This is a genomic window from Geodermatophilus sabuli, assembly GCF_900215145.1.
Taxonomy (GTDB): domain Bacteria; phylum Actinomycetota; class Actinomycetes; order Mycobacteriales; family Geodermatophilaceae; genus Geodermatophilus; species Geodermatophilus sabuli.
The window spans coordinates 849,885-964,757 of sequence record NZ_OBDO01000001.1 but is presented as its reverse complement, the minus strand read 5'-3'; the positions used below and the strand labels follow the sequence as shown (position 1 = coordinate 964,757).

Genomic DNA, 114,873 nt, shown 5'->3' with positions numbered 1-114,873 from the left:
AGGTCGGGGTTGCCGCCGATCCCGCCGGAGGTGACGACGACGGCCTGCGCGGCGATCTCGAACGCGCCGACCCCGGTGCGTGAGCTGGCCTGCCCGCGGGCCACCCCGCTGGGCTCGAGGACGCCGCCGCGCACGCCGGTCACGGCGCCGTCGCTGACGACCAGCTCGTCCACCCGGTGCCGGAAACGCACCTCCACCAGGCCGCGGTCGACGGCGGCGCGCACCCGGCGGGCGAACGGCTCGACCAGGCCCGGCCCGGTGCCCCAGACGATGTGGAAGCGCGGCACGGAGTTGCCGTGGCCGGTGGCCGTGTACCCGCCGCGCTCGGCCCAGCCGACGATCGGGAAGAAGCCGACGCCCTGCCCCCGCAGCCAGGCGCGCTTCTCCCCCGCGGCGAACTGCAGGTAGGCCTCCGCCCAGCGACGCGGCCAGTGGTCCTCGTCGCGGTCGAACCCGGCGGAACCGAACCAGTCCTGCCGGGCCAGCTCCAGCGAGTCACGCACGCGCAGCCGGCGCTGCTCCGGGGAGTCGACCAGGAACAGCCCGCCGAAGGACCACCACGCCTGCCCGCCGAAGCACGCCTCCGGCTCCTGCTCGAGGAGCACCACCCGCTTGCCGGCGTCGGCCAGCTCGGCGGTGGCCACCAGTCCGGCCAGCCCCGCGCCCACCACCACGACGTCTGTGTCAGCCACGGACGCACGCTAGCGGGACGCGGCCCTCCGGCGGTCCCGCTGCGGGGAGCGCGTCGCCCGGGCGGGGCGGGTCCACTCCCGGATCGGGCGGCGCACGGCCAGCGTCAGGCAGCCGACCGGTCCGATGAGCAGCACGACCGCCCACACCATCGCCGACCCGCCGCCCAGGACCCCGAAGAGCACCAGCAGGCCCAGCAGGAGCAGCAGCGGCAGCACGCTCGCGCCGGCCAGCACCAGCCACCCCCGGCCGCGGCCGAGCCAGACCATCGCCGCGCCCGCCGCAGCCCAAGCCGCGAGCAGGACTGCGCCGACGACGTACCAGTGCCAGTGGCGGTCCGGCTCCCAGAGCAGGTAGCCCAGGACGAGGTCCTCGGCGGCCACGAGCACGCCGAACACGGCGGCGAAGGGGGCGAGCAACGGACGGTCGAGCGCGGTCGTCCCGGCCGCGCGGCCCGGGACCGGCCGGGGCGCCGGGCGGGGCGAGCGCCGCGGAGCGGCCCGGCTCCGCGAGGGGGACGACGCCATGCCCGGCAGCGTAGGGCCGTCGCCGGGCCATCGGCCGTGCTGCGGACGCCGGCCGGCTCCCGGTCGGTCAGCGGTGTCGGCGGCGGGGCCCGGTCAGCGGCGGCTGCGCGGGCGGCCGGCCACCCATCGGCGGACGCGTGGGGTGAGCGCCAGCCCGGCCGCGACGACCGGGGCCGCCAGGAGCAGCAGCGGCCAGCCCAGGCCGCCGGACTCCTCGGCCTGCGCCGCGGCCCAGATGACCGCCCCGGTCAGCACGGCGACCGGCAGGACCGACAGCACCAGCAGCAGCCAGCCGCGGCGGCTCAGCAGCCACAGCGCGCCCCACAGCTGCACGATCGGCGCGACGACGAGCAGGTAGGTCCACGGGTCGGGGCCGGTGTCGGCGACCAGGCCACCCAGCGCCACGGCCAGGACGGCGACGAAGGCCGGCGGCAGCACACCGACGATGCCCACGATCCCCGCGGCGAGGGCCAGGCCCGGCATGCCCGGGTCGGACGGCGGGACGTCGGGTGCCGGGCGCCGGGCCGTGGGAGTGGGCATGGAGGGCAGGCTAGGGCGCCGCGGCCGCCGGTGGCCGGGCACCACCCGCGACCGCCCGGCGACCGGTGCATCAGCCCGCCGGCTGCGGCTCCCCGGCCGAGGAACGCCGCCAGGAGGCGTGCAGCCGCGCGTAGGGGCCCACGACGTCGACCAGCTCGGCGTGCGTCCCGCGCTGGACGACCCGGCCGGCGTCCACCACGAGCACCTCGTCGGCGCGCTCGGCGGTCGACAGCCGGTGCGCGATGGTGAGCGTCGTCCGGCCGTCGGTGAGGGTGTCCAGGGCCCGGGTCAGCCGCTGCTCGGTCGCCGGGTCGACGGCGCTGGTGGCCTCGTCGAGCACCAGCAGGTCCGGGTCGGCGACGTAGGCACGGGCGACGGCGACCAGCTGCCGCTCCCCCGCCGACAGCGACTCGCCGCGCTGCCCGACGCGGGTCGCCACGCCGTCGGCGAGGCCGGCCACCCAGGCCGCCAGGCCGAGGTCGTCGAAGGCGGCGAGCACCTCGGCGTCGGTCAGCCCCGGTCGGCCGTAGCGGACGTTGGCGGCGATGGTGGCGTCGAAGAGGAACCCGTCCTGCGGCACCATGACCACCCGCCGGCGCAGCGAGGCGAACGCGACCCGCTCCAGCGGCACCCACCCGGGAGCGTCGTCGCCCAGCAGCACGCGGCCCTCCGTGGGGTCCATCAGCCGGGTGACCAGCTTGGCGAAGGTCGTCTTCCCCGAGCCGGTCTCCCCGACGATCGCCACCCGCCGGCGCGGCGCGATGTCCAGGTCGACGTCGTCCAGGGCGGGCCGGGCGCCGGGCGCGTACCGGAAGGTGACGTGCTCGAACCGCACGCCCAGCGGGCCGGGCGGCAGCTCGAGCGTGCCGGCGCGGTCGACGCCGGCCGGGTCCCGGACGTCGGGCTCGGTGTCGAGCACGTCGAGCACCCGGCGGAACCCGGCGACGGCGTTCTGCGCCTCGTTGAGGACCTCGCTGGCCGTCTGCACCGGGGCGACGAACAGCGTCACGAGGAAGAGGAACGCCACGAGGGTGCCGGCGGTGAGGTCGCCGTCCAGGCCCAGCAGCACGCCCACGACGACCACGGCCGCGGTGGCGACGGCAGCGACGAACTCACCGCTGACGAACACCGCCGCGGTGGTGCGCTGTGCGGCCACCTGCGCCCGGTAGTGCCGGTCGACGGCGCGGTCCAGGCGGGCGGCGGTGCGCTCCCGGATGCCGTAGGCCCGCACCGTGGCGGCGCCGACGACGGCCTCGGAGACCGCGGCGAGCACGTCGCCCACCCGCTCCCGGACGACGCCGTAGACGACGGCCAGCCGCCGGGCGAAGAACCGGACGGCGATGCCCAGCGGCACGAAGCAGACGACGACGAGCAGCGTCAGCTGCCAGGAGTAGACGGCCATGACGACGGTCGCCACGAGCAGCTGGCCCAGGCTCACCACGCCGAGCACGCCACCCCACTGCATGAAGGTGGACAGCTGGTCGACGTCGCTGGTGACCCGGGAGACCAGCGACCCCCGCCGCTGGCCCTGCTGGTGCAGCACCGACAGGTCGTGCACGTGGCGGAACGCCCGCGCGCGCAGCCCGGCCAGCGCGGTCTCCGTCGTCCGGAACAGCCGGACGTTCATCCGGTACACCGCGACGGCGGTGAGCACCACGACGACGGCGCACAGCAGCACGAGGTCGCGGACCAGCCCCAGGTCCGGCCCGCCGGGGCCGGCCAGGCCCCGGTCGAGGACCTGCTGGACGGCGATCGGGACGACCACCCGCCCGGCGGTCGCGACCAGGGCGAGGGCGAAGGTGGCCGGCAGCCCGCGGCGGAACTCCGGCATCATCCGCAGGCCGCGGCGCAGGGTGCGCAGCGCCCCCTCGTCGCGGTGCTCGGCGAGCGCGGTGCTCACGCCGCCACCTCCGTCCGGGCGTAGGCCCGCACCAGTGCCGCGTAGCCGGGCACCTCGGCGAGCAGCTGCTCGTGGCTGCCGCGGGCGAGCACCCGGCCACCCTCCAGCCAGACCACCTCGTCGGCCAGCCCGATCGTCGCCTGCCGGTAGGCGACCACGACCACCGTCGAGGGCCGGTCGGCGTCGCGGAGGGCGTCGAGGATGCGGGCCTCGACGGCGGGGTCGACGGCGCTGGTCGCGTCGTCGAGCACCAGCAGCCGGGGCCGGCGGACGACGGCGCGGGCGAGCGCCAGCCGCTGTCGCTGGCCGCCGGACAGCGAGGCGCCGCGCTCCCCGACCCGGGTGTCGAGGCCCTCGGGCAGCCGGTCGACGAACTCGTCGGCAGCGGCCACCCGCAGCGCCGCGCGCACCTCCTCGTCGGAGAAGTCCCCGCCCAGGGTCACGTTGCCGCGCACGGTGTCGTCGAACAGGAACGTCCCCTGCGGCACGAACGCCGCCTGGGAGCTGAGCTCCCCCTCGCGCAGTGCCCGCAGGTCGACCCCGTCGAGGAGCACCTGCCCGGTGCCCGGGTCGACCAGCCGCACCAGCAGCCGGGCCAGGGTCGACTTGCCCGACCCGGTCGGGCCGACGACGGCGACGGTGGTGCCCGCGGCGACGTCGAACGTGACGCCGGACAACGTGGGCTCCGCCGCGCCGTCGAAGGTGAACCCGACGTCGCGCAGGCCGAGCCCGGCGCCCCCGGTGCCCCGTGGGGCGGCGTCGTCGCCGTGCGGCGTCTCGCCGGTCGCGTCGAGGACGGGGGTGACCCGGTCGAACCCGGCCAGCGCCCGCGGCAGGTCGGCGAGCACCCAGCCGATGGCGCGGATCGGCAGCGCCAGCAGCGTGAACAGGTAGGCGATGGAGACGAGGTCCCCGGCGTCGGTGGCGCCGGCGGCGACCCGCTCGGCGCCGATGAGCAGCACGGCGAGCGTGCCGAGGTTGGGCAGGGCCTCCATCAGCGGGTCGAACAGGCCGCGCACCCGGCCGACCGCGACCAGCCCGTCCCGCAGCTCCTCGGCGCGGGCGGTGAAGCGGGCGGTCTCGACGTCCTCCCGGCCCAGGGTCTTCACCACCAGCGCGGCGTCGAAGCTCTCGTGGGCGATCTCGCTGACCTCGGCGCGCAGTTGCTGGGCCCGCTGGATCCGCGGGCTCATCACCTGGGAGTAGACGGCGTTGGCGAGGAACACCAGTGGGAAGACCACCAGGCCGACCAGCGCCATCCAGGGATCGGTCGCGACGAGGGCGACCACGGTGATCGCGATCATCACCAGGGCGCCGCAGGCGAAGGGCAGCGGCGCGACGAAGTACCAGGACGCCTCGACGTCGGAGTTGGCGTTGCTCAGCAGCTGCCCGGTCGGGTGGCGCTGGTGCCAGGACAGCGGCAGGCGCAGGTACTGGCCGGTCACCCGGCGGCGGTAGGCGGCCTGCAGCCGGTAGCTCATGATGCCGGCGAACAGCCGCCGGCCGAGGATGCCGAGGATCTTGAGGACGGCCACGGCGAGGATCGCGACGGCGGCCAGCGTGAGCGCCGCGACGGTCGTCGCCCCCTCCTCGAACGCCGGCAGGACGACGTGGCCGGCGATCTCGCCGATGACGTACGCGCTGGCGACGGTCATCCCGCCGTAGAGGCTGCTGGCGACGAACGCCAGGGTGAACATGCCGGGCTGCTCGGCGATCGCACGCCCGATGTGGCGCACCCCTCGCCGGACCACGGCTTCTCGGCGGCGGGGCACGGTCCTCCTCGGTCGTCGTCCTGGGCGGTGTCGGCGACCGTACGGGGGACCTCGGACAACCCGCTCCGAGATCCGGTGTCCCCGGCTCCGCACCGTCGGTAACTTCGCCGGGTGACCACCTCTTCCCGGCCCCTCGTCGACCGCGAGCGCGCCGAGCTGGCCGACCTGCTGGCCGCGCTCGGGCCGGACGCGCGGACCTGCTGCCACGGGTGGACGACCGCCCACCTCGCCGCGCACCTCGTGGTCCGCGAGCGGCGCCCCGACGCGATGCCCGGCCTCGCGGTCGAGCAGCTGGGGATCGCCGCACCGCTGACCGCCTGGTCGCACCGGCTGGAGGACCAGCTGCGTGAGTCGGCGCCGCACGCCGACGTCGTCGCCCGGCTGCGCTCGGGGCCGCCCGCCTGGTCGCCGCTGGGTTGGCCGCTGCTGGCGCGGCTGGTCAACACCGCCGAGTTCGCCATCCACCACGAGGACGCCCGCCGCGCCCAGCCCGGGTGGGAGCCGCGGGCACTCCCCCGCGCCGACCAGGACGAGCTGTGGGGGGCCGCGGTGCTCTTCGCCCGACGCGCCACCGGGCGCGTGCCCGGCGGCCTGCGGCTGCGGCGCAGCGACGTCCCCGGCATGGTGCGGCGGATCTCGCGCGCCGAGCCGCCCACCACGGTCGAGGGCGAGCCGCTGGAGCTGCTGCTGTGGGCCAGCGGCCGCGACGACATCGCCCGCGTCGAGATCAGCTGAGGGAGGAACTCCGAGGGCGTCACGCCCACGGAGCTCTTCCCTCACCGCAGTGGGGAGTCGGCCTCCCGGCGGACGGGGAGGCCCGCGCCGGACAGCGCGGCCTTGACCTCGCCGATCCGCAGCTTGCCGAAGTGGAAGACGCTCGCGGCCAGCACCGCGTCGGCGCCGGCCTCGACCGCGGGCGGGAAGTGCTCCGGCTCGCCGGCGCCCCCACTGGCGATCACCGGCACGGTCACCTCCCGGCGCACCGCCCGGATCAGCTCCAGGTCGAACCCGGCCTGGGTGCCGTCGGCGTCCATGGAGTTGAGCAGGACCTCGCCGACCCCGAGCTCGGCGGCCTGCACCACCCACTCGACGGCGTCCCGCCCGGTGCCCCGGCGCCCGCCGTGCGTGGTGATCTCGAAGCCGGAGCCGGTGACCGCGCCGTCCCGGCAGCGTCGCGCGTCGAGCGACAGCACCAGCACCTGGTTGCCGAACCGGTCGGTGATCTCGCTGATCAGCTCCGGCCGGGCGACGGCGGCGGTGTTGACCGCGACCTTGTCCGCGCCGGCGCGCAGCAGCCTGTCGACGTCGTCGACGCCGCGGACGCCGCCACCGACGGTCAGCGGGATGAAGACGCTCTCCGCGGTCCGGCGGACGACGTCGTAGGTGGTCTCCCGGTCTCCGGAGCTGGCCGTGATGTCGAGGAAGGTCAGCTCGTCGGCGCCCTCGGCGTCGTAGACGCGGGCCATCTCCACCGGGTCGCCGGCGTCGCGCAGGTCGACGAAGTTCACGCCCTTGACCACCCGGCCGGCGTCGACGTCCAGGCACGGGATGACGCGCACCGCCACGCTCATGCCGACACCCCCCGCACCGCGTCGGCCTCGATCTCCACCAGCATCGCCGGGTCGATGAGCGCGGCGACCTGCACCATGGACGTCGCCGGGCGGACGTCGCCGAACACCTCGCCGTGCGCCCGCCCGACCTCCTCCCAGCGGGAGATGTCGGTGACGAACAGCCGGGTGCGGACGACGTCGGCGACGGCGAACCCGGCCCGCTGCAGCGCCTCGGTCAGGTTGGCCAGCGCCTGGCGGGTCTGGCCGGCGGCATCCCCCGGGCAGACGACCCGGCCGTCCACGGTGGCGGTCGTGCCGCTCACCCACGCCATGTCGCCGTGGACGACGACGCGGCTGTAGCCGACCACCGCCTCCCACGGGGTGTCGGAGCCGAGCCGGACGACCCTCACGCCGGCCCCCCGGTGACCCGGAGCGCCTCCGGCAGCGTGAAGGCCCCGGCGTACAGCGCCTTGCCGACGATCGCGCCCTCCACGCCGACCGCGGTGAGCCCGGCCAGCGCCCGGATGTCGTCGAGGGAGCTGACCCCGCCGGAGGCGATCACCGGCCGGGACGTGGCGGCGCAGACCTCGCGCAGCAGCTCCAGGTTCGGGCCGCGCAGCGTGCCGTCCTTGGTGATGTCGGTGACGACGTAGCGGGCGCAGCCCTCGGCGTCGAGGCGGGCGAGCGTCTCGTACAGCTCGCCGCCCTCCTTGGTCCAGCCGCGGGCGGCCAGCCGGGTGCCGCGCACGTCCAGGCCGACGGCGATCCGGTCGCCGTGCTCGGCGATCGCCCGGGCGCACCACTCGGGCGACTCCAGCGCGGCGGTGCCGAGGTTGACCCGCCGGCAGCCGGTGGCCAGCGCCGCGGCCAGCGACTCGTCGTCCCGGATGCCGCCGGACAGCTCGACGTCGACGTCGAGCTCGCCGACCACCCGGGCCAGCAGCTCGCGGTTGCTGCCGCGGCCGAAGGCGGCGTCGAGGTCGACCAGGTGCACCCACTCGGCACCGTCGCGCTGCCACTGCAGGGCCGCGTCGAGCGGATCGCCGTACGACGTCTCGCTGCCGGCCTCCCCCTGCACGAGACGGACGGCCTGGCCGTCGGCGACGTCGACGGCGGGGAGCAGCTGCAGCTTCGGCACGCCTGACAGGTTAGTGAGCGCTCATCGGTAGCCGGCGTCACCGGCCGGGCGGCCGGCGTCCTGGACCTCGACGACGTAGCGCCACGCGTCCGGCTGCGTGCCGTCGACGTCCGGGAAGCCGTAGCGGCGGGCCAGCTCACCGCTGGACGTCGACCGCCCCGACCAGCGGGCCCGGTCGGGGTCCGCGGCGAGCGCCGCGACGGCCCGGCCGACGAAGGCCGGGCTCTCGGAGATGCAGAAGTGCGGCTCGACCGCCGTCCCCTCCCGCCAGTTCTCCTCGGTCACGCCGTAGTGCTCGAGCATCATCTCCGAGCGCAGCCAGCCCGGGGTGAGCGCGACCGCCGTCGCGCCGTGCGGGCGCAGGTCGTGCGCCTGGGCGAACGCCAGCCGGAGCACCGACCACTTGGCCAGGTCGTAGAAGGCGTTCACCCGGAACGTGTGCTCGTTGTAGGCCGTCGTCCCGTCGGTCATCTCCACGACCAGGCCACCCGGGCGGCGGACGAGCAGGGGCAGCGCGTGCGCGCTGGTGACCAGGTGGGTCTCCACGCCGAGCCGCAGCAGCCGCAGGCCGGCGTCGAGGTCGTGCTCCCACAGCGGGACGTCCCACTGGAACAGCGTCTCGCCGCCCCAGACGTCGTTGACGAGTACGTCGAGGCGGTGCGACTCGGCGTCGATGTGCGCCACGAGCGCGGCGACCTGGGCGGGGTCGAGGTGGTCACAGACGACCGGGATGCCACGGCCGCCGGCGGCGGTGACCAGCTCGGCGGTCTCCTCGATCGTCTCCGGGCGGCCGTACTCCGACGGCCGGCCGGCTGTGCTGCGCCCGGTGCACCACACAGTCGCCCCGGTGGCGCCGAGCGCGACGGCGATCCCCCGCCCCGCGCCGCGGGTGGCGCCGGCGACCAGCGCGACGGTGCCCGACAGGTCCGGCGGCGAGTACTCCATGCCGGGCACCCTGCACCCGGGTACCGACAGCGGAGTGCCCCGGCGCAGGGCTCCTGCGCCGGGGCACTCGGGTGGGTCAGGAGACGGCGGCCTCGGCGGCCGGCTCCGGGTGCCGCAGCGGGAACGGGCTCATGCCGCCGCCGTCGATCGGGATCGCCTGGCCCGTGATGTACCCGGCCCCTGGCGAGGCCAGGAAGGCGACCGCGGCCGCGATGTCGTCGGGCAGGCCGACCCGGCCGACCGGGATGTTGCGCCCGCGCGAGGCCAGCAGCGCGGCCTCGTCGACGTCCGGGCCGGAGCTGAGGAACGCGCGGCTGGTACCCACCAGCCCGGGGCACAGGGCGTTGACGGTGATCCCCCACGGGCCCAGGTCCATCGCCAGGGCCCGGGTGAGCCCGATGACCCCGGCCTTGGACGCCGAGTAGGGGCCGGAGAACGGCGCGGCGGTGAGCCCGGCCATCGAGGAGATGTTGACGATCCGGCCCGAACGCTGCGCCCGCATGACCGGGACGGCGGCGCTGCTCATCAGCCACGGCCCGCGCAGGTTGACCGCGATCACCCGGTCGAAGACCTCGACCGGGATGTCGGCGACGTCGGCGCGGTCCGGGCCCTGCGGCGCGGCCGCGTTGTTGACCAGGACGTCGAGCCGGCCGAAGCGCTCGACGGCCTCGGCCACCATCCGCTGCGCGTCGGCCTCGACCGCGACGTCCCCCAGGGCGGAGGCCGCCGTCCCGCCGGTGGCGGTGATGCCGGCGACGAGCGCCTCGACGCCGCCCCAGTCCGCCGACCGGTCCTCCTGCTGGCGGTTGGGCACGCCGGTGGCGTGCAGGTCGGTGACGACGACGGCCAGGCCCTGCGCCGCGAGCGTCCGCGCGATCGCCTGACCCATGCCGTCCGGCTTGCCGCAGCCGGTGACGAGCGCGACCCGCTGCGCGCTCACCTCGCGTCCCCGGCCGGCTTCGGCGGCTTGGGGCTGCTCGGGCCGCCGTCCACCGACAGGATCTGGCCCGACACCCAGCGGGCGCGGTCGCTGGAGAGGAACAGGACCGCCTGGGCGATGTCCCAGGGGCTGCCCTCGGTCCCCAGCCCCGACCAGCCCTTGCGGATCGCGCGCATCTCCGGGGACATGTTCGCCGCGGCGAAGGCGCCCCAGATGGCGCCGACCTGCACGCAGTTCACCCGGATGCCGCGCTCGCCGAGGGTGTTGGCGGCGCCGACGGTCATGTTCTCCAGGCCGGCCTTGGCCAGGTTGTAGACCATGCCCGGTCCGCGGGCGCGGACGCCGACGGAGCTGATGTTCACGATCGCCGAGCCGGTGGGCAGCACCTCGACCGCGTGCCGGGTCATCTGCCAGGCGGTGGTCAGGTTCAGGTCCATCAGCTGGTGGAACCGCTCGGGGGTGACCTCGAAGATGCCCGCGCGGTCACCGACGGCGACGTTGTTGACCAGGGTGTCGAACCCGCCGAACTGCGCGACGGTCTCCTCGACGGCCCGCTTGCAGGCGTCGTCGTCGAGCAGGTCGGCGACGACGGCGATCGCCTTCCCGCCGTCGGCCTCGATCGCGTCGACGGTGCGCTGCGCCGCGGCGAGGTCCCGGTCGAGGACGGCCACCCGCGCGCCGTGGGCGGCGAGGACCCGGCTGATGGCGTAGCCGACGCCGGGTTCCTTGGTGCTCTGCTGGCCGCCACCGGTGACCAGGGCGGTGCGCCCGGTCATCCAGAGCTCGCCGGCGTCCCCGAAGGGGTCGGTGAGGGACTCGCTGAACTCGGTCACTGGACGGCTCCTGCCTGGGTCGAGGGGGTGGTCCGGCCGACGACGGGCACCGAGCTCGCCGACCAGCCGGAGAGGACGCGCACCACCATCGAGATGCCGGCGTTGCGGGCGCCGGCGACGACGATCGGCAGCACCTCGGGCCCCGCGCCGGAGAAGAGCCGGTCGAAGGCCTCGGGGTCGGTGCCGCCGTCGGCGAAGCGGACGCCGTTGTCGCCGACGCCGTCCTTGCCCACACGGGCCAGGTCGGCCTTGCTCCTGCCGCAGCGCTCGACCAGCCAGGCTCGGACGTCGGCCTTGCTCATCCCGGCGTCGGCCAGCAGCTGCGCGTGCTCGGGGCAGAAGACGATGCCGGCCGGGTGGTGACGGAAGATCGCGGCGCCGCTGCGGGAGATCGTGTCGGCGAAGTCCGCGAGCAGCTGCTCCGGGTCTGCGGTGTGCCGGTTGTCGACGTACTCGACGGTGCGGGTGAGCATCCCGGAGACCGCGGAGGTGCCGGCGGGCACGCCGCCCTCGACCGACAGCGGCTCCCAGGGGCTCTCCTCCTCGTTCTCCGCCAGGCAGACCTGCCAGCGACCCGGCAGGCCCTGGGTGGCCTGCTCGAAGCCGTGCGGGACGACGCCGAGCGCGTTGCGGACCATCAGCCCGATGCTGCGCGCGACGGTCGCGTTGGGCCGGAACCCGGGGCCGAAGACGCCGCCGGCGGCGTTGAGGCCGAGCTCGGCGCGGACGGGCCCGTTCACCACGAGCAGCGGCGAGGGACCACTGGTGCTCTGCCAGCCGCCACCCTGGGCCGAGCGGTCACGCTGGATCGCCTCCCAGGCGGCGAGGACGACCGGGAAGTACTCCGGCCGGCAACCGGCCATCGCCGCGTTGACCGCCGCGAGCTCCACCGTCACCGTGCGGTTGAGGTGCACCAGGGAGCCGATGACCTCGTCCGGCCGGCGGTCGACGGTGGCGAGGAACCGGTCGACCAGCGACCGGGTGGCCGGCACCAGGGGCAGCCCGTCGGACCAGCCCTGCGCGTAGCAGTGCTCGATCGCGGCCTGGGCGGCCTCGGGGTCGGCGTCGGGGACCACGGCAGGGGCCTCGGTCAGCGTCATGACGCCGCCTCCTGCTGGGCACCGGCGGCGGTCACGGTGGCGACGACCCGCGGCAGCAGCTGCCGGGCCCGGTCGCGGACGGCGTCCGGGTCGAGGATGGCCACCGGGTGCGGCGTGGTCAGGTAGGCGTAGTCGGGAGCGCCCTGGACCTCGGCCATGCCGCTGGCGGTGGCGGTGAACGCGTCGGAGCAGATGACGGCCGCCGGCACGCCGGCCCGCTCCAGGGCGATGCCGTCGGCGACGGCCGACGCGCTGCAGGAGCCGCAGTCCCCCACCCCGGTGAGCACCACGTCGCACTCGCGGACCAGCTCGGCGAGCTGCTCCTCGGGGAGGGGCAGGGCGAAGACGGTCTTGGTGCGGCGCAGCACGGTGGCCGAGGCGCCGTGCTCGCTCTGCAGCAGCGCGGCGAGCTCGTCGAGCAGCAGTGCGGCGTTGTGCTTGGTGTTCTCCAGCAGCCCGAGCCGGACGCCGGTCAGGTCGGTGCGCCGTGGCGCCTGCGCGGTCCCGCCGATACGCGGGGTGGTCTGCCCGGTGGGGTCGAGGATGTCGGCGAGGGTGGCCATCAGTTCCTGCCTCCCGGAGCGGGGGTCGGGCGGATGGGGGTCGGGTTCACGCGGCCTCGTGTCCTCTCGGCGGGATGGTCGCCGCCGGTCGTGGCCGCAGGGGCCCGGCCGGCGCGCGGATCACGGCTGGCGGACGGCGCCGCGACGGCCGGCTCCCCGCGCGGGGGGCGGGACCCGGGCTCACGCCGTCCTTGCCCGACAATGGTGGGCGGGGCCACACTCGGACAGCGACGGCTCTTCCCCCGGGTGGAAGCCCGGGGCGGACGCCGCGGAGAGGTGGACGTGCTTGACACTGCCGCCGCCGCGCCGCACAGTGACGCGGCCCACCTCGGTGCAGTTGCCAACCAGATGTCGTGTGAAACGAAAGGGCGTGCATGGGAGCCACCAGACCGTTGCCGGCGACCGCCACCGAGAGCCGGCCCGCCCGGCTGCCCACCGGCGGCGCCGCCACGGCCGCCGGACGGGTGCTCGCCGTCCTGGCCGCCTTCGGGCCGGCGCACCCCTCCCTGACCCTCAGTGAGATCAGCCGGCGCTCCGGACTCACCCTGACGACGACGCACCGCCTGGTGGGCGAGCTGCGGCAGTGGGGCGGGCTCGAGCGCGCCCCCGACGGGCGGTACGCCATCGGGCTGCGCCTGCTCGAGCTGGGTGCCCTCGCCCCGCACGGGCTGCAGCTGCGCGAGCTGGCCCTCCCCTACCTCGACGACCTCCATCAGGCCACCCGCGCCAACGTGCACCTCGCCGTCCGGGACGGCTCCGACGGCGTGTACGTGGAGGCGCTGCGGGCCCGCGGCGCGGTCCAGGTGCTCAGCCGTCTGGGCGGGCGCTGGCCGCTGCACGCCACGGGCACCGGGCAGGTGCTGCTGGCCTTCGCCGACCGGGAGGTGCAGGACGAGCTGCTGCAGGCCCCGCTCAAGCGGTTCACCCCGGACACCATCACCAACGTCGCCGAGCTGCGGCGGGTGCTGGCGGAGGTGCGGCGCACCGGCGTGGCGATCGCGGAGAACCAGCTGACCCCCGACGCACTGGCCGTCGCCGTCCCGGTCCGGGGCGAGCGGGACGAGGTCGTCGCCGCCCTGGGCGTCACGGTGCAGCGGGGGACGGTGCAGAGCCACGCCCTGGTCCCCGCCCTGGCGGCCACCGCCCGCGGCATCTCCCGGGCCCTGGGCGCCCCCTCGGCCAAGCCCGAGGCCAGCAACGCCATCCGGGCCTCCCGCACCCCCCGCTCCTCCGGCTGAGTGGTGTGCCGGCCCGGCCGGCACCCCGTCCGCACCGCACACACGGCAGAGGCCGCCGGCACCCATCGGGTGCCGGCGGCCTCTGCCGTTCGCGGGGTTCAGCCCTCGTGGAGGATGACGCCGCGGATGTTCTTGCCGTCAGCGAGGTCCTGGTAGGCCTCGTTGACCTCGTCCAGCTTGTACGTGCGCGTCACCAGCTCGTCGAGCTTGAGCTGGCCGTCCTGGTACAGGCGGAGGAGCCGCGGCACGTCGAAGAGCGGGTTGCAGTCGCCGAACAGGGCGCCGCGGACCTGCCGCTGGTAGCCGATGAGCGCGCCGGCGTGGAAGTGCGCGGCCTTCTCGGTCAGCTTGCCGACGCCGGTGATGGTGACCTTGCCGCCCTTGCCGGTCATCTGGATGGCGGCGTTCACCATCTCCTCGGTCACCACACCGGGGGTGAGGATCGCGTGGTCGGCCAGCTGGCCCCAGGTGGTCTCGACGACGAACTCGTGGGCCTCCTTCGCCGTGGCGAAGGCGTGCGTCGCACCGAAGACCGAGGTGGCCATCTCGCGCTTGAACGCGACCGGGTCGACGACGACGACGTTCTTCGCGCCGGCGTAGCGGGCGCCCTGGACGGCGTTGCTGCCCACCCCACCCGAGCCGAAGACGACCACGGTGTCACCGGCGCGGACGCCGGCGGCGTTGACCGCCGAACCCCAGCCGGTGGGGACGCCGCACCCGACCAGGCAGGCGACCTCCCACGGGATGTCGTCGGCCAGCGGGATGGCCGCCCACTCCGAGATCACCGCGTACTGCGAGAAGGACCCGACGGTGCAGAAGCCACCGAGGTCCTCGTCGCCGAGGTGGAACCGGAAGGTGCCGTCGAGGAACATGCCCGTGCCGGCGTTGAGGCCCTTCACGCACATGTTCTGGTGCCCGGTGGAGCAGGGGCGGCAGGCCCCGCAGGCCGGGATGTAGGAACACACGATCCGGTCGCCGGGCTTGACCCGGGTGACGTTCGGGCCGACCGACTCGACGATCCCCGCACCCTCGTGGCCACCCACCACGGGCATGCGCACCGGCGCGTCACCCTGGGTGATGTGGTCGTCGGAGTGGCACAGGCCCGAGGCGGCGAACTTGACCCGGACCTCGTGCTCCTTGGGGTCGTCGAGCTGGAGGTCGACCAGCTCCCAGCCCTGGTGCGGCGCCCGGGCGATGGCCGCGCGCGTCGTGATGCTGCTCATGCGATCCCTCTCAGTTCCCGGTGCCACGGAGGGACACGGTCTTGACCTGCGTGTAGTCGAGCACCGCGTCGGCGCCCATGGAGCGGCCGAAGCCGCTGCGCTTGTAGCCGCCGAAGGGGCCGCCGATGACGCCGGCACCCAGGGCGGCGTTGACCGCGACCTGGCCCGCCTGCAGCCCGCGGGCGAACTTGACGGCCTTGCCGACGTCGCGGGTCCACACGGACGCGACCAGGCCGTAGTCGGTGCCGTTGGCCACCTCGAGAGCCTGCTCGTCGTCGTCCACGGGGGTGACGCCGAGGACCGGGCCGAAGATCTCCTCCTGGTGGATGCGCATCTGCGGGTCCACGTTGTCGAAGAGGGTCGGCTCGACGAAGAAGCCGCGCTCGAACTTCTCCCCGGACGGGCGACCGCCGCCGAGGACGAGGTCGGCGCCCTCCTCCTGGCCCAGCTGCATGTACTCGAGCACCCGCTCGTGCTGCTTGGCGTTGATGAGCGGCCCCATGGTGACCTGCTCGTGCCAGGGGCCGACCTCGACCTCGGACATGTGCTGCGCCAGGCGCTGCACGACCTCGGAGTGGATGGACCGGGCGACCACGACCCGCGAGCCGGCCGCGCAGATCTGGCCGGTGTTGAGGGTGATGCCCCGGGCGATCGCCGGGATGGCGGCGTCGAGGTCGGCGTCGGCCAGGATGACCTGCGGCGACTTGCCGCCCAGCTCCAGGTGCAGCGGGGTGAGGTTCGTGGCGCAGGCGGCCATGATCAGCTCACCGGTCTGCGGCGAGCCGGTGAAGCTGATCCGCCGGATCCGCGGGTGGGCCGGGATCGCGGCGCCGGCCTCGTGGCCGTAGCCGGTCACGACGTTGACGACACCCGGCGGGATGCCCGCCTCGAGCGCCAGCCTGGCCAGCGCCAGCCCGGTCAGGGGGGCGTCCTCGGCCGGCTTGATCACGATGGTGTTGCCGGCGGCGATCGCCGGGCCGACGTCGGTGACGAACATCGGGCCGGGGGCGTTCCACGGGATGATCGCGCCGACGACGCCGTAGGGCTCGCGGAGCGTCAGGCCGAGGGCGTCGGGGGTGTAGGTGGGCAGGGACAGGCCCTGCACCTTGTCGGCCTGGCCGGCGGTGAAACGCAGCTGGCCGGCCATCGGCGGCGGGCCCCAGTGCGGGCGGCCGACCTCCTGGGACTCCAGGGCGTCGAGCTCGGCGATGTTCTCGTCGATCAGCGCGGCCCAGCGGAACAGCAGCGCGGCGCGGGCGGTGGCGTTGGTGTCGCGCCAGGCCGGGAACGCGGCCTCGGCGGCCCGGACGGCGGCGTCGACGTCGGCGGCGGTGCCGCGGGGCACCCGGCCGAGGACCTCGCCGGTGGCCGGGTTGATGACGTCGATGGTCTCGCCGCCGGCCGCGGGGACCCAGTCACCACCGATGAGCTGGGCGTTGTCGATGATCAGGGAGGCACCCGCCGAGGGCGCGGGAGGGGCAATCGTCATGTTCGTGGTCCTCAGTGCTCGTGGATGATGACGCCGCGGATGTTCTTGCCGTCGAGCATGTCCTGGTAGCCCTGGTTGACCTCGTCGAGCTTGTAGGTCCGCGTGACCAGCTCGTCGAGCTTGAGCTTCCCGGAGCGGTACAGGCTGATCAGCCGCGGGACGTCGTGCAGCGGGTTGCAGCCGCCGAAGATGCCGCCCTGGACGCGCCGCTGGTACCCGATGAACATGCCCGGGTGCTCGTCCACCCAGCCGTTGCCGACGGCGGTGATGGTGACCTGCCCGGTCTTGCCCACCACCTGCAGCGCGTCGGCGATCACCTGGTCGTGCAGGCTGCCGACGGTGATGATGGCGTGGTCGGCCAGCTCCCCCCAGGTCGACTCGACGACGAAGTCGTGGGCCTCCTTGGCCGAGGCGAAGGTGTGCGTGGCGCCGAAGACGGTCGCCATCTCCCGCTTGAACTCCACCGGGTCGACGACGACCACGCGCTCGGCGCCGGCCAGGGCCGCGCCCTGGACCGCGTTGCTGCCCACGCCACCGGCGCCGTAGATGACCACGGTGTCACCGGCCTTGACGCCGGCGAGGTGGACCGCGCTGCCCCAGCCGGTCGGCACGCCGCAGCCCACGAGCGCCGCGATCTCGAACGGGATGTCATCGGGGATCTGGATGACCGAGTACTCGCTCACCACAGCGTGCTGAGAGAAGGTGCCCAGCACGCACAGCCCGCCGAAGTCCTCGCCGTCCTGGTGGAAGCGGAAGGTGCCGTCGGGGAACTCGCCGGTGGAGGCGTTCTTGCCCTCGTCGCAGAGGTTCTGCCGACCGGTGGAGCAGTAGCGGCACTTGCCGCAGGCGGGGATGAAGGAGCAGACGACGTGGTCGCCGACCTTCACGCGGGTGACGCCCTCACCGACGGCGTCGACGATGCCGGCGCCCTCGTGGCCGCCGACCACGGGGAAACGCATCTGCGCGTCGCCCTTCTGGATGTGGTCGTCGGAGTGGCACATCCCGGCCGCCATGAACTTGATGCGGACCTCGTTGGCCTTCGGCTCATCGAGCTCGAGCTCGGTGATCTCCCACGGCCGACCCGGCTCGCGGCAGACCGCGGCGCGCGTGGTCATGCTCATATGGGGCTCCTTCCCAGTACTGGACGTCGGCCGCAACGGGGTGCCCGGCAGGACGGCGACGAGGTCTGATCCGACCGTCGCGAGCTGCACGGGCGCACTCCCCGGCCGGGGTCCACCATCCGTCCGCCGGGGTGGCACGGACCACACTCCTTCCCCAGCACGGAAGACCGCGCGGTGGCGGACCGCCACGGGGATCGCCGCGTCAGCTGTGCGCCCCGTCTCCTTTCCGGGACGTGGAAGATGCGGTACTGCCCGCCGCGCGCGGCTGCTGGACTCCTCGTGCTCGACCGACGTCGGCCGCACAGGCCCGGTCGGTCCGGGACGTCTGCGCCACCCGGCGCCCCCGTGTGGCCGCGGCGCGGTCCACGAGCGAGCTCACCCGTGGAAGGACCCCTCCCCCGTGAAGGACCCCCAGTGATCGACAAGTTCCGCGAGGACATCCTGTCCGTGGTGGACGCCGTGCCCTCGGGTGCCTCCATCGCCGTCGGCGGCTTCGGCAGCTCGGGCCGGCCGGACGGGCTGCTCGACGCGCTGTGCGAGCTCGACCGCCGCGACCTGCACGTCATCGTCAACAACGTGGGCCACGACTTCACCGGCGTGGGACGGCTGCTGCACGAGGGCCGGCTGCGCCGCGTGACGGCGTCCTTCCCGATCCTGCAGGAGTTCTACGACGAGTACTTCGCCGGCAGGGTGGAGCTCGAGCTGATCCCCCAGGGCACGCTGGCCGAGCGGCTGCGCGCGGGCGGCTCCGGCATCCCCGCCTTCTTCACGCCGTCCGGCGCGGGCACGATGCTGTCCGACGGCTCCTTCACGCTGCGCTACTCCCCCGACGGCGGCGTGGCCGAGCACGTGCCGGCCAAGGAGACGCGCCTCATCAACGGCCGCGAGTACGTGCTCGAGGAGGGCATCGTCGCGGACTTCGGGTTCGTCAAGGCCCACAAGGCCGACCGGAAGGGCAACCTGCGGTTCCGCCTGTCGGCGCGGAACTTCAACCCGATGGCGGGTATGTCCGGGAAGCACACGCTCGCCGAGATCGAGCAGCTGGTCGAGGTGGACGAGCTGCACCCCGACGACATCCACCTGCCCGGCGTCTTCGTGGACGACGTGGTCATGACCACCGGCAAGGCGCCCGCCACCGAGGACACCGCCGCGACGACGAGGAAGGCCTCCTGATGACCGGCACCATCCCCGCCCCGGCCCCGGTCGTGGGCCGCACCCGCGAGGGCATCGCGGAGCGTCTCGCCGAGGACCTGCAGGACGGCTACGTCGTCAACCTCGGCGTCGGCATCCCGCTGCTGGTCCCCCGCTTCCTGCCCGCCGACAAGGAGGTCGTGCTCCACGCGGAGAACGGCGTCCTCGGCATCGGCGCGGAGGCCTCGCCGGAGGAGGCCGACCCCGACCTCACCGACGCCGGCAAGCAGCCGATCACGCTGATCAGCGGCGCGGCCATCACCGACTCCGCGATGTCCTTCGCGATCATCCGCGGCGGTCACCTGGACTGCACGATCCTGGGCGCGCTGCAGGTGTCGGCCTCCGGCGACCTCGCCAACTGGTACGTGCCGGGCAAGAACCCGGCCGTGGGCGGCGCGATGGACCTCGTCGCCGGCACGCCGCAGGTCTGGGTCGCCATGGAGCACGTCGACCGCAAGGGGCAGCCCAAGATCGTGCCCGAGTGCACGATGCCGCTGACCGGCAAGGGCGTGGTCACCCGGGTCTACACCGACCTGGCCGTCTTCCACGTCGTCGACGGGCAGCTGCGGCTCGTGGAGTGCGCCCCCGGCGTCACCCCGGAGGACGTCCGCGCCCGCACCACCGCCCCCTACACCGAGCACCTGGCCGGCTGAGCCGGCCGAGGACCACACGGCCGACCCCCGGCCACGGGCCCGCACCGCCGTCCAGCGGTGCGGGCCCGACCCATCTTCGCGAGCGAGGAGAGCTCCATGCAGGACGTCGAAGGCAAGGTCGCGTTCATCACCGGCGGGTCCAGTGGCATCGGGCGCGGGATCGGCCTGGCGTTCGCCCGCGCGGGGATGACGGTCGTCATCAGCGGCCGCCGTCAGGAGCACATCGACGAGACGCGGGCGGAGTTCGCCGACGCCGGCCTGGAGGTGGACTCGGTCCTCCTCGACGTCACCGACCGGGACGCCGTCGAGCGCGCCGCGGAGGAGACCGAGCGCCGCCACGGCCGCGTCGACGTGCTGGTCAACAACGCCGGCATCGGTCTGACCGGCCCGGTCATGGAGGCCACGCCGGCCGACTGGGACTGGCTGATCGACGTCAACATCAAGGGCGTCGGCAACGGCATCGCCGCGTTCGTGCCGCGCATCCGCGCGCACGGGCAGGGCGGCCACATCGTCAACACCGCGTCGATGGCCGCGCTCATGCCGATCGTGGCGGGGCTGTACTCCATGACGAAGGCCGCGGTCGTGGCGCTGTCGGAGGCCCTGGCGATCGAGCTGGCCGCCGACGGCATCGGCGTCTCGGCCTACTGCCCCGGCCCGGTGCACAGCAACATCGCCGGCGCGGTCGCCAACCGGCCCGCCCAGTACGGCGAGAGCGGCTACACCCCACCGCCCGCGGAGTTCCTCGAGCGGGCCAAGACCCAGCCGTACATGAGCTACGTCGAGGCCGGTGAGCGGGTGCTGAACGGCGTCCGGCGCAACGACCTGTTCATCCTCACGCACCCGGAGTTCCGCGCCGGGGTGCAGGAGCGCTTCGACACCACGCTGGCCGCGTTCCCCGACGAGCCGATCGACGAGGCCCGCGCCGCGGCGATCCCGTTCCTCACCGGGCACACCGTCTACGCGGCGGAGAAGCGGCTCCCCTCCCCCCGCCTCACCGACCTGCGCTGAGCCCTCGAGGGGCAGAAATGGCCACTTCTGCCCCTCGAGGTGGTGACCTGTGGACGACGTCAGCGCGACGGGCCCCTGCTACGGCACCCTGCCGCGGTGCACCGCTCCCACCTCACCGGCGTCTTCGTCGGCAGCCAGGCCATCGCTGACGGGTTCATCACGCCCAGGCAACTCCGTGAGCGCAGCTACCGCCGCCTGGTCCAGGGCGTCTACGCAGATCCCGCACTCGAGTTCGACCACCGCCTCCGTTGCACGGGCGTGGCCCTGGTGCTCCCGCCCGGCACGGCCATAGGAGGACACTCCGCCGCCGCCTGGCACGGCGCGCCCTTCGCGGCGCCGCACGACCCGGTCACCGTCGTCCGGCCGCCCGACGTGGAGTGGAAGGGCCCACGCGGGGTCCGGGTCCACCGCACAACGCTCGCAGCCGGTGATGTGGAACAGCGCGACGGCGTCCCGGTCACCTCGTCCCTCAGGACGGCGTGGGACCTCGCCTCGATCGAGCCGCGCGGGACGGCAGTGGCCGCCCTCGACGCCATGGTGCGGGCCGGGTCGCTGACGCGGGAGGCACTGACGTCGATGGCCGGCCTGGGGAGCGGCCGGTGGGGCGTGACCCGCGTCCGTGAGGCCGTCCCACTGGTCGATCCACGAGCCGAGTCGGCTCCTGGGTCACGGGTCCGGGTCGCGCTGGTCTCGGACGGCCTGGCTCCCGTCCCCCAGTACGAGGTCCGGTCTGCGGGCAGCTTCGTGGCACGGGTCGACCTGGCGTTCCCGGAGGCGCGGCTTGCCGTCGAGTACGACGGTGCCCACCACTTCGTCGAGAACCAGATCCGAGCCGACGACGCACGCCTCCGGCGCCTGGAGGCGGCCGGATGGCGAGTGATCCGGCTCAGCGCGACCGACCTCCGCGACCTCGACGCCGTCGTCGCACGGGTGCGGGCCGCCCTCGCCGGCATGAGCCGGTAGGGGCAGAGATGGCCATTTCTGCCCCTACCGGCTCATGGATCGATCAGGGGGCGGGGGTCTCGTCCAGCGGGACGAGCGGGACCGGCCCGGCGAGGTCGTCGGGGTCCGCCGGGAAGTAGGCGAAGTTCTTCGCCCGGGCGCCACCGTCGACGACGAGGTCGGTGCCGGTGATCAGCCGCGCGTAGTCCGAGCACAGCCAGGCGACCGCGTGGCCGATGTCGGTCGGCGTCCCCGTGCTGCCCATCGGGACCAGCGGCGGCCGCTCACCGCTCCAGCGGGCCGGGCGGCGCCACGGCTCGTCGCCGGTGCCCCCGCCCAGTCCGCCGCCCTTGCGCCCGGCGTTGAGCATGTCCGCCGGGCGGCCCTGCGCCGCCAGCTCCGCGAGCAGCTCGGGGTTGTCGATGGTGGGGGCGGTCGGGGTGTAGCTGTTGACCCGGATGCCGTAGGGCGCCAGGTCCATCGCCGCGGCCCGGACGAAGTTGTTCACGCCGCCCTTGTTGAACGCGTAGGCGATGACGCCGGCCGAGCCGTTCCACCCGTTGGACGACGAGATGCACACGATCGAGCCGCGGATGCCACGCTCGGCCATCGCCCGGCCGACGATCTTGGTGTTGAGGAAGTAGCCGAGGCCGGACACCTTGATCGAGCGCTCGAAGGTCTCGGCGCTCTCGTCCAGCAGCCCCTTGCCCCCGAGCATCGCCGCGTTGTTGACCAGGATGTCGATGCGGCCCCACTGCTCGAGGACGGCGTCGACGTAGGCCTGCACGGCGGTTTCGTCGGTGACGTCGCCCGGTGCGGCCATCGCCTCGCCGCCGTTGCGCTCGATCCGCGCGATCGCGGCCTTGATGACGTCGTCGTTGACGTCGTTGCACGCCACCTTGGCGCCGTACCGGGACAGCGCCAGCGCGATGCCGCTGCCGATGTTGGGGCCGACGCCGGTGACCAGCGCGACCTTCCCCTCCAGGGAGATCTCCACGTCCGTGCTCCGTTTCGTGCGGGCTGCAGACGCATCTGCAGCAGGTCCTGGGTCCTGGGCATGCCGCGGACCCGTGGGCGGCAGGCGCCGCTCCCACGGGTCCGCGGGTGGTCCTCCGCGGCGGAGGTCGGGTCCCGCCGCGGCTACCGGGTGGAGCTGGTCGCTCAGCCCTTGTCGGCCGGGTAGGTCAGCCGGATGCTCTCCGGCTGGACCCCCAGGACCGGGGCGAGCATCGACTGCATGAGGGGCTTGGGCACGAGGCACTCCTCGCACGCGTCGGGACCGGCCACGATGGCGACGTCGGCCTGGTCGCCCTGCACGTCGACGTCGAGCCGGTAGTCGTCGGCCTGCAGGGTCTGCTTCAGCTGGTCCAGCTGCGCCTGGTCGATGGTCACGGGGACACCTCCTGGAGGGTGGTCGGCCGGGACTGGGCCGACCAGCGGACGGGCACCGATCGACCGGACCAGGTGGCCCAGCCGAACGGACGGAACACCATGGAGATCGCGGCGTTGGCCGCGCCGGCGACGATCACCGGGATCTCCGCGGGCGAGGGCAGCATCGGGAACGCCTCGTCGGTCTCGGCCGGCCCGCCGGGGCCGCCGGCCTTGCCCGCCGCGGCGAGCTCGGCGTGGCTGCGCGTGGCGTGCTCGAAGAGCCACTGCTGGACGTCGGCCCGGCCGTACCCGGCGTCGGCGAGGAGCGCCGCGTGCTCAGGACCGAGCACCAGCCCACCGGTGGAGTGCCGGAGGCCCAGGTAGGCGCCGATGCGGGCCAGGGAGTCCGCGAAGTCCTGGAGGACCGCCTCGGCGCTCTCGGTGTGCCGGTTGTCGACGTACTCGCAGCACCGGATGAGCATCGCCGACACCGCGTCGACGCCCGGTTCGAGCCCGCCGACGACGCTGAGCGGCTCCCACGGGGAGAGCTCCTCGTTCTCGCCGATGAGCAGCTGCCACCGGCCGGGCACGCCCTGGGTGGCCTGCTCCAGCTCCTGCGGCTTGATGCCGTAGCCGTTGCGCACGATGAGCCCGATGGCCCGCGCGATGGTGGCGTTGGCGCGGAAGCCGGGACCGAACACCCCGCCCGCGCAGTTGATGCCCAGCCGCTGGCGGACTGGACCGTTGACCACGAGCAGCGGCGCCGGGCCGCTGGTGGACTGCCAGGCACCGCCGTTGGTGGACGGCTCCCCGTTGAGCGCGTCCCAGGCGGCCAGCACGACCGGGAAGTACTCGGGCTCGCACCCGGCCATGATCGCGTTGACCGCCGCCTGGCGGACGGTGACCCGGCGGTTGAGGTGCTCCTGCGCGCCGATGACCTCGTCGGGGTCGCGGTCGGTGGTGGCGAGGAAGGCCTCGACGTCGTCCACGGTGGCCGGGACGACCGGCAGACCGTCGGTCCAGCCCTGCTCGTAGCAGTACCGGATGGCCTCCTTCGCCGTCCGGACCGGGTCCTCCAGCGTGGTCACAGTGCCTCCTCGCCGGCGCTCGTCGGCGCTGCGCCCCGTGGTGCTGTGCCCATGCGTGACCTCGCGAGCTCGGTCACGAGGCCACCGCCGCGGACGAGCGGGTCAGCATGCCGACGATCTGGGGCAGTGCCTGGACGGCGCGCTCGCGGACCCCCTCGCGGGACAGGCTCGCCACCGGGTGGGCCGTGGTGACGTACTCGTACCCCGGCGTCCCCTGCAGGTCGGCCATCGCGTCGGCGCTGACGCGGAAGGCGTCGCTGCAGATGACCGCGGCGGGGATGCCGGCGGCCTCCAGCTGCAGTCCATCGGCGACGGCGGAGGCGCTGCAGGACCCGCAGTCCCCCACGCCCACGACGACGACGTCGGTCTCGCCGCGGAACTCCTCGAGCATCTCCGGCGGGGCCGGGTGCACGATGCTCGGCTTGGTCCGGGTGAGGACGGTGGTCACGCCGTACTCGGACTCGAGCAGCGCCGACAGCTCCTCCAGGAAGTCGGCGGCGTTGCGCTTGGTGTTCACCAGGAGCCCGAGCCGCAGCCCGGACAGTCGCGCCGGCCGGGTGGCCAGGCTCGTGCGCCCCCGGTCGTCACCGGGAGCGCCCACCGTGGGGTCGACGATGCTGTCGAACACGTGCCCCTCCTCGTTCGTCACAGGGTCTGCTGCGGAGCCGGCTGGGCCGGCGCGGTCGGCTGGGCCGGCACCGGCGGGGGCGCCAGCGTGGCGCCCGCCGGCTTCGGGGGCAGGTCGGCCTCGACGACGTCCAGCGGGAAGTGGCAGGCGACCTGGTGGCCGGGCAGCCGCTCCACCAGCTGCGGCGCCTCCTCGGCGCACTTCAGCTGCGCCCGGGGGCAGCGGGTGCGGAAGCGGCAGCCGCTGGGCGGGTCGATGGGCGACGGCGGCTCGCCCGGCAGGGCGACCGGCCGGTGCGCGGCACCGGTGACCGGGTCCACCCGCGGGATGGAGTCCAGCAGCGCCGACGTGTACGGGTGCAGCGGCTGCCGGTACATGCCCTCGGCGGGCCCGATCTCGGCCAGCTGGCCCAGGTACATGACCGCCACCCGGTCGCTGACCTGCTTGACCATCGCCAGGTCGTGGGCGATGAACAGGTACGAGAGGTTCAGCTCGCGGCGGAGCTTCTCGAAGAGGTTCAGCACCTGCGCCTGGATGAGGACGTCCAGGGAGGACACCGCCTCGTCCGCCACGATCAGGGCGGGCTCCAGCGCCACGGCCCGCGCGATGGCCACGCGCTGGCACTGGCCGCCGGAGAGCTCGAACGGCCGCCGCTTGGCGTATTGGGAGGGGTCCAGCCCGACGAGGTCGAGCAGCTCCTCGACCCGCCGCTTGCGGCTCGAGGCGTTGCCCTGGCCGTGCCCGACCAGGGGCTCCTCGACCAGCTCGCTCACCCGCCAGCGCGGGTTCAGCGAGCCGAACGGGTCCTGGTACACCATCTGCATCTGCCGGCGGGACTCCTTGAGCTCCTTCCGGCCGGCCTTCATGAGGTCCGTGCCCTGGAACTCCACCACCCCGGACTTGGGGCGGGGCAGCTGGATCACCGAGCGGGCGAGGGTGGACTTGCCGGAGCCGGTCTCCCCCACCACGCCGAGTGTCTCGCCGCGGTAGATGTCGAACGACACGTCCGACACCGCGTGCACCACGCCGCCCTTGACGCCGCCCGCGGCCTGCACGGGGAACTCCTGCACCAGGTTGCGGGCCCTCAGCAGCGGGGTGCGCGCGCCCGACCGGTCCCCCGCCGTGCGCTCCTCGACCGCGGTCATCGCTGTTCTCCGTTCGCGGTGTGCTTGCCGGTCCCCGAACCGACCGGGTGCCAGCAGGCGAACCAGTGCTCGGGGTCGTGCTCGGTGAAGGGCGGCATCTCCAGGCACTGGTCGGTGGCGTTGGAGCACCGCGGCCGGAAGGGGCAGCCCTTCGGCAGCGCCGAGAGGTCCGGCGGCTGGCCGGGGGTGACCTCGAACAGCGAGTGCGGCTCCCGGTCCAGTGCGGGGATGGCCCCCAGCAGGGCGTGGGTGTAGGGCATCCGGACGTTGGCGAACAGCACCTTCGTCGGGGCGTACTCCACCGCCCGGCCGGCGTACATGACGACGACGTCCTGGGCGTAGCTGGCCGCCAGCCCGAGGTCGTGGCTGATCATGATGACCGCCATGCCGAGCCGCTGCTGCAGCTCGACCAGCAGCTCCATGATCTGCGCCTGCGTCGTGACGTCGAGGGCCGTGGTCGCCTCGTCGGCGATCAGCAGCCGCGGCTCACCGGCCAGCGCGATCGCGATCATGACGCGCTGGCGCATACCGCCGGACAGCTGGTGCGGGTACTCGTGGAAGCGCCGCTCGGCGGCGGGCAGCCGGACCAGCTTCAGCAGCTCGACGGCGCGGGCCTGGGCGCCCTTCTTGTCGAGGTCGCTGTGCAGGCGGACCGCCTCGGTGATCTGGGCACCGATCTTCATGGTGGGGTTCAGCGAGCGGGCCGGGTCCTGGAACACCATGGCGATGTCGCCACCGCGCAGGGACTGCATCTCCCGCTCGGACAGGCCCAGCAGGTCCCGGCCGTCGAACCGCACCGAGCCGGAGATCTTGGCAGTCGGAGGCAGCAGGCCCATCAGGGCCCGGGAGCTGACACTCTTCCCGGATCCGGACTCGCCGATGATGGCCAGCATGGAGCCGGGGGCCAGCTCGTAGGACAGCCCGTTGACGGCGTTGATCTTCCGTCCGCCGCGGGTGAACTGCACCCGGAGGTCCTCGACCACCAGCAGCGGCTCCCCCGGCGACGCCGCCGTGGCCGGGCGGTGCCGGCCGGCCGTCTCGGGGACGATGACGCCCTCGGACACGGTGGCGTCCTCCGCGGGGAAGGCCGCCGTGCGCTTGCTGCTCATCGACCACTCCAACGTGCACGCAGGTTCTCGCCGAGCAGGTTGAAGGCGAGGACGGTGACCAGCAGGGCCAGGCTGGGCCAGACCACCAGCATCGGCGTCGCCGACAGGCTCAGTTGGCCCGTGGCGACCATGTTCCCCCAGCTGGGAGCCGGGTCGGGGATGCCGAGACCGAGGAAGCTCAGCGCGCCCTCGATGATGATCACGATGCCCATCCCGAGCATCCCGAAGGTGATCAGCTGTGGGGCGATGTTGGGCGCCAGGTGCTTGAACAGCATCCGCGACGGTGACGTCCCGGCCAGCTGGGCGGCCGCCATGAACGGCATCTCGCGCAGTCGCAGCACCGCGGAGCGGGCCAGGCGGGCGAACGCCGGGATGCTGAAGAACGCCAGGGCGAAGATCGTGTTCGTCATGCTCGGGCCCAGCGCCTGCGCCACTGCGAGGGTGAGCACCAGCGACGGGAACGCGATCAGCACGTCGAGGACGCGCATGATCGCCGTGTCGACCCAGCCGCCGACGTAGCCGGACAGCGCGCCCAGCGTGCCGCCGACCACCAGGCCGAGCAGGTTCACCGCGAGGGCGATCCACAGCGAGGACTGACCGCCGTGGAGCAGCCGCGACAGGATGTCGTTGCCGTTCGGGTCGGTGCCCAGGACGTGCCCCGGCGAGAACGCCGGCTGGTTGCTCTCCAGCACGCTCCCGCCGACCGGGCTGGGCAGCGACAGCAGGGTCGGGCCCAGGAAGCAGGCGACGAGGACGAACGCGATCATGCCGGCGGGGATCCACGTGCCGAGCTGGCTGCGCCAGCGTCGGCCGCGTCCACCGGCCCGGGCCTCGGCCTCGTCGACCTCCGGGCTCAGGGAGAACGACGGGGCAGGCTCAACGACTGCCATAACGGATCCTCGGGTCTAGGACGGCGTACAGGAGGTCGACGACCAGGTTCGCGACGACGGCGACCAGGGCGAAGATGACGACCGCCGCCTGCACCACCACGAAGTCACGGGTGTTGATGGCCTGCAGCAGCATCTGGCCGATGCCGGGCAGGGCGAAGATCTGCTCGATGATCACCGTGCCGCCGATCAGCGCGCCCAGGTTCAGGCCGACGATCGTGATCAGGCCGAACGACGAGTTCCGGAACGCGTGCTTGATCAGCACCGCCCAGGAGCCGACGCCCTTGGCGCGGGCGGTGGTGACGTACTCCTCCTGCTGCATCTGGTCGACCAGGTCCCCGCGCAGGAACCGGGTGTAATAGCAGAACAGCGGGAAGCCGATCGCCGCCGACGGCAGGATCATCCCCCGGAGGTTGGCCCAGAGGCCGTCCTCCAGCGGGGTGTAGCCGATCGCCGGGAGCCAGCCCAGCGAGACGGCGAACACCAGGACCAGCAGCAGCGCCAGCACGTAGTTGGCGACCGACAACCCGAGGGTGCTGATCATCATGCTGATCCGGTCCATCACCCCGCCCGGCTTGTGGGCGGCGAGCAGGGCCACCGGCACGGCCAGCACGAGGGAGACGACGAAGGCGAGGAACACCAGCTCGGCGGTGACCGGCAGGCGGGCCGAGAGGATCTCGCTCACCGGCTGCCGGCTCACCAGGGAGTTCCCGAGGTCACCGGTGACGGCGCCCTGCAGCCAGTCGAAGTAGCGGACGACTCCCGGCTTGTCCAGTCCGAGCTGCTGCTCGAGCAGCGCGATGTCCTCGGGCGTGGCCTCCGGGCCCAGCAGCTGCTGGGCGGCGTTGCCGGGGATGAGGCTCAGCACCCAGAACGTCAGCACCGTGACGCCCAGCATGATCGGGATGGCCATCAGCAGACGCTTGACGACCAGCCGCAGCACCGGCGAGGCGGTCAGCCGGGAGAGGGGGGAGACCCGCGGGTCCCGGCTGACCGGGACCCGCGGGGTGGCCGTGGCTGTCACTGCTCCCGCCAGACCTCGTCCCAGATGACGCCGGTGTTGACCAGCAGCGGCGGGATCTTGGTGGTGAGACCCGGGCCGTGGACGCCGGCGGCCGCGAGGTTGGCCGGCGCGAAGGCCAGACCGAACGGCGCGTAGAAGTTCTGCGCGATCAGCTCGGCGGCCTGCTGGTACAGGTCGTCCCGCTGGGCCTCGTCCACCGTCGAGGAGGCGTCGGCCAGCAGCTGGTCCAGCGCCGGGTCGTTGACGCCGCTGTACGGGACGCCGGAGTTGAACCGGAAGCCGACGCCGACACCGGCGGCAGGGTCCCAGGCACCCGCGGTCTGCAGCATCGCCTGCCACTGACCACCGGTGAACTTCTGGATCACGCCGGACAGCTGCGAGTCCTCGATGGTCACGTCGATGCCGGCCTCCTGCCACTGCGTCTGCAGCGCGGTGTTGATCTGCGTCGCGACGTAGTTGCTGATCGTGCCGAGGTTGACCGTGAGGCCGCCCAGCTCCTGGACGAGCTCCTTGGCGCGGTCCAGGTCGTACTCGGGGTAGCCCTCGACCTCGGCGTGGTAGAACTTGCCGCCCGGGGCGGTGAAGCCCTGGCTGACCTCGTAGTTGCCGCCGAAGATGCCCTCGTTGATGGCGTCGAAGTCCGTCGCCCGGTAGATCGCCTCACGCGCCCGCGGGTCGTTGAACGGGGCGATCTCGGTGTTGAGCTGGACGACGTAGGGCGAGGTGGCCGGCTGGATGGTCACCTGCATCTGGCCGTTCGCCTGGGCCTGCTCGAGCAGCGGGGTGGTGTTGAGGCCCTCGTAGGCCTGGGCCTGGCCGGCCTGCAGCGCCTGGTAGGCCGGCTGGTCGCCACCGATCGACTGGAAGGTGAGCTCGTCCAGGTAGGGCAGGCCCTCCTTGAAGTAGTTCGGGTTCTTCTCCAGCTCCAGGACCGAGCTCAGCTGGTTGTCGACCACCGTGAAGGGGCCGGCGCCGACGGGCTTGATCTTGAAGGCGTCCTCGCCCATCTGCTGCAGCGCCGTCGGGGAGGCGATCCAGTTGACGTTGCTCGTCGGGAACGACGCCAGGATGGCCGGGAACGGCCGGGTGAAGGTGAGCGAGATGGTGAGCGGGTCGACGACCTGGATGCCGTTCTCGGCCAGCGGCCAGTTCGGCTTGCAGGTGCACGCGTTCGCCAGCGCCCGCTCCCAGTTGGCCCGGACCGCCTCGGCGTCCAGCGGCGTGCCGTCGCTGAACTCGATGCCGTCGCGGAGCTTGATCGTGAAGCTCGTCCCGTCCTCGGACATCTCGTAGCTCTCGGCCTGGTGGCCCTCGACGCGGGCGTTGGAGCCGTCGTCGTCGGCACGCAGCAGGAACAGGCCACCGAAGATCGCCTGGTTCATGGCGATGTTGGAACCACCGGTGGTGTTCGTGGCGGGGTCGAGGCCGGCCGGCCAGCTGCCCGCGAACGCGGCGTCCTCCAGGACGGTCAGCTCGCCGCCCTGCTGTGGCTCGCCCACCGGTCCCCCGGTGCCGCCGGAGGCGGACCCTCCGCTGTCACCACCACCGCCGCAGGCTGACAACGCCAGCGCAGCGGCGGTGAGGAGGGACAGGATCGTCCGTTGCTTCATGTAGGTGCTCCCCTTGGGGCCTGGGTGACGTCGGGCGGAACGGTGTGGGCTGACGGAAGAGGACTTCGCTCGTGCCGTCAGGGACATGGGCACAGCCAGTGATGGGGGTCACTGGGGGCTGGACCAGATTCCGCGAGCGACCTGCCTGCGGGCCCCGCCGCTTTCACCCCGCGGAAGACAACTTCGGGGGCCGGAGGGCGGACCGACCGGTCCGCTGGACCGGCCCCGGGCCGCCGTGCAGCCCGGGGCCGGAGCGCCCGGCGTCTGCTCCTCGGCGGTGACCGTGAACACAGTGGGGCACGGGGGGCCGGTGCGTGACAGGGGACGCCCGGAAGCGAAGCTTGAGCCCATGACCAGACAGCTCCGCCCGGCTCCGGGCAGCGACCGCTCGGGAGCGACCCGGCTGGCCGGGCACGCCGGCGGCTCGGCGACGGCCGCCAGCCGGGTGCTGGCGGTGCTGGACGCGTTCGGTCCGGCCCACGCCTCACTCACCCTCAGCGAGATCAGCCGCCGCTCGGGGCTGTCGCTCACCACGACGCACCGCCTGGTCGGCGAGCTCAGGGCGTGGGGGGCCCTCGAGCGCGGCGCCGACGGCCGCTACGGCATCGGCCTGCGGTTGCTCGAGCTGGGTGCGCTGGCGCCCCAGGGGTTGCAGCTGCGCGAGGTCGCCGTCCCCTACGTCGACGACCTGCACCAGGCCACGCGGGCCAACGTCGTCCTCGGGGTGCGGGACGGGTCCGACGTCGTCTACGTCGAGGCGCTGCGCGCCCGGGGCGCCGTGCGGTTGATGAGCCGGATCGGCGGGCGCTGGCCGCTGCACGCGACCGGGACCGGCCAGGTGCTGCTGGCCTTCGCCGACCCCCAGGTGCAGGAGGAGGTCCTCAGCGGTCCGCTGAAGGCCTTCACGCCGTACACCATCACCGACCCGGCGGCGCTGCGCCGGACCCTCGCCGAGGTGCGCCGCACCGGCGTGGCCGCCGCGGAGAACCACCTGACCGCCGACGCGCCCGCCCTCGCCGTCGCGGTCCCCGTCCGGGGTGCCGGTGACGAGGTGGTGGCCTCCCTCGGCGTGACGGTGGCCGCAGGCGCGACGCAGGCCCAGGCTCTGGTGCCGGTGCTCAACGCCACCGCCCGCGGCATCTCCCGCGCGCTGGGCGCCCCGTCGGCCCAGCCGGCGGTCCGCCGCCGGCCGTGACCACGCGGGGGCGCCGGGACTCCGGACGGCGTCCCGGCGCCCCCGGGACTCAGCGCGTGGGCGCCATGCCCAGCCAGCGCCAGGCGTTGTTCCAGAGGATGTCCTCGAGGACGTCGTCGGCCAGGCCCATCGACTTCAGCGTCCGGCCGGCCGGCTCCTCCCGCGGCATGGCCGGGAAGTCCGAGCCGACCAGCAGCCGGTCGGAGCCGAGCAGGTCGATGAGGTAGGTCAGCGCCCGGCGGTCGAAGACCAGCGAGTCGTAGTAGAAGCGCCGCGCGTACTCCAGCGGCGAGGGGCCGTCGTCGGGCATGACGGCGCGTTCGGGGTTCTTCGGCTCCTCGTTCCACGAGCCGCCCCAGAAGTACTGGTGGCGCGGGATCATCAGCGGGTAGCCGCCGGCCGCGTGGCTGAAGGAGATCCGCAGGTCGGGGCACTTGGCCGCGGTTCCGCCGGCGACCATCGAGGCGGCCGCGAAGGCGCCCTCGACGCCCACGACGTAGGTGCCCATGGCCGACATCGGCAGCCGCTCGGTCGGCGAGGGCATGGCGTGCACGAAGACCGACAGGCCGAGTCGTTCCACCTCGGCGAAGAACGGCAGGAACTTCTCGTGGCCGATCGAGGAGCCCAGGACGTTCGAGGCGATCTCGACGCCCTTGAGGCCCTGCTCCTTGATGGCGGGGAGCTCGGCGGTCGCGGCGTCCGGGTCCTGCATCGGCACCATGCCGAGGGCGATCAGCCGGGTCGGGTCGGCCTGCACCAGCGTGGCGCTGAACTCGTTGACGTGGCGGGCCAGGGAGAACGCGTCGTCCAGCGGCAGGTCGTAGCGCAGCAGTGGCGGCATCGGGCTGAGCACCTCGACGTCGACGCCGTTGGCGTCCATGGCCTCGATGCGGCGCTCGGCGTCGAAGAAGACGTCCTTGGCCTTGAACTGCATCTGGCCGAACAGCAGCGTGCGCGCGGTCTCGCCGTCCACCGGCTCCATGCGGGGGAAGCACTCGGGGGCATCGGCCGGGTAGTCGTACGGCAGCAGGTGGGCGTGGGTGTCGATGAGCATGCGGTCCTCCGGTCAGAGGTTCGGGTGGACGGAGACGTGGACGGCGGACTCGCCGGGCACCTCGCCGGCGAGGACCTCGATGGCGTGCGCGGTGTCGTCCAGGCCGAAGGAGTGGGTGTGCAGCCGCTCCAGCGGGAAGCGGCGGGACTCGATGAGCGCGATCGCCTCGGCCATGGCCTTGGCATCCACGCCGAACGCGCCCTGGACGGTCAGCGCCCGGTTGATGATCAGGTCCGTGCGCAGCGGGATCTCCCGGTTGCCCTTGATGCCGGCGAGTACGACCCGGCCGCCGTGCTTGGTGGCCAGCAGCGCGTCGGTGACGGGGCCCGCGGCCATCGGGGTGAGCTCGAGGCTGACGTCGACGCCGCGGCCGCCGGTCAGGTCCTGCACCCGCTCGACGACGTCCTCGGCGGCGTCGCCGTCGACGACCAGGGCGTGGTCGGCGCCGAACTCGCGGGCCAGGTCCAGCTTGTGCGCGTCGGCCTCCAGCCCGGTGACGACGACCGTGCCGGCACCGGCGGCCTTGGCGGCGATGACCGCGGCGATGCCCCGCAGGCCGGAACCGAGCACGAGCACGGTGTCGCCGAGCTGTACCTGCCCGTAGTGCAGCGCCCACCGGACGCCGGCCCCCATCGAGTTGTACATGGCCGCGACCTCGACCGGCAGGGTGTTGTCGATCTTGTGGACGACGGACCCCGGGGCCAGGTACATGTACTCGGCGAACCCGCCCCACAGCGAGGGCGCCACGTCGATCGGGGTGACGCCGTGGCCGCCGACGCGGTTGCGGCAGGCCTGGTAGTTGCCGGTCAGGCAGTCGAAGCAGTTGCGGCAGGGGATGACCACCTCGAGGGCGACCCGGTCCCCCGGCTGCACGCCCCAGCGCTTGGCGGCGTTCTCCCCGACCTCCTCGACGATGCCCATCGGCTCGTGGCCGGGAACGAACGCCGGGCTGTCCGGGCGGGCGTGGCCCTTGTAGAACTCCACGTCGCTGCCGCACAGACCGTTGGCCTCCAGGCGGAGCAGGCCGTCGTCCGGGCCGACCTGCGGCCGGGGGAACTCCTGGATCTCGATCTTGCGCGGGCCCACCTGGACCGCGGCGCGCACCATGTCACCCAATTCGTCCTCTTTCCTCGTGCCGAGCCGGGGATCGCCGCGCCGTCCGGCCGCCGGACCCGGGCGGGGCCGCGCTGGGGCCCCGCTCCACTCGTGTGCTGCCGGTCACGCTAGGTCCGGCGCGCTCGGGGTCACCACGGCCCTTCCGCCGTGCGGTGGACGGGTCGGGACGACCTCGTCAGCCGCCCGGCAGGAGCAGCAGCCCGCGGTCGACGTCGCCCGGTGTCCGGCTGCCGGTGAGCGCCATCGCACGCAGCAGCTCCGCCCGGAGCAGCTCCAGCACGTGCTCCACACCGGCCTGCCCACCCGCGGCCAGCCCGTAGAGGTAGGGCCGGCCGACCAGCACCGCGGTGGCCCCGAGGGCGAGGGCCTTGAGCACATCGGTGCCGCGCCGGACGCCGCCGTCGAGGAGGACGGGGACCCGGCCGGCGACGGCGTCGACGACCGCGGGCAGCGCCTCGACCGTCGCCTGCACCCCGTCCAGCTGCCGCCCGCCGTGGTTGGAGACGACGACGCCGTCGGCGCCGGAGTCCAGCAGCCGCGGCACCTCCTCCGACCGCAGCACGCCCTTGACCACCAGCGGCCCGTCCCACAGCCCGCGGACGAACGCGAGGTCGGCCCAGGTGACCGGCCGCGGTGAGGCGAGGATCTGGCGCTGCGTCGCCCAGGCCGACAGCCGGCCGTCCCGCCGCGTGGGCAGGTTGCCGCGCAGGAACTCCACCGCCCAGGCGGGCCGGGAGGCGCCGTGCAGGAGCATGCCCGGGGTGGGGCGGACCGGCAGGCCGAAGCCGTTGCGGCGGTCGCGCTCGCGGCCGCCGAAGACGGGCGTGTCCACGGTGAGGACCAGCACGCGGTAGCCGGCGGCGGCGACCCGGTCCAGCGCCGTCCGGGTCTCCTCCCGCGTGGACGGCAGGTACAGCTGGTACCACAGCCCTCCTCCCCCGGCCCGCGACACCTCCTCCAGCGGGTAGCCGGTGACGGTGCTCTGCACGTAGACGGTGTCCTGGGCCGCCGCGGCGGCGGCGACCGCCAGCTCTGCCCGGCGGTGCGCGATCCGGCCGCCGCCGGTGGGAGCCAGCAGCACCGGCAGGGACACCCGCCGGCCGAACAGCTCGACGGCCGGGTCGACGGCGGACACGTCGGCCAGCACCCGCGGCCGCAGGCGGATCTCCCGGAAGGCGGCCTCGTTGCGGGCGAGGGTCAGCTCGTCGTCGGCACCGCCGTCGATCATGTCGAAGACCGGGCGCGGCAGGCGCCTGCGGGCGGCCTCCCGGACGTCGGCGAGGTTCACGGCCGAGCGCAGGCGCACGGTGCCTCCTCCGCGGGCGTGGGGCCCGGAACGGCCCGGCGGGGACGGCCGGAGCCGTCCCCGCCGGGACGGGTGGGCCCGCGGGCCCCGGTCGCCCGGGGCCCGCGGGGTGGGACGCGGGTCAGCCCTGCTCGCGCCAGACCTCGTCCCAGATGACGCCGGTGTTGACCAGCAGCGGCGGGATCTCGGTGGTCAGCCCCGGACCGTGCACGCCCTGCACGGCGAGGTTGGCCGGCGCGAAGGCCAGACCGAACGGAGAGTAGAAGTTCTCCGCGAGGTGCTCGGCGGCCTGCCGGTACAGGTCGGCCCGCTCGTCCTCGTCCAGCGTGCCGGCCGCGTCGGCCAGCAGCGCGTCGAGCTCCGGGTCCGCGATGCCGCTGAACGGCGACGTGGAGGTGAACCGGAAGCCGACGCCGACACCGGCGGCGGGGTCCCAGGCGCCGGCGGTCTGCAGCATCGCCTGCCACTGGCCGGAGTTGAACGACTCCACCAGGCCCGAGAGCTGGAAGTCCTCGATCGTGACCTCGATGCCCGCCTCCTGCCACTGGGTCTGCAGGGCGGTGTTGATCTGCGTGGCGACGTAGTTGCTGATCGTCCCCAGGTTCACGGTCAGGCCGCCGAGCTCCTCGACGAGCTCCTTGGCCCGCTCCAGGTCGTACTCCGGGTAGCCGGTCACCTCACGCTCGTAGAACTTGCCGCCCGGGGCGGTGAAGCCCTGGCTGACCTCGTAGTTGCCGCCGAAGATCCCCTCGTTGATCGCGTCGAAGTCCGTCGCCCGGTAGATCGCCTCGCGGGCCCGCGGGTCGTCGAACGGCGCGGCCTTGGTGTTGAGCTGGATGACGTAGGGCGAGGTCGCCGCCTGGATGGTCACCTGCATCTGGCCGTTGTTGCGCGCCTGCTCCACCAGCGGGGTGGTGTTCATGCCCTCGTAGGCCTGGGCCTGGCCGGCCTGCAGCGCCTGGTAGGCGGGCTGGTCACCGCCGATCGACTGGAAGGTGAGCTCGTCCAGGTAGGGCAGGCCCTCCTTGAAGTAGTGCGGGTTCCGTTCCAGCTCCAGCGTCGTGCTCAGCTGGTTGTCCACGACCACGAACGGGCCGGCGCCGACGGGCTTGATCTTGAAGGCGTCCTCCCCCATCTGCTGCAGCGCCGTCGGGGAGGCGATCCAGTTGACGTTGCTGGCGGGGAAGCCGGACATGACCGCGCCGTTGGGCGAGGTGAAGGTGATCGAGACGGTGAGCGGGTCGACGACCCGGATCGGGTCCTCGGCCAGCTGCCACGCCGGCTTGCAGCTGCAGGGCGCGGCCAGCGCGCGCTCCCAGTTGAACTTGACCGCCTCGGCGTCCAGCGGCGTGCCGTCGCTGAACTCGATGCCCTCGCGGAGCTTCACGGTCAGCGTGAGCCCGTCCTCGGACAGCTCGGAGCTCTCGGCCTGGTGGCCCTCGATGCGGGCGTTGGAGCCGTCGTCGTCGGCACGCAGCAGGAACAGCCCCCCGTAGATCGCCTGCATCATCGCGATGTTGGCGCCACCGGTGGTGTTGGAGGCGGGGTCCAGGCCGGTCGGCCAGCTGCCGGCGAACGCGGCGTCCTCCAGGACGGTCAGCTCACCACCCTGCTGCGGCTCGCCCGCGGCGGCCTGGGTGCCGGGGTTGGCGTCCCCGGAGCCGCCACCGCCGCACGCGGACAGCGCGAGGGCTGTGGCGAGCAGGATGGACGGGATCGTCCGCTTCTTCATGTGGGTGCTCCCTGTGCTGGGTCGGCGTCGAGACGACTGCGGGCTGAGCTGGGAGGTGCGGGTGGAACGGTCGTGCCGGGACCGCTGGCGGTCCGGCCGTCGCAGTGACGCGCATCACTGCGCGGTCAAGATCCCGGGACCGGCCGGACGGGCGGACCCGGGCTTGCGCGGGGCGGAAGACAACTTCGCCATCGGCCCTCCGACCAGCGCGTTCCCGCATAACGAATGGATCGCGATGGCCGGCTGGCAGGGTGGGTGACGTGGAGTTCGCTGACGTCGTCCGCCGGCGCCGCATGGTCCGCGACTACGACCCCGACCGGCCGGTCCCGCCGGAGGTGCTGGAGCGGCTGCTGGAGCACGCGATCCGGGCGCCCTCGGCGGGGTTCAGCCAGGGCTGGGCCTTCCTCGTGCTGGAGTCCGCGGAGGAGCGGTCGCGGTTCTGGACGGCGACCACCGGCGATGGCCCGCGCGACCCCTGGCTGGTGCGGATGAGCCGCGCGCCGCTGCTGGTGGTGCCGCTGTCGTCGAAGGCCGCCTACCTGGACCGCTACGCCGAGCCGGACAAGGGCTGGACCGACCGCGACGAGGCCCGCTGGCCGGTCCCCTACTGGGACGTCGACACCGGGATGGCGGCGCTGCTCATGCTGCTGACCGCCGTGGACGAGGGGCTGGGCGCCTGCTTCTTCGGTGTCCCCGCCGAGCGCGTCGACGCGTTCCGCGCCGCGTTCGGCGTCCCGGACACCCACCGGCCGGTCGGCTGCGTGTCGGTGGGGTACCCCGGCGCAGCGGACCGCCGCTCCCCCTCACTGCGGCGGGGCCGGCGCAGCGTGGAGGAGGTCGTGCACCGCGGCCGGTGGTGACCGGCGCTCCTGGTTGACTGCCGACCGTGGCAGACGACATCGAGTCCCGCGCCGTCCTGGTGACCGGCGGCTCCCGCGGCATCGGCCGGGCGATCGCCCGCGCCTTCGCCGAGCGGGGCGACCGGGTCGCCGTGCACTGGGGCTCCTCGCGGGAGCGGGCCGAGCGGGTGCTCGCCGAGCTCCCCGGCGACGGCCACGTCCTCGTCCAGGCCGACCTCGGCGACGCGGAGGCGGTCGGCCGCATGGTGGACGACGCCGCCGAGGGGCTGGGCGGGCTGCAGGTGCTCGTCAACAACGCCGGGGTGTTCACCGCCCACCCACCGCTGGCCACCTCCTACGAGCAGTGGCAGGCGACCTGGTCACGGACGCTGGCGGTCAACCTGGTCGGCGCGGCCAACGCCACCTTCCGCGCCGTGCCGCACCTGGTCGCGGCGGGCGGCGGCGCGGTCGTCAACGTGTCCAGCCGCGGCGCGTTCCGGGGCGAGCCCGACACCCCGGCGTACGGCGCGTCCAAGGCCGGGCTCAACGCCTTCGGGCAGTCGATGGCGCTCGCCCTGGCGCCGCACGGCATCTCGGTGGGCACCGTGGCGCCGGGCTTCGTGCAGACGGAGATGGCCCGGGAGGTGCTCGACGGGCCGGGCGGCGACGCGGTGCGCGCGCAGTCCCCCTACGGGCGGGTGGCGCGGCCCGAGGAGGTCGCGTCGGCCGTGCTGTGGCTGGCCTCGCCCGGGGCGCGGTTCTCCACGGGCACGATCATCGACGTCAACGGCGCCTCCTACCTGCGGAGCTAGGACCGCGGCCGCCGACGTCCGGGCGCCGGATCCTCCCCCGTCCGCGGCTGTGCGGCGGGGTGATCGCCGGGCCCGCCCGGAGCGCCGGCGGTGGCGGATCGTTCAGCTCTCCAGGGTGGCGTCGAGGGTGATGTCGTCGACCCCCGCGAGCGCGCGGCTGACCGCGCACCCGGGCTTGGCGGCCTGAGCGGCCTGCTCGAACCCCCTGGCGTCGAGGCCCTCGACCTCGCCGCGGACGGTCAGGGTGATCGTCGTGATGGTCGGCGCGCCGTCCTCCTGCCCGAGGGTCACGTCGGCGGAGACCTCCAGGGACCGGGGGGTGCCGCCGGCCCTGTCGATCTCGTAGGACAGCGCCATCGAGAAGCACGACGAGTGGGCCGCCGCGATCAGCTCCTCGGGGCTCGTGGTGCCGCCGGCGTCGTCGGCCGTTCGCGTGGGGAAGGAGACGTCGAACGTGCCAGCCCCGGAGCTGCTGAGCTCGACCTGACCGGACCCCTCCTGCAGGGTGCCGTCCCAGGCGGTACGAGCGGTGCGGATGGTCATGCGGCTCCTCCTCGGCTCGGGACGGCCGCGCCGATCGGGCGGCCCCGTGGGCGTCTCGTGGGCGGAGTCCGGAGTGGTCGATCCGCCGCGCGTGGATCCGCCGCTGCGGTCCGCGACCGGCTCATCGGATCAGGACGCCGTCCGCGCGGGTGACCTGCCACATGTGGCCGTCGGGATCGGCGAACGCGCCGGCGTAGGCATCCGGGCTCCGCGTCTCCGCGAGGTCGTCCACCGGGACGGGACCCCACGTCTGGTTCTCGGCTTCGAAGACGATGTCGGCGCCGGCGTCCTGTGCGCGACGCATCAGCTCGTCGACCTCGGCATCGGTGGCCAGCCCGATCACGACGAGGCACTCGTGGGCGCTCCGAGGCGATCGTCGCCGACGACCGATCACCCAGCCGAAGCCGACTGCCGGGATCAGCATCACCCGCAGACCGGCGCTGATCCTGAACTGCAGTGGCTCGGGGAGGCCGTCGTCACCCGGCTCACCCACTGCCACGAACCCGAGGGCGGTGTAGAAGGCGTGGGACACCGAACGATCCCGGATGGGCAGGCACACGGTTGCCCGGTCGACGTCCACGATGCCCCCTCGGGATGGACTCAGCTGCCTCAGTACCGACCCCACGGACTCCCGGGAGTCATCGCTCGAGGGGCACGGCCAGCGCTGGCGGTCGCTCCCGTTCCGCCGGGCCGGGCGTCCTGCGCGGCGCACCCAGGGGATCTCTGGGCACACCGCGGCCACGTGGTGGTCGAGCACGGTTTCCGGGCCGAGGGCGACCACCGGGCCGGAGGCGGTCCTGGCTGCGCCCCCGTGTCAGAGCGTCCGGAGCCAGTTGGTGAGCAACTGCGCGCCGGCGTCGCCGCTCTTCTCCGGGTGGAACTGGGTGGCCGACAGGGGGCCGTTCTCCACACCGGCGACGAACCGGTCACCGTGCTCGGCCCAGGTGACCAGCGGCGCGGCCAGCGGGGACGGCGCCCCCTCGGCGCCGAGCGGGAAGTTGCGCACCCCGTAGGAGTGCACGAAGTAGAAGCGCTGGTCGGCCAGCCCGTCGAACAGCACGCTGCGCTCCGGGGCCTGGACGGTGTTCCAACCCATGTGCGGCAGCACCGGCGCCCGCAGCGGCTCGACGACGCCCGGCCACTCGCCACAGCCCTCGGCGTCCTGCCCGTGCTCCACGCCGCGCTCGAAGAGGATCTGCATGCCGACGCAGACGCCGAGCACCGGGCGGCCGCCGGCCAGCCGGCGACCGATGACCCGCGGCCCGTCGACAGCGCGCAGCCCCTCCATGCAGGCGGCGAAGGCGCCGACGCCGGGCACGACGAGTCCGTCGGCGTCCAGGGCCGCCCGCGGGTCGCCGGTCACGGTGACGTCGGCACCGACGCGGGTGAGCGCGCGCTCGGCCGAGCGCAGGTTGCCCGAGCCGTAGTCGAGCACGACGACCTTCTTCATGGCTCCCACGCTATCGATCAGCCGGGAACGGCCCGGCGGTGTTCCGGGAGGTGGGTCACACCATCCGGAGGATGCCCGACGCCGTCGCCAGCAACGCGGCCGCCAGCAGGGCGACGGCGAAGGCGACCTGCGGACCGGTCCGCCCCTTGGTGTCGGAGTCGGCCTTCCAGATGCTCCAGGCCCCGCCGAGCAGGAAGCCGCCCAGGACGAGCAGCAGGACGGCGAACGTCATGCGAGGAACCGAAGCGGGATCACGCGAGGAACCGAAGCAGGTGTCACGCGAGGCACCGGAGCAGGTGTCATGGAGCTACAAGGCACCCTTGGTGGAGGGGACGTCGGTGACCCGCGGGTCGAGCGCGACGGCCACCCGCAGCGCCCGAGCCAGCGCCTTGAACTGGCCCTCCACGATGTGGTGGGCGTCGCGGCCGGCGTAGAGCACCCGCACGTGCAGGCTGATCCGCGCGTTGAACGCGAACGACTCGAGCACGTGTTTGGTGAGCGACGTCGGGTAGTCCGGCCCGATCATCGGCGTCATGTTCTCGGGCTCACTGTGCACGAAGTACGGCCGGCCGGAGAGGTCGACCGCCGCCTGCGCGAGCACCTCGTCCATGGGGATGGTGGCGTCGCCGTAGCGGGTGATGCCCTTCTTGTCCCCCAGCGCCTGGGCGAACGCCTGGCCCAGGGCGATCGCGACGTCCTCCACCGTGTGGTGGGCGTCGATGTGCAGATCGCCGTCGGCCCGGACGGTGAGGTCGATGCCGCTGTGCTTGGACAGGGCGGTGAGCATGTGGTCGTAGAAGCCGACCCCGGTGCTGATCGAGCTCTTCCCGGTGCCGTCGAGGTCCAGTTCGACGACGAGTTTGGTCTCGCTGGTCTCCCGCTCGACCCGTGCAGTGCGCGTCACGTGTCCTCCTCGCTGGCGCTCGTCGGCAGCGTTCGCGACGCCGCCCTGCCCATGCGTGAGCTCGCCAGCTCGCTCACGGAGCTCATCCTCCCTCAGTCGTGCGGTGGTCCGGCGCGACCTCACCCAGCGCGGTGAGGAAGGCGTCGGTCTCTTCCGCGGTGCCGGCGGTGACCCGCAGCCAGCCCGGGATCCCGACGTCGCGGACCAGGACGTCGCGGTCCAGCAGCGCCTGCCAGGCGGCGCGGGCATCGGCGAAACGGCCGACGAGCACGAAGTTGGCGTCGCTGGGCACGCTGGTCAGCCCCATGCCCGGCAGCGCGGCGACGATCCGGTCGCGCTCGGCCCGCACCGCGTCGACGGTCGCCAGCAGGGCGTCGGTGTGCGCCAGCGCCGTCCGCGCGGCGGCCTGGGTCAGCGAGCTCAGGTGGTACGGCAGCCGGACCAGCTGCAGGGCGTCGACGACGGCGGGGTCGGCGGCCAGGTAGCCCAGCCGCAGGCCGGCCATGCCGAACGCCTTGCTCATCGTGCGGCTCACGACCAGCCGCGGCCGGCCCGGCAGCAGGGTGAGCGCGGACGCGGTGCCGGTGCGGGCGAACTCCGCGTAGGCCTCGTCGACGACGACCACCCCGGCGGTGGCCTCGTAGAGGGCCGCGACCGTGTCCAGGGCGACGGCGGTGCCGGTCGGGTTGTTCGGGCTGGTCACGAAGACGACGTCCGGGGCGACCTCCCAGACCTGTGCCGCGGCGGCGTCCGGGTCGATGGTGAAGTCGGCCCGCCGGTGGCCGTCGACCCAGGTGGTGCCGGTGCCGGCGGAGATGATCGGGTGCATCGAGTACGACGGCGTGAAGCCCAGCGCGCGGCGGCCCGCGCCGCCGAAGGTCTGCAGGACCTGCTGGAGGATCTCGTTGCTCCCGTTGGCCGCCCACACCTGCGCGGCGTCGACCGGCTCACCGCTGGTGCGGGTCAGGTACGCGGCGAGGTCGCGGCGCAGGTCGAGGGCGTCGCGGTCGGGGTAGCGGTTGAGCTCCAGCGCCGCGTGCCGGAGCGCCTCGCCGAGGTCGGCCAGCAGCTCCGGTGGCAGCGGGTGCGGGTTCTCGTTGGTGTTGAGCCGGTACTTCGCCGGCAGCTGCGGGGCGCCGTAGGGCGTGCGACCGCGCAGCTCCGGCCGCAGCGGGAGCTCCTCCAGCCGGCTCATGCGGGGCGCCGGGCCCGGACGGCAGCGGCGTGGGCGGGGAGGTCCTCGGCGCCGGCGAGCGCGTCGATGTGGCCGGCCACCTCGGCGAGGGCCCGCTCGTCGTACTCCACGACGTGGATGCCGCGCAGGAAGGACTGCACCGACAGGCCGCTGGAGTGCCGGGCGCAGCCGCCGGTGGGCAGCACGTGGTTGGAGCCGGCGCAGTAGTCGCCCAGCGACACCGGCGACCAGGCGCCGACGAAGACCGCGCCGGCGTTGCGCACGCGCATCGCGACCTCGCGGGGGTTCTCGGTCTGGATCTCCAGGTGCTCGGCGGCGTAGGCGTCGACCACCCGCAGCCCGGCCTCGAGGTCGTCGACGAGGACGACGCCCGACTGGCTGCCCTCGAGGGCGGTGGTGATGCGGTCGGAGTGCTTGGTGGCGGCCACCTGGGCGGGCACGAGCGCGAGGACGGCGTCGGCCAGCTGCTCGCTCGTCGTCACCAGCACCGCACCGGCCAGGGGATCGTGCTCGGCCTGGCTGATCAGGTCGGCGGCGACGTGCACCGGGTCGGCGGTGTGGTCGGCGAGGATCGCCACCTCGGTGGGGCCGGCCTCGGAGTCGATGCCGATGAGCCCGCGCAGCAGCCGCTTGGCCGCCGTCACGTAGACGTTGCCCGGGCCGGTGACCATGTCCACCGGCTCGCAGCTGCCCGCCCCATGGCCGAACACGGCGATGGCCTGCGCGCCGCCGACGGCGTACACCTCGGTGACCCCCAGCAGGGCACACGCGGCGAGGACGCCGGGGTCGGGCAGGCCACCGTGGTCGCGCTGCGGCGGGGAGGCCACCGCGATCGACTCCACGCCGGCGATCTGCGCCGGGACGACGTTCATGACGACGCTGGACAGCAGCGGCGCCAGCCCACCGGGCACGTAGAGGCCGACCCGGCGCACCGGCACCCACCGCTCGGTGACGCTGCCGCCGCGGACGACCTGGGTGGTGACGTCGGTGCGGGCCTGGTCGGCGTGCACCCGCCGGACACGGGTGATCGCCTCCTCCAGCGCGGCGCGGACGGTGGGGTCGATCTCGGCCAGCGCACGGTCGATGGCGTCCCGCGGCACCGCGAAGTCCTCGAGGTCGACGCCGTCGATCCGGGCGGTGATCTCGCGGACGGCCTGGGCGCCGCGGATCCGGACGTCCTCGCACAGGGGCCGCACCGTCGCGAGCACCGAGTCGATGTCGGTGGCGGCACGGGGCAGCAGGCCGGAGAGCTCGCGCACCCCCGGCAGGGCGGATCCTCGCAGGTCGATGCGGGCGAGCACGGGCGTAGACCTCCGAGGCGGTCCCGGGTGGTTCCGGGCGGGGAACGGGAACACCCCAGGGTAGACGGGGCCGCGGCGGACGTCGCCGCGCTGCCCGGTCGCGCGCCCTCCCCTGCCCGTAGGCTCGGCAGCCGTGGGCGACCTGATCCCGCTCTTCCCGCTGGGGACGCCGCTGTTCCCGGGCGTGGTCCTGCCGCTGCAGGTCTTCGAGCCGCGCTACCGGCGTCTGATGCGGGACCTGCTGGCCGTGCCCGAGGGCGACGGCCGGTTCTTCGGCGTGGTGGCCATCCGGCAGGGCTGGGAGGTCGAGCGGGTGGCACCGGCCCAGGCGCTCTACGACGTCGGCTGCACCGCCCGGCTGCAGGTCGTGCGCCCGCAGCCCGACGGCGGCTTCCGGATCGTCACCGTCGGCGGCGACCGGTTCCGGCTGCTGGACGTCCACGCCGACGACGACCCGCCCTACCTGCAGGCCGAGGTGGAGTGGCTGGCCGAGGAGGAGGCCGCGGAGGAGGCTGCCGGCGACCAGGAGGGCCTGACCCCGCCCCACGGCGGCGTGCCCGGCCCCGAGCTCGACGACCTGGTCAGCGACGTGGCCCACCGGTCGCTGGACGTGCTGGTCCGCGGCGTGGGCCGGCTGTTCGCGCGGTACGTCGTGGCGGTGGCCGGCCTCTCCGGCGACGCCGACGACGTCGAGCCCCAGGAGCCGGCGTTGCTGGAGGGCGTCGCCGACGACCCGCGCGCGTTGTCCTACCTGGTGGCCTCGGCGGCCCTGCTGACCACCGAGGACCGGCAGGCGCTGCTGGCCGAGTCCGCCACCCGCCGGCGGTTGCGGGCGGAGTCGCGGCTGCTGCGGCGGGAGCTGACCCTGCTGGAGACCCTCGGCGCCGTGCCGGCGCCGCTGCAGCGCTTCGCCGGGCCGATCAGCGTCAACTGACCTCCCCGGCGTACGCGGTCACGTCGCCGGCGTCCGCCCGCGCAGCGCGGCCAGCTCGGCGCGCGAACGCACGCCGAGCTTCGTGTAGATGCGGGTCAGGTGGTACTGGACCGTCTTCTCCGACACGTACAGCTCGGCCGCGACCTCGCGGTTGGACAGCCCGCTGGCGACCAGTTCCGACACCGTCTGCTCCTGCGGGGTGAGCAGGTCGGTCCGCTCCTCGGCGCGGCCGGCACCCCGGCCGGCCGCCCGCAGCTCGCGGTCGCAGCGGGCGACGCAGGTCGCGGCGCCGAGGGAGAGGTAGCCGTCGCGGGCCGCCGAGATCGCCGCGTCGGCCTCGCGGCGCTTGCCGGCCCGGCGCAGCGTCTGGCCGAAGGCGTACGTGACGCGGGCCCGGTCGTAGCGCAGCGGCAGCTGCTCGAGCAGCCCCAGCGACGTCCGGAACGCCTCGCGGGCGGCGTCGAGGTCGCCGTGCGCGCCGAACCACCGGCCCCGGGCGCTGCCGAGGCGCGCCCCCGTGGACCGGTGTCCGCGTTCCGCGGCCCGCCGTTCGTGCGGGAGGAGGAAGGCGTCGGCCTCGTCGAGCAGCCCCTCGAGGACCAGCGCGTTGGCGTAGACGTCGGTCCACGGCCAGGCACCGGGCTCGTCGACCCAGCCGCGCGGTCCGTTCCTGGCCAGCGGCTCGAGCTCGCGCAGGACGCCGGCGGAGTCGGCCCGGGCCTCGGCGACGGCGGCGCGGGCCAGCATCGAGGGCACCCGCATGATCGGGTAGTCCGAGCTCCCGGCCTCGGCGTCCCGCAGTGCCCGCCCGGCGGCGTCCCAGTCGCCGCGCAGGGCGTTGACCTGCGCCCCCGTCCAGTGCAGCAGCGGGGCGACCAGCACCATGCCGGTGCGCGCGACGAGGTCGCCGCCCTGGGCCACGGCACCCAGGGCGGCGTCCCACTCGCCGGTGAGGAAGCGGGCCCGGGCCAGCCACCCCAGCGCCCAGAGCGAGATCCGGTGCGAACCGCCCAGGTACGTCGTCGGGACGGCGCTCTCCAGCTCCGTGGCGGCCTGCGCCACCTCGTCCAGGGTCAGGTGCAGCCAGCCCTCCCCCAGCTGGACCCGCTGTGCCTGGGCGCCGGAGCGGACCCGCTCGGACGGCGCCCGGTAACCGGCCAGGGCCTCGGCCGGGCGGCCGGTGCCGGCGACACCCAGGCCACGGATGGCGACCGCCTCCAGCGCCTCGGGCGCGTCGGGGCCGGCCAGCTCGATGGTCCGGTCGGCCCACGCGACGAGCTCCTCGGCCCGGCAACCGGCCAGCTCGTGGAGCACGAACCGCTGGCTGACCAGCGCCGCCGCCCCCGGGTCCCGCGCGGGGTTGACGAGGTCCCAGGCGCGCCGCAGCCGCGTCTCCGCCTCCACCGCGCGGCCCCGGACGACGGCGAGGTACCCCAGGACGGCGTTGCGCAGCGGCGTCTCCCGCAGGCTCTCCACCTCCGGCACGAGCGCGGCCGCACCGATCGCGTCCCCGGCGCCGACCAGCGCGTCCACCGCCCGGACCAGCCGGTCCTCCCGGGAGCGGCGGTCCTCGGACAGCCGGCTGGCGTCGGCGAGCAGCGCGGACGCGTCCGCCCAGGCCCCCTCGGCCGCGCGCCGGCGCGCCAGCTCGTCGAGGTCGCAGGCGAGGGCGGCGTCCGGTCCCACGCTGGCCGCGACGAGGTGCCCGATCCGCCGGGTCGCGTCCTCGACGACCTCGGCGGCGCGGCGGTGCGCCCGCGCGACGCCGGCCGGGCCCATGGCGGTGAGGACCGCGGCGGCGACCAGGGGATCCGGCGGCGCCAGCTCTGTGGGCCGGCCCGGCCCGGCGGGGCGGAGCAACCCGCTCCGCTGGGCGCCGTCCAGGGCGGCCAGCAGGTCGCCGACGTCGGCCAGGGCAGCCACCTCCGCGACCGGGGCAGGGCCGAGGACGGCGACCGCCTCGGCCAGTGCGCGGGCCTCCCGGTCGCACCGGACCAGCTGGTCGCGCACCCGGGACGCGACCACGGCCGGCGCCGGGAGGTCCGGACGACGGCCCGTCCACGTCTCGCGCGGCAGCTCCTCGAGCAGGGCCACCACGTGGCCGGCCACTCCCCCGGTGTGCCGCCAGAGGTGCTCGGCTCCCGCCGGGGACAGCGGGATGCCGCGCGCGGCGGCGAGCCGGGCGACGTCCTCGGCGGAGAACGGCCCGAGCGCGACGGTCGCGGTCGCGGAGCGCAGGAGGACGTCGAGGGTGGCCGGTGCCGCCTCCACCGGGGCCCCCGGACCGACCAGCACGACGGTGACCGCGGCGCGGTGCTGGTGGCGGACCGCGGTCGCCAGCGCCTGCAGCGACTCCGGATCGCTCCAGTGCGCGTCGTCGACGAGGACCACCGCGCGGGCCCCGGCCGTGCCGGCGGCGCGGCGGGCGACGAGCTCGGCAGCGGAGAAGGGGTCGGGCGGGACGCGCTCCCCGGCCAGCAGCTGGTCGAGCACGGCGTACGGGCGGCTGCCCTCCCACGGCACCCCGCGCCCCTCGAGGACCGGGCCGGGGTGCCGCTCGAGGGCCTGTCGCACCAGCGCCGTCTTGCCGACGCCCGGCGCACCGGTGACCCGGACCAGAGAGGGACCGAGCCCGCCGTCCTGGAGCAGCTGCTCCAGGACGGCGAGCTCGGTCTCCCTGGCGACCAGTACCGGTGTGGCCGGCGTCACGTGGTAACGGTAGCTCCCACCATCGCCGCCGCCGGGGTCCCGACGACTGGTGCGGGGACCGGCTCGACGTCGCGCTGCCGGGCACGGGGCACCAGGCCGGTGACCAGCGCGCCGAGCAACGCGATGCCGGCGAAGAGGAAGAACGCGGTCGTCCCGCCCAGCCCCGCGCCGACCAGCACCCCGCCCAGGACGGGACCCACGATCCCGCCGAGCCGGCCGAAGCCGGCGCACCAGGCGACGCCGGCCGCACGGGCCCGGGTCGGGTAGTAGTTGGCGACCAGGCCGTAGACCAGCACCTGGGTGCCGATGGTGCCGACGCCGGCGACCGCCACCCCGAGCAGCAGGACCGCCAGCGGCAGCTGCGCGGGCAGCAGGGCCAGGGAGATCGCGGCGAGGACGAACGTGACCGCGATGACCCGCTTGGCACCCATCCGGTCGGCGAACCAGGAGGCCAGCAGCCCACCGGAGATGGCGCCCAGGTTCAGCACCAGCAGGAAGGCCAGGGAGGAGCTCTTGCCGTAGCCGTTGTCGGTCATGATCTGCGGCAGCCAGGTGTTGAGGCCGTAGGTCAGCAGCAGCCCGGCGAAGCTCATCGTGCCGAGCAGCGCCGTCGGCCAGACGAGGGGACGGCGGACCAGGGCGGCGAACCCGAAGCGGACCGGAGCGGTCGCCACCGCCCCCGGCGCGGCAGCGCCGAGGACCGGCGCGACCTCCAGCGTCACCCCGGTCCGCGCGGCCACCGCCGCCGCCTCGGCCAGCCGGCCCCGGGAGGCCAGCCAGCGCGGCGACTCCGGCAGCCGGACCAGCGCCAGGGGCAGCAGCGTGACCAGCGGCAGCGCACCGATCCAGAGCAGCCCCCGCCAGCCGACGGCGTCCCCGGCGGTCAGCGCGAGCAGCGAGGCGAGGACGCCGCCGGCCGGGATGCCGCTGTAGACCACGGCGTTGAGCCGGTTCCGCCGCTCCGGCGGGGCGAACTCGGCCACCAGGGCGCCGACGGTGGCGACCAGGGCGCCCACACCGATCCCGGTGAGGAAGCGGAACAGCGCGAAGGTGCCGACCGTGGGGGCCAGCGCGGTCGCCGCCATGCCGATCGAGAACCAGGCGAGGTTCACCAGCATGATCCGGCGGCGGCCGATCCGGTCGCCCACCGCACCGGCGACGAGGGCGCCGACCAGGACGCCGATGAGGGCGTAGCTGCCCAGGGTCCCCGCCTGCGCGGGGCTCATCGGACCGAGCTGGCTCGGGTCTCCCAGGAGCGTCGGCACGATGGTGCCGTAGACGACCAGGTCGTAGCCGTCGAAGACCAGGGCGGCGGTGGACAGGGCGACGACCCAGAGGGTGCTGCGCCGTCGGCGCGCCTCCGTCGTGCTCTCGTTCGCGGGCATGGCGGAACTCCAGGTGTCGAGGGGGGCGGAGGAGTACGGAGGAGTACGGAAAGGGGCGCAGGGGGCCGAGTGCGGAGGGCTGAGCGCGGAGGGATGAGCGCGGAGGGATGAGTGCGCAGGGAGGAGGGCGGAGGGGCGGCGGGTCAGCCGAGGTCGCCGCCGGCGACGGGCAGGATCGTCCCGGTGATGTAGGAGGCCTCGTCGGAGGCGAGGAAGGCCAGCGCCGCGGCCTGCTCGTCGAGCGTGCCGTAGCGCTTCAGCAGCGAGGAGTCCACGGTCTGGTCGACGATCGTCCGGTACCAGGCCTGCTCCTGCTCCGTCTGCGGCGCCGGACCCCGTGGGGTCCGCCGGGGCGGGGCCTCGGTGCCGCCCGGTGCGGTGGCGACGACCCGGACGCCGGAGGGTGCCAGCTCGAGGGCGAGGGCTGTGGTGATCGCGTTGACCCCACCCTTGGCCGCCGCGTACGGGAGGCGGTTGAGCCCCCGGGTGGCCACCGACGACACGTTGACGATGGTGCCCTGTCCCCGCTGGACCATGTGCGGCACCACCGCGCGGCAGCACCACATCGTCGGCCACAGGGACCGGTTGATCTCGGCCTGGATCTGGTCGGGCGGGTAGTGCTCGAACGGCTTGGCCCAGATCGTGCCGCCGACGGTGTGGATGGCGACGTCGATGCGGCCGAACCGCTGGAGCGCGGCGTCCACCACCGACTTCGCGCCCTCCCAGGTCTCCAGGTCGGCGACGACCGGGAGGGCCTCGGCCCCGGGTCGCCCCAGTTCCCTGGCCACGTCGCGCACCAGCTCGGCCCGGTCGGCCAGCACCAGGGTGCCGCCCTCGGCGCTGATCCGCCGGGCCGTCCGCTCGCCGATCCCCTGCCCGGCACCGGTGACCAGGACCACCTGGCCAGCGAACCGGCCCGGCGTGACGAACCGGGGACGGCGTCCCGCGGCGAGGTCGTGCATGGCCCGGCGGGTGGTCTCCTTCGACCGTTCCGCGTGCTCGGTGACGAGGATCCGTGCCCGCTCGCGGTCGCTGTCCCGGAACGCCTCGACGATGTCGAGGTGGTCCTGTGCGCACCGGGGGTGGCACCAGGTGGCGGAGCGGAGCGCCTCTTCCATGTGCCCCTTGACGCCGAGCGCCTGGTATGCGCGGAGCAGGTGCTCGTTCCGGGTGAGGGTGAACAGGTAGTCGTGGAAGGCGGCGTTGGTCTCGGTGTACGCCGCCGCGTCGACGAAGCGGTCACCCTCGACGTAGGGCACGGTGGCCTCGGCCAGTACCCGGTAGCCGACGAGCTGCTGGTGCGTGAGGCGACCGATGGTCAGCTCGAGCGCGCCCAGCTCCAGCGCCCGGCGGGCGTCGAAGATGGCGTCCGACTCGTGCACCGACGGGTGCTCCTCACCGATCTCGTACCCGTCGGCCGTGATCGAGTACCCCTCGGCGGTCGACGCCGGCTCGATCTCCGCGTCCGGCTGACCGGCCGGCGCCTCGGACGCCGGCGGGGTGAGCTGTTCCATCGCCGCCTCGGGCAGCATCTCCTGACCGGCGACGGCGCGGGCGCCGACGGCCGGCAGCAGGTCGTCGACGTCGTCCACGGGGAGGACGTCTCCGGTGGGGAACGGCGCCCCCATCGACTGTCCGGCCAACCGCCAGACGTCCGCCGGCGACTCGGCACGCGGCTCAGCTCCGCCGGCGGCGAGCGGGGGCAGCTCGACCGGCGGGAACAGGGCCTGCCCGGCCGACGTCCGGCCCTCCCGGCCGTCCAGGGCCAGCAGCTCGGCGACGGTGTCCGGAACGGTCACCGACACCGGCGGCGGCTCGGGAGCGACCGCCTCGGACTCCGGCACCTCCGCCTCGGGCTCCGGTTCGACGACCTCCTCGGGGGCCTCCGTCGGGACCGCGGCGAGGGCGAACTTCTCGTAGTAGAAGCCAGAGGGCGTCACCCCCAGCTCGGCGACGTGCTTGCGGACCGCCTCCACCATGGCCGGGGGGCCGCAGAGGTACACCGCGGCATCGCCGTCGTGCAGCTGTTCAGGGCCGTACAGGCCGGTGACGTAGCCCTGGTTGGGCGCCTTCGTCGCAGGGTCGGCGACGCAGTAGTCCCAGGTGAGCCCCTCGATGGCGCCCGCCAGCTGCTCGACGGCCTCGATCTCGACCAGGTCGTCGTCGGTCGTGACCCCGTAGACGAGGTGCATCTGCCGGTCGCTGCGGTTGCCCTCCAGCGTCCGCAGGATCGACAGGATCGGCGCCAGCCCGGTCCCGCCGGCCAGGAGCAGCAGCGGGGCGTCGGACTCGCGCAGGAAGAAGCTGCCGTGCGGACCGGTGAAGGAGATCTCGTCCCCGACCTCGGCCCGCTCCTCCAGCCAGGTCGACATGACGCCGCCGGGCGTCAGCTTGACCAGGAAGGTCAGCTCCTCGTCCTGCGGAGCGCTGCTGAAGGAGTACGACCGGGATTCCTCGGTGCCCGGGACGGCGATGTTGACGTACTGCCCGGGGAGGAACGTCAGGGAGTCCCGGTCGTCGATCTCGACCGTCAGCGCGACGGTCGTCGAGGACAGCCGGTCCAGTGCGGTGATGCGACCGCGGTGGGTGGCAGCGCTGGTCTTGGCCACCGCGGAGGTGGTCGCGATCTGCAGCACCAGGTCCGAGCGCGGCTTCATGCTGCAGGTCAGCACGTACCCGCTCTCGGCCTCGTCGTCCGACAGCGCGTCCTCGAGGTAGCCGCCCATGTCGAACTCGCCCGACTCGCAGAGGGCCTTGCAGGTGCCGCAGACGCCGTCACGGCAGTCCAGCGGGATGTTGATCCGCGACCGGTAGGACGCGTCGGCGACGGTCTGGTCGTCCCGGCAGGTGATGAAGCGGGTGACCCCGTCCTCGAACGCGAGTGCCACACGATGGTCCATGGAGATCTCTCCGCAGCTTGGAGGGAGACGGCCCGGGGGTTCCCGCCGCTCAGAGGTGGTAGACGTCGACGACGTGGTGGATGTAGTCGTTCTTCAGCACCACGGTCTTGCGCCGGATGAGTGGCGACGGCCCGGAGAAGTCGATCGTGTAGAACGACGTCCCGTAGTACGGGTCGATCGTCTTGTACCGGAAGTACATCGTGTGCCAGTTGAACCGGATGTCGACCAGGTCGCCGCGGCGCTCGATGACCTCGACGTTCGTGATGTTGTGGCTGGTGCGCGGTTCGGGCAGGGACGTCGCACTGGACCGCTCGGTGCGGATCCGGAAGACCCGGTCCTCCAGGCCACCCTTGTTCTGGTAGTAGATGAGTGACATCTCCCGGCGCGGGTCCTCGGTCAGCCGGTCGTCGTCGGCCCACGACGGCATCCAGAAGACGACGTCGTCGGCGTAGCACTCCAGCCACTTCTCGAACTCCCGGTCGTCGAGGTAGCGGGCCTCGCGGTACAGGAACTGCTCGATCATGTTCTGGGTGATGAGCTTCCCGCCGGAGGGCGCCGCCTCGGCCGGGGTCTGCGCGGGGTTCTGCGTCGTGGTCATGGGAGATCAGCCCTCCGTGGTCGCGGCGGTCGCGCCGGCCTGCTTCTCGAGTGCGGCGCGCATGGTCGACAGCCAGTAGCCGTGCTGGACCGGGTACAGCCCCTCGTCCTCGTTGCGCCGCCCCGCGGAGATGACGCCGTCCATGCCGAGGGCCTTGGCGACGTCGTCCGGCCCGTCGAGCCAGTGCTCGGCGCCGCGGCTCATGTCGTTCCACGGCGCGGCGGTGGCCCGGAAGGTGAGCTGGCAGGACCGGAACTCCTCCAGGTCGTCGGGGGTGGCCATGCCCGAGGCGTTGAAGAAGTCCTCGTACTGCCGGATCCGGTGCTCACGGGCCTCGGCGCTCTCGCCCTTGGGCGCGATGCAGTAGATCGTGACCTCGGTCTTGTCGGGCGCGATCGGCCGGAAGTGCCGGATCTGGGTGCTGAACTGGTCCATCAGGTAGACGTTCGGGTACAGGCACAGGTTGCGGGAGCCCTTGACCATGAACTCGCCCTTGGCCTCGCCGAACTGCTCCTTGAGCTCGTCCAGGCGATCCCACAGCGGGCGGTCCTCGGGGTTGGCCGCCCAGGTCCACAGGCACAGGTGCCCGTTGGGGTAGGACCAGTAGCCGCCGCCGGACTTCCCCCAGCCGCCGGCGTCCAGGGCCTTCGTCGTGTTCGCCGACTCGCCGGTGCTGCGCCGGGAGGTCGTCGCGGCGTAGTTCCAGTGGACGGCGCTGACGTGGTAACCGTCAGCGCCGTTCTCGGCCTGGACCTTCCAGTTGCCGTCGTAGGTGTAGGTCGAGGAGCCGCGCAGCACCTCGAGGCCCTCCGGCGACTGGTCGACGAGCATGTCGATGACCTTGGTGGCGTCACCGAGGTGCTCGGCCAGCGTGCTCACGTCGGGGTTGAGGCTGCCGAAGAGGAACCCGCGGTAGCTGTCGAACCGCGCGACCTTGACCAGGTCGTGCGAGCCGTCGGTGTCGAAGCCGGCCGGGTAGCCGGCGCCCTCGGGGTCCTTGACCTTGAGCAGGGTGCCGTCGTTGCGGAAGGTCCAGCCGTGGAACGGGCAGGTCAGGGTCGTCCGGTTGTCGGTCTTGCGGCGGCAGAGCATCGCGCCGCGGTGCGCACAGGCGTTGATGAGGCAGTGCAGCTCACCGTTCTTGCCGCGCGTGATGACGACCGGCTGACGGCCGATGAAGGTGGTGAAGTAGTCCCCCGGGTTCGGGACCTGGCTCTCGTGCGCGAGGTAGACCCAGTTGCCCTCGAAGATGTGGGTCATCTCCAACTCGAAGAGCTCCTCGTCGGTGAAGATCCGGCGGTTGGCCCGGAAGATGCCGGCTTCGGGGTCTTCGATGACGGCGTCGGCGAGCACCGACTGCACGTGGGTCAGCGTCTGGGTCATGAGGTCCTCCAGAGGAACTCGCTCCGGCAACCCGCGGGAGCGGACCGGCTTCTGTGCGTCCAGAGTCACAGCGGGGTGGCAGGCGTCACACCGGCGGAATGCCTAGTCCGGACCCAGGGGGTGATTGATCGCCGTTGCTTGTCAATCCAGCGCAAATACGTCTTTGTCTCCTATCGATCTGATCCGTAGCGTGGTCCACATCACTCGGGAGGAGCTGGACGTGGAGCTGCGTCACCTGCGCTACTTCGCCGCCGTCGCGGACACGTGCCACTTCGGCGCGGCCGCGCAGCGGCTGCACATCGCGCAGCCCGCGCTGTCCCAGGCGATCCGCCAGCTCGAGGCCGAGCTGGGCGCCTCCCTCTTCACCCGCACGACCCGGCAGGTGCAGCTGACCCCGGCCGGCCGGTTCCTCCGCGAGGAGGCCGAGCGGGTGCTCGCCGCCGTGGACGACAGCGTGCGCGGCGTCCGCCGGATCGCCGACGGCCGCCTCGGACTGGTGCGGATCGCCTTCACCGGTACGGCCGTCGTCGGCCAGCTCCCGCGGATCGCCCGGGTCGTCAAGCGGGAGCTCCCCGGGGTGGCGCTGGAGATCCACGGCGACGTCCTGACGCCGGCCCAGTGCGACGGCCTGCGCGACGGCAGTCTGGACCTCGGCGTCCTGCGCCCACCACTGTCCGGGGACGGGCTGAGCCTGCGCACCATCGAGGTCGAGCCGCTGGTGCTCGCCCTGCCCGACGACCACCGGCTGGTCGCCGAGCCGGAGATCGCGATGGCCGACCTGCGCACCGAGGGCTTCGTCGTCTACGCCGACCGCTCCTCGGCGGTGAACGAGGCCGTCCTGCGCAGCTGCCGGGACGCCGGGTTCACCCCGCACCGGGAGCACGAGGTCACCGGCACCGTGGTACTGCTGGCCCTGGTCGCCGCCGGCCTGGGGATCGCCCTCGTCCCCGCGTCGGCCGGCGCCCTCCCGGTGCCCGGCGTGACCTACCGGGAGGTGGCCGACGCCGGCTCGATCGAGGTGGCCCTCGCCTGGCACCACCGCGAGGACTCTCCCACCGCCGGCTCGCCCCTCATCCGCTCGGTGCTCGGCGTCCTCGAGACCGCCGGGCTGCTGCCCCCCGAGCACGACCGGACCCGCCTGCCCACCCCCAGCCCGGAGGCCACCCGATGAAGATCACGAGCGTCGAGGCCGTCCCCTACGCGATCCCGTACCGGAAGCCGCTGCGGTTCGCCAGCGGCGAGGTGCACGCCGCCGAACACGTACTGGTCCGCGTGCACACCGACGACGGCGTCGTCGGCACGGCCGACGCCGTGCCCCGCCCGTTCACCTACGGCGAGACCCAGGCCGGTGTGGTCGCGGTCATCGAGTCGCTGTTCGCCCCGCAGGTCGTCGGACGGACGCTGCTGGAGCGGGAGCGGGTCGTCGAGGCCCTCGCCCGCACGGTCGGCAACCCGGCCGCCAAGTCCGCCGTCGACATGGCGATCTGGGACGCCCTCGGCCGCACGCTCGACCAGCCGGTCACCGCCCTGCTCGGCGGCTACACCGACCGGATGCGGGTCTCGCACATGCTGGGCTTCGACAGCCCGGCCGCGATGGTCGCCGAGGCGGAGCGCATGCGCGACACCTACGGCATCACCACGTTCAAGGTGAAGGTCGGCCGCGTCCCGGTCGCCCTCGACACCGCCGTGGTGCGGGCCCTGCGGGAGCACCTGGGTCCCGACGTCGAGCTCTACGTCGACGGCAACCGCGGCTGGACGGCGTCGGAGTCCGCCCGCGCCATGGCCGACATGCGGGACCTCGGCCTCACCTTCGCCGAGGAGCTCTGCCCCGCCGACGACGTGCTCGGCCGGCGCTGGCTGGTGCAGCAGTGCGACGTGCCGTTCATCGCCGACGAGTCGGCCGTGACCCCCGCCGACGTCACCCGGGAGGTCCTGGGCGGATCGGCGACGGCGGTGAGCATCAAGACCGCCCGCACCGGGTTCACCCACTCCGCCCGCGTGCACCACCTGGCCGAGGGCCTGGGCCTGGAGGTCGTGATGGGCAACCAGATCGACACCCAGCTGGGCTCGATGAGCACCGTCGTCTTCGGTGCCGCCCACCGGCTCACCTCCCGGCGGGCCGGTGAGCTGTCCAACTTCCTCGACATGACCGACGACCTGCTCGCCGAACCGCTGGTGATCCGCGACGGCACCCTCGCCGTCCGCCCCGGCGCCGGCCTGGGTGTCGAGGTCGACTCCGACAAGCTCGCGCACTACCGCCTGGACCACTGACCTCCGCCCGACCCCGCACCCACCCACGGAAGGACCGATCCCATGAGCGTCACCACGAACGACCCCGGCACCACGGCCAGCGCCGCCGCCTCCGGCGCCTCGGCGACCGAGCGATTCAAGGCTGACAAGTCCAGCGCCGTCGCCGCGACCCCGCCCGAGCGGGTGGACACCCTCGCCCGCGAGCTGCTCGAGGCCGTGCACGCCATCGTGCGCAAGCACGAGGTCACCTATGACGAGTACAACGCCCTCAAGGCGTGGCTGATCGGAGTCGGCCAGGACGGCGAGTGGCCGCTGTTCCTCGACGTCTGGGTGGAGCACGTCGTGGAGGAGGTGGCCAACTCCAGCCGCCAGGGCAGCAAGGGCACCATCGAGGGCCCGTACTACGTGCCCGGGTCACCGGAGTTCACCGGCGAGGGCACGCTGCCGATGCGGCCCGACGAGCCGGGCACACCGCTGCGCTTCGCCGGGCACGTGACCAGCGTCGACGGCACCCCGCTGGCCGGCGCCCGGGTCGAGATGTGGCACGCCGACGACGACGGCTTCTACTCGCAGTTCGCCCCGGGCATCCCGGAGTGGAACCTGCGTGGCACCGTGGTCACCGACGCCGACGGCGGCTTCGTCATCCACACGATCCAGCCCGCGCCGTACCAGATCCCGACCGACGGCTCCTGCGGCAAGCTGATCGCCGCCGCTGGGTGGCACGCCTGGCGTCCGGCCCACCTGCACCTCAAGGTGTCCGCGCCGGGCCACCAGCTGATCACCACGCAGCTGTACTTCCCGGGCGACCCGCACAACGACGACGACATCGCCTCGGCGGTCAAGCCGGAGCTGCTCCTCGACGTGCAGACCGGCGCCGAGGGCAACCAGGTCACCTACGACTTCGTGCTCGACCCCGCCTGAGGTCGCCGGCACGACGTCCCGGCCGGCCCGTGCGGCCGGACCCCGCCACCGGCGGAGCACCCCGCGCTCAGCGCCCCGGGTGCTCCGCCGGTGGCACGTCGACCAGCGGTCGCGGCAGGCCGGCGACCGGAGGGGCGCCCGGGTACCCGCCGTCGAGGGGGGACGGCGGGGTCGGCGCCGGCCGGTCGAGGTCCTCGGAGGCGGCGAACAGCGCGGCCACCACGTAGGCCAGGACGGCGGCGAAGGGGCCCGCGGCCAGCGCCGCGAGCGAGTTCAGCGCCAGCCCCGTGGTCACCGTCGTCCCGGCGTCGGCCAGCTGGGCCTCGGTGGGGCCGGGCGCCAGCAGCTCCCCCACCCGCCAGGCGACGAGCGCAGCCAGCAGGGTGCCCACGCCGAGGGCGAGCAGGACCGCCACCCCGCGCCGGCGGCGCAGCCGCCAGGTTCCGACGCCGGCCAGCAGGCCGAGCCCGGCCAGGACGAGCGTGTAGACGCTGTCGACCGCGGCCAGCAGCTCGGCCGAGGGGTGCCCGACGACCACCGGGCCGTCCGCGGTGACCCGGAACCGTGCGCGCGGCGCGACCGCCCACCACAGCAGCCCGGCCGGGATGCCGCAGGCGAGCAGGACGCCGGTCAGCGTCAGGGCGCCGCGGGCATCGGCGCGCAGCTCGACGACGCCGGGCCACCGCGGGCCGTTGGCCCACCAGGGCGGCCGGGGAGCCGGCGGCAGCCCCGCAGGAGCCGGCGGCAGCCCCGCGGGAGCCGGCGGCGGCCCTGCGGGACCCGGGGCGTCGGAGCTGTCCACGACCCCAGTCAACCCCGCGGAGCCGGGCGCCTCTTCCCCGGCACCGGCGGGACCGCGCGGCCCGCCCTCACAGCAGGGCGACGCTGGTCGGGCCGAGCAGGGCCTTGATGTCGCCCATGAGGGCGGTGCTCGGCCGCACCCGCAGCCCCTGGTCCAGACGCAGCACCGTCTCGCGGCTGCCGTTCACCAGCTTCAGCTGCACCTCGGTGGTGCCCGGGTGACTGCCGAGGACCTCACGCAGCCGCTCGACGACCGGCGGGGTGCAGCGGGCTGCCGCCATCGAGACGAGGACCGGGCCGCGGGGGCCCTCGGTGAGCTCGGGGATGGTGACCTCGGACCCGAACAGCGAGGGCTGGTCGTCGCGGCGGCTGATCCGCCCCTTGACCACGATGATCTGGTCGCGGACGACCTTCTCCGACACCTCGGCCCAGGTCTTGGGGAAGAACAGCACCTCGATGCCGGACTCGAGGTCCTCCAGCGTCGCGATCGCCCACGGCGCGCCCTGCTTGTTGGTGCGCGGGGACACCGCGGTGAGGATGCCGGCGATGGTCACGTTCGCGCCGTCCTCGACGCCACCGGCGTTGATCTCGGCGATCGGGGTGTCGGCGTTGGACGCGAGCACGTGCTCCACCCCGTGCAGCGGGTGGTCGGAGACGTAGAGGCCGAGCATGTCGCGCTCGAACATCAGCCGCTCGCTCTTGGACCAGTCCGCCGTGGGGATGGCGATCTCGAGCGCGCCGGCGAACGGGTCGTCGTCCCCACCGCCCTCACCGAAGCTGCCGAACAGGTCGAACTGGCCCTCGGCCTCCTTGCGCTTGAGCGCCATGGCGGACTCGACGGCCTGGGCGTGGACGGCGACGATGCCCTGCCGCGAGTGGCCGAGGGAGTCGAACGCCCCGGCCTTGGCCAGGGACTCGATGACCTTCTTGTTGCAGGCCACCGTGTCGATCTTGCGCATGAAGTCGGCGAAGTCCTTGAACGGGCCCTTCTCCCCGCGCGCCCGGACGATGGAGTCGACGACGTTGTGCCCGACGTTGCGCACCGAGGCGAGACCGAAGCGGATGTCGGTGCCGACGGCGGTGAAGTCCCAGGAGGACTCGTTGACGTCCGGCGGGAGCACCTTGATGCCCATGCGCCGGCACTCGGCGAGGTAGATCGGGCGGCGGTCCTTGTCGTCGCCGACGCTGGTGAGCAGCCCGGCCATGTACTCGGCCGGGTAGTTGGCCTTGAGGTAGGCCGTCCAGTAGGAGACCAGGCCGTAGGCCGCCGAGTGGGCCTTGTTGAAGGCGTAGTCGGCGAACGGGACCAGGATGTCCCACAGCGTCTTGATCGCGGCGTCGGAGTAGCCGCGCTCCTTCATGCCGGCCTCGAACCCGACGAACTCCGCGTCGAGGACCGACTTCTTCTTCTTGCCCATCGCGCGGCGCAGCAGGTCGGCCTTGCCGAGGGAGTACCCGGCGACCTTCTGCGCGATCGCCATGACCTGCTCCTGGTAGACGATCAGGCCGTAGGTCGTGCCGAGGATGTCCTCGAGCGGCTCGGCTAGCTCCGGGTGGATCGGCGTGATCTCCTGCTGGCCGTTCTTGCGCAGCGCGTAGTTGGTGTGCGAGTTCGCACCCATGGGGCCGGGCCGGTAGAGAGCGCCGACGGCGGAGATGTCCTCGAAGTTGTCCGGCCGCATGAGCCGCAGCAGCGACCGCATCGGGCCGCCGTCGAACTGGAAGACGCCGAGGGTGTCCCCGCGGGCCAGCAGCTGGTAGGTGGCCGGGTCGGTGAGGTCCTTGCTGATCTCGTCGAGGTCGACCGGCTCCTTGCCGTTCGCGACGATGTTGCGCAGCGCGTCGTCGATGACCGTCAGGTTGCGCAGGCCCAGGAAGTCCATCTTGAGCAGGCCGAGGGTCTCGCAGGTCGGGTAGTCGAACTGCGTGATGACCGCGCCGTCGGCCTCGCGCCGCATGATCGGGATGCTGTCGATCAGCGGGTAGCGGCCGATGATGACGCCGGCCGCGTGCACGCCCCACTGACGCTTGAGGCCCTCGAGCTTGCGGGCCTGGTCGACCACCTCGGCCGCGCCCGGGTCGGACTCGTAGCGGGCGCGGAACTCCGCGGCCTCCTTGTAGCGCGGGTGCGCCGGGTCGAAGACCCCCGACAGCGGGATGCCCTTGCCCATCACGTCCGGCGGCATGAGCTTGGTCAGCTCGTCGCCCACCGAGTACGGCCGGTCGAGCACGCGGGCGGCGTCCTTGATCGCGGCCTTGGCCTTGATGGTGCCGTAGGTGACGATCTGGCTGACCCGCTCCTCGCCGTACTTCTGCGAGACGTACTGGATGACCTCGCCGCGGCGGCGGTCGTCGAAGTCGATGTCGACGTCGGGCATGGAGACGCGCTCGGGGTTGAGGAACCGCTCGAAGATCAGCCCGTGCGCCAGCGGGTCGAGGTCGGTGATGCCCATGGCGTAGGCGGCCAGCGACCCGGCGGCCGAGCCACGGCCCGGGCCGACGCGGATGCCGTTGTCCTTGGCCCAGTTGATGAAGTCGGCGACCACGAGGAAGTACCCCGGGAAGCCCATCTGGGTGATGATCCCGACCTCGTAGTCGGCCTGCTTGCGCACGTGGTCGGGGATGCCGCCGGGGTAGCGCTTGTGCAGGCCCCGCTCGACCTCCTTGACGAACCAGGAGGTCTCGTCCTCCCCCGGCGGGAGCGGGAAGCGGGGCATGAGGTCCGCGCCCTCGGTGAACTGCACCTCGCACTGCTCGGCGACCAGCAGCGTGTTGTCGCAGGCCTCGCGCAGCTCGCCGGGGAACAGCGCCCGCATCTCCGCGGCGCTCTTGAGGTAGTAGCCGTCCCCGTTGAACTTGAAGCGGTTGGGTTCGTTGAGCCGCGACCCGGTCTGGATGCACAGCAGGGCGTCGTGGGCCTCGGCGTCCTCCTTGTGCGTGTAGTGCAGGTCGTTGGTCGCCAGCAGGGGGATGCCGAGGTCCTCGGCGATCGCCAGCAGTGCCGGCCGGGTCTTCTTCTCGATGGACAGCCCGTGGTCCATCAGCTCGGCGTAGAAGTTCTCACGCCCGAAGATGTCCTGGAAGTCGGCGGCGGCCTGGCGGGCGCGATCCTCCTTGCCGGCGCGCAGCCACATGTTCACCTCGCCCGACGGGCAGCCGGTGGTGGCGATCAGGCCCTTGCCGTAGCGCTCGAGCAGGTCGCGGTCGAACCGCGGCTTGCGGTACTGCCCCTCCAGGCTGGCCAGCGAGGAGATGCGGAAGAGGTTGTGCATCCCCTCGGTGGTGCGGGCCAGCAGCGTCATGTGGGTGTAGGCGGCCTTGCCGCGGTTGCTGCCCCCGTCGCCCTCCTCGTCGATCAGCTTGTCGCCGAAGTCGAACGGGGCGCGGTCGAACCGCGAGCCGGGCGTGTAGTACCCCTCCATGCCGATGATCGGCTTGACGCCGGCCGCGTTCGCCTGCTTGTAGAAGTCGTAGGCGCCGAAGACGTTGCCGTGGTCGGTCATCGCCAGCGCCGGCATCCCCTGCGTTGCGGCGGCCTTGGTGACCTCCGGCAGCTTGGCCGCACCGTCGAGCATCGAGTACTCGGTGTGGACGTGCAGGTGCACGAACGAGTCGGACGGGGTGCTCACGTGCTCAGGTGCTCCTCACGGTCGTGCGTGCCCGGCGTCGAGGTCCGCGGCGGGCGACCGGCGGGGAAGACCGGCGGTGCGCGGCCGACGTCGCCGGCCGGTGCGGCCAGGGTGTGGGGCCGTCGGGTCGGTGGGTCGATCCTCGCACTGGGAGAGGTCTACGCCGAGGGTCTGACAGGACGTGTCTCCTCACACCGGACCGGCTCCACGGAGGACCCCCGGCCCGCCACTCGGAGGGGGACCCCGTCCTCCCCACCCCTCGCCGGATCGGCACGGTGCCCTGGCCGGGGCCGGGGCCCTGCAGGGGCCGCCGGTCAGAGCCGCCGGCGCATCGTGACGTGCGTGATCCCCGCCTCCACGTACTCCTCGCCGACCGCGGTGTACCCGGCCCGCGCGTAGAAGCCGCGGGCGCTGACCTGGGCGTGCAGCTCCACCTCGGCCAGGCCCAGCGCCCGGGCCTGGCGGTGCAGCTCCGCGAGGACGGCGGCGCCGTACCCCCGCCCGCGGACGGCGGCGTCGACGGCCATGCGGCCGATCACCGCGCGCCCGTCGCGGACCAGCAGCCGCCCGGTCGCGACCACGCGTCCCGCGCCGTCGCGCGCCAGGGCGTGCACCGCGGTGGCGTCGTGCTCGTCCTGCTCGATCTCGGCGGGCACGCCCTGCTCCTCGACGAAGACCCGCAGGCGCAGCGCCACCACCTCGGGCCAGTCGGCGGCCGTTGCCGGCCCGGCGGCGCTCACCGCGCGACCGCCGGCAGCGCGGTGGCCGGCACCAGCAGGAAGCGCAGGTCGATGAGCACGTGCAGGAGCACGGGCAGCAGCAGGGAGCCGGTGTCCAGGTACAGCCCGGCCAGGACTCCGCCCAGCACGCCGGTCGTGAGTACGCCGGCGACCCCCTGGTAGGCGTGCGCCAGCCCGAAGGCGAGGGCGGCGACGGCGACCAGCACCGGGGTCGGCATGCCGCCGGCCAGTGCGGCGACGACCGCGAGGAAGAAGCCGCGGTAGAGCCACTCCTCGCACACGCCGGCGGTGACGCCGACGAGGGTGAACAACCGCCGCTCGCCGGTGGTGCGCGGCAGGAGCGCCAGGGTGGCGTGCACCGACGGCTCGGCGTGCCGTCCCTCCCCCGGGCGGCGGGCCCGGGTGGCCGCCTCGGCCAGCGCCCCGGAGCGCAGCGCCCGGGTGGACAGCACCACGAACGCCACGGTCAGGACGGCGGCCGCGCCGGACACCGGCCCGGGCCACTCCTGGGGCCAGCGCAGCCCGACGCCGGCGGCGGGAACGCCCGGCGCGGACAGCCACACCACGACGGCCACCACGGCCAGCCCCCACTCCAGGACGAGCAGCCGCCGGTAGAACGACCGGCGGGCGCCGGCGTCGGTGCGCAGCCGCCCCTCGAAGCGGCGGTGCAGCACGTGCCCGACGAGCGGCTCGCCCAGCACGAGGTAGCCGGCGACGACGACCGCGGACAGCGCCGCGGGGCCGTAGTCGGCCAGCGAGGCGGGCAGCCCCTGCACCGGTGCGGCCTCAGGCCTCGGCGCGCAGGATGTCGAGCGCGCCGGCGAGGTCGGGCGGGTACGGGCTGCGGAACTCCATCCAGCGCCCGTCGGCCGGGTGCGCGAGGCCCAGGTGCACCGCGTGCAGCCACTGCCGGGACACCCCCAGCCGCGCGGCCAGCGTCGGGTCGGCGCCGTAGGTCGTGTCCCCGACGCAGGGGTGCCGCAGCGCCGAGAAGTGCACGCGGATCTGGTGGGTGCGGCCGGTCTCCAGCTTGATGTCGACCAGGCTGGCGGCCGGGAACGCCTCCACGACCTCGTAGTGGGTCACCGAGGGACGCCCGCCCTGGACGACGGCGAACCGCCAGTCGTGCTTCGGGTGCCGGTCGATGGGCGCGTCGATCGTGCCGCGGGAGGGGTCGGGGTGCCCCTGGACCAGGGCGTGGTAGCCCTTGTCCACGGTGCGCTCCTTGAACGCCGCCTTGAGCACGGTGTACGCCCGCTCGCTCTTGGCCACCACCATCAGCCCGGTCGTGGCGGCGTCCAGCCGGTGGACGACGCCCTGCCGCTCGGCCGCGCCGGAGGTGGAGACCCGGTAGCCGGCCGCGGCGAGACCGCCGACCACCGTGGGGCCCTCCCAGCCGGGGCTGGGGTGCGCGGCGACGCCGACGGGCTTGTCCACGACCACGATGTCGTCGTCGTCGTGGACGACGGTCAGGCCGGCGACCGGCTCGGGCGCGGTCGGCTCGCCGGGCGGCGGGGGCAGCTCGACCTCCAGCCAGCTGCCGCCGCTGACCCGGTCGCCCTTGCCGCGGACCCGCCCGTCGAGCAGCACCACGCCGGCGTCGGCGAGGTCGGCGGCGGCGCCGCGGGAGAGGCCGAAGAGCCGGGAGAGGGCCTGGTCGACGCGCTGGCCCTCCAGCCCGTCGGGCACCGGGAGCGCACGGTGCTGGCCGGCGGAGCTGGTCACGGCGTCCATCGTGATCCTCAGCCCCGCGCCGTGCCGCCGGCACGGTCGCTCCGACGACCCGGGACGCGGGAGCCGTCGAACTCGATGCCACGCAGGGCCAGCAGGACGCCGAGGACACCGCCGCAGACGATCGCGGAGTCGGCGACGTTGAAGATCGGGTACACCTGCCCGTCGGGGGCGAACACCGACACGAAGTCGACGACGCCGCCGCGCAGGAAGCCGGGCTCGCGGAAGACGCGGTCGACCAGGTTGCCCAGCGCGCCCCCGAGGACCAGACCCAGCGCGACCGCCCAGCCGGTGGAGAACAGCCGCCGGGCGGTGCGCACGATGACGACGACGACCGCCGCGGCGATCAGCGAGAAGACGACGGTGAACCCCTCCGCGAAGGAGAAGGCCGCGCCGGTGTTGCGCGCGTGGGTCAGGTAGAGCGCGCCGCCGAGCAGCCGGACGTTCTCCCCCCGGTCGATGGTGGCCACCACCAGGAGCTTGCTGGCGAGATCGAGGCAGAACACGACCGCCGCGAGCAGGAGCAGCAGGCGGGTGCGGGGACGGCGGGCCGGCGTCCCCGGGGCCGCGCCCGCGTGGTCCTGCGGGCCGCTGGGTTCGGACAGGGGTGCTCCTCGGTCGTGGCTGGCGCGGCCGGTCACCGCCGTCCCCTGACGATAACCGCGCCTCCTGGACACCCCTGCCGCCACCGCGTCGAGGGCGCAACTCGAACCGGGTGTGATGCATCTCATGACTGTCTGCGACACATCTCACCACGCGGAGTGACATGTTCGGGCAGCCAGTGACCGTTACCTGGTAGGCAAGCCCCTCCCCCGATGCCGGAAGGCCGTCGTGTCCACCGATCTCGCCTCAGCCACCGACCCCGACGTAGTCCTCGTGGGTGGCGGCATCATGAGCGCGACCCTCGCGTCGCTGCTCGGTGTCGTCGCCCCCGACTGGAGCGTCACCGTCTTCGAGTCCGGTGCACAGGTGGCCGCGGAGAGCTCGGACGCCTGGAACAACGCCGGCACGGGGCACGCGGCTCTCTGCGAGCTGAACTACACGCCGGCGGGCGCGGACGGCTCGGTCGACATCGCCAAGGCCGAGACCATCAACGAGCAGTTCCAGGTCTCGCGGCAGTTCTGGTCGCACCTGGTCCGCGCGGGCCTGACCGGCTCGCCCAAGGAGTTCATCACCCCGGTCCCGCACGTCAGCTTCGTCACCGGCGACGCCGGCCGCGAGTACATGCGCAACCGGTACACGGCCATGTCGGCCTCCCCGCTGTTCGCGGGCATGGAGCACACCGACGACCCGGCCGAGCTGGCCGAGTGGGTCCCGCTGGTGATGACCGGCCGCCGCCCCGGCCAGGCGGTCGCGGCCACCCGCTCGGTCGCCGGCACCGACGTCGACTTCGGCTCCCTCACCCGGCTGCAGTTCGCCGCCGCCGAGGACCGCGGGGTCCACGTGCACGTCAACCAGCGGGTCACCGGCGTCCGGCGCCGCACCGACGGCCGCTGGGCGGTGACCGTCCGGGACGCGGTCAGCGGCGAGGAGCGCACCGTCCGCACCCGCTTCGTCTTCGTCGGCGCCGGTGGCGGGGCCCTGCCGCTGCTGCAGGAGGCCGCCATCCCCGAGATCCGCGGCTTCGGCGGCTTCCCGGTCAGCGGCATGTTCCTCCGCACCCGCTCCCCCGAGCTGGTCTCCGCCCACCAGGCCAAGGTCTACGGCCAGGCCGCCGTCGGCGCCCCGCCCATGTCGGTGCCCCACCTGGACCTCCGGCTGATCGACGGCGACCACTCGCTGCTGTTCGGCCCCTACGCCGGCTTCTCGCCGAAGTTCCTCAAGGCCGGCTCGATGTTCGACCTGCCGCTCAGCGTCAAGCCGAACAACCTCGGCTCGATGCTGGGCGTGGCCCGCACCGAGATGGCGCTCACCCGCTACCTGATCGGCGAGCTCCTCCAGTCGCGCAGCGCCCGGCACCGCACGCTGACCGAGTTCGTGCCCGAGGCCGAGGAGCACGACTGGGACATGATCACTGCCGGCCAGCGGGTTCAGGTGATCAAGCGCGACCCGGCCACCGGCCGCGGCGTCCTGCAGTTCGGCACCGAGCTCGTCGTCGGCGGCGAGGGCACCATCGCCGGCCTGCTGGGCGCCTCCCCCGGCGCCTCGACGGCGGTCTCGGCGATGCTGACCGTGCTCGAGCGCTGCTTCCCCGACCGGATCGAGGCCTGGCGTCCGGCGCTGCAGGAGGCCATCCCCTCCTACGGCCGCCGCCTGGCCGACGACCCGGCGCTGCTCGCCGAGGTCCGCGCGCAGACGATGCAGACCCTGGAGCTCAACGGCTGACCGGTGCGCTCGCGCCCCCGTCTTGTCCGTGGGCTCAGTCGGCCTCGGTGGCGGCGCCGGTCTCGCCACGCCAGCCGGCCAGGCGCCCGGCCCGGCTGACCGCTCGCAACCGCTGCTCGGCCGCCGGCCGGGAGCGGCGGGCCGACACCAGCAGTGCCTGGTCCCCGCGCTTCAGCCGGGTGTTGGCGTCGGGGACGAACGAGCGGCCGTCGCGGACGATGAGCACCACCGCGGCGTCCTCGGGCAGCCGGAGCTCGGGCAGGTAGACGCCGTGCAGCCGGGAGCCCTGCGGGACGGTGAGCTGCAGGAGGTCGGCGTCCAGCTCGTCCAGCGGGGCGGACTCCACGTCGACGTCGCGCGGCGTCACCGGCGCGGCGATCCGCAGTCGCCGGGCCACCCAGGGCAGCGACCAGCCCTGGATCAGGGTGAAGACGACGACGAGCACGAAGACGATGTCGAAGATGCGAACGGCGCGGTCGACACCGGCCGCGACCGGGAAGGTGGCCAGGACGATCGGCACCGCCCCGCGCAGGCCCGCCCAGGAGATGAACGCCTGCTGGGTGAGCGGCAGCCGGAACCACACGAGGCTGGCCAGCACCGACAGCGGCCGCGCCACCAGCAGCAGCGCGCCGCCCACGAGCAGCGCCGGCAGCAGCGCCTCGCCCAGCCGGGACGGCGAGGCGAGCAGCCCGAGCAGGACGAACAGCCCGATCTGGGCCAGGGAGGCCATGCCCTCGGCGAAGCCCATGCTCGCCGAGCGGTGCGGCAGGGCCGCGTTCCCGAGCACGACGCCGGCCAGGTACACCGCGACGAACCCGGAGGTGTGGGCGAGGGCCGCCGTCGAGAAGGCGAGCACGCACAGCGCGAGGGTGGCCAGCGGGTAGAACCCGGCCAGCGGGAGGGCGACCCGGCGCAGCAGCTCGGCGCCGGCCACCCCGACGGCGATGCCGATGGCCGCACCGCCGATCAGTTCCGCGACGATCTCCAGCGCGACCAGCCACCAGGCGTGCGTCTCGCCGCCGGTCAGGTACGTCGCCAGCGCGGACACCAGGAGGATCGCGGGGGCGTCGTTGAGGCCGCTCTCGGCCTCGATGGAGGCGGCCAGGCGGCGGGGCAGCGGCAGCCGGCGCAGCGCGGCGAAGACGGCGGCGGCATCCGTGGAGCCGATGACCGCGCCCAGCAGGAGCGCGAAGGCCCACGGGAAGTCCAGCAGCCAGACCGCGATCGCCGCGGTGACGACGACGCTGACCACCACGCCCACGGTGGCCAGTGACACGCCCGGCCCGATCGCCCGCCGGACGTCGTCCCACCGGGTGGTCAGCCCGCCCTCGGCCAGGATGACGAGCAGCGCGGCGACGCCGAGGGTCTGGGTGAGCTGCACGTCCTCGAAGTCGATGCCCACCCCGCGCTCGCCCAGGGCCACTCCGAGGGCGAGGTAGATCAGCAGGCTGGGCAGGCCCAGCCGGTCGGCCAGGCGCAGCGCGACGGCGGCGACGAGGACGATCAGCGCGCCGAGGGCCAGCGCGACGGTGACCGTCGTGTTCACCGGGCGCCCCTGTCCACCTCGGCAGTCTCCCGTACGCGCATCACAGCGCGGTTCCAGCAGTCCACCGACGGACCGCCGAGCGCCTCGGGGACAATGGGCGGCGTGAGCTCTCCCGGCCCGTTCCGCGCGCTGCCCCCCCAGGTCGACCTGCCCGCCCTCGAGCAGGAGATCCTGGGCCGCTGGGAGGCCGACAAGGTCTTCGCCCGCTCGCTGGAGGCCTCGGCCGGCCGGCCGCAGTGGAACTTCTACGAGGGGCCGCCCACCGCCAACGGGCGCCCTGGCACGCACCACATCGAGGCACGTGCGTTCAAGGACGTGTTCCCCCGGTTCAAGACCATGCAGGGCTGGCACGTGCCCCGCCGCGCCGGCTGGGACTGCCACGGCCTGCCGGTGGAGATCGCCGTCGAGCAGGAGCTGGGCTTCGCCGGCAAGCCGGACATCGAGCGGTACGGCATCGCGGAGTTCAACGCCCGGTGCCGCGAGTCGGTCATGCGGCACGTCGACGCGTTCAGCGAGCTCACCCACCGCATGGGCTACTGGGTCGACATGTCCACCGCCTACTGGACGATGGACCCCGCCTACATCGAGAGCGTCTGGTGGTCGCTCAAGCAGGTCTTCGACAAGGGCCTGCTCGTCGAGGACCACCGCGTCGCCCCGTACTGCCCCCGCTGCGGCACCGGGCTGTCCGACCACGAGGTGGCCCAGGGCTACGAGTCGATCACCGACCCGTCGGTCTACGTGCGGCTGCCGGTCACCAGCGGCGAGTGGGCCGGCAAGGCCGACCTGCTGGTCTGGACGACGACGCCGTGGACGCTGCCGTCCAACACCGCGGTCGCCGTGCACCCCGACGTCACCTACGTCGTCGCCCGGCGCGCCGCGGACACGCTCGTCGTGGCCGAGCCGCTGCTGGGCGCCGTCTTCGGTGGGACCGACGGCGTCGAGGTGCTGGCCCGCACCACCGGCCGGGACTGGGAACGGGTGCACTACCAGCGTCCCTTCGAGCTGGTCGACTTCCCCGAGGGGGAGGACGCGCACTTCGTCGTCCTGGCCGACTACGTGACCACCGACGACGGCACCGGGTTGGTGCACCAGTCCCCCGCGTTCGGCGCCGACGACCTCGCCGTCTGCCGCGGTTACGGCCTGCCCGTGGTCAACCCGATCGACGCGACCGGGCACTTCCTGCCCGACGTCGGCCTGGTCGGGGGCCGCTTCTTCAAGGCCGCCGACGACGAGCTGGTGGTCGACCTGCAGCAGCGCGGCGTGCTGTGGCGCGAGCAGCGCTACGAGCACAGCTACCCGCACTGCTGGCGCTGCCACACGCCGCTGATGTACTACGCGCAGCCGTCCTGGTACATCCGGACGTCGGTGATCAAGGACCAGCTGCTCGCCCAGAACGAGCGGACGCACTGGCACCCCGAGCACATCCAGTGGGGCCGCTACGGCGACTGGCTGCGCAACAACGTCGACTGGGCGCTGTCCCGGGACCGCTACTGGGGCACCCCGCTGCCCATCTGGCGCAACGACGCGGACCCGACGCGGATGGTCGCCGTCGGTTCCCTCGCCGAGCTCTCGGAGCTGACCGGCCGCGACCTGTCCGACCTCGACCCGCACCGGCCGTTCATCGACGACGTGACCTTCACCCGTCCCGGTGAGGAGGGCACCTACCGGCGCGTCCGCCAGGTCATCGACGCCTGGTACGACTCCGGCTCGATGCCCTTCGCGCAGTGGGGCGCGCCGCACCGCAACCAGGCGGAGTTCCAGGCCGCCTACCCGGCGCAGTTCATCTGCGAGGCGATCGACCAGACCCGCGGCTGGTTCTACACGCTCATGGCCGTCGGCACCCTGGTCTTCGAGCAGAGCTCCTACGAGAACGTGCTCTGCCTCGGCCACATCCTCGCCGAGGACGGCCGGAAGATGAGCAAGCACCTCGGCAACATCCTCGAGCCGATCCCGCTCATGGACCGACACGGCGCCGACGCCGTCCGCTGGTTCATGCTGGCCGGCGGCTCGCCGTGGTCCGCCCGCCGGGTGGGCCACGAGACGCTGTCCGAGGTCGTCCGGAAGGTGCTGCTCACCTACTGGAACACCGCCAGCTTCTTCACGCTGTACGCCGAGACCAACGGGTGGGACCCGGCCACGACGCCCGCCCCCGCCCCGGCGGACCGGCCGCTGCTGGACCGCTGGGCGCTGGCCGAGCTGGCCGCTGTCACCGACGGGGTCACCGCGGCCCTGGAGGACTTCGACACCCAGGGCGCGGGCCGGCTGATCGCCCAGTTCGTCGACGACGTCTCCAACTGGTACGTGCGCCGCTCCCGCCGCCGCTTCTGGGACGGCGACCCGGCCGCGCTGGCCACGCTGCACGAGGTGCTCGACGTCCTCACCCGGCTGATGGCGCCGTTCACCCCCTTCGTCACCGAGGAGGTGTGGGCCCGTGCGGTGGTGCCGGGGCTGGCCGGTGCCGAGGTCCCTGACAGCGTGCACCTGGCCGGCTGGCCGCGGGTCGACGAGGCCGCCCGCGACGAGGCGCTCGTCGCCCAGGTCGCGCTGGTCCGGCGGCTGGTGGAGCTGGGCCGCTCGGCCCGCACGTCGGCCAAGGTGCGCACCCGCCAGCCCCTGGCCCGGGCCGTGGTGTCCGCGCCCGGCTGGTCGGAGCTGCCCCGGGACCTGGTCGCCGAGGTCGCCGACGAGCTCAACGTCGCGGAGCTGATGGACCTCTCGGCGGTCGGCGGGGACCTCGTGGACGTCAGCGTGAAGGTCGACTTCCGGGCCGTCGGCCGGCGGCTGGGCAAGCAGGTCCAGGCCGTCGCCAAGGCCGTCGCCGCCGCCGACGCGGCCGCCCTCGTCGCCGCCTACCGGACCGGCACCGCCACCGTCGACGTGGACGGTGCCCCCGTGCCGCTGGAGGAGGGCGACCTGGTCGTCACCGAGACGCCGCGCGAGGGCTGGACCGTGGCCAGCGGCGGCGGGCTCACCGTCGCGCTGGACCTCGAGCTCACCCCCGAGCTGGAGCGTGCCGGGCTGGTGCGCGAGGCGGTCCGGCTGGTCCAGGACGCCCGCAAGGGCAGCGGCCTGGCTGTCAGCGACCGCATCGAGCTGTGGTGGACCGTCGACCACTCCGCCGGCGCCGACCAGATGGCTCAGGCGCTCACCGAGCACGGCGCCCAGTTGGCCGACGAGGTGCTCGCCGTCCGGGTGCACGCCCGGACGGCCGGCGCGGGCGACGGGATCGACGGGCCGGCCGGCTCGCGGTTCTGGGTGGCGCGCGCGGGCGGCTGAGGAGGGACCCCGTCCTCCTCACCGGAGGAGGACCCGGCCCTCCTCACCTGTCGCAGGTCGGGGCGGGATCCGCGACGGAGCCGTGGCGAGGCTCTGGACGGGGCCTCCGTCGGCTCAGTACCCGCGGGCGGACCTGCGCCGCGCCCGCTCGGTGTCGGCCAGCTGCCGCACCGGGCGGCACGTCCCGCACGGGGTGAAGCCGTCGGCCCGGGCCTCGGCCATCGGCAGCGGGATCGTGGTCGCTCCGCTCAGGTGCGGGCAGACCGCCACGTGGTAGCGGGGGTGCTCGTCCACCACGAGCACCTCGTCGTCGAGGTCGACCACGAGCAGCAGGTCGGTGACCTCGACGTCCTCCTCGGCGGGTTCCCCGTCGTCGGGGGCGCCGCGGACACCCCCCGGCACGGCCGCGTGGGCACCCGTCGGCGCGTCGGCCGCCGGGCCCCGGGTGGGTGCTCCGGGCGGCGCGACGGGCCAGGCCGGCAGCTCCGGGGCCACGGCGGGCTCCCGCGACTCCCCGGCAGGGACGTCGCGGGAGTGGTGGTCGTCCCGGAGCGCCCGGTGCCCGCCCGACGACGGGCCGTGCACCGCGCGGTGCCCGTCCGACGACGTGCCACCCGCAGCGCGGTGTCCCCCGGAGTCCGGGCCGCCCACGGCGCGCTGACCCCCGGTAGCGGGGCCGCCGTCGGCGCGCTGCCCGCCCGACGACGGGCCGCGCACGGCCGGCGGCGACGGCGCACGGTCGGTGGGCTCGTCCACGTCCCGGGCGGCGGCGACCCGTGACAGCACCAGCAGGACCGCGGCCAGGGCACAGGCCACGACGCAGACCCAGTACAGGGCCGTGATGTCTGTGACGAGGCCGCCGACGAACATCCCGAGACCGATCAGCACGAGCAGGCCGGCTGCCAAGATCACGGGCCGACTGTAACCGGGCGGCCCCCCGGCCCGCGCCCGGACGGAGCAGGGCCCCCGGACGTCGTCCGGGGGCCCTGCTGTGCTCTCCCGTTCCGGGCCACCTGGAGGGGTGGGGGACGGGGCCTGTGTCAGGCGCTGGCGTGCTGTGTCTGCCGGCTGTTGGACGCCGGCTCGGCCGAGCCGCGGCTGTCCAGGTCGCGGAGGTGCGACTCGAGGTAGGACCGCAGGCGCGTGCGGTACTCGCGCTCGAAGGTCCGCAGTTCCTCGATCTTGCGCTCGAGGCTGCTCTTCTTCTCCTCGAGCGTGCCCATGACCTCGGCGTGCCGGCGCTCGGCGTCCTGGTCGAGGGCGGCGGCCTTGGCGCGGGCCTCGCGCTCCATCGTGTCGGCGCGGGTGCGGGCGTCGCCGACCATCGAGTCGGCACGCATCTTCGCCTCGCTGACCATCTGCTCGCTCTTGGCCCGCGCCTCGGTGACCATGCGCTCGCTGTTGGTCTTGGCGGTGACGACCATCTGGTCGGCCTGGGCCTTGGCCTCGTTGACGTACCGGTCGGCCGTCTCGGTGGCCAGCGCCAGCATCCGCGACGCGCGAGCGCTGTCGTCCTCACGCGGAGCGGCGGCCGGCGGGGGCGGCGGCGCGACGGCGGGAGCCGGCGGCTCCGGGGCCTCCTGGCGGGGCGTGCGGCCGGTGGCCGAGCCCGAGCGGAGCTCGTTGTTCTCCTCGATCAGCCGCGCCAGCTCGGCCTCGACCACGTCGAGGAACGCGTCCACCTCGTCCTCGTCGTAGCCACGCTTGCCGATCGGCGGCTTCTTGAAGACGACGTTGTGCACGTCGGCAGGCGTCAATGGCATCGGGTCACCTCGGGTCGGACAGCGGGAACAGGGACGTTCTCGGACGAGCGACGGCGGACCGCACCCGTCCTCCGTCCGTCCTTCCCCGGTGGGTTCAGGGTCACGCGGTGGCGGCGAGTGAGGTCGTGATGCCACGCAGGATGTACACGGCAATCAAAAGCACCATAAACCCGAGGTCCAACCGGATGGTGCCCAGGTTCAAGGGCGGGATGACCTTGCGGACCGCCTTGAGCGGAGGGTCGGTCGTCGCGTAGACGACCTCCAGCCCCGCCGCCACCAGCCCGGACGGCCGCCAGCTGCGGGCCAGCACCATGACCCAGTCGACGACGAACCGCGCGAAGAGCAGGACGAGGAAGACGAGCAGCACCGATGAGACGATCTGCCAGAAGAGAGCCACGGTCCTCGTTCGTTCAGGGCACTCCGCGTGCCGGGTCCAGTCCTGCCGGCCTCAGGACTGGTTGAAGAACCCGCCCTCGCGGATCCGTGCCTTGTCCTCGGCCGTCACGTCGACGTCCCTCGGGCTGAGCAGGAACACCTTGTTCGTGACGCGCTCGATACTACCGCGCAGGCCGAAGGACAGGCCGGCAGCGAAGTCCACGAGCCGCTTCGCGTCGGCGTCGTTCATCTCGGTGAGGTTCATGATCACCGGCATGCCGTCGCGGAAGCTCTCGCCGATCTGGCGGGCCTCGTTGTACGTGCGCGGGTGCAGCGTGGTGATCCGGTAGGGCTTCGGGGTGGGCGCCGGGGCCGGGGCGGGCTCGGGCACGGCCGCAACGGGCTCCCGGACGGCGAGACCAGCGGCACCGGCCGCGGTCGACCCGCCGGCACCGGACCCCGCGGTCGACGAGAGGCCGCCACCGGCCGAGCCGCCGAGGCGGGCAGCGGGCGTCGAGGTCGCCGGGGCCAGCCCGATGCTGCGGTTGCCCGGGGTGCGTCGGGGCAGCGCCACGGGCTCGGGGTCGGGGGCCGGCAGGTCGGCCTCGAGGTCGGCGGGGTAGTCCTCGGCCCGGTAGTCGAGCTCGGCGTACCGGTCGCCGGCGCCGACGTAGGGGTCGTCGTAGGCGTCCTCGGCGTACCGGCCGTAGCGCCGGTCGTCGAGGTGCCGCTCGTCGCCGTGCCGGTCGTAGTCCGGCTGCCGGGCGTCGTACCGGCCGTAGGCACGGGCGTCGTCGTCCTCGACGAGCCCGAGGTAGATGCCCATCTTCCGCATGGTCCCGGCCATCAGCCCTCCCCCTCTGGTGTCGTCCTCGTTGCTCGCGTCCCTCACCCGGGCTGGTGGGACCCGTGTGACTGGTGTGACTCGTCCTCCGGGGAGGGTAGGGGCCGTTCCCCGAAGAGGGCGGTTCCGACACGCACGAGTGTGCTCCCGGCCGCGATCGCCTCCTCCAGGTCGGCACTCATCCCGGCCGAGATGTCGCCCGCCTCCGGGTGGTCGGACCGCACCCGCTCGGCGAGCACGGCCAGCCGCGCGAAGGCGGGGCCCGGGTCGCCCTCCCGGGGGGCGACCGCCATGAGGCCACGCAGCCGGAGCCCCTGCTCCGCGGCCACCGCGTCGGCGAGGGCGGGGACGTCGTCGGGCGCGGCGCCGCCGCGGGCGGCGAGCTCACCCTCGGGTCCGCCGAGGTCCACCTGGAGGAGCACCTCGACCGGCCGCCCCTGCTCGGTCCCCGCACGCGCCAGGGCCCGGACGAGCGACACCCGGTCGACCGAGTGCACCACCGCGCCCAGGCGAGCGACCGCGGCCGCCTTGTTGCGCTGCAGCTGGCCGATGAAGTGCCAGCGCAGCGGCACGTCGGCGAGCTCGGCGGCCTTGCCGGTCAGCTCCTGGGCGCGGTTCTCCCCGAAGTCGGCCTGACCGAGCGCGACGAGCTCCCGGACGGCGGCTGCGGGCCAGGTCTTGCTCACCGCCAGGAGGCGGACCTCGGCGGGATCGCGGCCGGCGGCACGGGCCGCCGCGGCGATCCGGGCACGGACGGCCTGGAGGCGGTCGGCGGGGGTCGTCACGGCGTGGATCCTCCCCCTCCACCGTGCCCCTCCCGCAGGGTCCCGCCGCCAGCCTGCGCATGGCGGGACCCTGCGGGAGGGTCCTCCGTCAGCCGAGCCAGGTGACGCCGGCCTGCCGCCCGGTGACGCCGTCGCGCCGGTGGGAGAAGAGGAACCGGTCCTCGGCGGTGCACCGGGGGTCGTGCACGACCTGCCCGACACCGGCGCCCCGCAGCAGCTCGGCCAGCCCGGCCCGCAGGTCCAGTCCGGGGGCGCCCTCCCGGGTGCGGACGGCGGCCGCCGGGGCGACCCGCGCCACCTCGACCTGCATCGCGCGGGGCACCTCGTAGCAGGCGCCGCAGACGGCGGGGCCCAGCAGTGCGGTCACGTCAGCAGCCCGCGCGCCCAGCTCCGCCATGGCGGCCAGGGCGGCCGGGACCACGCCCTGGCGCACACCCTCCCGGCCGGCGTGGACGGCCGCGACGACGCCGGCACGGGAGTCGGCCAGCAGCACCGGGACACAGTCGGCGACCAGCACGCACAGGACCAGGCCGGGCGTGCGCGTGACCAGCGCGTCGGTGGCCGGCAGCGGCCCCTCGACCGGCCCGTGGACCACGGCGACACCCGTGCCGTGCACCTGCTCCATCCACACCAGCGCAGCGGGGTCGACGGCGAGCTCACGGGCCAGCCGCTCACGGTTGGCCGCGACGTCGGCGGGGTCGTCACCGACGTGCCCGCCCAGGTTGAACGACTCGTAGGGGGAACGGGACCGGCCGCCCCGCCGGTCGGTGACGACCCGTCGGGGTCGCACCGCCTGCGGGGCGGCCGGGGCCGCGCTCACGGCGTGGCCCCCGTGCAGGGCCGGCCCCGTCCAGAGGCTCGCCGCGAGCCTGCGAGCGGTGAGGAGGACGGGGGCCTTCTACGAGCGGTGGGGGGCACGGGGTCCTTCTACTGGCGGAGGAACTCCGGGATGTCGAGCTCCTCCTCGAAGTCCTCGTTCGACAGCGGACGACGGCCCGCACCGCCGGAACCCGACCCGGGGACCGGCGGGAGCGGGGGCACGGTGATGCCCCCACCCGAGGCGGGCGCGGGGCGGGCCGGCAGCTGCGAGGTCGAGGGCAGCGGTGCCGGCTGCGCCTGCGGGACCTGCGAGCCCGAGCCGACCAGCCGCTCACCGGTGGGGGCCGGCGAGGCGGCCGTCACCGGCTGGGGGTGCACCGGCATCCGGGAGGACACCGGGGGCGCCACCGGGGCGGCGGTGGGCACGGAGGCGACACCGGCGTCCTTGCGACCGCTGGGCTTGCCGCCGTCGAAGCCCGCGGCGATGACGGTCACCCGCACCTCGTCGCCGAGGGCATCGTCGATGACCGCGCCGAAGATGATGTTGGCGTCGGCGTGGGCCGCGTCGGACACCAGCGAGGCGGCCTCGTTGATCTCGAACAGGCCGAGGTCCGAGCCACCGGAGATCGACAGCAGCACGCCGTGCGCACCCTCCATCGAGGCCTCCAGCAGCGGGCTGGCGATCGCCTGCTCCGCGGCCAGCAGCGCCCGGTTGTCCCCGCGCGCGCTGCCGATGCCCATCAGCGCCGACCCGGCACCGGACATGACCGACTTGACGTCGGCGAAGTCCAGGTTGATCAGGCCCGGCGTGGTGATCAGGTCGGTGATGCCCTGGACACCGGAGAGCAGCACCTGGTCGGCGGTCCGGAAGGCGTCCATGACGCTGACGTTGCGGTCACCGAGCTGCAGCAGCCGGTCGTTGGGGATGACGATGAGCGTGTCGCACTCGTTGCGCAGCTCCTCGATCCCCGACTCGGCCTGCACCGCGCGCCGCTTCCCCTCGAAGGAGAACGGACGGGTGACGACGCCGATGGTCAGCGCGCCGAGCTTGCGGGCGATGGAGGCGACCACGGGGGCACCACCGGTACCCGTGCCGCCGCCCTCGCCCGCCGTCACGAAGACCATGTCGGCGCCCTTGAGCACCTCCTCGATCTCCTCGCGGTGGTCCTCGGCAGCCTGCCGGCCGACGTCGGGCTGGGCGCCGGCGCCCAGTCCCCGGGTCAGCTCGCGGCCGACGTCGAGCTTGACGTCCGCGTCGCTCATCAACAGCGCCTGGGCGTCGGTGTTGATGGCGATGAACTCGACCCCCTTGAGGCCGACTTCGATCATGCGGTTGACCGCGTTCACCCCGCCGCCGCCGATGCCGACGACCTTGATGACCGCGAGGTAGTTGTGCGGAGGTGTCATGTGGGGCTCCCGACCTCGACCCTCATCCTCAAGTAAAGCCTTATAGTTATGTCAACTGGGTCGACGCGGACGAAGTTAGAGGGGGCTGCACAACCCCGACAAACACCCTCCGGCGCCCGGCGTGTCGACAGAACGCATCCACACCGATCCCAGGCTCCCCACTGGTCACATCCGCACCACTGACTGTGACGACTCGCGCCAGGAACGTCTCATGTGCAGGTCAAGGGCACAGACACGCCGACGAGCCGGAACCGTGGAAAGTGATCTCGGGCCCCGGGCGTGTCGCGCTCTCGCGCGTGTCGGTCGGCGCTCCGGGGCCCTACCCCTCCGGAGCCCCGGCGCCACCCTCTGCGAGCACTCGGTCGGGTCAGCTCCGCGGAACCCGCCCGAGCAGGTAGAACTCGTCGTTCGGGGGGATCGCCGCCCAGTGCGCGAGCCGGTTGGACAGCGCGAAGAGCGACACGATGGCGCCGACGTCCCAGACGTCGTCCTCGGTGAGACCGTGCCCGCGCAGGGTCTCCAGGTCGGCGGCGGTCACCGCCGCGGGGTCGACCGCAAGGCGGACGGCGACCTCGAGCACCGCGTGCATGCGCGGCGACAGCGGCGCCTTGCGCCAGTCGACGGCGACCTGGTCGGCGATGTGCGGGTCGCGGGCGCGGATGCGGGCGATCGCGCCGTGCGCGACGACGCAGTACAGGCAGTCGTTGGCCGCGCTGGTGGCGACCACGATGACCTCCCGGTCGGCCTTCGACAGGCCGGGGGTCTCCTTGTCCATCAGCGCGTCGTGCAGCGCGAAGAACGCCGCCGCCTCGGCGGGGCGCCAGGCCAGCGCGCCGAACACGTTGGGCAGGAAACCCGAGCGCTCTTCCACGTCGGCGTAGCGCTCGCGCAGTTCCGGGGCGAGCTGGTCAGGGCTGGGGACGGGGAACCGGCTGATCGGCGAGGAGCTCACCGCCCCAGACTGGCCCGCGGCTCAGCGCAGGACCACCGCGGACGGCGCACTCACGTCGATGGTGCCCGCCGGGTCCAGCGCGCCGGACTCCAGCTGGCCCAGCAGGGCGACCAGCACGTCGGCCTTGTCCTCGGCGTCCTCGGCACTCCCCCACAGCACCGTGGTGCCGTCGGTCAGGGTGAGGGTGACGTCCTCCGACGTGGTGGCCGAGGCCGCCGCGACGTCGGCACGGACCCCGGCCGGCAGGGCGACCAGTGCCGCCAGCCCGGCACGGGTGGCGCGGTCCCCGGCGCCCGGACCAGGGACGTCGAGGGGCACCACGCCCGGCGGCGGCGTGCCGGTGACCGTGTCGAACAGCACGCCGTCGGCGTCCACGAGGGTGCGCGTGCCGGCCTGCTCGACCACCGCCACCGGCACCCGCTCCTCGATGGTGACGACCACGCTGCGCGGCCACCCGCGGGCCACCTCGACCGAGGCGACCTGGGGCAGCCGGGCCACGCGTGCCTCGGCGGCGTCGACGTCCACCCGCAGCAACGGCGTGCCCTCGGCGATGCCGGCCACCTCCACCACCTCCCCGGCGGTGAGCGTGCCCGCGCCGTCGACCCGCACGGTCGAGACCGCCAGCACCGGGCTCCCCCACACCAGCCAGGCCAGCAACCCGAGCACCGCAGGGGCCAGCCCGGTGCGCACGAGCAGCCGGCGCCGGCGGTCGCGCGGGCTGTCGCGGCGCCGGCGGTCAGCGGTCGCCCCGGTACGGCGTCCGGGCTCGGGAGCGGACCCCGGTCCGCGGGAACGGTCGCGGGTGGTCGTCCCGGAACGGCTCACCGCTGCGGGTCCCCCGGCTCGTCGACGGGACCGCTCGCCCGTGCCCGCAGCACCTCCAGCACCTCCGGGCCGACCATGGACACGTTGCCGGCGCCCATCGTGATCACCAGGTCACCGGGCTCGGCCCGGTCGGCCAGCGCCGGGGCCGCCGCCGACCAGGACGGCTCGAAGTGCACGCGCCCGGCCGGCAGCGGGACCGCGTCGGCGACCATCGCGCCGGTGATGCCGGGGACGGGGTCCTCCCGGGCGCCGTAGACGTCCATGACCACGACCTCGTCGGCCAGCCCGAGGGCGGCGCCGAAGCCGGCGGCGAACTCGCGGGTGCGGCTGTACAGGTGCGGCTGGAAGGCGACGACCACCCGGCCGGTGCCCGCGACCGCCCGGGCGGCCCGCAGCTGTGCCTCGACCTCGGTGGGGTGGTGGGCGTAGTCGTCGTAGACCCGCACCCCCCCGGCGACGCCCTTGAGCTCGAACCGGCGGCGCACGCCGCCGAACCGGCCCAGGCCCTCCACCAGGCCGTCGGCGGGCAGCCCCAGCTCCAGGGCCGCCAGCAGCGCCGCGGCGCTGTTGCGGGCCATGTGCTCGCCGGGCACCCGGATCTGCACCCGGCCCAGCACCTCGCCGTCCAGGACCGCGGTCCACGCGGTCGTGTCGGGGCCGACCTCGATGTCCAGCAGCCGCAGGTCGGCGTCCTCGGCCGTGCCGTAGGTGCGCACCCGCGCCCGGGTCGGCACGCCGCGCAGGCGGGCCGAGCCGGGGTCGTCGGCGCACAGGACGACGAACCCGCCCGGGTCGACGGTGCCGAGGAACCGGTCGAAGGCGGCCTCCACGGCCGCGAGGTCGCCGTAGTTGTCCAGGTGGTCGGCCTCGACGTTGGTGACGATCGCCCCGTAGGGCGCGAGCAGCAGGAAGGAGCGGTCGCTCTCGTCGGCCTCGGCGACGAAGACGTCGCCCTCCCCCGCGTGCGCGTTGCTGCCGGACTCGTTGAGGTCCCCGCCGATCGCGAAGGAGGGGTCCGCGCCGCAGGCCTGGACCGCGACGGTGAGCATCGAGGTCGTCGAGGTCTTCCCGTGGGTGCCCGCCACGGCGATGCTGCGCTTGCCCGCCATGACGGCGGCCAGGGCCACCGCCCGCGGCAGCACCCGCAGGTCTCGCTCCCGCGCCGCGGCCAGCTCCGGGTTGTCCTCGCGGATCGCGGTGGAGACGACGACGGTGTCGGCGTCCCCCAGGTGGGCCGGGTCGTGGCCGAGCTCGACCCGCGCACCCAGCGCGCGCAGGGCCAGCAGGGTGGGGGTGTCCCGGCGGTCGCTGCCGGAGACCGTCACCCCCCGGGCCAGCAGGATCCGGGCGATCCCGCTCATCCCGGCCCCGCCGATGCCGACGAAGTGCACCGCCCCGAGCTCGGGGAGCGTGGGCACCGGCTCGTTCCACGCGGCGACCGCAGCGGCGCTCATCGCTCGACTCCGGACTCGTTCCGCTCCTCGCTCGCCGCCGGCAGCCGCCTCCACGGTCGCTCCGCTCCTCGCTCGCTGGCGCTCGCTGCGATGCTCACTCCCTGTCGGCGGCGGGCATCTCGCTGCGGTGCTCGCTCGCCCGTCGTCCTCGGGGCACTCATCGTCCGGCCACCTCCAGCACGATGTCGGCCAGTCGCTCGTCGGCCTCGCGGGACCCGGCCGCCGCGGCGTAGTCGGCGTACCCGGCCAGGGCCTGCGGGTCGGTCACCAGCGGCACCACGTGCTCCTCGATCCACGACGGCGACAGGTCGGCGTCGTCGACCAGCAGGCCACCACCGGCCGTCACCACCGGCAGGGCGTTGCGCCGCTGCTCGCCGTTGCCGATGGGCAGCGGGACGAACGCCGCCGGCAGCCCGACGGCCGACAGCTCGGCGACGGTCACCGCGCCCGCCCGGCACAGCGCCAGGTCGGTCGCGGCGTAGGCGAGATCCATGCGCTCCAGGTAGTCGACGACGACGTAGGGGGCGCTGCCCGCGGGGCGCGCGGGCACCGCCACGTCGGTGTTCTTCGGCCCGCGGGCGTGCAGCACCTGCACCCCGGCGGCGGTGAGCGCGTCCGCGGCGCCGACCGCGGCCCGGTTGAGCGACGCCGCCCCCTGCGAGCCGCCGAAGACCAGCAGCGTGGGCCGGTCGGCGTCCAGGCCGAAGGTGGCGCGAGCCTCGGCGCGGCGGGCGGGCCGGTCCAGCGTGCTGATCGCCGTCCGCAGGGGCATGCCGACGTGCTCGGCGCCGCGCAGCGGCGTGTCCGGCACCGTGACCGCCACCCGGGCGGCCAGGCGTGCGCCGATCCGGTTGGCCAGCCCGGGCAGCGCGTTCTGCTCGTGCACCACCACCGGCACCCGCTCGCGGCGGGCGGCCAGGTAGGCCGGTAGCGCGACGTAGCCGCCGAAGCCGACCACGACGTCGGCGTCGAGCTCGCGCAGCAGCGCGCGGGTCTCGGCCACCGAGGCGCGCACCCGGCCGGGCACCCTCAGCAGGTCGAGGGTGGGCTTGCGCGGGAGCGGCACCGGTGGGATGAGCCGCAGGTCGTACCCGCGGGCGGGCACGAGCCGGGTCTCCATGCCGCGGGCGGTGCCCAGGCAGGTGATCCGGGTGGGCGAGGCGCCGGGGGCACTGCCCGCACCCCGGCGCAGGAGCGCGTCGGCGAGGGCGAGCATCGGCTCGATGTGGCCGCCGGTGCCGCCGCCGGCGAGGACGACGCTGGTCATCGGGGCCTCCGGGGGGAGTCGGGCGCGGTCAGCCGGGCGCGGGGTGGGGGCTGACGGCGGCCGTCGCCGCCGCGGCCACGGGCGTCCGGCACCCGCCGCTCGCGCGGGCCGGACGCCCGCTCGCGGCCGGGTGCGCCGGGCACGACGCGGGCGACCGTGCGGCGGCCGGAGACGGCCGGCCCGCGGGCGGCCCGCTCCGCGTCCCGGGCGGCCCGCTCCGCGTCCCGGGCGGCCCGGCCGGCGGGCTCGACGCGGGACCGGCGGCGCGGGCGGACCGGCTCGACCGCGTGCTCCGCGACCGGCAGGAGCAGGCGGGTCAACCGGCCCGGCGTGTGGCGGCGCTGGTGCTCGATGGCCTCGGGCTCACTGCGGGCGAAGCGGATCAGCAGCCCGACGATGAACAGGGTGAGCACCAGGGAGGTGCCACCGGCGGAGACCAGCGGCAGGGTGACCCCGGTGACCGGCAGCAGGCCGACGACGTACCCCATGTTCATCGCGGCCTGACCGACCAGCCACACGGTGATGGCGACGCTGGCCAGCTGGACGAACCGGTCGGCCGACCGGCGGGCGATCCGGAAGCCGGCGTAGGCGAGCACGCCGTAGAGGGTGACCACGACCAGGCACCCGAGGAACCCGAGCTCCTCGCCGATGATCGCGAAGATGTAGTCCGACTCCGCCTCGGGCAGCAGGTTCCACTTCATGGCGCTGTTGCCCAGCCCGACACCCCACAGGCCGCCGGTGGCCAGCGCGTAGAAGCCCCGGATGGCCTGGAAGCCGGAGTCGGTGGGGTCGGCGAACGGGTCGAGGAAGGCGGTGATCCGCTCCATCCGGTAGGGCGCGGCCTTCACCATGACCCAGATGCCGACCGCGGCGATCCCGGCGCCCCAGGCGAAGAAGCGCAGCGGCATGCCGCCGCCCCACAGCAGGCCGATCAGCACCAGACCGAGGCTGACGATGCCACCGAAGTCCGGCTCCAGGTACAGCAGGAGCGACAGCACGCCGAACACCGGCAGCAGCGGCACCAGCAGCGTCCGCACCGTCAGGTACCGGTCCCGGATGGCCAGCATGTGCGCGCCCCACAGCGCGAAGACGAGCTTGGCGAACTCCGAGGGCTGGAACTGGGTGACTCCGAGGTCCAGCCAGGCCCGGGAGCCGTTGAGCTCCATCCCGAGGCCGGGGACGAACACCAGCAGCAGGAGGACGGCGGACCCCACCAGGGCCAGCGGCGCCCAGCGGCGGATCAGGCCGGCCGGCAGCCGCAGGGCCACGGCCATGGCGCCGAGCCCGATTACGGCGAAGACCAGCTGGTCGACCCCGGGGCGCCAGGCCGGCTGGTCGTTCAGCGCCGCCTCGATCGCCGACGCGGAGAAGACCATGACCAGGCCGATCGCCAGCAGCATCCCGGCCGCGCCGACCACCAGGTGGCAGCTGGTCATGGGGCCGTCGAGCCAGGCCGGGCCCCGGAGGCGGCGCGGGAGCGGCCCTCGCGGGGCGCCCGGGGTCCGGCGCGCCCCGGACGCGGGGCGCGGGCCGGGCACGAGGCCTGAGCCGGTGGACTCCATCGGGCCATCGTGACCGGTGCGCCCCGCCGACCGGGGCACCGGCGGGGCGTGTCGCATCGGTGAGGTGCTGGAACGGCCACCCTTCAGGGGCCCGCGCCGAGCTTGCGAGGCGTGGGGGGGAGGGCGGTCCTTCTTCACAGGCCGGTGATGGTGAGCCAGTCGGCGTAGAACAGGCCCAGCCCGAAGGCCACCGCCATCCCGGTGACCAGCCAGAACCGGACGATCACGGTGTTCTCGGCCCACCCGGCCAGCTCGAAGTGGTGGTGCAGGGGCGCCATCCGGAACACCCGCCGCCGGGTGGCCCGGAAGAAGGCCACCTGGATCACCACCGACAGGGTGACCGCGACGAACAGCCCGCCGAGGACGACGAGCAGCAACTCGGTGCGGGTGACGATCGCCAGCCCCGCCAGCAGCCCGCCCAGGGCCAGCGACCCCGTGTCGCCCATGAAGATCCGCGCCGGGCTGGTGTTCCACCACAGGAAGCCCAGGCAGGCTCCCATGCCGGCGGCGGCGACCAGGGTGATGTCGAGCGGGTCGCGCACGGTGTAGCAGCCGTCGATCACCGCGGTGGTGCAGTCGTGGGTGAACTGCCAGAACGAGATGATCGTGTAGGCCCCGCAGACCATCGCCGAGCAGCCGGCCGCCAGCCCGTCGAGGCCGTCGGTGAGGTTGACCGCGTTGGAGAACCCGGCGATGAACAGGTACGCCAGGACCACGAACAGGATCGGGCCGAGGGCCATCGGCGCGATGTCGCGCACGTAGGAGACGAACGTGGAGGCCGGGGTGGTGCCGGCGCTGTCGGGGAAGTTGATCGCCAGCACCGCGAAGGCCACGCCGATGACCAGCTGCCCGACCAGCTTGGCGGTCTTGTTCAGCCCCAGGCTGCGCCGGTACCGGATCTTCAGGTAGTCGTCGAGGAACCCGACGGTGCCCAGCCCGACCATGAGGAAGAGCACCAGCAGCCCGCTGGCGGTGAGCCCGCGGCCGGGCTGGTTGATGAGGAACAGGTGCGCGATCAGGTAGCCGCCGACGGTCGCCCCGACGATGACGGTGCCGCCCATCGTGGGCGTGCCCTTCTTCGACAGGTGGCTCTCGGGGCCGTCGTCGCGGATCTCCTGGCCGAAGCCCTTCCGGCGGAACAGGTGCACCGCCACCGGGGTGGCGAGGATGGAGATCACCAGGCCGAAGGCGGCGGCGATGAGGACCGACTTCACGCGCCGGCCCCGGCGTCGAGCAGGTCGGCGGCGAGCACCTCGAGCCCGTAGGACCGGCTGGCCTTCACCAGCACGACGTCTCCGGGCACCAGCGCCTCCATCAGCATTTCCCGGGCCGCCGCCCTGTCGGGCACGTGCACCGCACCCTCACCCTCGCGCGCTCCGGCCCGGAACGCGCCTCGAGCTATCCCTACCGCATCGGGTCCCACGGCCACGACGAGGTCCACCCCCGCGGCCACGGCGTCCTCGCCGAGCCGCTCGTGCTCGGCGTCCGCGCCGGGGCCGAGCTCGCCCATCGCGCCCAGGACGGCGACCCGCCGCTGTCCGGACAGGCCGGTGAGGGCCGCCAGGGCGGCACGCATGGACTCGGGGTTGGCGTTGTAGGCGTCGTTGACGACGGTGACCCCGTCCGCCCGGCGGGTGACCTCCATGCGCCACCGGCTGCGCGGCCCGGCGGCCGACAGGGCGGCCGCGACGTCGGCCGGGGCCATCCCCGCGGCGAGCGCGGCGGCGGTGGCGGACAGGGCGTTGGCGACCTGGTGGGCGCCGACCACCTGCAGCCGCACGGGGTGGTGTTCCTCCCCCACGGTCAGCGTGAAGCGGGCCCGGCCGGCGTCGTCCAGGGTGACGTCCGCGGCCCGGACGTCGGCGCCGTCGGCGAGCCCGGTGGTCAGCACCCGGGCCCGGGTGCGCGGCCGCATCCCGAGCACGCGGGCGTCGTCGGCGTTGAGGACGGCCGTGCCGTCCGCCGGCAGGGCCTCGACCAGCTCTCCCTTGGCGGCGGCGGTGCCCTCGGGCGAGCCGAACTCCCCGAGGTGCGCGGAGCCCACGTTGAGGACGACGCCGATCCGGGGGCGGGCGATCCCGCACAGGCGGGCGATGTGCCCGGGCCCGCGTGAACCCATCTCCAGCACCAGGAACCGGGTGGTCGCGTCGGCGTCGAGGACGGTCAGCGGCAGGCCGATGTCGTTGTTGTACGACCCGGGCGGGCTCACCGTGGGGCCGGCGGCGGCCAGCACCTGGCCCAGCAGGTCCTTCGTGGAGGTCTTCCCCGAGGAGCCGGTGATGCCGAGCGTCGTCAGGCCTCCCGCGACCAGCCGGGTGTGCACCTCGGCGGCCAGCCGGCCGAGGGCGGCCACCGGCTCGTCGACGACCACGCACGGCAGCGCGTCGTCCGGGCGGGTGCTCAGCGCGGCGACGGCGCCGGCGGCCGCGGCCGCGGCGAGGAAGTCCGCGCCGTCGACCCGCTCCCCCGGCACGGCGACGAACAGGTCCCCGGGGGCGACGGTGCGGGAGTCGACGGTGACCTTCCCGGTCACGACGCCGGTGGCGTCCGGCGTCAGCCGGCCGGCCACCGCCTCGGCCACCTCGGCCAACGACAGGGGGATCACGGGGCCTCCTCGCCGGCGCGGGCCAGGGCCTCGCGCAGCACGGCGCGGTCGTCGAACGGGTGCAGGGTCCCGGCCACCTCCTGGCCGGTCTCGTGGCCCTTGCCGGCCACCAGGACGGCGTCGCCCGGCCGCGCGCGGGCCACGGCCGCGGCGATCGCCGCGCGCCGGTCACCGACCTCCAGGACGTCGCCGCGATGCTCGGCGGGGACGCCGCCGAGCATCGCGGCGCGGATGGCGGCGGGGTCCTCCGAGCGGGGGTTGTCGTCGGTCACCACGAGCAGGTCGCTGCCGAGCGCCGCGGCCTCGCCCATCGCCGCCCGCTTGCCCGGGTCGCGGTCGCCGCCGCAGCCGAGCACGGTGATCACCCGGCCGGGCGTGGCGGCCCGAAGGGCGGCGAGGGCGGTGGCCACCGCGTCGGGCGTGTGCGCGTAGTCCACGACCGCGACGAACGGCTGGCCGGCGTCCACCGGCTCCATCCGGCCGGGGACGACGGTCTCCGCGAGCCCGCGCAGCGCCGTCTCCACCGGGACGCCGACGGCGCCGAGCAGGGCGACCGCCAGGACGGCGTTGGCGACGTTGAACCCCCCGGGCAGCCGCACGCGGGCCGGCCAGGTGCGCCCGCCCGGTCCGGTGAGGGTGAACGCGGAGCCGCCGTCCGGGGTCACGGTGACGTCGGTGGCCGTCCAGTCGGCGGCCGTGCCGCGACCGGACACGGTGACCGCCCGGCGGCCGTCGAGCATCCCGGTCAGCCGCCGCCCGTACGGGTCGTCGACGTCGACCACCTCGACCGCCGCACGGCCGTCGAACAGGCGGGCCTTGGCGAGGAAGTAGTCCTCCAGGTCGGTGTGGAAGTCCAGGTGGTCGCGGCCCAGGTTGGTGAAGCCGGCGGCGGCGAAGGGGATGCCCCCGACCCGGCCGAGCACCAGCGCGTGGCTCGACACCTCCATCACCACCGTCTGCACGCCCGAGTCCGCCATGCGGGCCAGGAGCGCGTGCAGGGCGGGGGCCTCGGGCGTCGTCCGGACGCTGGGGAGGGTGGTGACCGTCGGCGTGCCGTCGGCGGCGCGGCCGCGGGTGCGGGTCTCCACCGTGCCGACCAGGCCGGTGCCCCGGCCGGCGGCGGCCAGGCCGGCCTCGACCAGGTAGCTGGTCGTCGTCTTGCCGTTGGTGCCGGTGATGCCGATGACCTGCAGCCGCCGGCCGGGCTCGCCGTAGACCCGCGCGGCGACGGCACCGAGCCGGGCCCGCGGGTCGTCGACGACGCAGACCGGCAGGCCGGTGGCACAGGCCTGCTCACGGCCGGTGGGGTCGGTGAGGACGGCGACCGCACCGCGGGCGGCCGCGTCGGCGGCGAAGCGGGCACCGTGGGTGCGCGCGCCGGGCAGGGCCGCGTAGAGGTCCCCCGCACCGACCTCCCCGGAGGCCAGCGTGACCCCGGAGACCGGCGTCGCGGCGTCGCCCTGCACGGGCACACCGACGAGGTCGGCGAGGTCGGCGAGCGTCGGGTCGGGGATCGGCGGGGTGGTGCCCGCTGGGCGGGGCGCCGACCCGCCCGCGGTCGGGGTCACGGGACTCGAATCTACCGGCGGGCCGGGTGGAGCCCTCCGCACCACACGCGGAGCGCGCCGTTCGGCCCCGTCCAGAGGCTCGCCGCGAGCTTGCGAGCGGTGAGGAGGACGGGGTCCTCACCCCGTGAGGTCGAACTCGGGACGGGCGGTCCCCGACGGCACGATGCCGTCGGCGGTGAGCGCCTGCCGCATGATGTCGGCGAAGACGGGAGCGGCCACCTGGCCGCCCTCGGCGGAACTCGTCGGCCGCTCCAGGTCCACGGCGACGACGTACTGGGGGTCGTCGGCCGGGGCGAAACCGACGAACGTGGTCACGTACCCGCCGCCGGCGTAGCAGCCGCAGTCCGGGTTGGCGCGCTGGGCGGTGCCGGTCTTGCCGGCCACCCGGAAGCCGTCGACCTGCGCCAGCGGCGCGGTGCCGCCGGGGCCGACCACCGCCTCGAGCATGTAGGCCATGCGGTCGGCGGTGGACTCGCTGACGACCCGGGTGGACTCGGGGGCCGGAGCGGCCTCACCGCCCACGGAGTCGACCAGGCGTGGCGCGATGCGCACCCCGTCGTTGGCGATCGCCTGGTAGACCGACGCCATTTGCAGGGTGGTGACCGACACGCCCTGGCCGATCGCGATGTTGGCCGCGCGGCTCTCCTCCCACTCGTCGGATCCCGAGAGGATGCCGGCGCTCTCCCCTGGCAGCTCGATGCCGGTGCGGCTGCCCACGCCGAAGGCCCGCAGGTACTCCTCCAGCGTCGCGTCGCCCACCTCGCGGGCCAGCATGATCGTGCCCACGTTGCTGGACTTGGCGAGGACGCCGGTCACCGTCCAGTCGATCGGCTCGTGGTCGTGGGCGTCGGTGACCACGGCGTCCCCGGCCTGGATGTGCCCGTCGACGGTGAGCACGGTGTCCGGGGTCGCGACGCCCTCCTCCAGGGCGGCGGCGAGGGTGACCGCCTTCATCACCGAGCCGGGCTCGAAGACGTCGGACACGACCGGGTTGCCCAGCAGCTCCGGATCGGTCTGCGCGGCGGCGCCCGGGTCGTAGCCGGGGCAGGAGCCCATGGCGGCGACCTCGCCGGTGTGCACGTCGAGGACGACGGCCGAGGCGCGCGTGGTGGCGCCGTCCTGGCACGCCTGGTCGAGCCGCTGCTCCATCACGTACTGCAGGTCGGCGTCGAGGGTCAGCTCCACCGTCTCGCCGTCGGTGGCCGGGGTGGACTCGTCGATGCCCGAGGGGATCGGGTGGCCGCCGGAGCCCACCTCGACCCGCCGCTCGCCGGGGCGGCCGGCCAGCTCCTCGTCGAAGGTCTGCTCGATGCCGGCCAGTCCGTTCCCCTGCCGGCCGACGAAGCCGACCACCTGCCCGGCAACGGTGCCGGCCGGGTAGAGGCGCACGGGGTCGTCCTCGAAGAAGACGCCGCCGAGACCGAGCTCGTCGATGGCGTCGACGGTCTCCGGGGACACCTGGCCGGCCAGCACGACGTACCGGCTGTCGCGCGAGAGCAGGTCGGTGAGCTCGGAGACGGGGACGTCCAGCAGCGTGGTCAGCGCCAGCGCGGTGCGCGCCGGGTCGGCGACGACGGTGGGATCGGCGACCACCCGGGAGGCCTCGACGGTGTAGGCCAGCGGGTTGCCGTCGCGGTCCAGCACCTGGCCGCGCAGGGCGGCGATCGGGTAGCTGCGCAGCCGGTCCTGCGTGGCGGCGGCGGCGTAGTCACCGCCGTCCACGCCCTGCAGCAGGACCAGCTTGCCCATGACGACCAGCAGCGGGACGACGACGAGCACCAGGCCGATGGTGAGCCGGCGCGCACCGGGACGGAGCCCGCCGCCGACGCGGCGGCTGCCGGGCGGGCGGCGGGGCACGAAGGCCCCCGAGCCGCCGCGCGGCGCGAGGCGCTCGCCGGTGCGCCGGCCGGGAGACGGTGACCGGGGTGGGGTGGGCACGGTCAGCCCCCCGCGCCCGGCTCGGGCGGTGGGGCGGGTACCTCGGCCGGCACCGGCTCGCCGCGCAGGGTGACCGTGCCGTCCTCGCCGACGACGAGGTAGCCGGCCGAGCCGGCGGGCACCAGCCCCTCGGCGGTCGCGGCCGCGGCGAGCGCGGCGGAGGTGCCGCCGGCGATCACCTGTTGCTCCAGGCGCTCCACCTCCTGCGCGCGGTCGGCGTTGGCCGCCGCCAGCTGGGTGGCCTTGAGCGAGTTGACCGCGATGGCGGTGTTGAGGATCAGCAGCCCCAGTGCGGTGGCGACCAGCATGCCCACCACCAGCAGGACGAGCGGCCCGCGGCGGGTGCTCAGCGCCCCGCGGCGGGCGCGGGTCCCCGGCGGGGCCGGCGCCGGTCGCGCCGCAGGCCCGGCGGCCGAGGCGCGCGGCGGGCGCGCGCGCAGCGACCCGACGCGCACCGGTGCGGTGTGGTTGCGGGCCGGCGCCGGGGTCGAGGTGGGGGCGGCGGTGGACTGGGTGGGGGCACGGGGCGGGCGCGCAGCCGTCGTCGATCGAGCGCGCGCCGCGGTCGCCGACGACGTCCGCTCGGCCGCGGCGCGCTCCCCGGTCGCCGGGGCGCTCGGAACCCGCGCCGGGGCGCGCCGGGCGGCCGTGCCGGCCCGGGGCCCGCGCGGCTCGGACGGCGTCCCGCTGCGGGGTGAGCGGGGCTCCGGCGGCAGCCCGGCGGCCGCGCTCACGCTGCCTCCTCGCCGGCGCTCGTCAGCCGCGTTCGCGGCGCTGCCGTGCCCATGGCGGAGCTCGCGAGCTCGCTCACGCCGCCCTCCGGATGCGCTCGGCGGCCCGGACGCGAGCCGAGGCGGCGCGCGGGTTGGCCGCGGCCTCCTCCGCCGACGGCGACTCGCCGCCACGGGTGAGCAGCCGCAGGGTCGGACCGTGCTCGGGCAACGGCACCGGGAGCTCCGGCGGGGTGCGGTCGGTGGCACCGGCCGCGAGGGTCTGCTTCACGATCCGGTCCTCGAGGGAGTGGAAGGTGATGACGGTGATCCGCCCGCCCACGGCCAGGGCCTCGATCGCCGCCGGGAGGGCACGCTGCAGGACACCGAGCTCGTCGTTGACCTCGATGCGCAGCGCCTGGAACGTGCGCTTGGCCGGGTGCCCCCCCGTGCGGCGGGTGGCCGCGGGGATGGACTCGCGCACCAGCTCCGCCAGGCGCCCGGTCCGGGTGAACGGCTCTCGCCCCCGTTCCCGCTCGATGGCCCGGGCGATCCGCGAGGCGAAGCGCTCCTCGCCGTAGACCCGCAGCACCCGGGCCAGGTCGCCGGTGGAGTAGGTGTTCACCACGTCGGCGGCGGTGCGGGGGCCGCCGGGGTCCATGCGCATGTCGAGGGGGGCGTCGGCGGCGTAGCTGAAGCCCCGGTCGGGCCGGTCCAGCTGGAGGGAGGAGACGCCGAGGTCGAACAGCACCGCCTGCACCTCCGCCACGCCGAGCCGGTCGAGCACGTCGGGCAGCTCGTCGAAGACGGCCGGCACGAGGGTGACGCGGTCGCGGCAGCCGGCGGCCTCGATCCGGCGGGCGGCCTCGGCGCGGGCGTCGGGGTCCCGGTCCAGGCCGATCAGCCGCAGCCCGGGGTGCGCCTGCAACAGGGCCAGGGAGTGGCCGGCCAGGCCCAGGGTCGCGTCGACGAGGACGGCGCCCTCGGCGGCGCAGGCCGGAGCCAGCAGCTCGCTGACCCGGTCGAGCAGGACGGGCACGTGCACCGCGGGCCGCACGGGCTCGCTGCTGCTCATCGTCGACTGCTCCTCGAACGGGTCGGTCGGGCACGGGGCCCGGGGGCCCGTCCATGGTGACGCGGGACGGTGGTCGGCGGGTGGAGCGCGAAGGGCGTTTCGAGACGGATTCGGTGGGTGGGGCGGAGTGGGGCCGGTGGGGCGGAGTGGGGAGCACCCGGCCCGGCCCGCCCCTGCGGGGCCCGCCTGGCGCCGGGGAAGTACGCCAGGTGGTGCCCCGCGGGGACGGGGAGGGCCGCGCCGGTCCCCGGCGGGGGTGCCGGGCGGCGACGTGCCCTGAGGGCGGTGCTGCTCCTCCGTGCCGCGTCGGACCGAGCCGCGGGGAAGGCGGCTCGGGCCGGCCGGTCGAGCCGCGGGGAAGTCGGCTCGGTCGGGGTGGGGCCCGGAGGGGTCCGGATCGGGGGCCTGGACGGCGGGTCAGGAGAGGGTGGGCATCCCCTCGCTCTCCATGTCGGCGTAGACGGCCTCCTGCTCGGCCACGTAGGCGTCCCAGGTGCCGGCGTCCCAGATCTCGAAACGGGTGTCGACACCCACCACGACGACGTCGCGGTCGAGACCGGCGTACTCACGCAGGTTGGCCGGGATGGTGATGCGCCCGGTCTTGTCGGGCTCCACCTCCACCATCGACCCGAAGCTCATGCGGGCCCGCATGCGGGCGGCGGCGGTGTCCGAGGGCGCCATCGCGGCGGCCGCGGCGCTCTGCTCGGCGACCCGGGCCATGGTGAGGCCGTAGATGCAGCGCTCCTGGCCCTTCTTGATCACCATGCCGCCGGCCACCTGCTCACGGAAGCGGACGGGGAGTGCGAGCCGGCCCTTCTCGTCGAGCCGCAGTGGGTAGCTGCCGACGAACACCGGATCACCTCCCCCATCGGTCCTCCTCGTGCTCCGGGGCGCCCCCGGGACGGGCCCTGCCTCCCCACCGGGCCACACACTAACCCACTGGCCCCCACCAGACACCACTCGACACCATGTCGTGACCGGCCTTCCCCACCGCCGCACCCGCTGGTCAGCGCGCCGTCAGCGGCCGTCGCCCACCGGGTGGGGCGGGGTGGGACGGCGCCCCACCCGGGACCCCCCGACCGGTCGTCGCGCGGGGGCCGTCGGGGGGTGTCCGCACGCTGCAGGCCCCCAGAGTGGGGGGAGCACGGCGTCCGGCGTCCCGCTCCCGCCCCGGGGCACCTCCGCGCACGTACGGTGGGAACCGTGACCGAGGTGACCCGCACCGCCGACGGCACGGACTCCTCGGTCGACGTCGCTGCCGAGGGTTCCCGCATCGCCGCCAACATGGCCCGCGTCGTCCACGGCAAGCCCGACGTCGTCCACCTCGCACTGGTCGTGCTGCTGGCCGAGGGGCACCTGCTGGTGGAGGACGTCCCCGGCGTGGGCAAGACGACGCTGGCCAAGGCGCTGGCCGGCTCCATCGACGCCAGCGTGCGCCGCATCCAGTTCACGCCGGACCTGCTGCCGAGCGACGTGACCGGCGTGGCGATCTACGACCAGGAGAGCCGGGAGTTCGAGTTCAAGCCCGGAGCGGTGTTCGCCAACATCGTCGTCGCCGACGAGATCAACCGCGCCTCGCCCAAGACGCAGTCGGCCCTGCTGGAGTGCATGGAGGAGCGGCAGGTCACCGTCGACGGCGTCAGCTACGAGCTGGCCCGCCCGTTCCTCGTCATGGCCACGCAGAACCCGATCGAGATGGAGGGCACCTACCCCCTCCCCGAGGCGCAGCGGGACCGTTTCACCGCACGCGTGTCGATGGGCTACCCCGACCGCGAGGCGGAGCTGGCCATGCTCGACGACCTCGTGACCACCGACCCCCTCGCCGCGCTCACACCGGTGGCCGACGCCGCGGGGGTACGGCGCCTGGTGGCCGCCGTCGGCCGGTTGCACGTCTCCGAGGCCGTCCGCCGTTACGTGGTGTCCCTGGTGGAGGCCACCCGCCGCTCCCCCGACCTGCGGCTGGGCGCCTCGCCGCGGGCCGGCCTGCAGCTGCTGCGCACCGCCCGGGCGTCCGCGGCGCTGGCCGGGCGCGACCACGTCCTCCCCGACGACGTCCAGACCGTCGCGGTGCCGGTGCTGTCCCACCGGCTGCTGCTCACCGCCGACGCCGCGGCCGCCCGGCGCAGCGGCGAGCAGGTCGTGCGGGAGCTGCTGGCGACCGTCCCGGTGCCGCGCGGACGCTGACCGTGCGCGGACCCGTGGCGACGGCGCTCGCCACGCTGACCCTCCGGGGACGGTGCCTCGTCGCCGCCGGCCTCACCCTCCTGCTCCTCGGCGTCCTGCTGGGCGAGCGCCCGCTGGTGCAGGTGGCCGTCTTCGTGCTCGCCCTCCCCCTGCTCTCGACGACCACCGTGGCCCGGCGCCGGTTCCGGGTCGCCTCCCGCCGCACGGTGACCCCGGCCCGGGTGCCCCGCGGCGGGGACGCGGAGGTGTGCCTGGAGGTGACCAACGCCGGCCGCGGCACCGGCGGGCTGTGGCTGCTGGCCGAGACCGTCCCGCCCGAGCTCGGCACCACCCCGGAGTTCGTCGTCGACCGGCTCCCGGGTGGGGAGACGGCCACGCTGCGGTACCGGGTGCACGGCGGCCGTCGCGGCCGCTATCGGCTCGGCCCGCTGCGCCTGCGGCTGGTCGACCCGTTCGGCCTGGTGCTGCGCAGCACCGCCGGGGCCGACAGCGCCCCGCTGCTCGTGGTGCCGCGGGTGGTGCCGCTCGGCCCGGACGGCCCGGCCGGCGGGCACGGGGGCGGTGCCGCCGGTGCGCGGCGCTCGATCGCCGTCCACGGCGAGGACGACGTCAGCACCCGCCCCTACCGGCACGGCGACGACCTGCGCAAGGTGCACTGGCGGGCCACGGCGCGCACCGGGGAGCTCATGGTGCGCCTGGAGGAGCGGCCGTGGCGGGCCCAGGCCACTCTGCTGCTCGACACCCGCGCCCGCGCGCACGTGCTGGCCCGCGGCCACGCGGCCGACCTCGCCGCCGGCGCCGCGGGCCGGGACACCCCGCCGCCGGACAGCCTGGAGTGGCTGGTCGAGGCCGCCGCCAGCATCGGCACCGAGCTCCTCGGCCGTGGGGCCACCCTGCGGGTGGTCACCGACGCCGTGGAGCTCGCACCCGCCGAGCACGTCCACGGGCTGGGCCCCGGCGAGCTGCTGGACCGGCTGGCCGCGGTCACGCCGTCCCGGTTGTCGGGGCTCGGCCCCGGCCTGGACCTGCTCACCCGCGCGGCCGGGGACGGTCCGGTCATCGCGCTGCTCGGCGCGGTCGGGCCGGACGACGCCGCGGAACTGGTGCGGGTCCGATCCGGCCCCGGCACCGACCTGGCCGTGCTGGCCGACATCGGCAGCTGGGCCGGGACCGGGCTGACCCGCAGCCGCCGGCCGGCCACCGGGGCCGCCCGGGACGAGCTGGTCCGCCAACGGGAGGCGGCCGCCCGCCTGTTGCGTGCCGGGGGCTGGCGGGTCGCCGTCGCCTCCTCCGGGGACCGGGTCCCGGCGGTGTGGGCACAGCTCGGCGGGCCCGGCACGCCCGCGGCCGGGCTGCGCGGGGTGCCGGCGTGACCGGCGGACGCTCCCGGGCGGCGCTGGCCGAGGCCGGCACCGCGCTCGCCGCCGCCGTCGGCACGGCCCTGGGCACCGCCGCGCTGCTCCCCGTGTTCACCGACCGCTCGTGGCTGCCCCCGGTGCTCGCCGCGGTCGCCGTCGTCACCGCCGGCGGCCTGCTCCTGCGCGCCGCGGGCGCCCTGCTGTGGGAGACCCTCGCCCCCGGCCGGTCCGTCCCCGTCCGGTGGGCCGCCGTCGGGGTCCCGCTGGTCCCGCTCGGTCAGCTCGCCCTGCTGGTCTGCCTGCTCACCGCGCTGTTCGCGCCCGGGCGGGCCGCCTTCGGCTGGGTGCCGACCGGACGCAGCACCACCGATCTGCTGACGGTGCTCGCCGACGGGTCGGCGGAACTGCAGGAGCAGACCACGCCGGCGCTGCCCCTGACCGGTCTGCTCGCGCTCACCACGCTGATGGTGGGGCTGGTCGCGGTGGTCGTCGACCTCGTCGCGGTCGGCGGCCGGCAGCCGGCGCTGGCCGGGCTCGGCCTGCTGGTGCTGTTCTGCGTGCCGGTGAGCACCGTGACCGGCACGATCGGCGCGCTGCCGGTGGCCGCGCCCGCGGCCGGGCTGGCCCTGCTGCTGTGGGCCGACCAGCACCGCCGGCTGCGGCACCGCCCCGCCGGCGGCCACCGGCCGCTCCTGGGCACCGGCACGCTCACGGCGCTGCGCACCGGGGCGGTCGCCGTGGTGCTGGCGCTGGTGGTCGGCACCGTCGTGCCGACCCTGACCGAGGGCACCTTCGCGGGCGGGATCGGCCGCGGCATCGGTGGGTCGACCGGGACGGCGCTGGACCCGGCAGCCGCCCTGCAGGGGCAGCTGACCCTCGACGAGCCCATCGACCTGCTCCGGGTGCAGGCCTCCGTCGACGACCCCGGGTACCTGCGGGTGGTCGCGCTGGAGGCATACGACGCCGAGGACGGCTGGTCGGTCGGCAACCTGGACGGCGAGACGGCCGTCGCCGACGACAGCGAGCTGGCCCCCCTGCCCGGACGCCGGGAGGGCCGGCCGGTCGACGCCCTGGTCACCGCCCTGGGGCACGAGGACGTCTACCTGCCGGTGCTCTACTCGCCCCTGTCGGTCTCGGTGACCGACGCCCAGCAGTGGCGGTTCGACCCCGGCACCGCCACGGTGTTCGGCCGCGACGTGACCACCGAGGGGCGCACCTGGTCGGTGGCCGCGGTCGAGCCCCGTCCCAGCCCGGAGGAGCTGACCGCCGCGGAGCCGCTGCCGCCCGATCCGCCCGTGAGCCAGGGCTACACCGCCCTGCCCCCGCTGGACCCGGCCGTCACCGATCTGGTCGCCTCACTGACCGCGGACCTGACCGCCCCCTACGAGCGGGTCCGGGCGATCTACGGGCACTTCACCGATCCGGCCAACGGCTACGAGTACTCGCTGTCGACGGCGCCCGGCACCAGCGGCGACGACCTGGCCGACTTCCTGCGGCTGCGCCGGGGCTACTGCGAGCAGTACGCCGGGGCGATGGCGGTCCTGGTGCGGGCGGCCGGGGTGCCGGCGCGGGTGGTGCTGGGGTACACGCCGGGCACCGTGCAGCCCGACGGCAGCCGGCTGGTCACCAGCGACGACGCGCACGCCTGGGTCGAGGCCTACTTCGACGACGTGGGCTGGCTCCCGTTCGACCCGACCCCGATCGACGTCGACCGGGCGGTGGACCTCCCGTGGTCGCCCCGGGTGCAGGACCAGGAGGCCGACGACCGCGCCGACGCGCCCGTCGCCCCGCTGCCCGGACCGGTCACCCCCGCACCGCAGCTGGAGCCCGTGCCGCAGCCGGTGCCGGCGCCACAGGCTGCCCCCGGAGCATCGGACTGGCTGCGGCCGGTGCTGTGGGGCGTCGCCGCGCTGGTCGGCGTCGCCGTGGTCGCCGCGGTGCCGGCCGGTCTGCGCGCCCTGCAGCGCCGGCGCCGGCTGTCCGACGGCAGCGCGGGCGCGCTGTGGGACGAGCTGTCGGCGACCGCCCTGGACATCGGCCTGGAGGGCGATCCGGCGCGGACCCCGCGGCAGGTGGCCGAGCAGCTGGCCGCGGCGATGGGCGAGCGGAGCGGTGGGGCGCACCGGTCCGGGAGGCGGCAGGTGCCGGTGCAGGCCGCGGTCGACGCCGTGGCCCTCCTGGCCCGGGCGGAGGAGGCGGCCAGCTACGCGCGCCCCGGCAGTGCGCCCCCCGCCGGACCGGAGCTGGTGACGGCGCTGCGCACCGCCCGCCGCGGGCTGCTGGCCGCGGCCTCCCGGCGGGCGTGGGTCCGTGCGCTGCTGTGGCCGCCGTCGCTGGCTCGGAGGGCGCGCGACCTCGCGACGCGGCTGCCGCGGCCGGGCTGGGGCCGCCGGGCGGCGCTGCGCGGCTGACCGGTCACCGCTCGACCCGGTCGTGCCGGGGCGTTCGTCAGGCCCGCCCGTCCACCTGCAGGCGCAGCAGCCGCTCGGTCAGCTCGGTCAGGGGCACGGGGAGCCCGTCACCGCCCGCGGAGAGCACCGCCGTGGTGATCCCGGCGTCCATCCAGCCGGGGATCTCGGCGAGCAGGGTGTCCAGGTCGAGGAAGAGCGGCCCCTCGCCCGGATCGCCGTCGACGCCGGCTCCGGCCGTGGCCTGCTCCGCCGAGGCCCACAGGGGGACGACGTCGCGGCCGTCCTCACCGGTCCACGGGACGATGCCGTCGTCGTCGCCCCAGCCCCACAGCCCGCGGTCGGCGGTCAGGGCCCGCCACACCTGGTCCTCGGACACGGCTCCTCCTGCGGTCGGGCCCCGACGCGCGACAGCCGCCGTCCAGCGGGGGACGACGGCTGTCGCGAGGCTCGTCGGGGCTACTGGTCGTAGCGGCGGCGGAAGCGTTCCTCGAGCCGGTTCTTCAGCGGCTGCCGACGGGGCTTGCCACCGCGCCGGCTGCGGCCCGGGGCGGCGGGGCCGGCGGGCCCGGCGGCGCCGGGCTCGACCGCCCCGGTGGCCGACCGGTAGTTGAGGACGGCGAGGGCGAGGCCGCCGAAGGCGATCAGGAACCCGAGGACGCCGAGGGGGACCGAGGGGGCCACGGCGCCACCGACGAGGACGGCCATCCCGATCAACACCAGGAGGGCGCCCAGTTGCAGCTTGCGGCGGGCCTTGACCCTGCGGTCACCGGTGCGGACCTGCGAGGCGAACTTCGGATCGTCATCGACGAGGGCGCGCTCGATCTGCTCCAGCAGACGCTGTTCGTGCTCGGAGAGCGGCACGTCGACCTCCATGGGGCCTGAACACATCCCGTCGGAGGTGCCGCCGACGGTGACATCGAGGATACGAGCCCTTTGCGGGGCGCGAAAGGCGAGTCGTCCCCGACCCGCCGTGATCACTCTCGCGGGTGGGCCGGGAACTCTCCCAGGGAGGACGAACGAGCGCCGTCCCGGGTTCCTGGGGCGCCCCCGCCGAGCCCGTCGGCGGGTCACCGGGCGCGCTGCCGGTCGCGGTGCAGGAGGGTCGCGGGGCGCACCGCGCCGGCCCCGAACCGGCGGGCGGCCCGGTCGGCGGCGAGCTCGGCCTCCCGGCGGCCGTGCTCCCGGGCACCCAGCTCCAGCTGCCGGGGCGCGGAGCCGGCCTCGACCAGCCGCTCCGCGCGGACCCCCACCAGCCGGATCCGGGCCCGCTCCAGCCCCAGGGCGTCGAACAGGGCGCGGGCGGTGTCGTAGAGCTCCTGCCCGACGTCGGTCGGGACGTCGAGGGTGCGGGACCGGGTGATCGTGGCGAAGTCGGCGAAGCGCACCTTGATGCTCACCGTGCGGGCCAGCCAGCCGCCCGAGCGCAGCCGGCCCGCCGTCCGCTCGGACAGCCGCAGCAGTTCCCGGTGGATGACCACCGGGTCGTCGACGTCGGTGGCGAAGGTCTCCTCGTGCCCGGCCGACTTCTCCGGCTCGTCGGGCACCACCCGCCGGGGGTCGCGCCCCCACGCCAGCTCGTGCAGGGAGGCGCCGGCCGCCGGGCCCACCGCCCGCTGCAGGGTGCGCGCCGGCACGTGGGCGAGGTCGCCGACGGTGCGTAGGCCCAGCCGCAGCAGCACCTCCTCGGTCTTGGCACCGACCCCCCACAACGCGCCGACCGGCAGCGGGTGCAGGAAGTCCATGACCTCGGGGGGCCGGACGACGAGCAGCCCGTCGGGCTTGGCGCGGGTGGAGGCCAGCTTGGCCACGAACTTGGTGCCGGCCACACCCACCGAGCAGGTGATGCCCTGCTCGTCGTAGACGCGGGCGCGGATGTACTCCCCGATCTCGGCGGCGTCGCCGAGCCGCCGGCCCGCTCCGGAGACGTCGAGGAACGCCTCGTCGAGGCTCAGCGGCTCGACCAGCGGGGTGATGGAGCGGAACAGCGCCATCACCGACCGGGAGACCTCGGCGTAGAGCGCCATGTCCCCCGGCAGCACCGTCGCCGTCGGGCACAACCGCAGTGCCCGGGAGGTGGGCATCGCCGCGTGCACCCCGTACCGGCGCGCCTCGTAGGTGGCCGAGGTGACCACCCCGCGGTTGCCGGCCCCGCCGACGATCACCGGGGTGCCGGCCAGCTCGGGATGCCGGCGCACCTCGACACTGGCGAAGAACGCGTCCATGTCGACGTGCAGCACGCTGCAGCCGGCAGCACGGGCGGACTGGCTCATGACCCCTTCCCGATCTCGAACACCTGTTCGATGAACGGGAGGACGGTAACGCCTCCGGCGCGGTCCGGGCACTTCGGCAGCGTGTCGTGACAGACCCGTTGCCGACACGCCGTTCCCGCTGGTCGGAGCCGGTGTGTGAGAGCAGGATCCGTGAGGTACAGCACGCCCGGAGGGCCGCCGGCCGGCGGCCCGCGACCCGATGTGATCGGAGACCCATGGCGCTCGACGACGATGACATGACCACCCCCGGCGTGGGCGACGGCGGAGCGGATGGCGGTGCCGACGGCGGCGCTGGCGACGGTGGCGCGGACGGCGGTGCCGACGGCGGCGCAGGCCACGGCCCGGCGGACGGCGGCGCGACCGGCGGCTCTGACGGCGGCGCGGACGGCGGTGCCGACGGTGGTGCCGACGGCGGCGCCGACGGTGGTGCGGACGGCGGTGCCGACGGTGGTGCCGACGGCGGCGCCGACGGTGGTGCGGACGGCGGTGCCGACGGCGGCGCGGACGGTTCGGCCTGACCGAGAACCCCACCACGCAGGGCCGGCCGGAGCCCCGGCCGGCCCTGCGTCGGTGCACCGCCCTCGACCCGCGGGTCTTCGCCGAGGAGTACTGGTCACGCCGGCCGCTGCTCACCCGCGCCGAGCAGACCGGCGGTTCCTTCGCCGACCTGCTCGACCTCGCCGCGGTCGACGAGCTGCTGTCCCGCCGGGGGCTGCGCACCCCGTTCCTGCGGATCGCCAAGGACGGCGCCGTCGTCGACCCCAAGCGGTTCACCACCTCGGGAGGCGCCGGCGCCGAGGTGGCCGACCAGGTCTCGTCCGACGCGGTGCTGCGGCTGTTCGCCGACGGGAGCACCGTCGTCCTGCAGGGCCTGCACCGGCTGTGGCCGCCGCTGATCGAGTTCGCCGACTCACTCGCCGCCGACCTGGGGCACCCCACGCAGGTCAACGCGTACATCACCCCGCCGTCCTCGCGCGGGTTCTCCCCCCACTACGACGTGCACGACGTCTTCGTGCTGCAGGTGGCCGGCGAGAAGCACTGGCGCATCCACGAGCCGGTGCTCCCCGACCCGCTGCGCACCCAGCCGTGGAACGACCGGGCCGCCGCCGTGGCCGCCGCCGCCGAGGGCCAGCCGGTGATCGACGCGGTGCTGCGCCCCGGTGACGCCCTCTACCTGCCCCGCGGGTACCTGCACTCCGCGGTCGCCCTCGGTGAGATCAGCGCGCACCTGACCATCGGCGTGCACCCGGTGACCCGCTGGGCGGCCACCGAGTCGGTGCTCGACCTCGTGCGCGTGCTCGCCGCCGACGACCCCGAGCTGCGCCGCTCCCTCCCCATGGGCCTCGACCTCGCCGATCCGTCCGCGGTGACCGACGACGTGACCGCGGTCGTGGCGGCGCTGAAGGGCTGGCTGGACCGCGTCGACCCCACCCAGGTCGCCGACCGGCTGCGGACCCGCACCTGGGCGCAGGTGCGGCCCGAGCCCGTGGCCCCCCTGGCCCAGGCGACCGCCGCCGCGACGCTGTCCGCCGACACCGTGCTGCGGGTGCGCGCCCGGCTGCGCACCGCGCTGCGGGAACCGGCCGGTGACCGGGTGACGCTGGTCGCCGGTCGCCGGTCGCTGGAACTGCCGGTGCAGACCCGGCCCGCGCTGGCTGCGCTGCTGGCCGCCGGCGAGCTCAAGGTCGCCGACCTGCCCGGCCTCGACGACGCCGACCAGCTGACCCTCGCCCGGCGGCTGGTCACCGATTCGATCGCGGTCGTGCCCGACGCCGTCGTCCCGGACCCGACCGCGGAGCACGATGGGTGGCGTGACCACGTCCCCGGGGCCGGGTCGTGAGCCGGCCGGACACCCCGAGGTGAGCCGACCGGCGGGCTCCCCGCCCGGCACGCCCCCGGCACCTCCCGGTGGGGCGGCTGCATGACGGACGGGACGGACTTCTGCCGCCCCGGGGAGGTCCCCGGCCGGCCGGTCGGCCGGATCGACGACGACCGCTGCTCGGTGCGCGCCCTCGCCCGCGGCGACTCCGGGGTGGGCACGGCCTCCCCCGCGCAGCGCTGGCTGCTGATCGAGCAGCCGGGGCCGTGGGGGGTCGACGCGCTGCGACAGTCGCGGTTCGACCCCGCGGTCGCCCAGCAGGTGGCGCACCGGGCACGGGTGGAGAACGTGCGGGTGCTGCTGGTCCGCCGGCCCGGGGACCGCCTGACCGACTCACAGCGCCGCTGGGCCTACGTCGACGGCCGGCCAGGACGCGAGGGCCTGTGGTGGTCGTCCCGGACTGCCGACGGCGACCTGCTCGACGCCCCATGGGACGGCTCGGTCGGCGAGCTCGCCACCGGTCCGACGTACCTGGTGTGCGCGCACGGCGGCCACGACGCCTGCTGCGCCCTGCGCGGGCGGCCGCTGGCGCGGACGATGCCCTCCGACGACGTGTGGGAGTGCAGCCACCTGGGCGGTGACCGGTTCGCGGCCAACGTGCTCGTGCTGCCGCACGGCTTCTACTACGGGCAGGTGCCCGACGACGGCGGGCAGGTGGTGACCGCGCACCGCGAGGGGCGGGTCGCGCTGCCGTGGCTGCGCGGCCGGGGCGGCTGCCCGCCGCCGGTGCAGGCCGCCCAGCACGCCGCCCGCGGCGAGCTGTCGCTCCTGGGCGTCGACGACCTGCCGCCGCGCGGCGTGCGCCGGCTGTCCCCGCCCGGCGCGGACGTGGAGCGGTGGGTGGTCACCCTCGCCGGGCCGGACGGCGACGTGGTGGCCGAGGTGGAGAGCCGGATGTCGGAGGAGGCGGTCCGCCTGACCTGCCGGGCGACCCACGACGCTCACACCCACGTCTGGCGCGTGCGGCTGGTCTCGGCGGTCTAGCGGTCAGCCGCCCGCGACCGGCGGGACGAGCCCGTGCTCGGCCAGCGTGCCGTACACCGACGTCGTCAGGGCCCCGATCCGGTCGTCGTCCGGCCTGCTGTTCAGGTTGACGGCGATGATGAGCCCGGAGTCCGGGAAGTACGCGTGCAGCGCGCGGAAGCCGAACGTCGCGCCCTCGTAGAACCAGAACGTGCCCAGCTCGTCGGTCATCTGGGCGACCCCCAAGCCGAACCCGCGGGGGTCGGCGGGGGACGTCTGCTCGATGGGCTCCCCGGTCTCCGTCGACACCAGGCTCAGCAGCGAGGCCTGCTGCTGCGGCGGCAGCAACTCGCCCTCGTACAGCGCGCGTTCCCAGCGGGTCATGTCGGCCGTCGTGCTCAGGATGCCACCGGCCGCGCGCGCCCAGGAGACGCTGTACCGGCTGACGTCCTGCCCGGACAGCGGGGACATCTCGGGGTCCGTGGTCTGCAGGTAGTACGCGGCCGGCAGGCGGTCGGCGATCCACCGCGGATACAGGTGCGGGCGGTAGTACGTGTCCTCGAGGCCCAGCGGCTCGAGGAGCCGGGCGGAGAGCTGGTCCTCGTAGCTGTTCCCGGTCGCCTCCTCGACGATCATCTCGGCGAGGACGTAGCCGGTGTTGGAGTAGCTGTACCCGGCGGTGGCCGGGACCCCGACCACGTAGTCGACCAGCCGCTCCACCGAGAACTCCGTGAGCGGGTCGGCGGCGTAGTCGGTGAGGAAGGCCGGCTGGTCGTCGTAGGTCGGGATGCCGCTGGTCATGTTCAGCAGTCGCCGGATGGGGACGTCGTCCCACTGGGGGTACTGCGGCAGCCACTGCCCCACGGTGTCGTCGATCGAGAGGAGCCCGTCCGCCTCGAGCTGCAGCAGGAGCACCGAGGTGAACGCCTTGGTGTTGCTGCCGATCTGCCACAGGGCGTCCGGTTCCACCGGCACGGACCCGTCGAACTCCGTCGTCCCGGCGCTGACGTCGACGCTCGTCTCCCCTCCCGGGAGGCTGACGGTCAGCCCGGCGGCGGACACGTGCTCCGCCGTCCCGCGCGCCTGCAGGTACTCCTCGAGGTCCGCGCGCAGGTCCGCCACCAGGGCGGGGTCGGTGCCCGTGACCACCGCCGGGGCGGCCGCGGCGCCGGGCGCGACCAGGCCGGTCATCACGAGCGACACCGCGGCGACCGGCACGCAGGCCAGCGCGGTCCGGATGCGGCGGGGGTGTACGCGTCTGGCGGTCATCGGGGACTCCGCCCTGGCGGGATCGGGGACGTCGAGCGCCGGTCCCGGGGCACTGTCGTCCTCCCGGCCGCGGTCGTCAACGGCTGCCCGGCGTCGCGCCGTCAGGCGAGGGCGCGGCCCCGCGCGGCGAGCAACGGGATCGCCAGCTCGGTCGCGGTGAGTGAGCCGTGGAAGCCGACCAGCCGGCTGGGACCGGGTTCCCGCTCGGTGGCGGTCAGCGCCCAGGTGCCCCGGGCCAGGGCGACGACGTCGCCGATCCGGGCGGCGAGGTCGTCGTCGACCGGGCCGAAGACGCCGCTCGCGATGGCCTCGTCGCGGCCCGCGACCCAGGCGCGGTCGCCGAGGACCGCCCGCCACCGAGCCAGCAGCTCGTCCTCCGCGCCGGGGACGGCGTGCACGTACCGCGCCCTCGGCTCCCCCGCGAGCAGCCGGATGCCCTCGCCCAGGACCGGGTCGGCGTCGAGGTCGATCCGGGTCTCCGGAGGGACGTCGAGCATGCCGTGGTCGGCGGTGACGAGCAGGGCGGCGTCGTCGGGCAGGCCGTCGACCACCTGCTCGACGAGCCGGTCGACGAGGGCCAGCTGGGCGCGCCAGCTGTCGGAGTCGACCCCGCGCACGTGACCGGTGAGGTCCAGCTCGGCGGTGTAGCCGTAGACGAGGGTCCGCGGGGCGGCGGCCAGCGACTGGAGCACGCGGGCGGCGAGGTCCCCGGGGCTGACGGTGCCGGTGTACCGGGCGCCGCGGTAGGCCGCCTGGGTGAGGCCGGAGCGGGCGAACGCGTACGGCGCGACGGCGGCCACCTCGACGCCCGCGGCCGCGACCTGCTCGAAGACGCTGCTCCGGGCCTGCCATTCCTGCGGGTCCGGGTCGTCGGCCCAATGGATGTGGTTGAGGGTGCGTTCCTCCCCCGGCACGGCCGTGACGAAGCCGAGGATCCCGTGGCTGCCCGGCGGCAGGCCGGTGCCGAGGGTGGCGAGGCTGACCGGGGTGGTGCTGGGACAGGGCGCCGAGAGGTCGCCGGTGGGGGTCGCCAGGCCGGCGAGGACGGGGGCGACGTCGGCGTGGGCGCGCACGAGGTCGGCTCCCAGTCCGTCCACCAGCAGGACGGCGACGCGCCGGGCGCCGCCGAGGGCGGCGGTGAGGCCCAGGGGGTCGGCGGGCAGGTCCCCGCGCTCCACCGGGACGCCCAGCACGGCAGCGGCGCCGGGGAGGACGTCGGCGAGCGTCGACGTGCCGTAGCGGGGGCGGCCGAGGTCCGCCGGGAGGGTCACCTGTCCTCCCGCGGCCACCACCGGAGGGCGCCGTCCCCGGTCACGCCCGGGTGGCCAGGACGTGCAACCCGGCGGCGACCTCGCGGTACGGCGAACTCCCGGCCAGCGCCAGCTCCAGCCGGCGGACGGCGGCGGCGTCCGCGCCGGAGCCGACGTCGAGGAGGTCGGCGACCACCGACACGCCACGCCAGGTGCCCGGCTGCAGACCGGCGGCCTCGACGAGGGCGAGCAGGTCCTCGGGGGTGAACCGCCGACGGGCGGAGCGCGGGGCGGGGTCACGGTCCTCGAGCAGCGCGAGGGCCTCGACCGGGTGCCCGCCGACAGCGCGGGCCAGGACCGCCCCGGCCCGGTTGGCCGCGGCGATGCTGGCGGTGCCGCCGGGCCGCAGGGCGCGGGCGATCTCGCCGAGGGTCGTGGCGGGGTCGTCGACCACCTCGAGCACCGAGTGGCACAGCGCCAGGTCGTAGCTGCCCTCGGTGCCCTCGCCGGCGGGGACCACCTCGTGCAGCAGGTCGCCGTCGCCCTGCACGCCGTGGACCCGGGGCGCGACCCCGGCGGTCTCCGCCCGCCGGTGGAGGGTGGCGAGGGCGTCGGCGCTGGGGTCGACGACGGTCACCTCGTGGCCCAGCCGGGCCAGCGGGACGGCGAAGTTGCCGCTCCCCCCGCCGACGTCGAGCACGCGCAGCGGGGCGCCGGCCGCGACGACCGGGTCCAGGGCGGCCCAGACGGCGGCCGCCCGGGCGGGGAGCTGGTCCGCGGTGGGCGAGGCGGGAGCAGACGGCGGCACCCGTCGGAGCCTAGTGGCGGGCGCTGTCCGGCACCGGGCGTCGGCCGCCTGCCGCGCCCCGCCTCAGGCGGTGACCTGGTCGGCGGCCCGCTTGATCTCAGCGATGTCGATGCGGCGCATCTGCAACATCGCCTGGGTGGCGCGCTGCGCGCGGCCGGGGTCCGGGTCCTTGAGCAGGGTCATGAGCTCGGTGGGGACCACCTGCCAGGAGACGCCGAACCTGTCCTTGAGCCAGCCGCACATGCTCTCCTCGCCGCCGTCGGCGGTGAGCCGGTTCCAGTAGTGGTCGGCCTCCTCCTGGTCGGCGCACATGATCTGGAAGGAGATGGCCTCGCTGAACGGGAACTGCGGTCCACCGTTGAGGGCCGTGTACTCCTGCCCGTCGAGGGTGAAGTCCACGGTGAGGACGTCGCCCTCCTTCATCGGTGGCGGCATGTCGGGGCCGTAGCGGGTGACCTCGCCGATCGAGCTGTTCGGGAACACCGAGGTGTAGAGCTTCGCGGCCTCCTCGGCCTGGCCGTCGAACCACAGGCACGGGATCTGCTTCGGCATGTCGGTGTCCTCTCGATGCGCTCCGGATGGGCTCGTCGATGTAGACGTCGCAGCTCCCCGGAACTGATCGACGGACTTCCCGTCCGCAGTGGTGTGCGGTTCCGGCGCATCCCGGCCGGGGTGACGCGCCGGCACCGCACACCACGGGAGCTCTCCCCACGCTCAGTGGCCGGAGCTGCCGGGGCTGGAGTGCCACAGCTTGCGTGGTGGCGCCCCAGCGGCCCGGCGGGCTGCGGTCGCGGCGTCGTCCCCGGCGGGCTTGATGTCGGCGTAGGGCGACATCCGGAACCCGGTCGGGTGGACCAGCACCGGCTTGACCACCACCGGCCGGGCGCCGTGCGAGGCCGCTGCCCCGGCGATGGCCGCCTCGGTGTACTCCCCTGGGGCTGCCATCTGCCCGGCGACCGCGGCCACACCTCCGATCTCCCACGCCTCGTACAGCGCCGGCAGCTCCCAGGCCCCGGTGGCCCGCAGCGAGACCCCGCGCGGACCGGTGCGGCGCAGCACCCCGCGGATGACCAGCAGCCACGAGTGGAAGACCGTGGCGGCGTAGGGACCCTGCGCGTCCTCGAAGAAGGTGGAGTCGGTGCAGCCGGTGCCGTCGTCCAGGGTCACGAACACGACCCGGCGCCCGGACCGGATCGGTGGCGTCTGGGTCGCCACCTTGACCCCGGCGACGAGCACCTCCGCACCGCTGCGGCTGCTGAGCAGCTCCCCGGCCGGCACCGCGCCGATCGCGGCGAGGAACGGCCGGTAGAAGTCGACGACGTGCCGGCTGGCGTCCAGGCCGAGCACCTCCAGCTCGGCGCGGACCAGCTCGGCGTCGGTGAACTCCGGCAACCCGCTGCCCTCGGCCCAGCTCAGCCCCGGCTCCTCGGCACCTGACTCCTCGCCGGGGAGCTCCAGCCCCATGAGGTCGAGGCTGAGCTGGCCGTTCGAGCTCGCCGTGGCGCCGCTGCGGCTCCACCGGTCGAGTTCGCCGATCTGCAGCAGGAGGTCCCGGCGGGTGACCTGCCGGCGGGTGCGGGTGGGCCGGCCGGCCTCGCGGTCGCGCACCCCGAAGCCGTAGAGGGAGTCGAAGCCGCCGGCCAGCACCAGCCGCTCCACCACCGGCCGGGACACCGACGCCTGGTGCCAGAAGTCGGTCAGCGAGCGGTAGGGCTGCCCGGCGACGACGCGGGCGACCTCGTCGTCGGAGATGCCCTTGACATCGGCCAGGGAGAGCCGGATGCCGTACCGCGACGGGTCCGGCATCGACGCCGGCATCCACCCCGGCCGCCGCCAGCCGGCGTCGACCTCCTCGCCCCCGTCGACCTCGTCGACCTCCTCGACCTCCTCGACCTCGTCGAACCGCTCGACGCGGTAGACCCCGGTCGAGGCGTTGACGTCCAGGCCCAGCACCCGGACGCCGAAGTTGCGGGCGTCGTCGAGGATCAGCCGCTTGGGGTACATGCCCGGGTCGTGGGTGAGCACCCCGGAGAGGAAGGCCGCGGGGTGGTGCGCCTTGAGCCACGCCGACTGGTAGGTGGGCAGGGCGAAGGCCGCGGCGTGGGCCTTGCAGAAGCCGAACGAGCCGAAGGCGACCAGCACCTCCCACACCTGCTCGGCCACCTCCGGCGGGTAGCCCGCGGCCAGTGCCCGCGGGACGAACCAGGCGCGTACCTCCGGGTGGGCGTCCTTCTCCCCCAGCGCGCGACGCACCTCGTCGGCCTGGGCCAGGGTGCAGCAGGTCATCCGGGACACGACCTGCAGCACCTGCTCGTGGAAGACCACCACCCCGGCGGTCTCCTCGAGGGCGAAGGCGAGGTCGGGGTGCGGGTAGATCGTCTCCCGCCAGCCGTTCCGGGCCATGAGGAACGGGGTGACCATGTCGCTCTTCACCGGCCCGGGCCGGAACAGCGAGATGTCGATGATGATGTCCTCGAATGTCTGCGGCCCGAACTTGCCGACCAGCTCTCGCTGCCCCGGTGACTCGATCTGGAACATGCCCAGCGTCCGGGTGCTGCGGATCAGCTCGAACGTCGTCGGGTCGTCGCGGGGGACGGCGTCGATGTCGACGGTCTCGCCGTCGACCCGGGCCACCTCGTCGAGGGCGTGCGCGATCGCCGACTGCATCCGGATGCCGAGCAGGTCCAGCTTGAGCAGCCCGAGCTCCTCGACGTCGTCCTTGTCGAACTGGCTCATCGGGTAGCCGAGGTAGCTGTTCTCCACCGGGGTGCGGTCGAGCAGGGTGGCGTCGGAGAGCAGCACCCCGCACGGGTGCAGGGCGATGTGCCGGGGCAGGCCGTCGAGCCGGGCGACGAGGTCGAACAGCAGGTCGAGGTCACCACTGCCGCCGGAGCGTCTCGACCCCAGCCGGCTGGCCCGCAGCTCCGGGAGGTCCTTGAGCGCGGCGTGCACCTGGTTGGCCCGGATGTGCGGGAACGCCTTGGCGACGGCGTCGATCTCCGCCGGGGGCAGCCCCAGCGCGGCGCCGACGTCGCGGATGGCGTGCCGCACGCGATAGGTGTCCATCATCGAGATGCAGCTGACCCGGTGGGCGCCGAAGCGGTCGATGACCGCGTCGTAGACCTCCATGCGGCGTGCGGACTCCACGTCGATGTCGATGTCGGGCAACTGGTGGCGCAACGGGGAGAGGAAGCGCTCCATCAGCAGGCCGTAGCGGATCGGGTCGACGTCGGAGATGCCGAGCAGGTAGGTGACCAGGCTCCCGGCACCCGACCCGCGCGCCGCCGCGCGCACCCTCAGGCTCGTGATGAGGTCGACCACGTCGGCGACGGTGAGGAAGTAGGACGGGTAGCCGAGGGAGTCGATGACCCCCAGCTCCTCCTCCAGCCGCACCCGCACCCGTTCGGTCCGGGCCATCCCGCGCCGGCCCAGCCCAGCCTCGCAGCGGGCGCGCAACACCTGTGACGGGCTCATCCCCTGCTCGGCCGGGGTGGTGACCACGTCCAGCTCGGGGTAGCGGACGGTGCCGAGGCCGAGGTCGGCCCGGACGTCGACGGTGCACTGCTCGGCCAGCCGGGCGGTGCGCTCCAGCAGCCGCAGCACCGCGTCGCGGTCGGGGCCCACGAGGTCCTCGGCGACCTCGGCCATCTCCTTGCCGGACTTCAGGTAGCCCTCGGCGGTGCGCCGGTCGACGTGCCGGGTGTCGAGCGGGACCAGCCGCCGCGCGGCGTCGAGGACGTCGGCGGTGGGTGCGTCGAGGGCGTCGACGTAGCGGACCGCGTTGGTCAGCACCACCGGCACCCCCTCGGCGGCGGCGAACCGCAGCAGCGCCCGGGCCCGGGAGCCGTCGCCCCGGCCGCGGTGGTGCACGACCTCCAGCACCAGGGAGCCGGCGCCGAAGACCGCGCGCCAGGCCGCCAGCCGATCGGCGGCGACGTCGGCCCGGCCGGCGGCCAGCGCCCGCCCCACCGGCGAGTCGGGGCCGAGCAGGGTGACCAGCCCCACGGCGTGCTCGGCGGCCAGCGCCAGGGAGCTCACCGGCTCCCCGCGCGTGCCACGCAGGTGGGTGGCGCTGGTGAGCCGGCACAGCGAGCGCCAGCCGGCGCCGTCCCGGGCGAGGAAGGTGACCCGGGGCAGCCGCGGGTCGACGCTGGCCCCGCCGCGGGCCGGCACGCGACGACCCGAGCCGGCCCGCCCGGCCGGTGCGTCCGGCCGGCGCGCGCGGGTCAGCCCCGGCGAGTGCCCCTCCCCGAGGACCGGCGCCAGAGCCGGCGGGACGGTGGAGTCGACCGTCGGGACCACGGCCAGGTCCACCCCGAAGACCGGGCGCACGTCGGCCGCCCGGCAGGCGAGGGCGAACTTCACGGCGCCGTAGAGCCCGTCGCGGTCGGTCAGGGCCAGGGCGCGCATGCCGTGCTCGGCGGCCCGGTTCACCAGGTCGGCCGGGTGGTTGGCCCCGTACTGCATGGAGTAGCCCGAGGCGACGTGGAGGTGGACGAAGGGGTCGGCGCTCACCTCTGGTGACGGTGCTCGGAGCCGCCGACCACCCGGGGCCGCGCCGACCGGGGCGACTCGGGCACCGGCGTGCTGCCCAGGCTGTCCTCGACCACGGCGAGGAAGGCGTGGACGTCGCGGACGAGGTCGTCGGCCTCGCGCTCGGTGACCGCCCGGGACAGCCCGGCCTCCGCGGCGGCCCGCTTGGCGGCGCCGGCGGCGAAGAAGGTGGCCCACTCCCCCAGCTCCGGGGCCACCTGACCGAGCAGTACCCAGGCGCTGCGCGGCCGGCGGCGGCTGCCCTCCGGCCGGGTGCGGGCGGCCAGCACCGCTGCGGCGGCACGGAGGGCGCCCAGGTGGGCGGTGGCGTAGCGCTGCCGGGGATCGGTGCTCGCCGCCGCCTCGGCCAGCGCCCGGGCTGCCTGGTCGAGCAGCTGGCGGGCAGCCGGGGGCAGCGGCGGGGGCAGGGGCAGCTGGTCGGCCATGACGCGGACGGCGCCCATCAGTCGTGCACCCGCACGAGCGACCACCGGTTGACCGTCGGCTCCCACGTCAGGTCGAAGACGCCGGCGAAGCTCATCCGCGACCGCCCCGCCCGGACCGCCTCCAGCCGCCACACCTCACGGGTGGCGACCAGTTCTGCGGAAGCACCCCCGGACACCCCGGCGTCCCACCACGGCGCGGTCTCCACCCACGAGTCGAGCAGCTCCCCCACGACGTACCGCGACTGCCCGCGCCAGAACTGCGCCGGACCGAGCGGCCCGCGCTCGACCTGTACCTCCTCGCCGACCCGACCGCCGACCCCACCCAGCACCCGGCTCATCCCAGACTCCCCACCGCTCTGCGCCGACCGGCCGGCCCGGCCCGCCGCACCGGGTGGGGAAGGACCCGGGAACGGCGGGAGGGCCGGCACGTCGTTCGAACGCGTGTTCGAACGACGTCGAGTAGACCCGACCCGGCTGACGACGTCAAGCCGGACGCGCGGGCCTGGGGAGACGACGGGCCCCGCGCGGCGGCGATCCGCCCGAGCCGATGGCAGGATCGGCCCCATGAGCCGACCCGAGCACCCGCGGGTGGCCGCCATCGCCCGACTCCTGGCCGAGTCCGGCGCGGCCGGGCAGGTGCTCGAACTGGCCGAGAGCGCCCGCACCGCCGCCGCGGCCGCCGCACAGCTCGGTGTCCCCGTCGGCGCGATCGCCAACAGCCTGGTCTTCGACGTCGCCGGCACGCCGTTGCTCGTGCTCACCAGCGGTGCCCACCGGGTCGACGTCCCCCAGGTCGCCGCCCTGCTGGGCGTCCCCGGCCTGCGACCGGGCTCCCCCGACTTCGTCCGCCGGCACACCGGCCACCCGATCGGCGGCGTCGCCCCGATCGGCCACCCCGAGCCGATCGGCACGCTCGTCGACATCGAACTGGCCCGCTACGAGCGGGTCTGGGTCGCCGCCGGGCACCCGCACGCGGTCTTCCCCACCACCTACGAGGAGCTGCTCCGGTTGACCTGCGGCACGGCCGCCGAGGTCGGCACCGGCCCCGTCGTCCCCGTGGAGGTGGCCGCACCGTGACCGGGACGACCCCCGCCACACGGGTCACCGAGCTCCCCACCGGCTGGCTGCGCGACCACATGCACGAGGCGCTGGCGATCTACGGCGCGGCCATGGGGTACTCGCCGTCGGTCGTGGCCGGCCGCTACGGCTACGCGATCCAGCACACCGAGCGCGCCGGTTTCCGGGCCGTGGGCGCCTTCGTGCAGACCCCGGAGGGCGAGCAGCTGGTCGGGTTCGGCTACGGCTACCTCGTGGCTCCCGGGCAGTGGTGGCACGACCAGGTGCGCGCGGCCCTGGACCGGCGGACGGCGAAGCGCTGGCTGCCCGGCGCCTTCGAGGTCTGCGAACTGCACGTCCACCCCGACCACCAGAGCCGTGGGCTGGGCCGTCAGCTGCTGCACGCGCTGGTGGCCGACCTGCCGTACCCGGCGGCCCTGCTGTCGACCCCGGACAACGACACCAAGGCCTTCCGGCTGTACCACGCCGACGGTTTCGTCGACCTCGCCCGCAACCACCACTTCCCCGGTGACTCGCGGCCCTTCGCGATCCTCGGTGTCCGCCTCCCGCTGCGCCCGCCGGCCCCGCGCTCCGACCCCACGTGACCGGTGGAGACGCCTCCGCCGACGCCGTCGTCGTCGGCGCGGGGCACAACGGGCTGGTCGCCGCCTGCTACCTGGCCCGCGCCGGGCTGGCCGTGGAGGTGGTCGAGGCCGACGAGGTGCTGGGCGGTGCGGTGTCCACCGTCGAACGCTGGCCCGGCGTCCGCGTCGACCGCGGCTCCAGCGCGCACGTGATCATCCGGCAGAGCGGCATCGTCGAGGAGCTCGACCTGGCCGCGCACGGCCTGCGCTACGTCGACTGCGACCCCTGGGGCTTCGCACCTGCCCCCTCCCTCGGCGACCCCGGTCCGGACGGCCGGCCGCTGGTCTTCTCCGTCGACCTGGACGCCACCTGCGCCTCGATCGAGGCCGCCTGCGGAGCCACCGACGCCGCCGCCTACCGGCGCTTCGTCGAGGTCTGGGCACCGCGCAGCCGGGCCGTGGCCGCCTCCTTCGGACGCCGCCCGAACGCCCCCGGACTGCTCCGCTCGTTCTGGCCACTGGGTGCCCCCGCCGATGGCCGGCCACGCACCCCCGGCGGCGACCTCGCCGTCGACTTCCTCGGGTCCGGGGACGCGCTGCTGGACCGGTGGTTCACCAGCGAGCGGCTCAAGGCGGCGCTGGCCTGGTTCGGTGCACAGTCGGGGCCGCCGGTGTCCGAGCCCGGCACCGCGGCGATGGTCGCCTGGGCGACGCTGCTGCACGACGTCCCGCCCGGGCACCCGGTCGGCGGCTCCGGCGGCCTGACCGCCGCCTTGCGCCGCCGGCTGGAGGCCGACGGCGGGCGGGTCACCCTCGGCGACGGCGCCGCCCGGCTCCTGGTGGACGACGGCCGGGTGGCCGGCGTGCAGACGGCGTCCGGGCGGCGGGTCACCGCCCCGGTGGTCGTCGCCGCCTGCCACGTGCTGGCCACCCGCGACCTGGCCGGCGAGCACGCCCCGCCCGCCCTCGCCGACGCCGACCCGCCACTGGGCAACGGCTTCGGCCTGGTCCTGCGCGCCCTCACCGACTCCCCACCGGTCTACCCGGGCGTGCCGCAGGAGCTGGCCCAGGGCGGGCTGCAGCTGCTGTGCACCGACCGCGCGCAGCTGGCCGCGGCCCACGGCGACTGGCGGGCCGGCCGGCTGCCCCGCGAGCCGGTCCCGCTGGCCATGTGCTTCTCGGCCACCGACGACACCCTCGCCCCGCCCGGGCAGCACGTCGTCACGGTGTGGGGGCAGTGGTACCCCTACGAGCCGGCCGACGGAGCGGACTGGGACGCCCTCGCCGAGGTCGAGGCGCAGCGGCTCCTGGCCGCTGTCGACCGGTACGCCCCCGGCTTCGCGGCGTCGGTACAGCGACTGTACGTCCAGACGCCGGTGCTGCTGGAACGGGAACTGTCGCTCCTGCGTGGCAACGTCATGCACGTGGAGATGGGTCTGGCCAGCATGTTCGCCTTCCGGCCCACCCCCGCCCTCGGCGGCTACCGGGTGCCGGGACTGCCCGGGCTCTACCTGGCCGGGGCCTCCACCCACCCCGGCGGCGGGGTGTCGGGCAACTCCGGGCGGACGGCGGCCCGCGTCGTCCTCGCCGACCGGCGGCTGCCCACGCGGGCCCGCGAGGCGGCCGGCCGCCTGGCCCGCCGGGTGCGGAGCCGGCGGTGACCCTCACCGAGTCGCGGCCCCGCGGCGCCACGGCCCGCCTGCCGTGGGCGCCGGCCGGGCTGCTGGTGCTGGTCGCCATCGCCTACCCGCTCACCGACGGCGCCACCCGCAACGCCGTCAGCTGGACCATCGTGCTGCTCGGTGCCGCGCTGTCGGTGGGTCACGCCGCGGCGAGCCGCGGCGCGCGCACCGGTGTCGGCGTCCTGCTGGTCACGGCGGTCACGGCGGTGGTCTTCGAGGCCGTCGGGCTGGCCACCGGAGTGCCCTACGGCGAGTACGGCTACAGCGACGACCTGGGCCCCACGCTGTTCGGCGTCCCGTTCCTCGTGCCGCTGGCCTGGCTGATGATGGCCTGGCCGAGCTGGCTGCTCGCCGCCCGGCTGACCCGCCACGTGCGCCCGTCCCGCCGCCGCCCGGCGCGCGTCGCCGTCGCCGCGGCGGCGTTCGCTGTCTGGGACGTCGTGCTCGACCCGCAGATGGTGCAGGCCGGGTACTGGACGTGGGCGCACCCGCAGCCGTCCCTGCCGGGCATCGACACGGTGCCGCTGACCAACCTGGCCGGCTGGCTGCTGGCCGGTCTGGTGCTCATGACGCTGCTCGACGGGCTCGTCGCCCGCACCGCGGCCGACCCGCCCCGCGTCGGTGACGGTGCCCCGATGCTCGCGCTGGGCTGGATGACCCTCGGCGGGGCGCTCGCGCATGCCGGCTGGCTCGGCCTGCCCGGATCGGCCGCCTGGGGGGTCGTCCTGGCCGCCCCGTTCCTCGTCGCGCTGGCGCTCCAGGCCAGGCGGGCGTCGGCCCGGTGAGCAGCCGGCTGCTGCGCGTCCTGTCCGGCGCGGCGGTCGCCGGCGCCCTGCACACCGCGGTCAACGCCGCGCTGCTGCGCCGTCCCCCCGAGCGGCCGCCGCCGGTGCGCCGGCCGGTGACCGTCGTGCTCCCGGTGCGCGACGAGGAGGCGCAGGTCGGCGACTGCCTGGCCGCGGTGCTGGCACAGGAGGCGCTCCCTGACCTGCGGGTGGTCGTCGTCGACGACGGCTCCACCGACGGCACCGCGGCGGCGGTCCGGGCCGTGGCCGACCCGCGGGTGCGACTGGTGACCGCCCCGGAGCCGCCGCCGGGCTGGCTGGGCAAGCCGCACGCCTGCACCGTCGGGGTCACCTCGGCCGACGGGAGGCCGGGCGACGCGGCCGACGACGGCGTGCTGGTCTTCGTCGACGCCGACGTCCGGCTCTTCCCCGACGCCGTGGCCGGTGCGGTGGCGCTGCTGGACCGGCACGGCCTGGACCTGGTCTCCCCGTGGCCCCGGCCGGTGACGGGCACGCTCGCCGAGCGACTGGTCCAGCCGCTCGGACCCTGGCTGTGGATGACGACGCTGCCGGTGCGGCTGGCCGAACGGTCGGCCCGGCCGTCACTGACCGCCGCCAACGGGCAGTTCCTGGTCGTGACGCGGGC

The 114,873-nt window shown here is 74.6% G+C and carries 103 protein-coding genes (2 of these 103 running past the window's edge); 26 read left to right on the top strand and 77 right to left on the bottom strand.

Going from position 1 to position 114,873, the window contains the following annotated elements; translation table 11 throughout:
• The 5 genes from CRP39_RS04580 to CRP39_RS04560 all read right to left on the bottom strand — a co-directional run.
• Positions 1–692, bottom strand: the 5' portion of a protein-coding gene (locus tag CRP39_RS04580) for an FAD-binding dehydrogenase (RefSeq protein ID WP_097204708.1). The gene continues 961 nt to the left of window position 1, outside the view; only the first 692 of its 1,653 coding nucleotides appear in the window; its start codon is at positions 690–692; the stop codon falls past the left edge of the window.
• A 9-nt stretch (positions 693–701) separates the two neighbouring features.
• Positions 702–1,217 carry a hypothetical protein gene (locus CRP39_RS04575; RefSeq protein ID WP_097204707.1) on the bottom strand — a complete coding sequence of 172 codons (516 nt, stop codon included), beginning with the start codon at positions 1,215–1,217 and terminating at the stop codon, positions 702–704.
• 93 nt (positions 1,218–1,310) lie between these two features.
• Positions 1,311–1,757, bottom strand: a complete 447-nt coding sequence (locus tag CRP39_RS04570; protein WP_143426561.1) for a hypothetical protein — start codon at positions 1,755–1,757, stop codon at positions 1,311–1,313.
• Between the two features lie 70 nt (positions 1,758–1,827).
• Positions 1,828–3,657, bottom strand: coding sequence for an ABC transporter ATP-binding protein (locus CRP39_RS04565; protein WP_216359602.1), 1,830 nt, complete (start codon positions 3,655–3,657; stop codon positions 1,828–1,830).
• Entirely contained in the window at positions 3,654–5,429 is a 1,776-nt protein-coding gene (locus CRP39_RS04560; RefSeq protein ID WP_245853559.1) for an ABC transporter ATP-binding protein, read from the bottom strand. Before CRP39_RS04560 ends, CRP39_RS04565 begins: the two co-directional genes overlap by 4 nt.
• A gap of 111 nt (positions 5,430–5,540) precedes the next feature.
• On the opposite strand from CRP39_RS04560, the gene CRP39_RS04555 reads away from it, so the two are divergent.
• Positions 5,541–6,164, top strand: coding sequence for a TIGR03085 family metal-binding protein (locus tag CRP39_RS04555; protein WP_097204705.1), 624 nt, complete (start codon positions 5,541–5,543; stop codon positions 6,162–6,164).
• 41 nt (positions 6,165–6,205) lie between these two features.
• On the opposite strand, the gene hisF is transcribed toward CRP39_RS04555, so the two are convergent.
• The 8 genes from hisF to CRP39_RS04515 all read right to left on the bottom strand — a co-directional run bounded on the left by hisF (position 6,206) and on the right by CRP39_RS04515 (position 12,498).
• Positions 6,206–7,000: an imidazole glycerol phosphate synthase subunit HisF gene (hisF, locus tag CRP39_RS04550; RefSeq protein ID WP_097204704.1), complete on the bottom strand. Its 795-nt coding sequence runs from the start codon at positions 6,998–7,000 to the stop codon at positions 6,206–6,208.
• Positions 6,997–7,389: a RidA family protein gene (locus CRP39_RS04545; RefSeq protein ID WP_097204703.1), complete on the bottom strand. Its 393-nt coding sequence runs from the start codon at positions 7,387–7,389 to the stop codon at positions 6,997–6,999. Before CRP39_RS04545 ends, hisF begins: the two co-directional genes overlap by 4 nt.
• Positions 7,386–8,117, bottom strand: a complete 732-nt coding sequence (priA, locus tag CRP39_RS04540; RefSeq protein ID WP_097204702.1) for a bifunctional 1-(5-phosphoribosyl)-5-((5-phosphoribosylamino)methylideneamino)imidazole-4-carboxamide isomerase/phosphoribosylanthranilate isomerase PriA — start codon at positions 8,115–8,117, stop codon at positions 7,386–7,388. The genes CRP39_RS04545 and priA overlap by 4 nt, the downstream gene beginning before the upstream one ends.
• Before the next feature lie 21 nt (positions 8,118–8,138).
• A complete protein-coding gene (locus tag CRP39_RS04535; RefSeq protein ID WP_097204701.1) occupies positions 8,139–9,062 on the bottom strand; it encodes an SDR family oxidoreductase in 924 nt (307 codons plus the stop codon).
• A gap of 76 nt (positions 9,063–9,138) precedes the next feature.
• Entirely contained in the window at positions 9,139–10,002 is an 864-nt protein-coding gene (locus CRP39_RS04530; protein ID WP_097204700.1) for an SDR family NAD(P)-dependent oxidoreductase, read from the bottom strand.
• The gene (locus CRP39_RS04525) at positions 9,999–10,835 is read right to left on the bottom strand and encodes an SDR family NAD(P)-dependent oxidoreductase (protein WP_245853558.1); all 837 of its coding nucleotides are present in this window, start codon (positions 10,833–10,835) and stop codon (positions 9,999–10,001) included. The genes CRP39_RS04530 and CRP39_RS04525 overlap by 4 nt, the downstream gene beginning before the upstream one ends.
• Positions 10,832–11,935, bottom strand: coding sequence for a CBS domain-containing protein (locus CRP39_RS04520; protein WP_097204698.1), 1,104 nt, complete (start codon positions 11,933–11,935; stop codon positions 10,832–10,834). Before CRP39_RS04520 ends, CRP39_RS04525 begins: the two co-directional genes overlap by 4 nt.
• The gene (locus tag CRP39_RS04515) at positions 11,932–12,498 is read right to left on the bottom strand and encodes a UGSC family (seleno)protein (protein WP_097204697.1); all 567 of its coding nucleotides are present in this window, start codon (positions 12,496–12,498) and stop codon (positions 11,932–11,934) included. Before CRP39_RS04515 ends, CRP39_RS04520 begins: the two co-directional genes overlap by 4 nt.
• Positions 12,499–12,872: 374 nt before the next feature.
• Here CRP39_RS04515 and CRP39_RS04510 point away from each other — a divergent pair, with 374 nt between their 5' ends.
• Positions 12,873–13,736, top strand: coding sequence for an IclR family transcriptional regulator (locus CRP39_RS04510; RefSeq protein ID WP_097204695.1), 864 nt, complete (start codon positions 12,873–12,875; stop codon positions 13,734–13,736).
• Positions 13,737–13,834: 98 nt separating this feature from the next.
• Here the strand turns inward: CRP39_RS04510 and CRP39_RS04505 are convergent, their stop codons facing one another.
• Genes CRP39_RS04505 through CRP39_RS04495 form a run of 3 tightly spaced genes read right to left on the bottom strand, consistent with a single transcriptional unit; the run spans position 13,835 to position 17,569 of the window.
• Entirely contained in the window at positions 13,835–14,959 is a 1,125-nt protein-coding gene (locus CRP39_RS04505) for an NDMA-dependent alcohol dehydrogenase (protein WP_097204693.1), read from the bottom strand.
• A 10-nt stretch (positions 14,960–14,969) separates the two neighbouring features.
• Positions 14,970–16,448 (bottom strand): aldehyde dehydrogenase family protein, encoded by a 1,479-nt coding sequence (locus CRP39_RS04500; RefSeq protein ID WP_097204691.1) that lies wholly within the window; start codon positions 16,446–16,448, stop codon positions 14,970–14,972.
• 11 nt (positions 16,449–16,459) lie between these two features.
• Positions 16,460–17,569, bottom strand: a complete 1,110-nt coding sequence (locus tag CRP39_RS04495) for an NDMA-dependent alcohol dehydrogenase (protein ID WP_097204689.1) — start codon at positions 17,567–17,569, stop codon at positions 16,460–16,462.
• A 414-nt stretch (positions 17,570–17,983) separates the two neighbouring features.
• On the opposite strand from CRP39_RS04495, the gene CRP39_RS04490 reads away from it, so the two are divergent.
• From CRP39_RS04490 to CRP39_RS04475, 4 genes are all read left to right on the top strand, one after another.
• Positions 17,984–18,742 (top strand): CoA transferase subunit A, encoded by a 759-nt coding sequence (locus CRP39_RS04490; RefSeq protein WP_097204687.1) that lies wholly within the window; start codon positions 17,984–17,986, stop codon positions 18,740–18,742.
• Positions 18,742–19,413, top strand: coding sequence for a 3-oxoacid CoA-transferase subunit B (locus CRP39_RS04485; RefSeq protein ID WP_097204685.1), 672 nt, complete (start codon positions 18,742–18,744; stop codon positions 19,411–19,413). The genes CRP39_RS04490 and CRP39_RS04485 overlap by 1 nt, the downstream gene beginning before the upstream one ends.
• Positions 19,414–19,509: 96 nt before the next feature.
• Positions 19,510–20,421 (top strand): SDR family NAD(P)-dependent oxidoreductase, encoded by a 912-nt coding sequence (locus CRP39_RS04480; RefSeq protein WP_097204683.1) that lies wholly within the window; start codon positions 19,510–19,512, stop codon positions 20,419–20,421.
• Positions 20,422–20,517: 96 nt separating this feature from the next.
• Positions 20,518–21,384: a DUF559 domain-containing protein gene (locus tag CRP39_RS04475; RefSeq protein WP_097204681.1), complete on the top strand. Its 867-nt coding sequence runs from the start codon at positions 20,518–20,520 to the stop codon at positions 21,382–21,384.
• Positions 21,385–21,427: 43 nt separating this feature from the next.
• On the opposite strand, the gene CRP39_RS04470 is transcribed toward CRP39_RS04475, so the two are convergent.
• From CRP39_RS04470 to CRP39_RS04430, 9 genes are all read right to left on the bottom strand, one after another.
• Positions 21,428–22,360, bottom strand: coding sequence for an SDR family NAD(P)-dependent oxidoreductase (locus CRP39_RS04470; RefSeq protein ID WP_097204679.1), 933 nt, complete (start codon positions 22,358–22,360; stop codon positions 21,428–21,430).
• A 164-nt stretch (positions 22,361–22,524) separates the two neighbouring features.
• Complete coding sequence (locus tag CRP39_RS04465) at positions 22,525–22,755, bottom strand: hypothetical protein (RefSeq protein WP_097204677.1); 231 nt, start codon at positions 22,753–22,755, stop codon at positions 22,525–22,527.
• Complete coding sequence (locus CRP39_RS04460; protein WP_172442280.1) at positions 22,752–23,822, bottom strand: hypothetical protein; 1,071 nt, start codon at positions 23,820–23,822, stop codon at positions 22,752–22,754. Before CRP39_RS04460 ends, CRP39_RS04465 begins: the two co-directional genes overlap by 4 nt.
• A gap of 73 nt (positions 23,823–23,895) precedes the next feature.
• Positions 23,896–24,450: a UGSC family (seleno)protein gene (locus CRP39_RS04455; protein WP_097204675.1), complete on the bottom strand. Its 555-nt coding sequence runs from the start codon at positions 24,448–24,450 to the stop codon at positions 23,896–23,898.
• A 17-nt stretch (positions 24,451–24,467) separates the two neighbouring features.
• Entirely contained in the window at positions 24,468–25,595 is a 1,128-nt protein-coding gene (locus CRP39_RS04450) for an ABC transporter ATP-binding protein (RefSeq protein ID WP_097204673.1), read from the bottom strand.
• Positions 25,592–26,704 (bottom strand): ABC transporter ATP-binding protein, encoded by a 1,113-nt coding sequence (locus CRP39_RS04445; protein WP_097204671.1) that lies wholly within the window; start codon positions 26,702–26,704, stop codon positions 25,592–25,594. Before CRP39_RS04445 ends, CRP39_RS04450 begins: the two co-directional genes overlap by 4 nt.
• Positions 26,701–27,594, bottom strand: a complete 894-nt coding sequence (locus CRP39_RS04440) for an ABC transporter permease (RefSeq protein WP_097204669.1) — start codon at positions 27,592–27,594, stop codon at positions 26,701–26,703. Before CRP39_RS04440 ends, CRP39_RS04445 begins: the two co-directional genes overlap by 4 nt.
• Positions 27,581–28,615, bottom strand: coding sequence for an ABC transporter permease (locus CRP39_RS04435; protein WP_097204667.1), 1,035 nt, complete (start codon positions 28,613–28,615; stop codon positions 27,581–27,583). Before CRP39_RS04435 ends, CRP39_RS04440 begins: the two co-directional genes overlap by 14 nt.
• Positions 28,612–30,225, bottom strand: a complete 1,614-nt coding sequence (locus CRP39_RS04430) for an ABC transporter substrate-binding protein (RefSeq protein ID WP_097204665.1) — start codon at positions 30,223–30,225, stop codon at positions 28,612–28,614. The genes CRP39_RS04435 and CRP39_RS04430 overlap by 4 nt, the downstream gene beginning before the upstream one ends.
• 349 nt (positions 30,226–30,574) lie before the next feature.
• Here CRP39_RS04430 and CRP39_RS04425 point away from each other — a divergent pair, with 349 nt between their 5' ends.
• Positions 30,575–31,420, top strand: coding sequence for an IclR family transcriptional regulator (locus CRP39_RS04425; RefSeq protein ID WP_097204663.1), 846 nt, complete (start codon positions 30,575–30,577; stop codon positions 31,418–31,420).
• Between the two features lie 49 nt (positions 31,421–31,469).
• Here CRP39_RS04425 and CRP39_RS04420 read toward each other — a convergent pair whose 3' ends face one another.
• The 4 genes from CRP39_RS04420 to CRP39_RS04405 form a co-directional block, all read right to left on the bottom strand.
• Entirely contained in the window at positions 31,470–32,474 is a 1,005-nt protein-coding gene (locus CRP39_RS04420) for an amidohydrolase family protein (RefSeq protein ID WP_097204662.1), read from the bottom strand.
• A 12-nt stretch (positions 32,475–32,486) separates the two neighbouring features.
• A complete protein-coding gene (locus CRP39_RS04415; protein ID WP_245853557.1) occupies positions 32,487–33,581 on the bottom strand; it encodes a zinc-dependent alcohol dehydrogenase in 1,095 nt (364 codons plus the stop codon).
• Positions 33,582–33,765: 184 nt separating this feature from the next.
• Positions 33,766–34,896 carry an alpha-hydroxy acid oxidase gene (locus CRP39_RS04410; protein WP_097204659.1) on the bottom strand — a complete coding sequence of 377 codons (1,131 nt, stop codon included), beginning with the start codon at positions 34,894–34,896 and terminating at the stop codon, positions 33,766–33,768.
• A gap of 121 nt (positions 34,897–35,017) precedes the next feature.
• Positions 35,018–36,628 carry an ABC transporter substrate-binding protein gene (locus CRP39_RS04405; RefSeq protein ID WP_097204657.1) on the bottom strand — a complete coding sequence of 537 codons (1,611 nt, stop codon included), beginning with the start codon at positions 36,626–36,628 and terminating at the stop codon, positions 35,018–35,020.
• A 260-nt stretch (positions 36,629–36,888) separates the two neighbouring features.
• Between CRP39_RS04405 and CRP39_RS04400 the strand changes: the two genes are divergently transcribed.
• Together CRP39_RS04400 and CRP39_RS04395 are read left to right on the top strand one after the other, a co-directional pair.
• A complete protein-coding gene (locus tag CRP39_RS04400) occupies positions 36,889–37,488 on the top strand; it encodes a nitroreductase family protein (RefSeq protein WP_097205159.1) in 600 nt (199 codons plus the stop codon).
• 26 nt (positions 37,489–37,514) lie between these two features.
• Positions 37,515–38,279 (top strand): SDR family NAD(P)-dependent oxidoreductase, encoded by a 765-nt coding sequence (locus tag CRP39_RS04395; RefSeq protein ID WP_172442279.1) that lies wholly within the window; start codon positions 37,515–37,517, stop codon positions 38,277–38,279.
• A 102-nt stretch (positions 38,280–38,381) separates the two neighbouring features.
• Here CRP39_RS04395 and CRP39_RS04390 read toward each other — a convergent pair whose 3' ends face one another.
• From CRP39_RS04390 to hisD, 7 genes are all read right to left on the bottom strand, one after another.
• Positions 38,382–38,822 carry an OsmC family peroxiredoxin gene (locus tag CRP39_RS04390; RefSeq protein ID WP_097204656.1) on the bottom strand — a complete coding sequence of 147 codons (441 nt, stop codon included), beginning with the start codon at positions 38,820–38,822 and terminating at the stop codon, positions 38,382–38,384.
• Positions 38,823–38,943: 121 nt separating this feature from the next.
• Positions 38,944–39,354 carry a VOC family protein gene (locus CRP39_RS04385; protein WP_216359601.1) on the bottom strand — a complete coding sequence of 137 codons (411 nt, stop codon included), beginning with the start codon at positions 39,352–39,354 and terminating at the stop codon, positions 38,944–38,946.
• A 282-nt stretch (positions 39,355–39,636) separates the two neighbouring features.
• Positions 39,637–40,272, bottom strand: coding sequence for an imidazole glycerol phosphate synthase subunit HisH (gene hisH, locus CRP39_RS04380; RefSeq protein ID WP_097204653.1), 636 nt, complete (start codon positions 40,270–40,272; stop codon positions 39,637–39,639).
• Positions 40,273–40,327: 55 nt separating this feature from the next.
• Complete coding sequence (locus CRP39_RS26650) at positions 40,328–40,504, bottom strand: hypothetical protein (protein ID WP_172442278.1); 177 nt, start codon at positions 40,502–40,504, stop codon at positions 40,328–40,330.
• 75 nt (positions 40,505–40,579) lie between these two features.
• Positions 40,580–41,176, bottom strand: a complete 597-nt coding sequence (gene hisB / locus CRP39_RS04375) for an imidazoleglycerol-phosphate dehydratase HisB (protein WP_097204651.1) — start codon at positions 41,174–41,176, stop codon at positions 40,580–40,582.
• Positions 41,177–41,258: 82 nt separating this feature from the next.
• The gene (locus CRP39_RS04370) at positions 41,259–42,371 is read right to left on the bottom strand and encodes a histidinol-phosphate transaminase (RefSeq protein ID WP_097204650.1); all 1,113 of its coding nucleotides are present in this window, start codon (positions 42,369–42,371) and stop codon (positions 41,259–41,261) included.
• Positions 42,368–43,672 carry a histidinol dehydrogenase gene (gene hisD, locus CRP39_RS04365; protein ID WP_097204648.1) on the bottom strand — a complete coding sequence of 435 codons (1,305 nt, stop codon included), beginning with the start codon at positions 43,670–43,672 and terminating at the stop codon, positions 42,368–42,370. Before hisD ends, CRP39_RS04370 begins: the two co-directional genes overlap by 4 nt.
• Before the next feature lie 133 nt (positions 43,673–43,805).
• Between hisD and CRP39_RS04360 the strand changes: the two genes are divergently transcribed.
• The gene (locus CRP39_RS04360; RefSeq protein WP_097204647.1) at positions 43,806–44,606 is read left to right on the top strand and encodes an LON peptidase substrate-binding domain-containing protein; all 801 of its coding nucleotides are present in this window, start codon (positions 43,806–43,808) and stop codon (positions 44,604–44,606) included.
• Between the two features lie 18 nt (positions 44,607–44,624).
• Here CRP39_RS04360 and CRP39_RS04355 read toward each other — a convergent pair whose 3' ends face one another.
• The 5 genes from CRP39_RS04355 to benA form a co-directional block, all read right to left on the bottom strand.
• A complete protein-coding gene (locus CRP39_RS04355; protein ID WP_097204645.1) occupies positions 44,625–47,315 on the bottom strand; it encodes a helix-turn-helix transcriptional regulator in 2,691 nt (896 codons plus the stop codon).
• The gene (locus CRP39_RS04350; protein WP_097204643.1) at positions 47,312–48,700 is read right to left on the bottom strand and encodes an MFS transporter; all 1,389 of its coding nucleotides are present in this window, start codon (positions 48,698–48,700) and stop codon (positions 47,312–47,314) included. The genes CRP39_RS04355 and CRP39_RS04350 overlap by 4 nt, the downstream gene beginning before the upstream one ends.
• 143 nt (positions 48,701–48,843) lie before the next feature.
• A complete protein-coding gene (gene benC / locus CRP39_RS04345; protein WP_097204642.1) occupies positions 48,844–51,600 on the bottom strand; it encodes a benzoate 1,2-dioxygenase electron transfer component BenC in 2,757 nt (918 codons plus the stop codon).
• 49 nt (positions 51,601–51,649) lie between these two features.
• The gene (benB, locus tag CRP39_RS04340) at positions 51,650–52,198 is read right to left on the bottom strand and encodes a benzoate 1,2-dioxygenase small subunit (RefSeq protein ID WP_097204639.1); all 549 of its coding nucleotides are present in this window, start codon (positions 52,196–52,198) and stop codon (positions 51,650–51,652) included.
• A 6-nt stretch (positions 52,199–52,204) separates the two neighbouring features.
• Positions 52,205–53,581, bottom strand: a complete 1,377-nt coding sequence (benA, locus tag CRP39_RS04335; protein ID WP_097204637.1) for a benzoate 1,2-dioxygenase large subunit — start codon at positions 53,579–53,581, stop codon at positions 52,205–52,207.
• 190 nt (positions 53,582–53,771) lie between these two features.
• On the opposite strand from benA, the gene CRP39_RS04330 reads away from it, so the two are divergent.
• Genes CRP39_RS04330 through catA form a run of 3 tightly spaced genes read left to right on the top strand, consistent with a single transcriptional unit; the run spans position 53,772 to position 56,752 of the window.
• Entirely contained in the window at positions 53,772–54,752 is a 981-nt protein-coding gene (locus CRP39_RS04330) for a LysR substrate-binding domain-containing protein (protein WP_216359600.1), read from the top strand.
• Positions 54,749–55,852 carry a mandelate racemase/muconate lactonizing enzyme family protein gene (locus CRP39_RS04325; protein WP_097204634.1) on the top strand — a complete coding sequence of 368 codons (1,104 nt, stop codon included), beginning with the start codon at positions 54,749–54,751 and terminating at the stop codon, positions 55,850–55,852. The genes CRP39_RS04330 and CRP39_RS04325 overlap by 4 nt, the downstream gene beginning before the upstream one ends.
• A gap of 42 nt (positions 55,853–55,894) precedes the next feature.
• Positions 55,895–56,752 (top strand): catechol 1,2-dioxygenase, encoded by an 858-nt coding sequence (gene catA / locus CRP39_RS04320; RefSeq protein ID WP_097204632.1) that lies wholly within the window; start codon positions 55,895–55,897, stop codon positions 56,750–56,752.
• A gap of 67 nt (positions 56,753–56,819) precedes the next feature.
• Here catA and CRP39_RS27145 read toward each other — a convergent pair whose 3' ends face one another.
• From CRP39_RS27145 to lspA, 6 genes are all read right to left on the bottom strand, one after another.
• Positions 56,820–57,554 carry a hypothetical protein gene (locus tag CRP39_RS27145; RefSeq protein WP_097204630.1) on the bottom strand — a complete coding sequence of 245 codons (735 nt, stop codon included), beginning with the start codon at positions 57,552–57,554 and terminating at the stop codon, positions 56,820–56,822.
• A gap of 67 nt (positions 57,555–57,621) precedes the next feature.
• Positions 57,622–61,182, bottom strand: coding sequence for a DNA polymerase III subunit alpha (gene dnaE / locus CRP39_RS04310; protein ID WP_216359599.1), 3,561 nt, complete (start codon positions 61,180–61,182; stop codon positions 57,622–57,624).
• A 314-nt stretch (positions 61,183–61,496) separates the two neighbouring features.
• Positions 61,497–61,922 carry a GNAT family N-acetyltransferase gene (locus CRP39_RS04305; protein WP_097204628.1) on the bottom strand — a complete coding sequence of 142 codons (426 nt, stop codon included), beginning with the start codon at positions 61,920–61,922 and terminating at the stop codon, positions 61,497–61,499.
• Positions 61,919–62,698 carry a CPBP family intramembrane glutamic endopeptidase gene (locus CRP39_RS04300; protein ID WP_097204626.1) on the bottom strand — a complete coding sequence of 260 codons (780 nt, stop codon included), beginning with the start codon at positions 62,696–62,698 and terminating at the stop codon, positions 61,919–61,921. The genes CRP39_RS04305 and CRP39_RS04300 overlap by 4 nt, the downstream gene beginning before the upstream one ends.
• A gap of 10 nt (positions 62,699–62,708) precedes the next feature.
• Positions 62,709–63,656: an RluA family pseudouridine synthase gene (locus CRP39_RS04295; protein ID WP_097204624.1), complete on the bottom strand. Its 948-nt coding sequence runs from the start codon at positions 63,654–63,656 to the stop codon at positions 62,709–62,711.
• A gap of 8 nt (positions 63,657–63,664) precedes the next feature.
• A complete protein-coding gene (gene lspA / locus CRP39_RS04290; RefSeq protein WP_245853555.1) occupies positions 63,665–64,294 on the bottom strand; it encodes a signal peptidase II in 630 nt (209 codons plus the stop codon).
• A 190-nt stretch (positions 64,295–64,484) separates the two neighbouring features.
• Here lspA and mqo point away from each other — a divergent pair, with 190 nt between their 5' ends.
• Positions 64,485–65,978: a malate dehydrogenase (quinone) gene (gene mqo, locus CRP39_RS04285; RefSeq protein ID WP_097204623.1), complete on the top strand. Its 1,494-nt coding sequence runs from the start codon at positions 64,485–64,487 to the stop codon at positions 65,976–65,978.
• A gap of 34 nt (positions 65,979–66,012) precedes the next feature.
• Here the strand turns inward: mqo and CRP39_RS04280 are convergent, their stop codons facing one another.
• On the bottom strand, positions 66,013–67,524 hold the full coding sequence (locus CRP39_RS04280; protein ID WP_097204621.1) for a potassium/proton antiporter: 1,512 nt from the start codon (positions 67,522–67,524) through the stop codon (positions 66,013–66,015).
• A gap of 102 nt (positions 67,525–67,626) precedes the next feature.
• Here CRP39_RS04280 and ileS point away from each other — a divergent pair, with 102 nt between their 5' ends.
• Positions 67,627–70,800, top strand: coding sequence for an isoleucine--tRNA ligase (ileS, locus tag CRP39_RS04275; protein WP_097205153.1), 3,174 nt, complete (start codon positions 67,627–67,629; stop codon positions 70,798–70,800).
• Positions 70,801–70,914: 114 nt separating this feature from the next.
• Here the strand turns inward: ileS and CRP39_RS04270 are convergent, their stop codons facing one another.
• The 19 genes from CRP39_RS04270 to mraZ all read right to left on the bottom strand — a co-directional run bounded on the left by CRP39_RS04270 (position 70,915) and on the right by mraZ (position 91,601).
• On the bottom strand, positions 70,915–71,712 hold the full coding sequence (locus tag CRP39_RS04270) for a hypothetical protein (RefSeq protein ID WP_097204619.1): 798 nt from the start codon (positions 71,710–71,712) through the stop codon (positions 70,915–70,917).
• 128 nt (positions 71,713–71,840) lie between these two features.
• Positions 71,841–72,563, bottom strand: a complete 723-nt coding sequence (gene wag31, locus CRP39_RS04265; protein ID WP_097204617.1) for a DivIVA-like cell division protein Wag31 — start codon at positions 72,561–72,563, stop codon at positions 71,841–71,843.
• A 100-nt stretch (positions 72,564–72,663) separates the two neighbouring features.
• Positions 72,664–72,960: a YggT family protein gene (locus tag CRP39_RS04260; RefSeq protein ID WP_097204615.1), complete on the bottom strand. Its 297-nt coding sequence runs from the start codon at positions 72,958–72,960 to the stop codon at positions 72,664–72,666.
• Between the two features lie 51 nt (positions 72,961–73,011).
• The gene (locus tag CRP39_RS27970) at positions 73,012–73,785 is read right to left on the bottom strand and encodes a cell division protein SepF (RefSeq protein WP_097204614.1); all 774 of its coding nucleotides are present in this window, start codon (positions 73,783–73,785) and stop codon (positions 73,012–73,014) included.
• 41 nt (positions 73,786–73,826) lie between these two features.
• Positions 73,827–74,567, bottom strand: coding sequence for a YggS family pyridoxal phosphate-dependent enzyme (locus CRP39_RS04250; protein ID WP_097204612.1), 741 nt, complete (start codon positions 74,565–74,567; stop codon positions 73,827–73,829).
• Positions 74,568–74,655: 88 nt separating this feature from the next.
• Positions 74,656–75,387, bottom strand: coding sequence for a peptidoglycan editing factor PgeF (gene pgeF / locus CRP39_RS04245; RefSeq protein WP_216359598.1), 732 nt, complete (start codon positions 75,385–75,387; stop codon positions 74,656–74,658).
• A gap of 107 nt (positions 75,388–75,494) precedes the next feature.
• Positions 75,495–76,793 (bottom strand): cell division protein FtsZ, encoded by a 1,299-nt coding sequence (ftsZ, locus tag CRP39_RS04240; protein WP_097204611.1) that lies wholly within the window; start codon positions 76,791–76,793, stop codon positions 75,495–75,497.
• A gap of 367 nt (positions 76,794–77,160) precedes the next feature.
• On the bottom strand, positions 77,161–77,745 hold the full coding sequence (locus CRP39_RS04235; protein ID WP_097204609.1) for a peroxidase-related enzyme: 585 nt from the start codon (positions 77,743–77,745) through the stop codon (positions 77,161–77,163).
• Positions 77,746–77,766: 21 nt separating this feature from the next.
• Positions 77,767–78,570: a cell division protein FtsQ/DivIB gene (locus CRP39_RS04230; RefSeq protein ID WP_172442277.1), complete on the bottom strand. Its 804-nt coding sequence runs from the start codon at positions 78,568–78,570 to the stop codon at positions 77,767–77,769.
• Positions 78,567–80,024: a UDP-N-acetylmuramate--L-alanine ligase gene (gene murC / locus CRP39_RS04225; protein ID WP_097204608.1), complete on the bottom strand. Its 1,458-nt coding sequence runs from the start codon at positions 80,022–80,024 to the stop codon at positions 78,567–78,569. Before murC ends, CRP39_RS04230 begins: the two co-directional genes overlap by 4 nt.
• A 157-nt stretch (positions 80,025–80,181) precedes the next feature.
• A complete protein-coding gene (murG, locus tag CRP39_RS04220) occupies positions 80,182–81,291 on the bottom strand; it encodes an undecaprenyldiphospho-muramoylpentapeptide beta-N-acetylglucosaminyltransferase (protein WP_097204606.1) in 1,110 nt (369 codons plus the stop codon).
• Positions 81,288–82,727, bottom strand: coding sequence for a putative lipid II flippase FtsW (gene ftsW, locus CRP39_RS04215; RefSeq protein ID WP_245853552.1), 1,440 nt, complete (start codon positions 82,725–82,727; stop codon positions 81,288–81,290). Before ftsW ends, murG begins: the two co-directional genes overlap by 4 nt.
• A 260-nt stretch (positions 82,728–82,987) precedes the next feature.
• Positions 82,988–84,067, bottom strand: a complete 1,080-nt coding sequence (gene mraY, locus CRP39_RS04210) for a phospho-N-acetylmuramoyl-pentapeptide-transferase (protein WP_097204603.1) — start codon at positions 84,065–84,067, stop codon at positions 82,988–82,990.
• Positions 84,064–85,458, bottom strand: a complete 1,395-nt coding sequence (locus CRP39_RS04205) for a UDP-N-acetylmuramoyl-tripeptide--D-alanyl-D-alanine ligase (RefSeq protein ID WP_097204601.1) — start codon at positions 85,456–85,458, stop codon at positions 84,064–84,066. The genes mraY and CRP39_RS04205 overlap by 4 nt, the downstream gene beginning before the upstream one ends.
• Positions 85,455–87,026: a UDP-N-acetylmuramoyl-L-alanyl-D-glutamate--2,6-diaminopimelate ligase gene (locus CRP39_RS04200; RefSeq protein WP_097204599.1), complete on the bottom strand. Its 1,572-nt coding sequence runs from the start codon at positions 87,024–87,026 to the stop codon at positions 85,455–85,457. Before CRP39_RS04200 ends, CRP39_RS04205 begins: the two co-directional genes overlap by 4 nt.
• A gap of 117 nt (positions 87,027–87,143) precedes the next feature.
• On the bottom strand, positions 87,144–88,964 hold the full coding sequence (locus CRP39_RS04195; RefSeq protein ID WP_097204597.1) for a peptidoglycan D,D-transpeptidase FtsI family protein: 1,821 nt from the start codon (positions 88,962–88,964) through the stop codon (positions 87,144–87,146).
• 2 nt (positions 88,965–88,966) lie between these two features.
• A complete protein-coding gene (locus tag CRP39_RS04190; protein ID WP_097204595.1) occupies positions 88,967–89,698 on the bottom strand; it encodes a hypothetical protein in 732 nt (243 codons plus the stop codon).
• Between the two features lie 73 nt (positions 89,699–89,771).
• Positions 89,772–90,749: a 16S rRNA (cytosine(1402)-N(4))-methyltransferase RsmH gene (rsmH, locus tag CRP39_RS04185; protein WP_097204594.1), complete on the bottom strand. Its 978-nt coding sequence runs from the start codon at positions 90,747–90,749 to the stop codon at positions 89,772–89,774.
• A 417-nt stretch (positions 90,750–91,166) separates the two neighbouring features.
• Positions 91,167–91,601, bottom strand: a complete 435-nt coding sequence (mraZ, locus tag CRP39_RS04180) for a division/cell wall cluster transcriptional repressor MraZ (RefSeq protein ID WP_097204592.1) — start codon at positions 91,599–91,601, stop codon at positions 91,167–91,169.
• 351 nt (positions 91,602–91,952) lie between these two features.
• Here mraZ and CRP39_RS04175 point away from each other — a divergent pair, with 351 nt between their 5' ends.
• Genes CRP39_RS04175 through CRP39_RS04165 form a run of 3 tightly spaced genes read left to right on the top strand, consistent with a single transcriptional unit; the run spans position 91,953 to position 96,702 of the window.
• Positions 91,953–92,933, top strand: coding sequence for an AAA family ATPase (locus CRP39_RS04175; protein WP_172442276.1), 981 nt, complete (start codon positions 91,953–91,955; stop codon positions 92,931–92,933).
• 2 nt (positions 92,934–92,935) lie between these two features.
• Positions 92,936–94,306 (top strand): DUF58 domain-containing protein, encoded by a 1,371-nt coding sequence (locus tag CRP39_RS04170; protein WP_097204589.1) that lies wholly within the window; start codon positions 92,936–92,938, stop codon positions 94,304–94,306.
• The gene (locus CRP39_RS04165; RefSeq protein WP_097205148.1) at positions 94,303–96,702 is read left to right on the top strand and encodes a transglutaminase TgpA family protein; all 2,400 of its coding nucleotides are present in this window, start codon (positions 94,303–94,305) and stop codon (positions 96,700–96,702) included. The genes CRP39_RS04170 and CRP39_RS04165 overlap by 4 nt, the downstream gene beginning before the upstream one ends.
• 37 nt (positions 96,703–96,739) lie before the next feature.
• On the opposite strand, the gene CRP39_RS26330 is transcribed toward CRP39_RS04165, so the two are convergent.
• The 3 genes from CRP39_RS26330 to dinB form a co-directional block, all read right to left on the bottom strand.
• On the bottom strand, positions 96,740–97,078 hold the full coding sequence (locus CRP39_RS26330; RefSeq protein ID WP_097204587.1) for a DUF2750 domain-containing protein: 339 nt from the start codon (positions 97,076–97,078) through the stop codon (positions 96,740–96,742).
• Between the two features lie 80 nt (positions 97,079–97,158).
• Positions 97,159–97,563: a DUF3040 domain-containing protein gene (locus CRP39_RS04155; protein ID WP_097205147.1), complete on the bottom strand. Its 405-nt coding sequence runs from the start codon at positions 97,561–97,563 to the stop codon at positions 97,159–97,161.
• Positions 97,564–97,769: 206 nt separating this feature from the next.
• A complete protein-coding gene (gene dinB, locus CRP39_RS04150) occupies positions 97,770–98,972 on the bottom strand; it encodes a DNA polymerase IV (protein ID WP_097204585.1) in 1,203 nt (400 codons plus the stop codon).
• Between the two features lie 215 nt (positions 98,973–99,187).
• Between dinB and CRP39_RS04145 the strand changes: the two genes are divergently transcribed.
• The 3 genes from CRP39_RS04145 to CRP39_RS04135 all read left to right on the top strand — a co-directional run bounded on the left by CRP39_RS04145 (position 99,188) and on the right by CRP39_RS04135 (position 101,835).
• A complete protein-coding gene (locus CRP39_RS04145; protein ID WP_097204583.1) occupies positions 99,188–99,490 on the top strand; it encodes a BatC protein in 303 nt (100 codons plus the stop codon).
• Between the two features lie 281 nt (positions 99,491–99,771).
• The gene (locus CRP39_RS04140; protein WP_311712011.1) at positions 99,772–100,812 is read left to right on the top strand and encodes a cupin domain-containing protein; all 1,041 of its coding nucleotides are present in this window, start codon (positions 99,772–99,774) and stop codon (positions 100,810–100,812) included.
• Between the two features lie 81 nt (positions 100,813–100,893).
• On the top strand, positions 100,894–101,835 hold the full coding sequence (locus tag CRP39_RS04135; protein ID WP_097204578.1) for a ferredoxin family protein: 942 nt from the start codon (positions 100,894–100,896) through the stop codon (positions 101,833–101,835).
• A gap of 3 nt (positions 101,836–101,838) precedes the next feature.
• Here CRP39_RS04135 and CRP39_RS04130 read toward each other — a convergent pair whose 3' ends face one another.
• From CRP39_RS04130 to CRP39_RS04100, 7 genes are all read right to left on the bottom strand, one after another.
• Positions 101,839–103,083: a serine hydrolase domain-containing protein gene (locus CRP39_RS04130; protein ID WP_097204576.1), complete on the bottom strand. Its 1,245-nt coding sequence runs from the start codon at positions 103,081–103,083 to the stop codon at positions 101,839–101,841.
• Between the two features lie 101 nt (positions 103,084–103,184).
• Complete coding sequence (locus CRP39_RS04125; protein ID WP_245853551.1) at positions 103,185–104,354, bottom strand: alkaline phosphatase family protein; 1,170 nt, start codon at positions 104,352–104,354, stop codon at positions 103,185–103,187.
• Positions 104,355–104,394: 40 nt separating this feature from the next.
• Positions 104,395–105,141: a class I SAM-dependent methyltransferase gene (locus CRP39_RS04120; protein ID WP_097204572.1), complete on the bottom strand. Its 747-nt coding sequence runs from the start codon at positions 105,139–105,141 to the stop codon at positions 104,395–104,397.
• A 63-nt stretch (positions 105,142–105,204) separates the two neighbouring features.
• On the bottom strand, positions 105,205–105,693 hold the full coding sequence (locus CRP39_RS04115; RefSeq protein WP_097204570.1) for a VOC family protein: 489 nt from the start codon (positions 105,691–105,693) through the stop codon (positions 105,205–105,207).
• 162 nt (positions 105,694–105,855) lie between these two features.
• Positions 105,856–109,656, bottom strand: a complete 3,801-nt coding sequence (locus CRP39_RS04110) for a DNA polymerase III subunit alpha (RefSeq protein WP_097204568.1) — start codon at positions 109,654–109,656, stop codon at positions 105,856–105,858.
• Complete coding sequence (locus CRP39_RS04105; RefSeq protein WP_097204567.1) at positions 109,653–110,138, bottom strand: SAV_6107 family HEPN domain-containing protein; 486 nt, start codon at positions 110,136–110,138, stop codon at positions 109,653–109,655. The genes CRP39_RS04110 and CRP39_RS04105 overlap by 4 nt, the downstream gene beginning before the upstream one ends.
• Complete coding sequence (locus CRP39_RS04100) at positions 110,138–110,458, bottom strand: DUF6504 family protein (protein WP_097204565.1); 321 nt, start codon at positions 110,456–110,458, stop codon at positions 110,138–110,140. Before CRP39_RS04100 ends, CRP39_RS04105 begins: the two co-directional genes overlap by 1 nt.
• A 226-nt stretch (positions 110,459–110,684) precedes the next feature.
• On the opposite strand from CRP39_RS04100, the gene CRP39_RS04095 reads away from it, so the two are divergent.
• The 5 genes in view from CRP39_RS04095 to CRP39_RS04075 are tightly spaced (each overlapping or abutting the next) and all read left to right on the top strand, a layout consistent with a single transcriptional unit that may run on beyond the window.
• A complete protein-coding gene (locus tag CRP39_RS04095) occupies positions 110,685–111,197 on the top strand; it encodes a YbaK/EbsC family protein (protein WP_097204563.1) in 513 nt (170 codons plus the stop codon).
• Positions 111,194–111,781, top strand: coding sequence for a GNAT family N-acetyltransferase (locus CRP39_RS04090; protein WP_097204562.1), 588 nt, complete (start codon positions 111,194–111,196; stop codon positions 111,779–111,781). The genes CRP39_RS04095 and CRP39_RS04090 overlap by 4 nt, the downstream gene beginning before the upstream one ends.
• On the top strand, positions 111,778–113,421 hold the full coding sequence (locus tag CRP39_RS04085; protein WP_097204560.1) for a phytoene desaturase family protein: 1,644 nt from the start codon (positions 111,778–111,780) through the stop codon (positions 113,419–113,421). Before CRP39_RS04090 ends, CRP39_RS04085 begins: the two co-directional genes overlap by 4 nt.
• On the top strand, positions 113,418–114,227 hold the full coding sequence (locus CRP39_RS04080; RefSeq protein ID WP_097204558.1) for a carotenoid biosynthesis protein: 810 nt from the start codon (positions 113,418–113,420) through the stop codon (positions 114,225–114,227). The genes CRP39_RS04085 and CRP39_RS04080 overlap by 4 nt, the downstream gene beginning before the upstream one ends.
• Positions 114,224–114,873: the 5' portion of a glycosyltransferase family A protein gene (locus CRP39_RS04075; protein WP_097204557.1), read on the top strand. The gene runs 505 nt beyond the window's last position; 650 of the gene's 1,155 nt are visible here — the first part of the coding sequence; the start codon lies at positions 114,224–114,226; its stop codon lies beyond the right edge, outside the window. The genes CRP39_RS04080 and CRP39_RS04075 overlap by 4 nt, the downstream gene beginning before the upstream one ends.

Bases quoted from the DNA above. Each gene is read 5' to 3' on its own strand.
- CRP39_RS04480 (WP_097204683.1), top strand. From the start codon at position 19,510: ATGCAGGACGTCGAAGGCAAGGTCGCGTTCATCACCGGCGGGTCCAGT.
- CRP39_RS04145 (WP_097204583.1), top strand. From the start codon at position 99,188: ATGGCGCTCGACGACGATGACATGACCACCCCCGGCGTGGGCGACGGC.
- CRP39_RS04495 (WP_097204689.1), bottom strand. From the start codon at position 17,569: ATGAGCATGACCACGCGCGCCGCGGTCTGCCGCGAGCCGGGTCGGCCG.
- hisF (WP_097204704.1), bottom strand. From the start codon at position 7,000: ATGAGCGTGGCGGTGCGCGTCATCCCGTGCCTGGACGTCGACGCCGGC.
- CRP39_RS04130 (WP_097204576.1), bottom strand. From the start codon at position 103,083: ATGACCGCCAGACGCGTACACCCCCGCCGCATCCGGACCGCGCTGGCC.
- CRP39_RS04405 (WP_097204657.1), bottom strand. From the start codon at position 36,628: ATGAAGAAGCGGACGATCCCGTCCATCCTGCTCGCCACAGCCCTCGCG.
- CRP39_RS04420 (WP_097204662.1), bottom strand. From the start codon at position 32,474: ATGCTCATCGACACCCACGCCCACCTGCTGCCGTACGACTACCCGGCC.
- CRP39_RS04515 (WP_097204697.1), bottom strand. From the start codon at position 12,498: ATGGCCACCCTCGCCGACATCCTCGACCCCACCGGGCAGACCACCCCG.
- CRP39_RS04350 (WP_097204643.1), bottom strand. From the start codon at position 48,700: ATGCCCGCGAACGAGAGCACGACGGAGGCGCGCCGACGGCGCAGCACC.
- benC (WP_097204642.1), bottom strand. From the start codon at position 51,600: ATGGACCATCGTGTGGCACTCGCGTTCGAGGACGGGGTCACCCGCTTC.
- CRP39_RS04415 (WP_245853557.1), bottom strand. From the start codon at position 33,581: ATGGTGCGCGCCGCGGTCCAGGTGGGCCCGCGCAAGATCGAGATCCAG.
- CRP39_RS04520 (WP_097204698.1), bottom strand. From the start codon at position 11,935: ATGACGCTGACCGAGGCCCCTGCCGTGGTCCCCGACGCCGACCCCGAG.
- CRP39_RS04575 (WP_097204707.1), bottom strand. From the start codon at position 1,217: ATGGCGTCGTCCCCCTCGCGGAGCCGGGCCGCTCCGCGGCGCTCGCCC.
- hisH (WP_097204653.1), bottom strand. From the start codon at position 40,272: ATGAAGAAGGTCGTCGTGCTCGACTACGGCTCGGGCAACCTGCGCTCG.
- CRP39_RS04445 (WP_097204671.1), bottom strand. From the start codon at position 26,704: ATGAGCAGCAAGCGCACGGCGGCCTTCCCCGCGGAGGACGCCACCGTG.
- catA (WP_097204632.1), top strand. From the start codon at position 55,895: ATGAGCGTCACCACGAACGACCCCGGCACCACGGCCAGCGCCGCCGCC.
- benA (WP_097204637.1), bottom strand. From the start codon at position 53,581: ATGACCCAGACGCTGACCCACGTGCAGTCGGTGCTCGCCGACGCCGTC.
- CRP39_RS04295 (WP_097204624.1), bottom strand. From the start codon at position 63,656: ATGGACGCCGTGACCAGCTCCGCCGGCCAGCACCGTGCGCTCCCGGTG.
- ftsZ (WP_097204611.1), bottom strand. From the start codon at position 76,793: ATGACACCTCCGCACAACTACCTCGCGGTCATCAAGGTCGTCGGCATC.
- CRP39_RS04505 (WP_097204693.1), bottom strand. From the start codon at position 14,959: ATGAGCAGCATCACGACGCGCGCGGCCATCGCCCGGGCGCCGCACCAG.
- CRP39_RS04430 (WP_097204665.1), bottom strand. From the start codon at position 30,225: ATGAAGCAACGGACGATCCTGTCCCTCCTCACCGCCGCTGCGCTGGCG.
- CRP39_RS04440 (WP_097204669.1), bottom strand. From the start codon at position 27,594: ATGGCAGTCGTTGAGCCTGCCCCGTCGTTCTCCCTGAGCCCGGAGGTC.
- CRP39_RS04370 (WP_097204650.1), bottom strand. From the start codon at position 42,371: ATGAGCCGGCTGGAGGAGCTCCCGCTGCGGCCGGAGCTGCGCGGTCGC.
- CRP39_RS26650 (WP_172442278.1), bottom strand. From the start codon at position 40,504: ATGACGTTCGCCGTCCTGCTGCTCGTCCTGGGCGGCTTCCTGCTCGGC.
- CRP39_RS04485 (WP_097204685.1), top strand. From the start codon at position 18,742: ATGACCGGCACCATCCCCGCCCCGGCCCCGGTCGTGGGCCGCACCCGC.
- CRP39_RS04115 (WP_097204570.1), bottom strand. From the start codon at position 105,693: ATGCCGAAGCAGATCCCGTGCCTGTGGTTCGACGGCCAGGCCGAGGAG.
- CRP39_RS04135 (WP_097204578.1), top strand. From the start codon at position 100,894: ATGACGGACGGGACGGACTTCTGCCGCCCCGGGGAGGTCCCCGGCCGG.
- CRP39_RS04325 (WP_097204634.1), top strand. From the start codon at position 54,749: ATGAAGATCACGAGCGTCGAGGCCGTCCCCTACGCGATCCCGTACCGG.
- CRP39_RS04425 (WP_097204663.1), top strand. From the start codon at position 30,575: ATGACCAGACAGCTCCGCCCGGCTCCGGGCAGCGACCGCTCGGGAGCG.
- CRP39_RS04390 (WP_097204656.1), bottom strand. From the start codon at position 38,822: ATGACCATCCGCACCGCTCGTACCGCCTGGGACGGCACCCTGCAGGAG.
- CRP39_RS04095 (WP_097204563.1), top strand. From the start codon at position 110,685: ATGAGCCGACCCGAGCACCCGCGGGTGGCCGCCATCGCCCGACTCCTG.
- CRP39_RS04510 (WP_097204695.1), top strand. From the start codon at position 12,873: ATGGGAGCCACCAGACCGTTGCCGGCGACCGCCACCGAGAGCCGGCCC.
- rsmH (WP_097204594.1), bottom strand. From the start codon at position 90,749: ATGAGCAGCAGCGAGCCCGTGCGGCCCGCGGTGCACGTGCCCGTCCTG.
- dinB (WP_097204585.1), bottom strand. From the start codon at position 98,972: ATGAGCCAGTCCGCCCGTGCTGCCGGCTGCAGCGTGCTGCACGTCGAC.
- wag31 (WP_097204617.1), bottom strand. From the start codon at position 72,563: ATGCCATTGACGCCTGCCGACGTGCACAACGTCGTCTTCAAGAAGCCG.
- benB (WP_097204639.1), bottom strand. From the start codon at position 52,198: ATGACCACGACGCAGAACCCCGCGCAGACCCCGGCCGAGGCGGCGCCC.
- CRP39_RS04570 (WP_143426561.1), bottom strand. From the start codon at position 1,757: ATGCCCACTCCCACGGCCCGGCGCCCGGCACCCGACGTCCCGCCGTCC.
- ftsW (WP_245853552.1), bottom strand. From the start codon at position 82,727: ATGACCAGCTGCCACCTGGTGGTCGGCGCGGCCGGGATGCTGCTGGCG.
- CRP39_RS04535 (WP_097204701.1), bottom strand. From the start codon at position 9,062: ATGGAGTACTCGCCGCCGGACCTGTCGGGCACCGTCGCGCTGGTCGCC.
- CRP39_RS04100 (WP_097204565.1), bottom strand. From the start codon at position 110,458: ATGAGCCGGGTGCTGGGTGGGGTCGGCGGTCGGGTCGGCGAGGAGGTA.
- CRP39_RS04450 (WP_097204673.1), bottom strand. From the start codon at position 25,595: ATGACCGCGGTCGAGGAGCGCACGGCGGGGGACCGGTCGGGCGCGCGC.
- CRP39_RS04105 (WP_097204567.1), bottom strand. From the start codon at position 110,138: ATGGGCGCCGTCCGCGTCATGGCCGACCAGCTGCCCCTGCCCCCGCCG.
- murG (WP_097204606.1), bottom strand. From the start codon at position 81,291: ATGACCAGCGTCGTCCTCGCCGGCGGCGGCACCGGCGGCCACATCGAG.
- CRP39_RS27970 (WP_097204614.1), bottom strand. From the start codon at position 73,785: ATGGCCGGGACCATGCGGAAGATGGGCATCTACCTCGGGCTCGTCGAG.
- murC (WP_097204608.1), bottom strand. From the start codon at position 80,024: ATGAGCGCCGCTGCGGTCGCCGCGTGGAACGAGCCGGTGCCCACGCTC.
- CRP39_RS04500 (WP_097204691.1), bottom strand. From the start codon at position 16,448: ATGACGATTGCCCCTCCCGCGCCCTCGGCGGGTGCCTCCCTGATCATC.